At 52.3% G+C, this 112,756-nt stretch carries 115 protein-coding genes, 6 tRNA genes and 2 pseudogenes (2 of these 123 only partly in view); 36 read left to right on the plus strand and 87 right to left on the minus strand.

Annotated features, from left to right (window positions below):
* Positions 1 to 1,494 carry the 5' portion of a DNA gyrase/topoisomerase IV subunit B gene (locus tag MTP43_RS09440; protein WP_044959971.1) on the minus strand. The gene continues 498 nt to the left of window position 1, outside the view, so only the first 1,494 of its 1,992 coding nucleotides appear in the window; its start codon is at positions 1,492 to 1,494; the stop codon falls past the left edge of the window.
* Between the two features lie 336 nt (positions 1,495 to 1,830).
* Between MTP43_RS09440 and MTP43_RS09445 the strand changes: the two genes are divergently transcribed.
* The 5 genes from MTP43_RS09445 to MTP43_RS09465 all read left to right on the plus strand — a co-directional run bounded on the left by MTP43_RS09445 (position 1,831) and on the right by MTP43_RS09465 (position 2,466).
* Positions 1,831 to 1,906: transfer RNA gene (locus MTP43_RS09445), tRNA-Phe, on the plus strand.
* Positions 1,907 to 1,938: 32 nt separating this feature from the next.
* Positions 1,939 to 2,014, plus strand: a tRNA-Gly gene (locus MTP43_RS09450).
* Between the two features lie 29 nt (positions 2,015 to 2,043).
* A tRNA-Asp gene (locus MTP43_RS09455) sits at positions 2,044 to 2,117 on the plus strand.
* Between the two features lie 169 nt (positions 2,118 to 2,286).
* A tRNA-Gly gene (locus MTP43_RS09460) sits at positions 2,287 to 2,362 on the plus strand.
* 29 nt (positions 2,363 to 2,391) lie between these two features.
* A tRNA-Cys gene (locus tag MTP43_RS09465) sits at positions 2,392 to 2,466 on the plus strand.
* Positions 2,467 to 3,352: 886 nt separating this feature from the next.
* On the opposite strand, the gene MTP43_RS09470 is transcribed toward MTP43_RS09465, so the two are convergent.
* Entirely contained in the window at positions 3,353 to 3,835 is a 483-nt protein-coding gene (locus MTP43_RS09470) for a GNAT family N-acetyltransferase (RefSeq protein WP_005922116.1), read from the minus strand.
* 127 nt (positions 3,836 to 3,962) lie between these two features.
* On the opposite strand from MTP43_RS09470, the gene recG reads away from it, so the two are divergent.
* The gene (gene recG / locus MTP43_RS09475) at positions 3,963 to 6,023 is read left to right on the plus strand and encodes an ATP-dependent DNA helicase RecG (protein WP_249234776.1); all 2,061 of its coding nucleotides are present in this window, start codon (positions 3,963 to 3,965) and stop codon (positions 6,021 to 6,023) included.
* A gap of 43 nt (positions 6,024 to 6,066) precedes the next feature.
* On the opposite strand, the gene MTP43_RS09480 is transcribed toward recG, so the two are convergent.
* Genes MTP43_RS09480 through MTP43_RS09490 form a run of 3 tightly spaced genes read right to left on the minus strand, consistent with a single transcriptional unit; the run spans position 6,067 to position 8,935 of the window.
* Complete coding sequence (locus tag MTP43_RS09480; protein WP_249234777.1) at positions 6,067 to 7,179, minus strand: acyltransferase; 1,113 nt, start codon at positions 7,177 to 7,179, stop codon at positions 6,067 to 6,069.
* Positions 7,180 to 7,199: 20 nt separating this feature from the next.
* The gene (locus tag MTP43_RS09485) at positions 7,200 to 8,234 is read right to left on the minus strand and encodes a glycosyltransferase (RefSeq protein WP_005922121.1); all 1,035 of its coding nucleotides are present in this window, start codon (positions 8,232 to 8,234) and stop codon (positions 7,200 to 7,202) included.
* 8 nt (positions 8,235 to 8,242) lie between these two features.
* Positions 8,243 to 8,935 (minus strand): metallophosphoesterase, encoded by a 693-nt coding sequence (locus MTP43_RS09490; RefSeq protein WP_005922123.1) that lies wholly within the window; start codon positions 8,933 to 8,935, stop codon positions 8,243 to 8,245.
* A 180-nt stretch (positions 8,936 to 9,115) separates the two neighbouring features.
* Here MTP43_RS09490 and MTP43_RS09495 point away from each other — a divergent pair, with 180 nt between their 5' ends.
* Complete coding sequence (locus MTP43_RS09495; protein WP_112121541.1) at positions 9,116 to 10,459, plus strand: D-alanyl-D-alanine carboxypeptidase family protein; 1,344 nt, start codon at positions 9,116 to 9,118, stop codon at positions 10,457 to 10,459.
* A gap of 52 nt (positions 10,460 to 10,511) precedes the next feature.
* On the opposite strand, the gene MTP43_RS09500 is transcribed toward MTP43_RS09495, so the two are convergent.
* Both MTP43_RS09500 and MTP43_RS09505 read right to left on the minus strand, forming a co-directional pair.
* Positions 10,512 to 11,549 (minus strand): P1 family peptidase, encoded by a 1,038-nt coding sequence (locus MTP43_RS09500; protein ID WP_005922126.1) that lies wholly within the window; start codon positions 11,547 to 11,549, stop codon positions 10,512 to 10,514.
* Positions 11,550 to 11,664: 115 nt separating this feature from the next.
* Entirely contained in the window at positions 11,665 to 13,008 is a 1,344-nt protein-coding gene (locus MTP43_RS09505) for an MATE family efflux transporter (protein WP_097783498.1), read from the minus strand.
* Between the two features lie 241 nt (positions 13,009 to 13,249).
* On the opposite strand from MTP43_RS09505, the gene MTP43_RS09510 reads away from it, so the two are divergent.
* The 3 genes from MTP43_RS09510 to MTP43_RS09520 all read left to right on the plus strand — a co-directional run bounded on the left by MTP43_RS09510 (position 13,250) and on the right by MTP43_RS09520 (position 18,751).
* Entirely contained in the window at positions 13,250 to 14,371 is a 1,122-nt protein-coding gene (locus MTP43_RS09510) for an AI-2E family transporter (RefSeq protein WP_249234778.1), read from the plus strand.
* Positions 14,372 to 14,682: 311 nt separating this feature from the next.
* On the plus strand, positions 14,683 to 16,467 hold the full coding sequence (locus MTP43_RS09515) for an extracellular solute-binding protein (RefSeq protein WP_005922131.1): 1,785 nt from the start codon (positions 14,683 to 14,685) through the stop codon (positions 16,465 to 16,467).
* A 25-nt stretch (positions 16,468 to 16,492) separates the two neighbouring features.
* Positions 16,493 to 18,751, plus strand: a complete 2,259-nt coding sequence (locus MTP43_RS09520; protein ID WP_005922133.1) for a hybrid sensor histidine kinase/response regulator — start codon at positions 16,493 to 16,495, stop codon at positions 18,749 to 18,751.
* 132 nt (positions 18,752 to 18,883) lie between these two features.
* Here MTP43_RS09520 and MTP43_RS09525 read toward each other — a convergent pair whose 3' ends face one another.
* From MTP43_RS09525 to MTP43_RS09585, 13 genes are all read right to left on the minus strand, one after another.
* Positions 18,884 to 19,354: a hypothetical protein gene (locus MTP43_RS09525; RefSeq protein WP_015537757.1), complete on the minus strand. Its 471-nt coding sequence runs from the start codon at positions 19,352 to 19,354 to the stop codon at positions 18,884 to 18,886.
* 180 nt (positions 19,355 to 19,534) lie between these two features.
* Entirely contained in the window at positions 19,535 to 20,851 is a 1,317-nt protein-coding gene (locus tag MTP43_RS09530) for a M18 family aminopeptidase (protein ID WP_015537756.1), read from the minus strand.
* Positions 20,852 to 20,924: 73 nt separating this feature from the next.
* The gene (locus tag MTP43_RS09535) at positions 20,925 to 22,367 is read right to left on the minus strand and encodes an APC family permease (RefSeq protein WP_015537755.1); all 1,443 of its coding nucleotides are present in this window, start codon (positions 22,365 to 22,367) and stop codon (positions 20,925 to 20,927) included.
* A 205-nt stretch (positions 22,368 to 22,572) separates the two neighbouring features.
* Positions 22,573 to 23,250: a GntR family transcriptional regulator gene (locus tag MTP43_RS09540; protein ID WP_015537754.1), complete on the minus strand. Its 678-nt coding sequence runs from the start codon at positions 23,248 to 23,250 to the stop codon at positions 22,573 to 22,575.
* A gap of 267 nt (positions 23,251 to 23,517) precedes the next feature.
* Complete coding sequence (locus tag MTP43_RS09545; protein ID WP_005922144.1) at positions 23,518 to 23,982, minus strand: Hsp20/alpha crystallin family protein; 465 nt, start codon at positions 23,980 to 23,982, stop codon at positions 23,518 to 23,520.
* Positions 23,983 to 24,217: 235 nt separating this feature from the next.
* Positions 24,218 to 24,577, minus strand: coding sequence for a DUF2500 domain-containing protein (locus tag MTP43_RS09550; RefSeq protein ID WP_113620923.1), 360 nt, complete (start codon positions 24,575 to 24,577; stop codon positions 24,218 to 24,220).
* Between the two features lies 1 nt (position 24,578).
* A complete protein-coding gene (locus MTP43_RS09555; protein ID WP_015537752.1) occupies positions 24,579 to 24,926 on the minus strand; it encodes a DUF6054 family protein in 348 nt (115 codons plus the stop codon).
* 91 nt (positions 24,927 to 25,017) lie between these two features.
* Positions 25,018 to 25,395, minus strand: a complete 378-nt coding sequence (locus tag MTP43_RS09560; RefSeq protein ID WP_015537751.1) for an MmcQ/YjbR family DNA-binding protein — start codon at positions 25,393 to 25,395, stop codon at positions 25,018 to 25,020.
* A gap of 13 nt (positions 25,396 to 25,408) precedes the next feature.
* Positions 25,409 to 26,188 carry an HAD hydrolase family protein gene (locus tag MTP43_RS09565; protein ID WP_112121550.1) on the minus strand — a complete coding sequence of 260 codons (780 nt, stop codon included), beginning with the start codon at positions 26,186 to 26,188 and terminating at the stop codon, positions 25,409 to 25,411.
* A 96-nt stretch (positions 26,189 to 26,284) separates the two neighbouring features.
* A complete protein-coding gene (locus MTP43_RS09570) occupies positions 26,285 to 27,142 on the minus strand; it encodes a YitT family protein (RefSeq protein ID WP_005922154.1) in 858 nt (285 codons plus the stop codon).
* Positions 27,143 to 27,266: 124 nt separating this feature from the next.
* Entirely contained in the window at positions 27,267 to 28,106 is an 840-nt protein-coding gene (locus MTP43_RS09575; RefSeq protein ID WP_117529970.1) for a sensor histidine kinase, read from the minus strand.
* 70 nt (positions 28,107 to 28,176) lie between these two features.
* Positions 28,177 to 28,917 carry a sporulation initiation factor Spo0A C-terminal domain-containing protein gene (locus MTP43_RS09580; protein ID WP_097783485.1) on the minus strand — a complete coding sequence of 247 codons (741 nt, stop codon included), beginning with the start codon at positions 28,915 to 28,917 and terminating at the stop codon, positions 28,177 to 28,179.
* Positions 28,907 to 29,212 (minus strand): hypothetical protein, encoded by a 306-nt coding sequence (locus MTP43_RS09585; protein WP_015537747.1) that lies wholly within the window; start codon positions 29,210 to 29,212, stop codon positions 28,907 to 28,909. The genes MTP43_RS09580 and MTP43_RS09585 overlap by 11 nt, the downstream gene beginning before the upstream one ends.
* A 416-nt stretch (positions 29,213 to 29,628) precedes the next feature.
* Between MTP43_RS09585 and MTP43_RS09590 the strand changes: the two genes are divergently transcribed.
* The 3 genes from MTP43_RS09590 to MTP43_RS09600 all read left to right on the plus strand — a co-directional run bounded on the left by MTP43_RS09590 (position 29,629) and on the right by MTP43_RS09600 (position 34,031).
* Positions 29,629 to 32,832, plus strand: coding sequence for an ATP-binding cassette domain-containing protein (locus tag MTP43_RS09590; protein ID WP_249234779.1), 3,204 nt, complete (start codon positions 29,629 to 29,631; stop codon positions 32,830 to 32,832).
* A 108-nt stretch (positions 32,833 to 32,940) separates the two neighbouring features.
* On the plus strand, positions 32,941 to 33,768 hold the full coding sequence (locus MTP43_RS09595) for a TrmH family RNA methyltransferase (protein WP_249234780.1): 828 nt from the start codon (positions 32,941 to 32,943) through the stop codon (positions 33,766 to 33,768).
* Between the two features lie 190 nt (positions 33,769 to 33,958).
* Positions 33,959 to 34,031, plus strand: a tRNA-Ala gene (locus tag MTP43_RS09600).
* A gap of 191 nt (positions 34,032 to 34,222) precedes the next feature.
* On the opposite strand, the gene MTP43_RS09605 is transcribed toward MTP43_RS09600, so the two are convergent.
* The 3 genes and pseudogenes from MTP43_RS09605 to MTP43_RS09615 all read right to left on the minus strand — a co-directional run bounded on the left by MTP43_RS09605 (position 34,223) and on the right by MTP43_RS09615 (position 39,934).
* Entirely contained in the window at positions 34,223 to 35,011 is a 789-nt protein-coding gene (locus MTP43_RS09605; RefSeq protein WP_113620918.1) for a hypothetical protein, read from the minus strand.
* A gap of 88 nt (positions 35,012 to 35,099) precedes the next feature.
* Positions 35,100 to 36,200: pseudogene (locus MTP43_RS09610) on the minus strand (glycoside hydrolase family 172 protein).
* Between the two features lie 521 nt (positions 36,201 to 36,721).
* Complete coding sequence (locus MTP43_RS09615) at positions 36,722 to 39,934, minus strand: PAS domain-containing hybrid sensor histidine kinase/response regulator (RefSeq protein ID WP_113620917.1); 3,213 nt, start codon at positions 39,932 to 39,934, stop codon at positions 36,722 to 36,724.
* A 299-nt stretch (positions 39,935 to 40,233) separates the two neighbouring features.
* Here MTP43_RS09615 and MTP43_RS09620 point away from each other — a divergent pair, with 299 nt between their 5' ends.
* Positions 40,234 to 41,034 (plus strand): SDR family oxidoreductase, encoded by an 801-nt coding sequence (locus MTP43_RS09620; protein WP_113620916.1) that lies wholly within the window; start codon positions 40,234 to 40,236, stop codon positions 41,032 to 41,034.
* Positions 41,035 to 41,320: 286 nt separating this feature from the next.
* Here the strand turns inward: MTP43_RS09620 and MTP43_RS09625 are convergent, their stop codons facing one another.
* From MTP43_RS09625 to MTP43_RS09645, 5 genes are all read right to left on the minus strand, one after another.
* Positions 41,321 to 41,866: a GNAT family N-acetyltransferase gene (locus MTP43_RS09625; protein WP_015536989.1), complete on the minus strand. Its 546-nt coding sequence runs from the start codon at positions 41,864 to 41,866 to the stop codon at positions 41,321 to 41,323.
* Between the two features lie 17 nt (positions 41,867 to 41,883).
* Positions 41,884 to 42,630: an N-acetyltransferase gene (locus tag MTP43_RS09630; protein WP_015536988.1), complete on the minus strand. Its 747-nt coding sequence runs from the start codon at positions 42,628 to 42,630 to the stop codon at positions 41,884 to 41,886.
* A gap of 20 nt (positions 42,631 to 42,650) precedes the next feature.
* Positions 42,651 to 43,076, minus strand: coding sequence for an RNHCP domain-containing protein (locus MTP43_RS09635; RefSeq protein ID WP_015536987.1), 426 nt, complete (start codon positions 43,074 to 43,076; stop codon positions 42,651 to 42,653).
* A 321-nt stretch (positions 43,077 to 43,397) separates the two neighbouring features.
* Positions 43,398 to 46,652: a response regulator gene (locus MTP43_RS09640; RefSeq protein ID WP_249234781.1), complete on the minus strand. Its 3,255-nt coding sequence runs from the start codon at positions 46,650 to 46,652 to the stop codon at positions 43,398 to 43,400.
* 373 nt (positions 46,653 to 47,025) lie between these two features.
* Complete coding sequence (locus tag MTP43_RS09645) at positions 47,026 to 47,748, minus strand: 4Fe-4S binding protein (RefSeq protein WP_015536985.1); 723 nt, start codon at positions 47,746 to 47,748, stop codon at positions 47,026 to 47,028.
* Between the two features lie 99 nt (positions 47,749 to 47,847).
* On the opposite strand from MTP43_RS09645, the gene MTP43_RS09650 reads away from it, so the two are divergent.
* The 8 genes from MTP43_RS09650 (at position 47,848) to MTP43_RS09685 (ending at position 55,172) form a co-directional block, all read left to right on the plus strand.
* The gene (locus MTP43_RS09650) at positions 47,848 to 48,513 is read left to right on the plus strand and encodes a Crp/Fnr family transcriptional regulator (RefSeq protein WP_113993024.1); all 666 of its coding nucleotides are present in this window, start codon (positions 47,848 to 47,850) and stop codon (positions 48,511 to 48,513) included.
* Positions 48,514 to 48,650: 137 nt separating this feature from the next.
* A complete protein-coding gene (locus MTP43_RS09655; RefSeq protein WP_249234782.1) occupies positions 48,651 to 50,138 on the plus strand; it encodes a sensor histidine kinase in 1,488 nt (495 codons plus the stop codon).
* The gene (locus MTP43_RS09660; RefSeq protein WP_249234783.1) at positions 50,135 to 50,725 is read left to right on the plus strand and encodes a response regulator; all 591 of its coding nucleotides are present in this window, start codon (positions 50,135 to 50,137) and stop codon (positions 50,723 to 50,725) included. The genes MTP43_RS09655 and MTP43_RS09660 overlap by 4 nt, the downstream gene beginning before the upstream one ends.
* On the plus strand, positions 50,650 to 50,925 hold the full coding sequence (locus MTP43_RS09665) for a helix-turn-helix domain-containing protein (RefSeq protein WP_249234784.1): 276 nt from the start codon (positions 50,650 to 50,652) through the stop codon (positions 50,923 to 50,925). The genes MTP43_RS09660 and MTP43_RS09665 overlap by 76 nt, the downstream gene beginning before the upstream one ends.
* A gap of 216 nt (positions 50,926 to 51,141) precedes the next feature.
* Positions 51,142 to 52,176, plus strand: a complete 1,035-nt coding sequence (locus tag MTP43_RS09670) for a TRAP transporter substrate-binding protein (protein WP_044960092.1) — start codon at positions 51,142 to 51,144, stop codon at positions 52,174 to 52,176.
* An 11-nt stretch (positions 52,177 to 52,187) separates the two neighbouring features.
* Positions 52,188 to 52,742 carry a TRAP transporter small permease gene (locus tag MTP43_RS09675; RefSeq protein WP_005922476.1) on the plus strand — a complete coding sequence of 185 codons (555 nt, stop codon included), beginning with the start codon at positions 52,188 to 52,190 and terminating at the stop codon, positions 52,740 to 52,742.
* Positions 52,743 to 52,745: 3 nt separating this feature from the next.
* Positions 52,746 to 54,047, plus strand: coding sequence for a TRAP transporter large permease (locus MTP43_RS09680; protein ID WP_249234785.1), 1,302 nt, complete (start codon positions 52,746 to 52,748; stop codon positions 54,045 to 54,047).
* Between the two features lie 138 nt (positions 54,048 to 54,185).
* Entirely contained in the window at positions 54,186 to 55,172 is a 987-nt protein-coding gene (locus MTP43_RS09685; RefSeq protein WP_117526825.1) for a TRAP transporter substrate-binding protein, read from the plus strand.
* 142 nt (positions 55,173 to 55,314) lie between these two features.
* Here MTP43_RS09685 and MTP43_RS09690 read toward each other — a convergent pair whose 3' ends face one another.
* Positions 55,315 to 56,211, minus strand: a complete 897-nt coding sequence (locus tag MTP43_RS09690) for a LysR family transcriptional regulator (protein ID WP_117526823.1) — start codon at positions 56,209 to 56,211, stop codon at positions 55,315 to 55,317.
* 116 nt (positions 56,212 to 56,327) lie between these two features.
* On the opposite strand from MTP43_RS09690, the gene MTP43_RS09695 reads away from it, so the two are divergent.
* The 3 genes from MTP43_RS09695 (at position 56,328) to MTP43_RS09705 (ending at position 60,081) form a co-directional block, all read left to right on the plus strand.
* Complete coding sequence (locus tag MTP43_RS09695; RefSeq protein ID WP_117526821.1) at positions 56,328 to 57,719, plus strand: sodium-dependent transporter; 1,392 nt, start codon at positions 56,328 to 56,330, stop codon at positions 57,717 to 57,719.
* Between the two features lie 233 nt (positions 57,720 to 57,952).
* A complete protein-coding gene (locus MTP43_RS09700) occupies positions 57,953 to 58,885 on the plus strand; it encodes an AEC family transporter (RefSeq protein ID WP_117526819.1) in 933 nt (310 codons plus the stop codon).
* A gap of 65 nt (positions 58,886 to 58,950) precedes the next feature.
* Complete coding sequence (locus tag MTP43_RS09705; protein ID WP_117526818.1) at positions 58,951 to 60,081, plus strand: SLC13 family permease; 1,131 nt, start codon at positions 58,951 to 58,953, stop codon at positions 60,079 to 60,081.
* Between the two features lie 225 nt (positions 60,082 to 60,306).
* Here the strand turns inward: MTP43_RS09705 and MTP43_RS09710 are convergent, their stop codons facing one another.
* From MTP43_RS09710 to MTP43_RS09720, 3 genes are all read right to left on the minus strand, one after another.
* A complete protein-coding gene (locus MTP43_RS09710) occupies positions 60,307 to 61,149 on the minus strand; it encodes a class I SAM-dependent methyltransferase (protein WP_249234786.1) in 843 nt (280 codons plus the stop codon).
* Positions 61,150 to 61,237: 88 nt separating this feature from the next.
* Complete coding sequence (locus MTP43_RS09715; protein WP_005922486.1) at positions 61,238 to 61,849, minus strand: class I SAM-dependent methyltransferase; 612 nt, start codon at positions 61,847 to 61,849, stop codon at positions 61,238 to 61,240.
* Between the two features lie 246 nt (positions 61,850 to 62,095).
* Positions 62,096 to 62,878: a ZIP family metal transporter gene (locus tag MTP43_RS09720; RefSeq protein WP_005922488.1), complete on the minus strand. Its 783-nt coding sequence runs from the start codon at positions 62,876 to 62,878 to the stop codon at positions 62,096 to 62,098.
* A gap of 290 nt (positions 62,879 to 63,168) precedes the next feature.
* Here MTP43_RS09720 and MTP43_RS09725 point away from each other — a divergent pair, with 290 nt between their 5' ends.
* Positions 63,169 to 64,005: a hypothetical protein gene (locus MTP43_RS09725; RefSeq protein WP_113620903.1), complete on the plus strand. Its 837-nt coding sequence runs from the start codon at positions 63,169 to 63,171 to the stop codon at positions 64,003 to 64,005.
* A gap of 120 nt (positions 64,006 to 64,125) precedes the next feature.
* Here the strand turns inward: MTP43_RS09725 and MTP43_RS09730 are convergent, their stop codons facing one another.
* From MTP43_RS09730 to MTP43_RS09740, 3 genes are all read right to left on the minus strand, one after another.
* Positions 64,126 to 64,332, minus strand: a complete 207-nt coding sequence (locus MTP43_RS09730; RefSeq protein WP_238057146.1) for a hypothetical protein — start codon at positions 64,330 to 64,332, stop codon at positions 64,126 to 64,128.
* Between the two features lie 18 nt (positions 64,333 to 64,350).
* A complete protein-coding gene (locus MTP43_RS09735) occupies positions 64,351 to 65,109 on the minus strand; it encodes a cyclase family protein (protein ID WP_249234787.1) in 759 nt (252 codons plus the stop codon).
* Between the two features lie 286 nt (positions 65,110 to 65,395).
* Positions 65,396 to 66,163 (minus strand): EFR1 family ferrodoxin, encoded by a 768-nt coding sequence (locus MTP43_RS09740; RefSeq protein ID WP_005922494.1) that lies wholly within the window; start codon positions 66,161 to 66,163, stop codon positions 65,396 to 65,398.
* A gap of 333 nt (positions 66,164 to 66,496) precedes the next feature.
* Between MTP43_RS09740 and MTP43_RS09745 the strand changes: the two genes are divergently transcribed.
* Positions 66,497 to 66,739 (plus strand): DUF6061 family protein, encoded by a 243-nt coding sequence (locus tag MTP43_RS09745; protein ID WP_008397019.1) that lies wholly within the window; start codon positions 66,497 to 66,499, stop codon positions 66,737 to 66,739.
* A gap of 180 nt (positions 66,740 to 66,919) precedes the next feature.
* Here the strand turns inward: MTP43_RS09745 and MTP43_RS09750 are convergent, their stop codons facing one another.
* From MTP43_RS09750 to MTP43_RS09790, 9 genes are all read right to left on the minus strand, one after another.
* Positions 66,920 to 67,282 (minus strand): hypothetical protein, encoded by a 363-nt coding sequence (locus tag MTP43_RS09750; protein WP_008397018.1) that lies wholly within the window; start codon positions 67,280 to 67,282, stop codon positions 66,920 to 66,922.
* A gap of 138 nt (positions 67,283 to 67,420) precedes the next feature.
* On the minus strand, positions 67,421 to 68,104 hold the full coding sequence (locus MTP43_RS09755) for a hypothetical protein (protein WP_008397017.1): 684 nt from the start codon (positions 68,102 to 68,104) through the stop codon (positions 67,421 to 67,423).
* The gene (locus MTP43_RS09760; RefSeq protein ID WP_015559483.1) at positions 68,104 to 68,739 is read right to left on the minus strand and encodes an ABC transporter ATP-binding protein; all 636 of its coding nucleotides are present in this window, start codon (positions 68,737 to 68,739) and stop codon (positions 68,104 to 68,106) included. Before MTP43_RS09760 ends, MTP43_RS09755 begins: the two co-directional genes overlap by 1 nt.
* A 14-nt stretch (positions 68,740 to 68,753) precedes the next feature.
* Positions 68,754 to 69,554 carry a hypothetical protein gene (locus MTP43_RS09765; RefSeq protein WP_008397014.1) on the minus strand — a complete coding sequence of 267 codons (801 nt, stop codon included), beginning with the start codon at positions 69,552 to 69,554 and terminating at the stop codon, positions 68,754 to 68,756.
* Positions 69,541 to 70,371 carry an ABC transporter permease subunit gene (locus MTP43_RS09770; RefSeq protein WP_008397012.1) on the minus strand — a complete coding sequence of 277 codons (831 nt, stop codon included), beginning with the start codon at positions 70,369 to 70,371 and terminating at the stop codon, positions 69,541 to 69,543. The genes MTP43_RS09765 and MTP43_RS09770 overlap by 14 nt, the downstream gene beginning before the upstream one ends.
* Positions 70,372 to 70,425: 54 nt before the next feature.
* Positions 70,426 to 70,845: a hypothetical protein gene (locus tag MTP43_RS09775; RefSeq protein ID WP_008397010.1), complete on the minus strand. Its 420-nt coding sequence runs from the start codon at positions 70,843 to 70,845 to the stop codon at positions 70,426 to 70,428.
* Positions 70,846 to 70,863: 18 nt separating this feature from the next.
* Positions 70,864 to 71,010 (minus strand): cyclic lactone autoinducer peptide, encoded by a 147-nt coding sequence (locus tag MTP43_RS09780; protein WP_015568874.1) that lies wholly within the window; start codon positions 71,008 to 71,010, stop codon positions 70,864 to 70,866.
* Between the two features lie 229 nt (positions 71,011 to 71,239).
* The gene (locus MTP43_RS09785; protein ID WP_008397007.1) at positions 71,240 to 71,911 is read right to left on the minus strand and encodes a hypothetical protein; all 672 of its coding nucleotides are present in this window, start codon (positions 71,909 to 71,911) and stop codon (positions 71,240 to 71,242) included.
* A 15-nt stretch (positions 71,912 to 71,926) separates the two neighbouring features.
* Positions 71,927 to 72,448 (minus strand): matrixin family metalloprotease, encoded by a 522-nt coding sequence (locus tag MTP43_RS09790; RefSeq protein WP_008397006.1) that lies wholly within the window; start codon positions 72,446 to 72,448, stop codon positions 71,927 to 71,929.
* A 337-nt stretch (positions 72,449 to 72,785) separates the two neighbouring features.
* Between MTP43_RS09790 and MTP43_RS09795 the strand changes: the two genes are divergently transcribed.
* The 3 genes from MTP43_RS09795 to MTP43_RS09805 are packed head-to-tail and all read left to right on the plus strand — an operon-like array spanning position 72,786 to position 75,432.
* On the plus strand, positions 72,786 to 74,138 hold the full coding sequence (locus MTP43_RS09795) for an ATP-binding protein (protein WP_008397004.1): 1,353 nt from the start codon (positions 72,786 to 72,788) through the stop codon (positions 74,136 to 74,138).
* Complete coding sequence (locus MTP43_RS09800; RefSeq protein ID WP_015559482.1) at positions 74,135 to 74,869, plus strand: LytR/AlgR family response regulator transcription factor; 735 nt, start codon at positions 74,135 to 74,137, stop codon at positions 74,867 to 74,869. Before MTP43_RS09795 ends, MTP43_RS09800 begins: the two co-directional genes overlap by 4 nt.
* Positions 74,866 to 75,432, plus strand: a complete 567-nt coding sequence (locus tag MTP43_RS09805) for an accessory gene regulator B family protein (RefSeq protein ID WP_008397001.1) — start codon at positions 74,866 to 74,868, stop codon at positions 75,430 to 75,432. Before MTP43_RS09800 ends, MTP43_RS09805 begins: the two co-directional genes overlap by 4 nt.
* A gap of 74 nt (positions 75,433 to 75,506) precedes the next feature.
* Here MTP43_RS09805 and MTP43_RS09810 read toward each other — a convergent pair whose 3' ends face one another.
* Both MTP43_RS09810 and MTP43_RS09815 read right to left on the minus strand, forming a co-directional pair.
* Complete coding sequence (locus tag MTP43_RS09810) at positions 75,507 to 77,072, minus strand: MobA/MobL family (protein WP_015559481.1); 1,566 nt, start codon at positions 77,070 to 77,072, stop codon at positions 75,507 to 75,509.
* A gap of 1,054 nt (positions 77,073 to 78,126) precedes the next feature.
* On the minus strand, positions 78,127 to 78,360 hold the full coding sequence (locus tag MTP43_RS09815) for a helix-turn-helix domain-containing protein (protein ID WP_008396997.1): 234 nt from the start codon (positions 78,358 to 78,360) through the stop codon (positions 78,127 to 78,129).
* A 237-nt stretch (positions 78,361 to 78,597) separates the two neighbouring features.
* Between MTP43_RS09815 and MTP43_RS09820 the strand changes: the two genes are divergently transcribed.
* Both MTP43_RS09820 and MTP43_RS09825 read left to right on the plus strand, forming a co-directional pair.
* Positions 78,598 to 79,221: a helix-turn-helix domain-containing protein gene (locus tag MTP43_RS09820; RefSeq protein WP_008396996.1), complete on the plus strand. Its 624-nt coding sequence runs from the start codon at positions 78,598 to 78,600 to the stop codon at positions 79,219 to 79,221.
* Between the two features lie 83 nt (positions 79,222 to 79,304).
* Positions 79,305 to 80,603, plus strand: a complete 1,299-nt coding sequence (locus tag MTP43_RS09825) for a tyrosine-type recombinase/integrase (protein WP_055164152.1) — start codon at positions 79,305 to 79,307, stop codon at positions 80,601 to 80,603.
* A 154-nt stretch (positions 80,604 to 80,757) separates the two neighbouring features.
* On the opposite strand, the gene MTP43_RS09830 is transcribed toward MTP43_RS09825, so the two are convergent.
* Both MTP43_RS09830 and MTP43_RS09835 read right to left on the minus strand, forming a co-directional pair.
* Positions 80,758 to 81,030 carry a hypothetical protein gene (locus tag MTP43_RS09830; protein ID WP_044960098.1) on the minus strand — a complete coding sequence of 91 codons (273 nt, stop codon included), beginning with the start codon at positions 81,028 to 81,030 and terminating at the stop codon, positions 80,758 to 80,760.
* Positions 81,031 to 81,118: 88 nt separating this feature from the next.
* Entirely contained in the window at positions 81,119 to 82,102 is a 984-nt protein-coding gene (locus MTP43_RS09835; protein WP_015536968.1) for a Gfo/Idh/MocA family protein, read from the minus strand.
* A gap of 202 nt (positions 82,103 to 82,304) precedes the next feature.
* On the opposite strand from MTP43_RS09835, the gene MTP43_RS09840 reads away from it, so the two are divergent.
* A complete protein-coding gene (locus MTP43_RS09840) occupies positions 82,305 to 82,958 on the plus strand; it encodes an NAD(P)H-hydrate epimerase (protein WP_015536967.1) in 654 nt (217 codons plus the stop codon).
* Positions 82,959 to 83,052: 94 nt separating this feature from the next.
* On the opposite strand, the gene MTP43_RS09845 is transcribed toward MTP43_RS09840, so the two are convergent.
* From MTP43_RS09845 to MTP43_RS09890, 10 genes are all read right to left on the minus strand, one after another.
* Positions 83,053 to 83,247, minus strand: coding sequence for a hypothetical protein (locus MTP43_RS09845; protein WP_238057145.1), 195 nt, complete (start codon positions 83,245 to 83,247; stop codon positions 83,053 to 83,055).
* The gene (locus MTP43_RS09850) at positions 83,213 to 83,872 is read right to left on the minus strand and encodes a vWA domain-containing protein (RefSeq protein WP_015536966.1); all 660 of its coding nucleotides are present in this window, start codon (positions 83,870 to 83,872) and stop codon (positions 83,213 to 83,215) included. Before MTP43_RS09850 ends, MTP43_RS09845 begins: the two co-directional genes overlap by 35 nt.
* A 92-nt stretch (positions 83,873 to 83,964) precedes the next feature.
* On the minus strand, positions 83,965 to 85,020 hold the full coding sequence (locus tag MTP43_RS09855) for a macro domain-containing protein (protein WP_015536965.1): 1,056 nt from the start codon (positions 85,018 to 85,020) through the stop codon (positions 83,965 to 83,967).
* Positions 85,021 to 85,206: 186 nt separating this feature from the next.
* The gene (locus MTP43_RS09860; protein WP_015536964.1) at positions 85,207 to 85,584 is read right to left on the minus strand and encodes a desulfoferrodoxin family protein; all 378 of its coding nucleotides are present in this window, start codon (positions 85,582 to 85,584) and stop codon (positions 85,207 to 85,209) included.
* A gap of 116 nt (positions 85,585 to 85,700) precedes the next feature.
* Positions 85,701 to 85,916 (minus strand): hypothetical protein, encoded by a 216-nt coding sequence (locus MTP43_RS09865; protein WP_015536963.1) that lies wholly within the window; start codon positions 85,914 to 85,916, stop codon positions 85,701 to 85,703.
* 97 nt (positions 85,917 to 86,013) lie between these two features.
* Positions 86,014 to 86,511, minus strand: a complete 498-nt coding sequence (locus MTP43_RS09870) for a hypothetical protein (protein ID WP_113620897.1) — start codon at positions 86,509 to 86,511, stop codon at positions 86,014 to 86,016.
* The gene (locus MTP43_RS09875; RefSeq protein WP_113620896.1) at positions 86,492 to 88,009 is read right to left on the minus strand and encodes a Y-family DNA polymerase; all 1,518 of its coding nucleotides are present in this window, start codon (positions 88,007 to 88,009) and stop codon (positions 86,492 to 86,494) included. Before MTP43_RS09875 ends, MTP43_RS09870 begins: the two co-directional genes overlap by 20 nt.
* Positions 88,010 to 88,179: 170 nt before the next feature.
* Positions 88,180 to 90,234 (minus strand): TIM-barrel domain-containing protein, encoded by a 2,055-nt coding sequence (locus MTP43_RS09880; protein ID WP_113620895.1) that lies wholly within the window; start codon positions 90,232 to 90,234, stop codon positions 88,180 to 88,182.
* Between the two features lie 150 nt (positions 90,235 to 90,384).
* On the minus strand, positions 90,385 to 91,443 hold the full coding sequence (locus MTP43_RS09885; protein ID WP_113620894.1) for a hypothetical protein: 1,059 nt from the start codon (positions 91,441 to 91,443) through the stop codon (positions 90,385 to 90,387).
* Between the two features lie 133 nt (positions 91,444 to 91,576).
* On the minus strand, positions 91,577 to 92,404 hold the full coding sequence (locus tag MTP43_RS09890) for an alpha/beta fold hydrolase (protein WP_113620893.1): 828 nt from the start codon (positions 92,402 to 92,404) through the stop codon (positions 91,577 to 91,579).
* Positions 92,405 to 92,554: 150 nt separating this feature from the next.
* Here MTP43_RS09890 and MTP43_RS09895 point away from each other — a divergent pair, with 150 nt between their 5' ends.
* Positions 92,555 to 93,034 (plus strand): sigma-70 family RNA polymerase sigma factor, encoded by a 480-nt coding sequence (locus MTP43_RS09895; RefSeq protein WP_242983873.1) that lies wholly within the window; start codon positions 92,555 to 92,557, stop codon positions 93,032 to 93,034.
* A gap of 26 nt (positions 93,035 to 93,060) precedes the next feature.
* Positions 93,061 to 93,540, plus strand: a complete 480-nt coding sequence (locus tag MTP43_RS09900) for a helix-turn-helix domain-containing protein (RefSeq protein WP_223451066.1) — start codon at positions 93,061 to 93,063, stop codon at positions 93,538 to 93,540.
* Between the two features lie 122 nt (positions 93,541 to 93,662).
* On the opposite strand, the gene MTP43_RS09905 is transcribed toward MTP43_RS09900, so the two are convergent.
* From MTP43_RS09905 to MTP43_RS09920, 4 genes are all read right to left on the minus strand, one after another.
* The gene (locus tag MTP43_RS09905; RefSeq protein ID WP_097782539.1) at positions 93,663 to 94,748 is read right to left on the minus strand and encodes a hypothetical protein; all 1,086 of its coding nucleotides are present in this window, start codon (positions 94,746 to 94,748) and stop codon (positions 93,663 to 93,665) included.
* A gap of 319 nt (positions 94,749 to 95,067) precedes the next feature.
* On the minus strand, positions 95,068 to 95,304 hold the full coding sequence (locus tag MTP43_RS09910) for a hypothetical protein (protein ID WP_005922522.1): 237 nt from the start codon (positions 95,302 to 95,304) through the stop codon (positions 95,068 to 95,070).
* A 60-nt stretch (positions 95,305 to 95,364) separates the two neighbouring features.
* Positions 95,365 to 95,748 carry a type II toxin-antitoxin system PemK/MazF family toxin gene (locus MTP43_RS09915; protein WP_005922524.1) on the minus strand — a complete coding sequence of 128 codons (384 nt, stop codon included), beginning with the start codon at positions 95,746 to 95,748 and terminating at the stop codon, positions 95,365 to 95,367.
* Positions 95,749 to 95,833: 85 nt separating this feature from the next.
* The gene (locus tag MTP43_RS09920) at positions 95,834 to 96,568 is read right to left on the minus strand and encodes a DUF6551 family protein (protein ID WP_154265910.1); all 735 of its coding nucleotides are present in this window, start codon (positions 96,566 to 96,568) and stop codon (positions 95,834 to 95,836) included.
* Positions 96,569 to 96,869: 301 nt separating this feature from the next.
* Here MTP43_RS09920 and MTP43_RS09925 point away from each other — a divergent pair, with 301 nt between their 5' ends.
* On the plus strand, positions 96,870 to 97,082 hold the full coding sequence (locus MTP43_RS09925) for a hypothetical protein (protein ID WP_049929419.1): 213 nt from the start codon (positions 96,870 to 96,872) through the stop codon (positions 97,080 to 97,082).
* 355 nt (positions 97,083 to 97,437) lie between these two features.
* On the opposite strand, the gene MTP43_RS09930 is transcribed toward MTP43_RS09925, so the two are convergent.
* From MTP43_RS09930 to MTP43_RS10050, 25 genes and pseudogenes are all read right to left on the minus strand, one after another.
* Entirely contained in the window at positions 97,438 to 98,139 is a 702-nt protein-coding gene (locus MTP43_RS09930) for a DUF6796 family protein (RefSeq protein ID WP_015536953.1), read from the minus strand.
* Positions 98,140 to 98,199: 60 nt separating this feature from the next.
* The gene (locus MTP43_RS09935; RefSeq protein WP_005935777.1) at positions 98,200 to 98,679 is read right to left on the minus strand and encodes a hypothetical protein; all 480 of its coding nucleotides are present in this window, start codon (positions 98,677 to 98,679) and stop codon (positions 98,200 to 98,202) included.
* Positions 98,680 to 98,825: 146 nt separating this feature from the next.
* Positions 98,826 to 99,428 (minus strand): L-2-amino-thiazoline-4-carboxylic acid hydrolase, encoded by a 603-nt coding sequence (locus tag MTP43_RS09940; RefSeq protein WP_097785023.1) that lies wholly within the window; start codon positions 99,426 to 99,428, stop codon positions 98,826 to 98,828.
* 6 nt (positions 99,429 to 99,434) lie between these two features.
* Positions 99,435 to 100,067, minus strand: a complete 633-nt coding sequence (locus MTP43_RS09945) for an L-2-amino-thiazoline-4-carboxylic acid hydrolase (protein ID WP_097782536.1) — start codon at positions 100,065 to 100,067, stop codon at positions 99,435 to 99,437.
* Entirely contained in the window at positions 100,064 to 100,990 is a 927-nt protein-coding gene (locus MTP43_RS09950) for a ketopantoate reductase family protein (protein ID WP_097785022.1), read from the minus strand. Before MTP43_RS09950 ends, MTP43_RS09945 begins: the two co-directional genes overlap by 4 nt.
* The gene (locus tag MTP43_RS09955) at positions 100,987 to 101,829 is read right to left on the minus strand and encodes a class I SAM-dependent methyltransferase (RefSeq protein WP_015536948.1); all 843 of its coding nucleotides are present in this window, start codon (positions 101,827 to 101,829) and stop codon (positions 100,987 to 100,989) included. Before MTP43_RS09955 ends, MTP43_RS09950 begins: the two co-directional genes overlap by 4 nt.
* An 11-nt stretch (positions 101,830 to 101,840) precedes the next feature.
* Positions 101,841 to 102,614, minus strand: coding sequence for an alpha/beta fold hydrolase (locus MTP43_RS09960; RefSeq protein ID WP_249234788.1), 774 nt, complete (start codon positions 102,612 to 102,614; stop codon positions 101,841 to 101,843).
* Positions 102,615 to 102,624: 10 nt separating this feature from the next.
* Entirely contained in the window at positions 102,625 to 103,119 is a 495-nt protein-coding gene (locus MTP43_RS09965) for a hypothetical protein (protein ID WP_097782533.1), read from the minus strand.
* Positions 103,119 to 103,364 (minus strand): L-2-amino-thiazoline-4-carboxylic acid hydrolase, encoded by a 246-nt coding sequence (locus MTP43_RS09970; protein ID WP_223452429.1) that lies wholly within the window; start codon positions 103,362 to 103,364, stop codon positions 103,119 to 103,121. Before MTP43_RS09970 ends, MTP43_RS09965 begins: the two co-directional genes overlap by 1 nt.
* A 3-nt stretch (positions 103,365 to 103,367) precedes the next feature.
* Positions 103,368 to 103,820, minus strand: coding sequence for a hypothetical protein (locus MTP43_RS09975; RefSeq protein WP_015536946.1), 453 nt, complete (start codon positions 103,818 to 103,820; stop codon positions 103,368 to 103,370).
* Positions 103,817 to 104,680, minus strand: coding sequence for an MBL fold metallo-hydrolase (locus tag MTP43_RS09980; RefSeq protein ID WP_113620889.1), 864 nt, complete (start codon positions 104,678 to 104,680; stop codon positions 103,817 to 103,819). The genes MTP43_RS09975 and MTP43_RS09980 overlap by 4 nt, the downstream gene beginning before the upstream one ends.
* Positions 104,681 to 104,689: 9 nt before the next feature.
* Entirely contained in the window at positions 104,690 to 105,298 is a 609-nt protein-coding gene (locus MTP43_RS09985) for a class I SAM-dependent methyltransferase (RefSeq protein ID WP_113620888.1), read from the minus strand.
* 1 nt (position 105,299) lies between these two features.
* Positions 105,300 to 105,914, minus strand: a complete 615-nt coding sequence (locus tag MTP43_RS09990) for a class I SAM-dependent methyltransferase (protein WP_005922546.1) — start codon at positions 105,912 to 105,914, stop codon at positions 105,300 to 105,302.
* A gap of 455 nt (positions 105,915 to 106,369) precedes the next feature.
* Entirely contained in the window at positions 106,370 to 106,591 is a 222-nt protein-coding gene (locus MTP43_RS09995; protein WP_113620887.1) for a hypothetical protein, read from the minus strand.
* Positions 106,592 to 106,729: 138 nt separating this feature from the next.
* Positions 106,730 to 107,242: an NAD(+) diphosphatase gene (locus MTP43_RS10000; RefSeq protein WP_005922551.1), complete on the minus strand. Its 513-nt coding sequence runs from the start codon at positions 107,240 to 107,242 to the stop codon at positions 106,730 to 106,732.
* Positions 107,243 to 107,244: 2 nt separating this feature from the next.
* Positions 107,245 to 107,736 carry an HD domain-containing protein gene (locus MTP43_RS10005; protein WP_113620886.1) on the minus strand — a complete coding sequence of 164 codons (492 nt, stop codon included), beginning with the start codon at positions 107,734 to 107,736 and terminating at the stop codon, positions 107,245 to 107,247.
* 53 nt (positions 107,737 to 107,789) lie between these two features.
* On the minus strand, positions 107,790 to 108,050 hold the full coding sequence (locus MTP43_RS10010) for a hypothetical protein (protein ID WP_249234789.1): 261 nt from the start codon (positions 108,048 to 108,050) through the stop codon (positions 107,790 to 107,792).
* A gap of 15 nt (positions 108,051 to 108,065) precedes the next feature.
* Positions 108,066 to 108,296 (minus strand): DUF554 family protein, encoded by a 231-nt coding sequence (locus tag MTP43_RS10015; protein ID WP_181573306.1) that lies wholly within the window; start codon positions 108,294 to 108,296, stop codon positions 108,066 to 108,068.
* Between the two features lie 26 nt (positions 108,297 to 108,322).
* Complete coding sequence (locus MTP43_RS10020) at positions 108,323 to 108,847, minus strand: peptide-methionine (S)-S-oxide reductase (RefSeq protein WP_249234790.1); 525 nt, start codon at positions 108,845 to 108,847, stop codon at positions 108,323 to 108,325.
* Between the two features lie 190 nt (positions 108,848 to 109,037).
* Positions 109,038 to 110,072: an alcohol dehydrogenase gene (locus MTP43_RS10025; protein WP_113620883.1), complete on the minus strand. Its 1,035-nt coding sequence runs from the start codon at positions 110,070 to 110,072 to the stop codon at positions 109,038 to 109,040.
* 235 nt (positions 110,073 to 110,307) lie between these two features.
* A complete protein-coding gene (locus MTP43_RS10030) occupies positions 110,308 to 110,772 on the minus strand; it encodes an Hsp20/alpha crystallin family protein (RefSeq protein WP_055191187.1) in 465 nt (154 codons plus the stop codon).
* 237 nt (positions 110,773 to 111,009) lie between these two features.
* Positions 111,010 to 111,345, minus strand: coding sequence for a pyridoxal-phosphate dependent enzyme (locus MTP43_RS10035; protein WP_005921378.1), 336 nt, complete (start codon positions 111,343 to 111,345; stop codon positions 111,010 to 111,012).
* A gap of 12 nt (positions 111,346 to 111,357) precedes the next feature.
* Positions 111,358 to 112,182: a purine-nucleoside phosphorylase gene (locus MTP43_RS10040; protein WP_015536935.1), complete on the minus strand. Its 825-nt coding sequence runs from the start codon at positions 112,180 to 112,182 to the stop codon at positions 111,358 to 111,360.
* A 270-nt stretch (positions 112,183 to 112,452) separates the two neighbouring features.
* Positions 112,453 to 112,521 (minus strand): annotated as a pseudogene (locus tag MTP43_RS14420) (hypothetical protein); the annotation flags it as partial.
* Positions 112,522 to 112,557: 36 nt separating this feature from the next.
* Positions 112,558 to 112,756, minus strand: partial view of a DUF262 domain-containing protein gene (locus tag MTP43_RS10050; protein ID WP_005921374.1) — the 3' portion only. Its footprint extends 1,601 nt past the window's final position; only the last 199 of its 1,800 coding nucleotides appear in the window; the start codon falls outside the window, past its right edge; it ends in the stop codon at positions 112,558 to 112,560.

The raw sequence follows: 112,756 nt of genomic DNA on the forward strand, positions 1-112,756 counted from the left end.
CTCCACACCGCAGCCCATCACCTTTATCAGGTCCACAATGACGTCCGACTTGAAGATGCGGGCATAGTCTGCCTTCAGACAGTTCAGGATCTTGCCGCGGATGGGCATGATGGCCTGATATTCACTGTCCCGGCTGGACTTGACCGCGCCCATAGCCGAGTCGCCCTCCACGATATACAGCTCGCGGCGGGCGGAATCCCGGGTGCGGCAGTCCACAAACTTCTGCACGCGGTTGGCTAAGTCGATTTGCGTAGAGAGCGTCTTTTTGATGCTCTGGCGCGTTTTTTCCGCGTGCTCGCGGCTCTGCTTGTTCACCAGCACCTGCTGGCAGATCTTCTGGGCCTCCTCCGGCTTTTCCAGAAAATACACTTCCAGATAATGCTTGAGGAAGTCGGTCATAGCCTGCGAGACAAATTTATTGGTGATGGCCTTTTTGGTCTGGTTTTCGTAGCTGGTACGGGTGGAAAAGCTGGAGGACACATACACCAGACAGTCCTGCACGTCCTGAAAGCTGATGGTGCTCTCGCCCTTTTTGTACAGGTTCTTTTCCTTCAGGTACTTGTTGATCTGGTAGACAAAGGCGGTGCGCACTGCGTGCTCCGGGCTGCCGCCGTGCTCCAGCCACGAAGAGTTGTGGTAGTATTCCAGCAGCTGTACCTTATTAGAGAAACAAAAAGCCGCACTCATGCGCACCTTGTAGTCCGGCTGGTCCTCGCGGTCCCGGCCCACGGCCTCGCTCTCGCAGCTGAACACCGGGGTCAGGGTGTCCTCCCCAGCCACCTCTGCCACATAATCCGCGATGCCGTTCTGGTAGCACCAGCTTTCGTGCCACGGCTTGCCGGTGGCGGGGTCTTTTTCCTTTTCATCGGTAAAGTTGAGGGTAAGCCCCGCGTTGACCACGGCCTGACGGCGCAGCACATCCTTATAGTAGCTGCCGGGCACATCGATATCGGTAAACACCTCATCGTCCGGCTTCCAGTGGATAATACTGCCGGTGCGGCGGCCCTTGTAGGGCTCCTTTTGCAGGCCGCCCACGTTCTCGCCCTTTTTAAAGTCCAGATGGTAGTGATAGCCGTCACGGTAGATATCAGCGGTCATCCATGCCGAGGCGTACTGGGTGGCGCACAGACCCAGACCGTTCAGGCCAAGGCTGAACTCGTAGTTATCCTCGCCTTCGCCGTACTTGCCGCCCGCGTACATCTCGCAGAACAGCAGCTCCCAGTTGAAGCGCCCCTCGCCGTTGTTCCAGTCCACGGGCATACCGCGGCCAAAGTCCTCCACAATGACGCTGCCGTCCTTGCAGCGGGTCACGTTGATGGTATCGCCGTGGCCGTCGCGGGCTTCATCGATAGAGTTGGACACGATCTCAAAGATCGAGTGGGCACAGCCCTCCACACCGTCTGAGCCAAAGATGACTGCCGGGCGCTTGCGCACACGGTCGGCACCCTTTAACGAGGTAATGCTCTCGTTGCCATATTCCTGTTTTTTTGCCATGCTGCTCCTCCCGGCCCATCGCAGCTGTGCCGCGCAGGCCGTCCTGTAATCAAAGCAGACGCCCGCCCTTTCTATTATATAAGAAATATAACAGCATCTCTGCGGGCATAAGCGCCTGTGTTCTTTTCTTTTATTAAACCATAGGTTGTAAAACTTGTCAAATATTCTTTCTCTCTTTTCCCGTACTGCCTCCGGCACGAAAACCGCGAAAAAAAGTCGTTCTTATTTTGCACGCAGAGACGCCGAAAAGCAAAAACTTTTCAATTTTTTCAAAAAAATTTGCATTTACCCCTTTACAAAATCGAAATTTCAGGTATAATAATCATCGTCCGGTGCGCCTCTGTAGCTCAGTCGGTAGAGCAGGGGACTGAAAATCCCCGTGTCATTGGTTCGATTCCGATCGGAGGCACCACGTCAAGGAAACCCAATAGGGTTTCCCAATATGCGGCCGTAGCTCATCTGGTAGAGCGCCACCTTGCCAAGGTGGAGGTAGCGAGTTCGAGCCTCGTCGGCCGCTCCATTAAGGAGCAGCAACAGTTGCTCCGGTATGGCCCGGTAGCTCAGTTGGTTAGAGCACCAGCCTGTCACGCTGGGGGTCGTCGGTTCGAGCCCGATCCGGGTCGCTTCGTCGGAATGTCAGTCGTTTGTCTGGCAGTCTTACAAGTAAGACCGCCGTAACAAACTCTGAAATTCCTCCTCTTCCCCACAAAACTTTGCTTCGCAAATTTTTGCAGGGGCCCCGAAATTCGCAAGAATCGCTCGGGAGGGTGCAGGGACAAATGCACCGAATATGCGGCCGTAGCTCATCTGGTAGAGCGCCACCTTGCCAAGGTGGAGGTAGCGAGTTCGAGCCTCGTCGGCCGCTCCATTGGAGTGGTATTCATCACTCCCTTATATGGTGACGTGGCCAAGTGGTAAGGCAAGGGTCTGCAAAACCCTCATCCACCAGTTCAAATCTGGTCGTCACCTCCAAAAGATTCCCGGAAGCTTCGGCTTCCGGGATTTTTTGTTTTGCACTGTCCCCTGCCGGGGGCAAGGCCAGTGACTGTTCAAAACACCCTTATAAAACTCTATTACTACTATGGACTTTTGAACAACTAGAACTTTTTAGCTTATCTACGTTTATTCCTAGTTGTTCAAGATGAACAACTAGAGCAAAAAGCACCGTTTTTGTTCGGTTAGCGTTTCTAGTTGTTCAAAACCCCTCTGCTTTTTGAACAACTAGAGATACAACGTATATACGCCATTTATTTTTCTCAAGGCTGAAAAGTCGCCGAAAGCTGCGCTTTTCTGCGCATTATTTTTTTAGTTGTTCAAAACCCCCTGTGTATCATAGGAGACTTTTGAACAGTCGCCCTTGCCGGGAAGTGGGACGATTTAAAATGTGCTCCGCTATCGGGTTGCGGCACCCAGCATCCGCATCGTGCCTTGGGCGGCACTTGCGTCTTGCTGGCCGCTGCCCCAACAACTCCTCCATGTTTCCGCCACTGGCGGCGGTCGTCGTCGTTGCACTCTAGCCATCTTCAGCGGAATGATTATTTTTATTTCGCGTTTGGAGCGACCGCGTTTGCGCAGCAATGAAAGCCCCAGTGGGGCTTTTAAGCGGCAGAGCGGTCTGCGTTAGCAGATGGAGGGGCTTTGCCCCGACAAGCTCTGCAGAGCGCTCCAAACGCTATTTTCACAGAAGGGCTGCAATGATTAAAGTGCGGTCTGAATTGCAAATGCCGTTTTCCTCCACGACCCCTCCCGTGAAAAGGGGATTCAGAAAAGCCCGCAGGCTTTTCTGAATCCCGAATAAAAAAACTAATTCCGCTATTTATGCGCAGAGCGCACGCGGCGCGCATTCCAAACCGTTCTCTCAGAACCGCAGCCGCATCTGATACCACACCACCCCGCCGTGGGTGGAAGTGGAAACGCCCTCGTTCGCAAAGTCGAACTTTGCATAGTAGTGCAAAAGCTTCTCCTTGCAGGTCAGTACCAGCCCCTTGCGCCCCTGTGCGCGGGCATCTGCAATGGCTCTTTGCAGCAGCAGCCCGGCATAGCCCCGGCAACGGCAGCGCGGGAGGGTGTTCACCCCAAAGATCATCTGCCATGCGCCATTTTCATCATGCAGGGCGGCGTCCGCGTACATCTCATCGGTCAGGTCGGGCATATCGGTGCAAAAGCCGTCCACAAAGGCCACCAGCTCCCCCTGCTCAAGCAGCAGCCAGAAATGACCGGCATAGTGTGCCAGCCGTCCGGCAAATTCCTCTGCCGTGGCAGCCTCCGCTGCCGGAAAACAGGCCGCCTCCACGGCGGCAATGGCCTGTAAATCGTCCATAGTTGCGTTGCGGATCTCCATGGTATCTCCCCCTCTTCTCTTTTTCTATTCAGTATACCACAGCTGCCGCGCAAAGGCAAAATATTTGCATCTGTTCCCCGTCCGTGTTACAATGGCTATACTACGCTTGGAAGGGAGTTGAAACGCCATGCCCACCGAAAACCGCACTACCTTAACGCCGGACACCCCGGTGCGCTACCTGAAAGGGGTGGGGCCCAAGACCGCAGAGCGGTTCGAGAAGTTGGGCATCGTGACGCTGGCAGACCTGCTGTGCCACTACCCCCGGCGCTACATCGACTTTTCCAAGCCCTACTCCATTGCGGAGGCTCCCGCCGACACTGAATGCGTGGTAAAGGCCGAGGTGTTTGCAAAGCCCGGCGGGCGCATTCTGCCGGGCGGGCGGCGGATGGAGCGCATCACCGCCGGGGACGATGTAGCCAGTCTGGAGATCACATGGTTCAATAACCCCTACGCCACCCAGAAGCTGCAGCTGGGGCAGGAATACTATTTTCAGGGCATCGTGACCGGCGGGATGCTGCGCCGCCAGATGGTCAACCCGCAGGTGCGCACCGCCGAGCAGATTCAGGCCGCGCCCTTTGAGGCCGTTTACCCCCAGACTGAGGGGCTTACCAGCAGCGCCATCTCCCGCTGCATCCGGCAGCTTTTGCCCCACGCGGAGCTGCTGCCCGACCCGCTGCCGCCGGAGATGCTGCAAAAATACCGTCTGCTGCCCAAGGCCGAGGCGGTACGCGCCATCCACTGCCCTGCCACCGAGGAACAGGCCGCAGCAGCGCGGCGGCGGCTCATTTACGAGGAATTGCTGGTGCTGCAATTGGGCATCGGGCGGATGCGCAGCCGGGGCGCTGCGGCCACCGGGGCACCCATGCGCCGCGCCGATCCATCCCCTTTCTGGCAGAGTCTGCCCTTTGCCCCCACCGGGGCGCAGCGCCGTGCAGTAGAGGAGATTTTAAACGATATGGCGGGCGATACCGCCATGAACCGCCTGTTGCAGGGCGATGTGGGCAGCGGCAAAACGCTGGTGGCTGCTGCCGCCATCTGGGCGTGCATCCGGGCAGGATATCAGGCCGCGCTGCTGGCCCCTACCGAAATTCTGGCCGCGCAGCACGCCGAGGGGCTCAACCGGCTGCTTGCCCCCTTCGGGATGCGGGTGGCCCTGCTGACCGGCGGCATGAAGGCCGCCGCCCGCCGCACCACGCTGGCTGCCATCCGCAAGGACGAAGCCGACCTTGTGGTGGGCACCCACGCCCTGATGAGCGAAGGGGTGGAGTTTGCCCGGCTGGGTCTGGCGGTCATTGACGAGCAGCACCGCTTTGGGGTGCGTCAGCGCGGCGCACTGGCAGAAAAAGCCGCGAACCCGCACCTGCTGGTCATGAGTGCCACCCCTATCCCCCGCACGCTGGGGCTGCTGATCTACGGCGACTTGGACATCTCCATTCTGGACGAGCTGCCCCCCGGGCGCACCCCGGTCAAGACCCGGTGCATCACCGGCAAGCGGCGGCGAGACCTGTACCGTTTTCTGGACAGCGAGATCGACAAGGGGCGGCAGGTGTATCTGGTCTGCCCCGCCATCGAGGATGTGCCGGACGGCGGGCTGAACGCCGTCAAGACCTACTACGAGGACATCGCCAAGGCGTTGCTGCCCGACCGCCGGGTGGGCCTGATGCACGGCAAGCTGAAGCCCAAGGAGAAAGCCGCCGTCATGGAGGATTTCAAGGCCGGGCGGTTGGACGCACTGGTGTCCACCACCGTCATCGAGGTGGGCGTGGACGTGCCCAATGCCAGCGTGATGGTGATCGAAAACGCCGAGCGCTACGGTCTGAGCGCCCTGCACCAGCTGCGCGGGCGGGTGGGACGCGGCGCTGCCGAGAGCTGGTGCTTCCTTGTCAGCGACAATACCAGCGAGGCCGTGCAGAAGCGGCTGAAATTCCTCTGCTCCACCACCGATGGCTTTGCCGTGGCACAGTACGACCTGGAGACCCGCGGCCCCGGCGACTTTTTCGGCAGCCGCCAGCATGGTCTGCCCACTTTGCAGATCGCCGACCTGATGAATGACACCCGTACCCTGCACGCCGCCCAGAGCGAGGCCACTGCATTGCTTGCCGCCGACCCGCTGCTGGAAAGCCCTGCACACGCTTTGCTGGCCGCGCAGGTGCAGCAGATGTTCGACAAGGCCGGGCCGATGAACTAAAAAAGCGCTGTCGCACAAAAAACTCGTGCGACAGCGCTTTTCTTTACGTTTCCTTGCTCCCAACAATGTTTTGCAGGATGCGGGTGGTCAGGGCGTCCAGCTTTGTTTCCAGTGCGGGCAGGTGCAGCAGGCGGTAGAGCCGCTGATACACGGCATCCACCGCGTAACCCGCAGCGGCGATCAGCAGCACTGCACCGGTCAGGTAAGCCAGCGAGGGCAGCAGCGCCCCGCCAAACCGGGGCAGATCCACCAGCTGCCACAGCAGCGCCCGGGTAAAATCGCTGTCGTGCAGCAGATACACCCCAAAGGACAGCGGTGCCAGCCGGAATACCCAGCGCCGCCAGTAGTCCGAGCGGATATGGATATTCTGGAACAGCAAAAACATTGCTGCCGAGGCGATGACCGTAGCCAGTGCCTGATAACCGTTGACGGTATTCACAAAGCCGTTCAGGTGCAGGGCGTTTTCCACCCGCAGCGCCAGCATCCGGTTGAACAGCCCCGCCGCCGAAGCTGCCAGATATGCCAGCAAACACAGCCCGCTGGGCACGGTCACCCGGTATTTGCGGAAATAAGCCGCAATAAAATACAGAGTGTAGAACCAGATAAAGCTGTACCCGTTATTCACAAAGGTTTCATCCGTTGCCCAGTAGAACAGCGTGCCCCACACGCTTTGCAGCAGCAGCGCCACCAGCAGCAGCGTTTTGTACTGCCGCCGGTCGAGGCTCTGCACCACCGCGTTCAGCACCGGCACCGAGAGGTACATCAGAAAATAGGCCGAGGCAAACCAGTAGCCGTTGGAGGTAAGTGGTAAAAGTGCCCGGAGCAGCGAAATGGCTGAAAGCGGCACCGCACCCGCCTTGACTGCAACGCAGAAAGTGAGCATGGAGTAAAACCACACCTGTGCCCCGATGCGGAACAGCCGCCCGGCGCGGACAGCCCCCTTGCGCTCCGACAGATAATAGCCGGAAAGCATTACAAAGCAGTTGGTGGACACACGCGCCAGAATAAACAGCAGCCAGTAGATCCAGAATGCCGCCGACCCCTGCGGTGCCGCACTGCCCAGCCCTCCGTGCCCAATGCCGTGCATCAGAACGATCATCACCATACTGAGAATGCGCATCGTCTCAAAGCCGCTATGCCGTTTCTGCTCTTCCATACCCCATTTTCCCCCTTACATTACATTTCCCCTGTTTCCAGCTGCCGCAAAGCCTGCCGCACCTGCTGCTCCGGCCGCAGCCATGTTTGATAATACGCTGCATTGTGCTGCGCCATAGCCAGTATCGCCGCCGGGTCTGCCAGCAGCTGCCGCAGCTGCTCCTCACACTCTGCCGGGGACGTATATGTTTTATAGTTTTTGCCCTCTTCAAAGCCGCCCGGCAGGGTGTACCGCAGCGGCTCGGTAACAATGGCACGTCCCGCCGCCACATACTCGGCCAGTTTCCAGCCGGTAGAGCCGTGCAGTCCGGTAGAAGCCACACAAATTTCCGTGTGCTGCATCCGGTGCAGATAGGCGCGCTTGCCGGTCAGCTTGTCCGGCAAAATCAGTTCCGGGCACTGCCGCCGGGCGCAGGCGTTGTCCGATACGCCGCCGGTGAACTGTTCTGGAAAAGCAGCTTGCAGCCGGTGCAGCAGCTCGATGCGGTCTGCGTTCACCTGCCGCCACTCTGCCTGTAACTCCGGGTATTGCTGCACCGCCGGCTCCTCCGGGTCCCACAGACGGGTCAGGAAGAGGATGCGCGGCTTTTTGCGCACCCGGGTCAGCCGGGCTTCAAAGTCCTGCGGGTAGCAGCGGGTGGAAAGCGCCCACTGCTTCAGGCGGCTCTTTGCGCTGCGCTCCGCTTCCAGCGGCGAGCCCGGACAGGTAACGTAATAGTTCAGCCCCAATGGCCGCAGCTTTGCGGAGATATCGCCCGGGAACTGCCGGTTCTTTTCGGCTGAAAAAGAACGTTTGAACACCACATCTGCCCGTTGGAACAGCGCCAGCACCGCCGCCGGGTCGTTGTAGAAGTAGCCGTCCATCAAATCGAACACCACCGTGCGGCCGTCGATCTCGGTTTCCAGCAGCGCTTCCCGGGCAAGGGGACTGCCCTGCCGCTCGTCCTGCACCCGCAGGGTCAGCTCCCCGCGCTTTGCCAGCAGGGTAAAGCCCGCCAGAATGCCGCTGACGTGCGCCGCCCCCTCCCGGGCAGAAAGTTTTACCGTGACCTGCATTTTGCCTCCTATCGGTGGAACAGCCCGGTGCGCCGCTCACCCATGGGGATGACGTCACAGAACACACACCGGCTCTTGGTGGAAAGCTGCACATCCTTGTGGTAGCAGCCAAAAAACCATTTTTCGTAGGTCAGCTTGAGCAAGATTTCGTCCAGAAACAGGTGCAGACGGTTGCTTTCGCCAAGGGCAAGGGCGGTAAAATCCAAAAATCTGCTTGGTGCATCGTGGGTCAGCACATAATCTACCTTGTAGTCTACTGCCTCTAAGTTGCGGCGGCAGGTGTCGTACTCCTCGTCACTGGGCATCTCCTGCTTCCACCAGTTCACGCCCGGCTCCCGGTCGTCCTTATCCTGACTTTCCGCGCCGCCGAAGCAGAGATAAGTCTTGCCCTCCAGCTCCAGCACACTGCCCCGGCACACATGATACACATTGCCGCCAAGGCTCTGCACCCTGCCGCCGAAAAGTTCCGTCTCCGGGTACTGTGCCAGCAGGTCGTAATTTTCGTGGCTGCCGTCCAGAAACAGAATCGTGTAGGGGCGCTTGCGCAGCCAGTCCAGCCGCTTGCGCTCTGCGGCGCTGCCGTCCCACACAAAGCCGAAATCCCCCAGCACCACCACGGTGTCCTTTTTGCCCAGCCAGCGCAGCTTGCCCTGCTTGAAGCGCTGGATATCGCCGTGGGTATCCCCTGTAAGATATACCATTCCTGCCCTCCCTGCCGGAGCGAAAGAACGGTGTAAAACACCGCAAGGCTCTTGTAACACCCCGGCAAACCTGTTATTATTATAGAACACAGCACGCTTGCTGCAAAATTGATCTTCCGGCGCGCCGCACAGCGCAGCCGTATCTTGTATATTTTATCGCTTTTTAAAGGAATTGTCCACATGAAACGTATTTTTGCACTGGTTCTTTCATTTGTATTTCTGCTCAGCTGCCTTGTGCTGCCCGCCGGGGCCATGTTCGACCCCAGCCCGGTGTATCAGGTGCAGGCTGCAAGCGCCTATATCGTGAACACCGATACCAACATTATCGTCTATGATAAGGACAGCACAAAGCAGGTATCTGCCGGCGGTCTGACCAAATATATGACCCTTGCCGTGTTGCTGACCAACTACGCCGACCAGCTGGACAACACCTTCCAGATGCCCTTTGCCATCTCGGACTATGTTTATAACACCAATAACGCAGATATGCGCTCCAACGAAACTTTCACCTACCGGGAAGCCATGTACGCCATGCTTACCCGCAATGCCAACGAGGCAGCCATGGGTGTGGCGTACACCCTTGCCGGCGGCGATCTGGACGGCTGGGTGGCGCAGATGAACACCCTGTCCCAGCGCATCGGCACCACCGCCAGCAACTGGACGGACGCCTGCGGCATCGACAGTGGCAACACTACCTGCGCGGTGGATATGTACCTGATCCTGCGCTACCTGATGAGCTTTGACGCCTTTGTGGAGGTGTCCGGCGCGCCCAGCTTTACCATGCCCGCCAAGGAGAAGCACCGCTCTTCCTCGGTGCTGGTCAGCCAGAATGCCGCGCTGAGCAAAGCCAGCGGCGGCAGCTACTACCGCAGCGCCATGCAGGGCGGTATGTGCAATGTGACCGCCTTTAAAAACGATACCGGCACCCAGAGCTATGTTTCGTGGGGTAACAAGGACGGTGCCACCTATATCTTCTGCGTGATGGACAGCCCCGACAGCTGCGATACCTTCGGCTACGCCAACCGCCGCCCTGCCCTGTTCGAGACGGTCAAACTGATGGACTGGGTGTTCGACAGCTTTTCCATTCAGGCTGCGCTGGACACTGATTTGACCATTGCGGAGATCCCGGTAAAGTATTCCTCCGATACAGACACTTTGCAGCTGTACCCCAACGACAGCATGATGACCCTGCTGCCCTCCACCAGCGACGGCACCGTCACTCAGAAATACTTCCACCTGCCGGACTACGTCTGCGCGCCCATCCAGCAGGGCGACGTAGTGGGCACGGTGGAGCTGAAGCTGGCGGGCGAGACCATCGGCGTGGTTGAGCTGATCGCCGGGCAGGACGTAGCCCGCAACCCGCTGCTATTCGGGGTGGACAAGGTGAAGGAGTTCCTGACCAGCCTGTACCTGAAGGTGGTGCTGGTGCTCAGCCTGATTGCCGCCCTGATCTATGGGCTGTGGCTGCTGTGCGCCAACTGGAACCGCCGCAAGCCCACCAAAAAGATCCACCGCCGCTATTAAGTAAAGCAAAAGCCCTGCACCGGATGCAGGGCTTTTGCTGTATTGTAGCGCCTCAGGCGCGGTTTTTCAGAAGTTCTGTCAGGCTGTGGAAGGTTTGGCCGTGGTTGCCGGTAACAGTCTCGGCGTGGAGCAGGCTGCTGAGAACGCTTTCCTCCACGCACTCTGCCACCGCCCGGAACAAAGGGTTGATGGCATCATCGTGGAGCAGGGTCATGGGCAGCAGGGCTTTCTCCGAGTAATGCGGCACCCGGTTGGCGGTGGTAAAGGCGATGACGATCTCGCCGCTGCCGTTGCCGCAGTAGGAACCTGTGCGGGAAAGCCCCACCAGCGCCCGGCGGCACAGCCGCCGCAGCTGCCGCTCGCTCAGGGGGATATCCGTGGCCAGCACCGTGATGATGGAGCCTTTATCCTCGTGGGGCGGGATGCTGTCATCCAGCAGGGTGTGGATGGGCGTGCCCGCCACGATGAGGTCATCGAACAGCGCATGGTTGGAGAGCACCAGTGCGCCCATGGTGTAGGGTTTTCCGTCCAGTTCCACCACCCGGGAGGCGGAGCCGATGCCGCCTTTCAGCCCGTGGCAGCGCATCCCCCGCCCGGCACCTACGGCACCCTCGGCAAAATCTGCCTTGCAGTCTGCCAGCGCGGCAAAAACGTGCTGCTCGGTCACATGAAGCCCCCGGATGTCGTTCAGGCCGCAGTCGTTGCACTCGCAGACCACCGGGTTCACGCTGCCGGTGGTCTCGCAGATGTCGGGGTTTTTCTCCAGCATATACTTTACCAGCGCGGTCTGCGCCGTGCCCACGCTGAGGGTGTTGGTAAACAGGATGGGCGTTTCCAGCGTGCCCAGCTCGTCGATCTGCACAAGGCCGGTGGTCTTACCAAAGCCGTTGATGACATAGCTGGCCGCCAGCACTTTTTCGTGGAAAATATCCCCTTGGTGCGGCAGCAGCGCCGTTACGCCCGTCTGCACCACGCCGTCTGCCAAGGTGCAGTGCCCTACCGTCACCCCCGGCACATCGCTGATCTTATCCCGCGCACCTTTGGGCAGCGTGCCCACCTGAAAACCCCATTCGTTCCCTGCAATGCCCATCGTAGCTCCTCCTTGCTTTTTTTCTAAGGTGTATCATAGCATTTTCGCTGCCAAAAGTAAACCACTGTAACAAGCCGGGGCGGGCGCAGAAAAAAGGCTCCCGCGCTGCACAAAATCATTGAGGTGCCGCTGCATTTTCCGTCGGCCACGATCTTCTGAGCGCCGCATAGGAGACCAGAAAGTTCGCAAGCCACCCTGCCGGGACGGCAAGCCAGACAAAGGCAATGCCAAAGCGCGGTGCACAGAGCAGGGCAACGGACAGGCGAATGGCAAGGTTTACCATATTTGCAATGAGGAACGGGCGCATGATGCCAAGCCCGCGCAGCACGCCATCGGTCGCCATCTTGATGCCCATGAAGATGAAGAAGTAACCCAGCCACCGCATATAATCACCGGACACCTGATAGGCCAGCGCCGTTCCGTCCTTGCCCAGAAACAGCGAGGAGATCTGGGTGTGCAGGGTTTCAATGACCGCAAAGGCAATGACCGCAAAGCACAGGTCCAGCACCAGTGCAGCGTGGTAGCCTTTTTTGAGGCGGTCGATCTTCTTTGCACCAAAATTCTGGGAGATATAGGGCGAGACCGCATTGCCGATGGAGACAAAAATCAGCGAGAAAACATTTTCTACCCGCATCGTTGCTGCATATCCGGCAAGCGCCTGTGTGCCAAAGGGGTTTACCACCGCCTGCACGATCATCATGCCGATGGACACGGTGGACTGCTGCAAGACCGACGGCACCGCAATGCGGAGCATGGAATACAGCTCCTGCCGATCGAATTTATTAAAGGGGCTTTTATATTGCCGCATCCGGTGCAGGAAGATCAAAAACGAAAACACCGCAGAAATGCCCTGTGCGATCAACGTGGCAAGGGCTGCGCCAAACACGCCCAAGCCAAGCCCCGCCACCATCCAGAGATCCATAAAAATATTCAGGATGGAGGAAAAGATCAGCAGCCCCAGCGGGATCCTGGACTCCCCAATGGAGGTAAACATGGTGGAAAGAATGTTGTACATGAACAAAAACGGAAAGCCTACAAAATAGACCCGCAGATACAGCACCGCGTCCTCCAGAATGTCGGCGGGGGTCTGCAAGCCGCTCATCATAGCACGGGAAAAGCTAAAGCCAAAAACGCCAAGGACAACGCTCAAAACCAGAAAGCTGAGCAGGGACGTTGACACGATGGTTTTCATTTTGCCATAGTTTTTAGCGCCAAAATAGCGGCTTACCAGCACACCGGCACCCACACCGGCACCCAGTGCCACGCAAATAAAAACATTGGTCAGCGCAGCACAGGCACCGACAGCCGCCAGTGCCGAGGAGCCGACAAACTGGCCGACTATGATGGAGTCCGCCATATTATAGACCTGCTGAAAAAAGCTGCCCAGGATCATTGGCATTGCAAAAACCGTCAGCGCTTTCAGCGGCGCATCTGTGATCAAATATTCATCTTTCGACATGATCTATTTCCTTTCAAGCTGTGTTTCTCTCAATTTTTTTAAATTGCTCTGGCCAAGTATACCACGCTTTTTCCCTACTGAAAAGCTCCCGCTTGCATTCTCGCAAACTGCTTTTATAACGTCCCGTTTCCCTTTCTCTCGTCTTGACAAGCCCTTTTCTTCCGATTACAATACCAAAAAGAGCCGGCGGGCGGTCTTTTTGCTGCCTGCTGCCACAATCTTCCGGGAAAGGAACTTTTTCATGGAACCAAAAACAAAACAATCTCTGCTCGTTACCGTGATAGGGGTAACGCTTTTTGTAGCGCTGCTGCGGCTTTCTGACGTTCTGGCCTTTGCCGCAAAGCTGATAGATCTGGTACTGCCCATTCTGGCGGGCGGCATTCTGGCGCTTTTTATCAACGTGCCCATGACCGGTCTGGAAAAGCGGCTGAACCGCCTGTTCGGCAAGGCCAAAAAGCAGCCCTCGGCGAAAGCCATCCACCTTCTCAGCTTTTTCATCACCCTGCTGGGCGTTGTGCTGGTGCTGGTATTGGCGCTGACCCTACTGATCCCGGAGCTGGTGCAGTCCTTCCACAGCCTGTATGTGCAGATCGAGGCCAATATTCCCCGCTGGACTGCCTATCTCAACGCACAGGATGCTGACATGGGCTGGCTGATGAACTGGCTGGAGGGCATCAACTGGGAGCAGCTGCTGCACAAGGTCACCGCAAGCATCGACACGGTGCTGGTCAATGCGGTAGGGGCTGTCTCTGCCACGGTGAATATCGCGATCACCGCCTCGTTTGCGCTGATCATCTCCGTCTATATGTCCCTTAGTACGGAGAGCCTCGGCCACCAAGCCCGCACGCTGGTGTGCGCCTACCTGAAGCCCGCCCACGCCGCCGGGGTGCTGAAGTTCTGCCGGCTGTTCCGGCAGTCCTTTGCAAACTTTTTAACGGGACAATGCAGCGAGGCAGTGATTCTTGGCGTTCTGATGGCTCTTGCATTTTCCGTTTTCAAGATCCCCTACGGCAGTCTGGTGGGCGTGCTCACCGCCATCTGCGCCATCATCCCCTATGTGGGTGCACTGATCTCCTGCGTGGTCAGTGTGTTCCTTGTGCTGTTGGTAGACCCTGTGCTGGCGGTGCGCTGCCTGATCGTGTACCTTGCCGTGCAGTTTGTTGAAAACCAGTTCATTTATCCCCGTGTGGTGGGAAAATCCGTGGGGCTTTCGCCGCTATACACCCTTATTGCCGCCATGATCGGCGGAAAGCTTTTTGGCATCATCGGCATTATCTTCTTTATCCCCCTGACAGCGGTGGTCATCGAGCTTGTAAAAGAGGACACCTTTCGGCGTCTGCGCGCAAAAGAGCCCCTGCAATAAAACAGCGTGCCCGGAATACCATACCCCCTGATACCCTTCCCCGGTGTCAGGGGTATTTTTATGCCGTGCAGCTGCAAAGCACGCGGTTGTTCGCCCTTTTCCACGCAAAATCCTTCAAAAAACAGCTTGAAACACTTTTGTTACAATGATACAATATGATTGTTATTTTATGGGAAAATCGGCGTATGCCCCGTGCGGACAGGCCGCGAGCGTAGGGGTTCCTGTGGGGTGTGTAAGAATCGCTAAGGTAGCACTGCGCTCCTGCACTTGCGCAGTACTGCCTTCCGAAAATGTGAGGAAAGTATATTTATATGATAAAAAAGATCTCCCGCCGCTCCTTTTTGCAGGCTTGCAGCGTTGCAGCTGCCACGGCAGCGCTGACCGCCTGCGGCGGCGGCAAGGCTGAAAGCAAAACAGCAGATGCGCACGAAGCCGTCACCTTTATGGCACCTTATAAGGAGATAGAAGCCTTTATTGAGCAGGTGCACAGCGTTTACCCGGAAGTGAACATCGAGGTCGTGCCATACAGCGGCGATAACACCACCACCTGTTTGCAGAATATGTTTGCGGCAGGCGACCTGCCGGACGTCTGCACCTTGACCTACTACGACCCCCAGATCGATCTGGTCTCCGACAAACTGCTGGACCTTTCCGGCTACGATTTTACGGATAACTATGTGGAGTCCCGTCTGCAGGACGTGTTCGACAACGGTGCCATCTATCTGCTGCCCTCGGTTTACAACTGCTACGGCATCACCTACAACAAGACCCTGCTGCGGGAACACGGCTGGGAGCTGCCCAATTCTTTCGCTGAGCTGGAAGTGCTGGCTGCAAAAGCCAAGGAAGCCGGGGTCGATCTCTGCCTGTCGCAGATCCAGTACCCGGGCTACGGTTTCCAGTATCTGTGCAACATTGCAGATGCCGATTTCCTTGGCACGCTGGACGGCAGACTGTGGCAGAAGGATTATCTTTCCGGCAAGGCAAACGTCAGCAACACCCCCGGCATGATGCAGGCAATGGCGTATGTCAAAAAGTGGAAGGACATCGGGATGCTGAACGACTCCGGCGATGCTCTTGACGACAATGTGACCCTGCAGAGGATGGCCGAGGGGAATACCCTGTTTTTGATCGGAAACACCAACGGCATTGTGGAGGCAGACGGCAACGCCGATAAATTCGGCCTGATGCCCTATCTTTCCGAGGACGGCACCCAGAACGTTTTTGTGCTGAATGTGAACCGCTTCTACGGTCTGAATAAAAAGCTGAAACAGAACCCCCAAAAGCTGGAAGATGCGCTCAAGGTGATGCGTGTGCTTTCCACCGTTGCAGGCACCAGCGCTCTGCAGCCCGCAACGGCGCTGAAAAGCAGCCTGTTGCCCTTCAAGGGTGCAAAGGCAGACGGCACCTACTATGCCGACATCGCCGATACCCTGAACGCAGGCAACACCGCGCCCTTTATCTATTCCGGCTGGGAAAACACCTTCGTGACCACCGGCCTTAAAATGCTGGACTTCATGAAGGGCAACGCCACCATGGAGGATGTCATCCGTCAGCTGGACGAGGATCAGGACAGTGTGGTGAACAACACCCCGGATGTCATCACTACCGTTACGGAGGAGCTTTCGCAGCAGGACTGCGCCATGCTGGTAGGCCGCTGCTTTGCACAGGCTACCGGCAGCGACCTTGCGCTGGTCTCGCTGAGCACATGGATCCCCGGCAACCCCACCGAGCAGAACCACCACGGCGTAGCCGCCAAGCTGTACGCCAAGGGCATTACGGATTACGACCTTTCGGTCATCCTGCCCACCGGCTGGAACCGCACCATCCAGACCGTCACCCTGACCGGGCAGCAGATCAGCGACCTGCTGGCTTCTGGCTACGATGCCTACGGCAACGGCAAGGGCTACCCCTATGTGCTGGTAAGCCCGGTGCAGCCGGAGGCGGGCAAGACCTATCAGGTTGCCATCTGCGGTGTGAGCGACCGGCTGGCTGCCGAAGCAACGGTGACAGACAGCGGCGTGGTGGGCATGGATGCCGCAAAAACCTTCTTTGGTGCTTACACCACCATCAGCCGGGCAGACACCGCATGGAGTTGAATAAAACGGACAGGAGATACTGGATGTGAACAACAAAATCTATAAAAAGCTGTTTGTGGGCTTCGGCTTTGTCAGCATCGTGTTGATCCTGACCCTTTTTGTCATGAGCCAGACCTACATCCAAAACCTTGTCTACCACGAGCGTCTGAGCCAGATGGAAGAGGTCACCCACCAGATGTTCCACAGTCTGGAGGATGTGATCGACAACCACTGGGACGAGGTGGATGTGCAGTGTAATTATTTATACTACACCCCGCTGGAGACCGATACCGATCTCTACCGCTATCTGAAAAAGCTGTCGGAGCTTTCCAATTACCATGAAAAACAGATCGACCTGATCGCCGTGGACTCTGCCGGACATTATTATACCACGCATGGCCGCACGGGTCTGCTGCGAGGAATAACCTATCTGGAAAGCGCACCGGAGCGGGTCAGCTATGTTTCCAATTCGTTGACCGTGGACGACTCCCGGATGGTGTTCCTGAAACAGCTCCCCACCCCCATCACACTGCAAAGCGGAGAGAAAGAGATCACCCTGCGCTACTTTGGCATCGCCCAGAGTATGACCCAGCTGAACGATAATTTCCGCTGCGACGCCTACGAAAATAACAACAGCGTCTATGTGCTGGACAACAACGGCTTCAAGCTGTTCAACGCCAATGACACTGAGCTGCTGAAGGGGCATAACGTATACACCGTGCTCTCCCAGATGTCCTATCTGCACGGTTCTTCCTTTGCAGCAGCAAAGGAGCGGCTTACCCGCACAGGCTCCTGTTATTCCAACGCCGTGCTGGACGGGACTGAGTATTACTACGCCCTGAAGCAGATGGAAAACGCCCAGTGGACGCTGGCGTTCCTTGTTCCGGCAGAATATGTGGCCGTGAATACGCAGAAGCTGGTCAATATCGTCATGGCCGTTATTGTAGGCTTTGCAACGGTGTTTTCGATCATGGCAGTCATTGCTGGCTGGTTCCTTTTGCGGGAAAAGCAGCAGCGGGAGCTGCAGGCTGAAAAAAAGACAAACCTCCGTCTGGAGCAGTATAACGTCCAGCTGACGCAGGCCAACGACGAGATGCGGCGGGCGCAGGATGCTGCCGCCGAGGCGTTACAGTCCGCCGAGCGTGCCAGCAAAGCCAAGACGGACTTCCTTTCCAACATGAGCCACGATATCCGCACCCCCATGAACGCCATCATCGGCATCACCGCCCTGATGAAAAACGAGCTGCACGAGCCGGAAAAGCTTGCCGAGCATCTGGGCAAGCTGGAAAGCTCCGGTCAGCTGCTGCTGGGCATCATCAACAATATTCTGGATATGAGCCGCATCGAGAGCGGCAAGACCACCCTGCATGTGGAAAAAATGAATCTGCCCCAGCAGATCAGTCAGCTGGACAGCATCATCCGGCAGCAGGCAGGTCAGCGCAGTCAGAGCTTTACGGTAAGCACCAATTTGCAGCACGAAAACGTGCTGGCAGACCCCAACCGTCTGAATCAGGTGCTGATGAACATCCTCTCCAACGCGGTCAAGTATACGCCCACCGGTGGGCACATCCGTTTGGAGGTGGAAGAGCTGCCCCGGAACGAGCACTACGCCCGGTACCGCTTTGTGGTGCAGGATGACGGCATCGGCATGAGCGCGGACTACCAAAAGACCCTTTTCGACCCCTTTACCCGGGAGGAGCGCTCCGGCACCAACAAGGTGCAGGGCACGGGTCTGGGTATGGCGATTACCAAAAGCGTCATAGACCTGATGGGCGGCTCCATCAGCGTAGAGAGTGCCACCGGTAAGGGCACCCGCTTTGAGGTGGTGCTGGAATTTCCCATTGACACCGAAGCGGACACGGTGCAAAAGGCGCAGGCGCTCCCGGAGGAAGAAGAGACCACTTCTCCCCTGTCCGGCATGAAGTTCCTTTGCGCCGAGGATAACGCCATCAACGCCGAGATTCTGCAAATGCTGCTGGAAACAAAAGGCGCAAGCTGCACCATCTGCCCCAACGGTCAGGAGATCGTGGATGCCTTTGCCAGCGTCAAGCCCGGCGATTACGACATGATTTTGATGGACGTGCAGATGCCGGTGATGGACGGCCTGGAAGCCACCCGCCGCATCCGCAGCGGCGAAAACCCGCTGGGACGCACCATCCCCATCCTTGCCATGACCGCCAACGCCTTCCTTGAGGATATGCAAAAGAGCAAGGAAGCCGGCATGGACGAACATCTGTCCAAGCCTGTAGACATCAGCGCACTAGAACAGGTGGTAAAGCGCTTCCGCGTTACCCCCCGAAAATAAATAGCGGTCTGCAGCGTTTTTGCCGCAAACCACCGCATAACCTTGCATAAAAAAACTGCTGCCCCTTTGCCCGGACGCTTTGGCATCCGGTACGGGGCAGCAGTTTTTTGCGTTATAGAGGGAATGTTACGCTCAGATGGGCATGGTCTGGTAGAACCAGTCCGAAATGGCCTTGCGGGTGTCGGCGAAGAACTTTTTCACCGGGCAGGCGGCATCCCGGGCTTCCTGTTCCAGATCCGTGCCTGCGGGGAAGTTGCGGATGACGGTATACGCCACCGACTGCGGCGGCAGCGACATCATCACAGCCGGGTCGTGCACCACGCAGATCTGCTCGCCTACCGCAAGGGTAGCGGGGTCGGAGGTGGTCTTTTCGTCATGGTCCTGCCAGACGGTGCTGTCGGTAACGATCATCTGATAGGTCTCCTGCTCTTCCGCAGTCACCAGAATAGACTCCACCTTGCCCTCCACGGTGCGGCTGACGCCCTCTACTACACCATAATAGTAGAGCTTCTTGGAAAACAGCGCCGAAGCAGAGGGCAGCACGCTGACGCTGAGCAGCAGCACCGCAAGCAGACAAAAGAGCGAGCGATAGGTCTTTTTCATAGAAAACCTCCATTTTTGATGTTGCAGCGGAGCGCCCGGCGCTCCCGGATGCCTTATTTTACCATAACTACCGTCGGATTTCTATATCCGGGCTTAACCGGCCACGGAAAATCAACTTTTACACAAAAAGGACTGCCGTGCAAAACAGCGCACAGCAGTCCTTTTTATGCTTTTATCCGTTTACTTGCTGATGGAAAGGGTGCCGAAAGCAGTCTCTTCAAAGTGGCTGCTGTACAGCTCCTGCATCAGTTTGATGAGCGAGAGGGTATCCTCTGCGCCGGCGGTCTCGTAGCAGGAGTGCATCGCCAGCTGGGGCAGGCCGATGTCCACGCAGTTCATGGACACCTGTGCCATCGCCAGATTGCCCAGCGTGCTGCCGCCCACCTTATCGGAGCGGTTTGCAAAGTACTGCAGCGGCACACCGGCGCGGGCAGCCAGCTCCCGGGCAGCGGCAACGCTCATGCCGTCGCTGGTGTACTTCTGACCTGCGTGGGTCTTGATGACCACGCCCTTGTTCATGTAGGTGCAGTTGTTCACATCGGTGTGCTCCGGGTGGTTGGGGTGCACAGCGTGGGCGTTGTCGGCGCTGACCATAAAGCTGGAAGCCACCGCGCGGTGGAAGTCCTCGTCGTTGCCGCCAAGGCTCTGGGCAATGCGGTGCAGCACATCGTACAGGAAGGTGGAAGCTGCGCCCTGCTTGGTGCCGGAGCCGACTTCCTCGTTATCAAAGAAGGCCGCCACGCCGATGGAGCGGGCGTTCTTGGCGGTCAGCAGACCTTTCAGGATGCCGTAAACGCACTGCTGGTCGTCCAGACGGCCGCAGGAGATGAATTCCTCGTTGCAGCCCCAGACGGTGGCCTTTTCCCGCACATAGAGGAACAGGTCGCTGCCAAGGATCTGCTCCTCGGACACCTGCAGCTCCTCTGCGATCAGCTTTTTCAGCGCGCCCTCCTCGCAGGCACCGCCCAGCACAGGCAGCATATCCACCTGCTTGTTGAAAGAAGCCTTATCGTTGACCTCGCGGTTCATGTGGATGGCAACGCTGGGGATCATCAACAGGTCGCGGTCCAGTGCCACCAGACGGGATACGATAGCGCCGTTCTCCTGCACCAGCACACGGCCCGCCACAGACAGCGGACGATCCATCCATGTGGCGCAGATCATACCGCCGTAGCCCTCGGTGTTCAGCTTGGTGTAGTTCTGCCCCATGTGGATTTCGGCGTTCTCCTTGATGCGGAAACAGGGAGAATCCGTATGGGCGGCGGCAACGTTGAAGCTGTAATTTTCCAGCTGGTCGCCCATGCGGAAGGCGATGATGCTGGAACCGTTGCGGCAGACAAAGTAGTCCTTGCCGGGTTCCAGCGCCCACTTGCGGCTTTCCAGCAGCTCGGCAAAGCCTGCCTTCAACAGGATATCCCGCACAGCGGCGGTGGTGTGGTATGCGGTGGGGTTGCCGTCGATGAAGGACAGCATTTCACGGACTTCGGATGCGATCATAAAAATAAACCTCCTTGGGTGTATCTGAAAAGAGCCGGTCAGTGCTGACCGGCCCTTTTTAAGCATATTCAGGTTACTTTTTGGCAGCGGTCTGCTCGCGCTTTGCAAGGGCGGGCAGAATGAATCCCAGCACGGTCAGCACTACGGGGGTGATAACGTTCAGTGCAAAGGTAAAGGGGTCCTTATCATACATACCCAGCACGCAGCACACGGCGGTAACGGCAAAGCACCAGCCGCCGAAGAACTTGGCCACGGCCTGATTTTTGACAAAGCGATACTCGGCAGGGATGGTATCGTAGGCGTTGCGCAGGGCGATGTAGGCGGCAAACACCCACAGATAACGCATGGGCATACACACAGAATTCAGCTTGGTCAGCTGGCGCAGAACGGCAGCAGCACCGGGCACGAAGGACTGTGCCAGAATGATGGAGCCGGACAGCACAGCCACCATCTTGATGCCGTTGCTGTGCACACCGTGGGCGTTGACCTTGTGCAGAGCCTGCGGGATGAACTGCTTGGTGTGCTCGTTATCCAGCAGCATACGCAGCGGTGCGTCGATGCTCAAAATCAGCACGGCGAGCTGGCTGATGACGTTGCACAGGGCGTAGATGATCATGAACAGATCGCCCACATGGTAGTACTGACCCAGCTTCTGGAAAGCCCAGTAGGAACTGTTGGCGACATAGGCGTTGAAGCTCTCTGCGCTGGCGTTGATGACGGCGGGGTCGAACATACGGCTCATGGCCAGCGTGCCCAGAATGGCGCAGGTGACCACCATGACGGCCAGCGCGATCATGCCGCGGGGGAAGCCCTTGCTGGGGTTCTCGACCTTATTGACGTAGGGAGAGATCTTCTCGCAGCCACCCACAGCGAACACCAGAATGGACAGAGAAGTAAAGTAGGTGACGTTGAAGTTGGGGATGAGGCTGCTGAAGCTCAGGTTTGCGTGGACGTACTCTGCCGTGGGGTTGATGGCCGGGGCAGCGAACATCATCACGATGTACAGCAGGGACATGACGAAGGTGCAGGTGCCTGCGGCAGTCAGCAGCTTTTTCAGAGGGTTCAGACCCAAGCTTGCAATGTAGCAGCCCAGCAGCAGGATGCAGAAGGTAGCCAGCTGGATGTAGCGGGTGGGGAAGGAATCGTAGGTCTCCGCGTTGCGAAAAATTGCCCAGCTCAGCGCCTTCAAAAAGCCGCTGCCCTTGCTGGCGATGTAGGTGATGTGGCAGGCCCAGTAGGTCCAACCGGCGTAGTAGGCCAGCTTGGCGTTGGTGGTCTGGTGCAGCCAGGAGCTGACGCCGCCGCCCTCGTTTTTAAAGGCAGAGCCCAGCTCACCCACCATCAGCGCATAGGGGATGAAGTACAGGACAAACATAAAGATCCAGCTGAAGATGACCTGCGGACCGTTAAAGTACACAAAGCCGTTGGTAATGTTGCCGAAGCCCCAGACCGTAGAAAAGGCCATGAAGGCAAGGGTAAGCCACGAGATCTTTGTGGCTTTTTCTTTGTTAGACATGCGGACAATTCCTCTCTTTCTTTTCCACACAGGGCGGAAGTTCCTGTAAGAAGGCCGATGTTCCGCATACATTTCGCAATTTTTACCAAAAATACAGCAGTACTCGACCGATCACTTTGATAGTATAGCATAATTGCAGATTGTAGACAATCTGCAATTTCCATAAAATGATTGGTCAAAATTTAGACGGTCAGCCAAATTCCCCTTATTTTGCTGCTTCGTCCGCTGCCTGTGCGGCGCTGTTTGCGCTGCGCATCCGCTCCATGGGCTCCATGTAGTGGGCGTAGACGGCGCGGCAGGCAACCTCGGTGTCGCCGCTTGCCAGCGCCTCGTACAGCTTGGTGTGAATGCCGTTCTGCCGCTGCGCCAGCGTCTCGTGGTTGGAGCCGCTGTTCGCCCCAACAAGCAGGTTGCCGTAGTTCAAGTCGTCCCAGAATTTCAGCAGTCTGGGCAGCCCCGCCCGCTGCACGATGACCGCATGGAAGCGGTTGTCGTTCTCCACGATCTGCGAAAGATCCCCCGGCCGGACATTGCGCATCTCCTCTAAGATGCCGCGCAGGGTGCGCAGATCCTCCTCCGGGAATTTGCAATCAAAATAGCGCAGTGCCGTCATTTCCAGATTTGCCCGCAGCAGGTAGATCTCGTAGGCGTCCTCCGGCTTTACCCGGCGCACCGAGCAGCCCACATTGCGCGAATACTCGACCATGCCCTCCTGTTCCAGCTGCCGCAGCGCCTCCCGGATGGGTGCCCGGCTGGAGCCAAACTCCTCGGCCAGTTTCTGCTCGGCCAGCTTTACGCCCGGCTGCAGCTCCCCGGTAAGGATCTTGCTCCTGATGGCAGAGGTGATACTTTCCCGTAAAGTCTGAAAGGCAAATTCGCCCATGACTTTTATCCCCCTTTTTTCTTCTATACGTTCTTTTTTTGCCGCACGCAGTCCGCAGCCGCTGCCAGTGCAGCCGCAGGCCTGTATTGCGTGCGCCTTATAAGGATACCACGAAATGGTAGAAAAATAAAGTTTTCTGGCAAAAACAGGTACTTTCTCCCCTCTCCGTCGTCGAAAGCCTGAACACAAAAAATGCCCCCGGAGGGCTTATTGCAGCTCTCCGGGGGCATCCTATATACGTTATGCCTTGACGCACACGGTCAGCATTTACTCGATCTCGATCAAATTCGGGTTCTCAGGCAGAGCCTTTGTCTGCTGAGGAGCGGGCAGCTGGATGTGCAGGACACCATCCTCGAACTTTGCGTGGATGTCCTCCTTCTTCACCTCGCCCACATAGAAGCTGCGGGCGCAGCTGCCGGAGAAGGTCTCGCGCCGCACATAGCGGCCCTTGTTGTCCTTTTCGTCATTGCTGTGGCTGCGCACTGCCTGAATGGTCAGGTAGCCGTCGCTCAGATCCATCTGAACGTCTTCCTTCTTGCAGCCCGGCAAATCAACGTCTACTTCGTAGCCGTTGTCCGTCTGCTTGACATCGGTCTTCATCATGTTTGCGCCGCGCTTGCCAAAGGTGTCGCGGGCTTCGCGGTTCATCGCACGCTCCAGTGCACCCTCGTTCCAGAACGGATCAAAGAGATCATCGAACAGGTTCTCATGAAAAACAGTCGGCATAAACATAAAACATACCTCCAATCCCGGCGTTCGGGTCGGGTATAAAATTACATTTTGAAGCTCCCTGCAAAGGGCTTTCCGGGGAACCTTGCGGCTCTCCTTTTGCCCTTCCTCCTGAGCACGCCACTGTTATAGCATAATTATTTAGCACTGTCAAGCGTAGAGTGCTAAAATTCATAAAAGTATAATACTTTTGTCACAGCTTCTGCGATTTCTTCAAAAATGCTGCGCAGAAGCGTGTTTAATTCCGTTCAAACCCCAGATAACGCGTGCCCTGAAAGCTCAGCTTTCCGGTATCGCCCTCGACAAGCATTCCGTAATCCGAACCATCTACTTCCAGTTCCATGCGGTCACCGCTTTCTACCTGAAAGGTGGCATAATAGGTAGTGAACGTATGCGACATCGTATTGTCCGTATGATGGCGGGAAACGTTCGTCCGCTTGGCCACCACAGTAGCCGGGACGGTAAGGCGCGGGGACGCATTATTTTTGCCCCATGTGCGCAGGTTGCTCACCACGGTAAACAGGATCATGCCCAGCACCACCAGAAACACCAGCGGGAACAGGATGCTGAAAAATGCGTCAAACCCAGTATAAAACATATTACCCCTCCAAAATTTCTTCCAGCAGCTGCTTTACGTCCTTCAGAAAGGCATCTTCGCCGAGGGTGTTCATTTTAAAGAACACCGCCTGACTGCCGCCCGCCGCAATGGCCGACAGTCGGATAGGCTCGTCCCCGTTCTGGAACAGGGTCAGCGTCAGGCTAAGGCGGTTGCCGCCCACCATGCTGTACCGCTCAAACACCCGCACGCTGCACCGGGCGCTGCCCTCCTTGAAATCGCTGCCGGCTTCCAGCTCTGCCGACCAGCTGCTGTCCGGGATGGCGTGTTCCAGCTTGCGGAGCAGGGTATCGAAGTTCTGGTTGCGGATGGTCTTTTCAAAAATAGCCATAGCTTCCTCCTTTTGCAAAATGCAGTCCCTTTACTCTGAATACGAATGAGAGCGGGCAGCAATTGCAGCGCCCGCCCTTATTTTGCTGCAGTCAAGCTTTCTTTTTTCGCAACTTGGGTGCGGTGGCGGTGTAGCTCATATCCAGCACCAGCCGGAGTTTATCCTCCGGGGCGCTGCCGTCCAGCGCGGCGGTGATCCAGTTTTCCTTGTTCATGTGATAGGCAGGGTAAAAGCCCGGTTCTGCCCGCAGAGAACCGATAAGGATGGGGTCACATTTCAGGTTTACGATATCCACCGGCTGCTGCCCGGGCAGGCCCAGCTTGCTTTTGGGCACAGTGGTGACCAGCGCAAACCATTTGCGGTTTGCCTCATGGCGGAACACCGCCGACTCCGGGGTGTCCATCCACGGATAATCCGGCTCTACGCTGTAAGTATCAAAAATGAGCTGTTCCAAGCCCTTGCGGTCCATGGGCTCGCCCCCTTTACGGCTGCTGTGCCAACAGCTGCGCCAGCACATCCTCCGGGCGGGGGGTGTGGTTTTGGTATTTTGCCCGCAGCGGGGCGGCGGCGTTGTCCATAATGTAGGGCACACCCACCACGTCCAGCATGGTCTCGTCGTTGTAGTTATCGCCAAAAGCCATGACCTGTGCGAGGTCGATGCCAAGGATGCGGCACACGCACTGCACCCCGATGCCCTTGTTGGCAAAGGTGGTATCGATCCAGAACGGCCCCGCCACGGCGCAGTTGGCCTGTTTCCAGCGGGGCACAAAGCGCTCCACATAGTTTTCCACGCCCTCGTGCAGGTACACCGACACCTTGGTGATGTCCTCCGGCACCTCGGCGGGGCTGTGAATGATCTGGTAGTGGTTGCCCACGAACTGCACCCGCTGCAGCATGCCAAGACCGCGCTCCATCAGGTAGGCGGTGTTCTGGCCGGAGAGCATCACCTCGCCCTGCCCCTCGCTGCGGGTCCACATATCGTTGGCAATTTCCTCTGCCAGTGCCCGCGGCATGGGATTTTTGGCGATGCACTGTTCTTCTTTAAAGATGGTGCCGCCGTTTTCGCAGATAAATACGCAGCAGTCCGCCACCGGTGCAAAGAGTTTGCGCAGGCTGGTATACTGCCGCCCGGAGGCCGGGCAGAACCAGATGCCCCGCTGATGCAGCGCCCGGATTTGTTCGAATATTTCGCCCTCCAGCTCCTTTTTGCCATATTGCAGCAGCGTACCGTCAATATCGCTGCAAACCAGTCTGATGTCCATGGCTGTTATTCCCTTTCCGTTTTTTCTTATTTTACCACGGTTTTCCGCTGCGGAAAAGCCCCGGCACGGCTTTTGTGTCCTTCCCCTGTACCGCGCTCAGCGCTTGGGCTGGTAGTGCATGCTGGACACATTATAAATCGTAACAAAGGCCTTTGGGTCCTCGCGGTTGATAAAGTTCATCAGCTTCTGATACTCGTTTTTGTCCACGATGGTAATGATCTCGTTGTGCTTTTCAAAGTTATATGCACCGATGGCCTCGTACATGGTGGCACCGCTGTGCAGGTCATTGATGATGAACTGCCGCAGCGCCTCCTCCTTCTCGGTAATGATGCACACCCGGCGCTTGATGCTGTTATCGAAGATGAAATGGTCCAGCACGATGCCGTTGAAATAGGTGCCAAGAATGCTCAGCACCACGGTTTTTTTATCGTAGACAAGGGCAGCAGAAAGCGCCACACACATGCCCGAAAGGGACATGGCCTTGCCCAGCTCCATGTGCAGGTACTTGTTCATGATCTTTGCCACGATATCCAGCCCGCCGGAGGATGCGTTGCGGTTGAACAAGATGCTCAGACCCACGCTGACCACCAGAATATAGCACAGCACATCCAGTTCCTGACTATCGGTCATGGAGCCAAAATCCGGGAACAGCCGCTCGAAAAGCCCCAGAAACACCGGCAGCATCACGCTGGTATACACGGTTTTTGCGCCAAACTCCCTGCCGCAGGTAAAAAACCCGATGATGAGCAGCACGATATTCAGCACCATAGTAATAGCCGAAAGCGGCAGCGGCACAAAATTAGAAAGCACGATGCCAAGGCCGGAAATACTGCTGACGGATGTATGACTGGGCACCAGAAAAAAATAGACCGCCGCTGCAATAATGGCAACGGCCCCGGTCAGGATGGCCATCTCCTTGGCAATTGCAGGGTAGTTCAGCTTCTTGTTTGTCATTGTTGCTCCTCCAAGCTTTTGTTTTCAGCATTCAGTATACCATGCTTTGCGCTTGCAGGAAAGCACCGGGCGCAAAATAACAAGGCCGCCGCACAAAACGCTGTGCAGCGGCCTTGCCACCTTATCAAAATTCGTCTTCCGGGTCGCCGCGCTCCGGCATGGTGCGCATCTCCCGCACCAGCATGGCACGCAGATGATACTTGCGCTGCTCCTGCTCGGTCTCCGAACTGGTGCGCAGCTCCACCGTACCGTCAGGGCGGCTTTCGCCCGTGTACAGCGGAATGCGCACCACAGCCTGTGTGCCTTTTTCGGGCGCAGGCTCCAGCTGTAAGCTCCAGTCCATCCGGCGGCAGCACTCCCGGCAGAGCAGCAGTCCCAGCTGCGCCCCGCCCAGAAAGCTGCGGCGGTTTTCCAGTGCTGCCTGTACATCCTCACCGGGCAGACCGCAGCCATCGTCGGTGACGGTCAGCTGCCAGCCGCTCTCGGTGCGGCGCAGCGCAATGCAGACGCTGCCGCCCTCCCGGCTGGCGTGCAATGCATTGGAGAGCAGATGCAGGCACAGCAGCTCCGCATCTCTGCGGTCTGCCATTACGCAGCAGGCAGTACACCCGCCGTAGTCCAGCCGGATATCCACCCCAAGCTGCGCCCGGATCATATCAGACTGCGCCGCCACCTGCTGCAAAAGCTCACACAGGTCAATGGGGTACAGCTGCGGCTTTGTGTCCTCGCGCAGAAACTCCAGCAGGGTGATCGCCTCGGTGAGGGTGCGGTCCAGCTGTATGGCAGCGGTGTCGATATCTGCCACCGCCTGCCGGGTAGACTCGTCTGCACCGGTGCGGTCAAAATGCTGCTCCAGATATTCACAGTTGCGTCCGATCAGCGCCAGCGAACGGAAGCAGACCTCCTCGACCCGCTTGCGCTGCTCTGCGGTGATAGACCGCGTTTCTGTCTTTTGCTGCTCCATTGCTCTGCCTCCCCGGGCGATGCCATTTTTCTAAAGGAACGCCGCCGTGTTCCAAAGCCGTGTGCAAGCCTTACAGGCGGGTGGATGGCACTTTTTGCCGCAACACAACGTCCCTGACCGCGTAGATCAGCTTGCCAGTGGTAGGTTTGCCGCTGCCCAGCCTTGTATCGGCCTTAAACGCCAGCCACGCAAGAGGCGGCTTTTCCTCCAGCTGATCCACCATCCGGCGGATGCCGCTTTCCACAGCAGCGACCGATGTATCAAACTGCTCGCTCACCGCCTGCAAGATTTCCTTGCGGATCGCCAGCTTCTGGCTGGTGCTGCATGCGATGCCGACCGCGCAGGATAGATATCCGGCGTTGACATCCCCCTGCGGGATGCCCCACGCCGCATACAGCTGGCTGCACCGCTGCTCCAGCTGCCGGTTCTGCCGCCCGGGCATCCGGTAAAGCTGCCACAGCAGCCTTTTCAGCTCAGTGCCCTCTACGCAGTAGCACCCCTCGCGGAGCTTTTGCAACGCCGTGCCGCTGCTGCGGCCATGGCTCTGTATCAGAAGCATCGGCCGCTCCTTCAGCTGATAAAACTGCCGGACAAATTGCTCCGCAGGCAGATCCGTCAGCTCGCTGCAAAGCACCACGGCATCATAACGGACACCCTGCCGCAGCTGTGCCAGCAGCTTTTCGCCGCTGCAAAAGCAGGTGCAGTCAATGGCGGTTCCCTGCTCCTGCAAATAACGCTTCTGGACACGCAGTTCTTTCAGATCATAGCTTGCAAGGGCGACTTGCAGTTGGGCTGTTCGCTCACTGTTCACGCCATGCGCCGCCTTTCTCGCCTACCAGCCCGGCAGCTGTCAGGTCTGTGACCGCATCCCGCCAGAGCTCCGGCTGAACTCCATTTTCACACAAGTAGCGCAGGAGCCGGTAACAGAACTCCGGCGCTGCCGCAACATGCTGACTGACGATCTGCTGTCGGCTGCCGATCTGGCACAGGGTCAGCCGACAGCCTTGTGTGCCCTCTACCTCCATGGCATACACCAGCGTATACGCCTGCTGCAAACCATCAATGGCAGAATACTGCCGGATCATAGGTGAAAATGTACGTTCCATTTCAGTTCCTCCTTACTACAAGGGCCAAATTTTTTCTGCCTTGTTTATCCTTTTATTATTGTATAATTGTATAAAGCAGGAGAAACTGTTACAATCCTAAAGAAGTGTTGTTCCGACAGCCTTTCAGGTAATATAACGCCGTTTTTTCCGGCGCAGCCTGTCTGCCAGCTTTAGAATATCACGTTCAGCCTGTAAATTCAACCGGTATCTTTTTCCGCTTTTCTTTTTTGCCCCGTCCTTTCGGCAAAACCGCTGCCCGGGCGCAAAAGTGCCGCAGCTTCAGCATTCCTACGGAATAATTTCACGGTTTCTTCATTTTTATTTGCTAAACTAAATTAGATATTGTCTGCAAATGTTTCCTACTTTTAAACCACAGGCAGCAGCGCCCGGCGGCGCAGTACCGGAAAGGCACATCTATGCTCAAACTTAAACAGATCAACAAAGAATACAAGACCGGCGAGCTGGTGCAGCACGCACTGAACAACGTCAGTCTGAACCTGCGGGACAACGAATTTGTGGCCATTCTTGGCCCCAGCGGCTCCGGCAAGACCACCCTGCTGAACATCATCGGCGGTCTGGATCGCTACGACAGCGGCGATCTGGTCATCAACGGCATCTCCACAAAAAAATACACCGACCGCGACTGGGACTCCTACCGGAACCACACCATCGGCTTTGTGTTCCAGAGCTATAACCTGATCCCCCACCAGACCGTGCTGGGCAACGTAGAGCTGGCACTGACCATCTCAGGCGTTTCCAAGGCCGAGCGCCGCCGCCGTGCCGCCGCTGCGCTGGAGCAGGTGGGGCTGGGCAACCAGCTGCACAAGCACCCCGGCGAGATGTCCGGCGGGCAGATGCAGCGCGTGGCCATTGCCCGTGCGCTGGTGAACAACCCCGACATCCTGCTGGCCGATGAGCCCACCGGCGCACTGGACAGCGAGACCAGCATTCAGGTGATGGAACTGCTCAAGGAAGTGGCGCGGGACCGTCTGGTGGTCATGGTCACCCACAACCCGGAGCTTGCCGAGCGCTACGCCACCCGCATCGTAAAGCTGAAGGACGGCGTGATCCGCTCCGACACCATGCCCTACGAACCCGAGGACGAGGCTGCTGCCGTTGCCCCCGTGCACCGGAACATGGGGCACTCCTCCATGTCCCTGCTCACCTCCCTCTCCCTCAGCTTCAACAATCTGCTCACCAAAAAGGCACGCACCCTGCTCACCGCCTTTGCCGGTTCCATCGGTATCATCGGCATTGCGCTGATCCTTTCCCTTTCCAACGGTGTGAGCCGCTATATCAGCAACATGGAAAAATCCACGCTGGCCGCCTACCCGCTGCAGATCAGCAGCACCGGCGTAGATCTGGCCAGCATGATGGACCCGGACACCTACACCAGCGCCTCGTCCGGCTCCTCCTCGCCGGAGGGCATGGTCACGGTGAGACAGCTGCTGTCTCAATTGAACATCGGCGCTGCCAGCAACGACCTGCGCTCGCTGAAAAAATATCTGGACAGTGACGCCTGTACCATCCGGGACAACGCCACGGTGGAATACACCTATTCTGCTTCTCCGCTGATCTACCGCCAGAACCCGGACGGCACCGTGCAGAAGCTGAACCCGGACACCACCTTTTCTGATATCGCCAGTGAGAACACCTCGGTGACCAGCCTTATGACCTCCATGGCCAGCCCCTATGTGTTCTGCGAAATGGCCGAGACCCCCGCCCTGTACGAGGATCAGTACGATGTCAAGGCTGGCCGCTGGCCGGAAAAGTACAACGAGCTGGTGCTGACCCTGAACGCGGACGGCAGCGTTTCGGACTATGCGCTGTACGCCATGGGTCTGCGGGATCAGGCCGAGCTGGACAAGATCTTACAGCAGTATGCACAGAATCAGAAGATCGATCTGCCCACGGACTACGGCACCTATACCTATGACGATTTTCTGGGCATGACCTTCAAGCTTGTCAACAAGGCCGACTGCTATGTCTACGACACCGAGCACAAGGTCTGGCTGAGCAAGCTGAATGATGAAGCCTACATGCAGCAGTTGGTGGCCGACAGCGAGGAGCTGACCATTGTCGGCATCGTGCAGCCCAAGGCAGACGCCACCTCCACTATCCTGCACAGCGGTCTGGACTACCTGCACGACCTGACCTATTACGTTATCGATCAGGCGGCCAACAGCGAGATCGTGCGCCAGCAGCTGGCAGACCCGGACATCAACGTGCTGACCGGCGAACCCTTCGATGCTGCCAGCAACAATATGCTGGACATCGCCTCTCTGTTCTCGGTGGACACGGACGCCCTCAAGGACGCTTTCCAGTTCGACACCAGCGCCCTGCACTTTGATCTGGACGGCGCATTCGACCTGACCGACGATTCCTTCGATCTTGCCACCCTCATCGATCCTTCCAGCTTCAAGCTGGACCTCAGCGGGCTGCCGCTGCCGGACATGGAGATGGACATGGGCGAGCTGTTCGACGGCATAGAGTTGAATATCTCTCAGGACGGTTTACAGACGCTGATGAAAAAGATCATGAACGGCTACAAGCGCTATCTCATCAGCAACGGCCTGCTGAATCTGGATAAGATCGGTTTTTCCTCCTATATGCAGACCGAGGCCTTCCAGACGCTGCTGGCCGAATCCATGGGTGATCTGCTGGACACCTCCGGGCTGGAGGAGCAGTTTGCCGGTACCCTCCAGCAAAATCTGCAGACCGTGATGGAGACCTACTCCGTCCAGCTGGGCGAGGCGCTGCAGACCCAGCTCACCGCCGCTTTGCAGGAGCAGATGGGTCCCGCCATCCAGAAGCTGGCCGGGCAGCTGGAGCAGAAGATCGCGCAGGCCATCCAGAGCAATATTGCGCAGCTGAGCACGCAGGTGGAAAGCGCACTCAAGATCGACCCCACTGTGTTCCAGCAGGCCATTCAGATCAACATGACCGGCTCCGACCTGACCGAAATGATCAAAAGCACCCTGCTCTCCTCCGCTTCCAGCTACGAAAAGATTTTGGACGACCTCGGCTATGTGGACTACGCAAAGCCCGATGCCATCTATATCTACCCCAACAGCTTTGATACCAAGGCGCAGGTGGTGAACGAGCTGGACGCCTACAACGCCTCCATGCGGCAGCAGGGCGAAGAGGGTAAGGTGATCCACTATACCGATATGGTGGGCACTCTGATGAACTCGGTCACCGAAATCGTGGGCATGGTCAGCAATGTGCTGGTGGCCTTTGTGGCGATCTCGCTGGTGGTGTCCTCCATCATGATCGGCGTCATCACCTATATCAGCGTGCTGGAGCGCCGCAAGGAGATCGGCATTCTGCGCGCCATCGGTGCCTCCAAGCACAACGTCTCGCAGGTGTTCAACGCCGAGACCTTTATCATCGGCCTGTGTTCCGGCGTGATGGGCGTGGTGCTCTGCCTGCTGCTGCTCATCCCCGGCAATATGCTCATCCACCACATCGCGGGCGATGTGAACGTGGTAGCCTCGCTGCCGCCGCAGGCCGCGCTGATCCTGATCGTTCTGGCCACCCTGCTTACCATGCTGGGCGGCGTGATCCCCGCCCGCAGCGCCGCAAAGAGCAACCCTGTCAAAGCGCTGCGCTCTGAGTAAACTATTCCGCATTCAAATCCCTGCTGTGCTCTGTGTGCAGCAGGGATTTTGCATTCCGGCCCGGCTTGTGCTACAATAGAAAAAACTTCATTTCAAAGGAGCCTTTCCATGCCTGTCATTCACGAGATCACCGACCTTACCGCCCCGGAGTTGGACGTCTACACCCGGCTCACGCAGGCGCAGCTGCGCAACCGGCTGGAGCCGGAAAAGGGCATCTTTATCGCCGAAAGCCCCAAGGTGATCGCCCGGGCGCTGGACGCCGGTTACCAGCCTCTTTCCCTACTGATGGAGCGCAAGCAGATCACCGGCCCGGCACAGGAGATTTTGACCCGCTGCGGCGATGTGCCGGTATATACCGCTGACCGAGAGCTGCTGGCACAGCTCACCGGCTTTGCGCTGACCCGGGGCGTGCTGTGCGCCTTCCGCCGTCCTGCGCCCAGCACGGTGGAGCAGGTTTGCGCCCATGCCCGCCGGGTGGCTGTGCTGGAAGGCATCGTAGATTCCACCAACGTGGGTGCCATCTTCCGCAGCGCTGCCGCGCTGAACATGGACGCAGTGCTCGTCACCCCCTCCTGCTGCGACCCGCTGTGCCGCCGCGCGGTGCGGGTAAGCATGGGCACCGTGTTTCAGGTGCCGTGGGCGCAAATTGGCACCTGCCCTGCCGACTGGCCGGAAAACGGCAGTGCCCAGCTCCACGCGCTGGGCTTCAAGACCGCTGCCATGGCACTGAGCGACCGCTCGGTCAGCATCGACGACCCCGCCCTTGCCGCTGAGCCGAAACTTGCCATCGTGCTGGGCACCGAGGGCGATGGGCTTGCCAATAGTACCATCGCCGCCTGCGATTACACCGTAAAGATTCCTATGTCCCATGGGGTGGATTCCCTCAACGTAGCCGCCGCCAGCGCCGTGGCCTTCTGGCAGCTTGGCCGCTTGTAAGTCCCCTGCTCACGCTCTCCGAAATTGCTTGACAAACGCCCCAAAACGCGGTACACTATCAGCGTCATCATCATGGGCCTATAGCTCAGCTGGGAGTGCAAGCGTATCGCTTTTGTGCCCCACAGAGTTGTGGGCATTCAAATGGGGAGTATGTCGGTTGGTCGCCCAACCGCGTCACGCCCCTAAATATGGGCCTATAGCTCAGCTGGGAGAGCGTTCGGTTCGCATCCGAGAGGTCAAGGGTTCGAATCCCTCTAGGTCCATAAAACGCCGTATCGTTTTGTACGATGCGGCGTTTTTTATGCTCAAAAAAACTTTGGCAGACCGTGCCGGGCTCCGAACCCTGAAGTCGGATGCGAACCGGGCGGGGTCATCCATGTACTTTTTGAAAATCCATCGATTTCACGTCTCTTTCTTTGCATTTTGCAGAGTGCTGCGGGCAAGCGCATCGCTTTTATGCCCCCTTTTCGGAAATTTCTTCAAAAATTTCCGCGCCATCGTAGGTTGATACAGCCTTGAGCTGTTCCACTTGGTTGAAGCTGGCGTTCAGGGTAATCGAGATCTCATAGTCTTTTCGGACGCGAATCTCCTTAATGAACTGCTGCAAAATGGCGCGGCGTTCATCGTGGTTGGCGGTGTCGTACACATCCGCCCATGTAAACAGCTCGTTGCAGATGTAGTTGCTACGCTTTGCCGTTTTGGTGGCTTCTTCGTATTCTTCCTGCGCCTGAACAAGCTGCTTTTCCAGGGTTTCCAGTGCATCTTTTGCTTCGGCCACCAGTGTGCCGAGCAGTTCTTTGTCCAAGGCACTCACGCCCCGAATGACCAGAATGGTTTCGGCTTTCAGGTCGTCCAGCTCTTTCTGCTTGGCTTCCAAGTCTTTCTGGATTTTCTTGATTTTCTTCTGGATGCGGGCGGCATCGTTGGTCTTGACCGATTCCAGCAGCTTCTTCCGGGAAACCTCCCGGAACTGTGCGAAGATCTGCCGGACAACTTCTTCCACAATGGAATCCAGCTTAGAAACACCATAGCCGGACTGCCCATCGCAGTCACCCGGATAGTAGCGCTTTCCGTTTGGCGCTACGCCGCCCTGCACATAGCAGCAGAACCGTTCCTCGGACAGGTTGGAGCCGTAGCAGGCATACCAGACTTCTTCCTCATGCTTCGGCTGCCAGCAGGAACGCTCTAAACAGCCCTGCGTACTCTTATTATATAAAAAAAGAAAGAGCCCGTTTCCGGACAAATTCGTTGGAAGCAGATTTGTTCGGAACGGACTCTTGTAGCCGATATGCAAAGTCATGAAACATATAAAATAGGAAAAGCGTCAAAAATCATCTTGGCCAGCGCTCTTTTCTGGACATGAGTGGCGCGAATGGTACATGAGGATGCGTCTGGTACCAGTACGCTGTGGTAGCGACATCATCCTGACGTTCAAAAAGACCTCCGTGACTGGCACCAATCTGCTGCAGAGTTACCTTAAGGTCCTTCTCAAAAAGGACAGGATCAAGAAGGTGCCAGCGGTAGAAGCTGCGTTGTGGCATCTGATCATCATTGTGGTAATCATTATGAAGGAAGGTATCGTGGCTAGAGTAGTAAGGATAGCCACGATACGGAGTACAGTACTGATTTTCAACGGTTTGGCCATTTTACTGTGTTGCAAAGCTCCAGGCACCGCCGAAGTAATCTTCTGTTCCGGTTCCGCAAATGGTTGGATAATCCTTGTCTCCATCGATGTAGAATTTCATCTCACCTTCTCCGTACCAGTAGCGTTCGAGGCTGGTAAGCGCAAGATAAGTTCCAACGTACTGGCCCTTCCCTTTGATGTTGTCGAGGACAACGTAGTCTTTTGCCTTTTCCGTTATGCGCTGACGACGCCACTGGGCATGGAAATAGGCAGCATCCTCCGGAACCGTTGTCAGGCAATAGTCGATCTGATAAAAGAAGGCCGGAATCGGCTCATCACACTGATTTTCAATGGTAATACGGGCGTTTTTACGGAACGGCATCGGGAAATAGCTGTTGAAACCACGGGTCGGATTGACAGCAATCGGGACTGAGTTTACCTGGTAGGAAACACCGAAGCCGCAGCAGAAGAAATCGCCAAGCGGGCATTCAACGGATGGGAATTCTTCATCGTCCCAGTACATGCGCAGAACAAGATCCCGCAGAACATAACGGTTACGTTCACTGGTACGGTCTGTAACGGTGATCCAGATGTGCTGAATCATGCCTTCTCCCTGGATCTCACCAAGTGTTACGGTCTCTCCTGCTTCTATTTTCGGGATACATGGAGAACCTTTTCTGGACGGACCAAGATCGCTGGATGCCATGCCGCCTTTTCCTTTTTCTCCGTTCCGGTTTTCCCAGTTGATGGAACGGGACTGTCCGTTTTTCAGCCGGAAAATATTCTGTAAACCACAATCAAACATCATATATTCCTCCTACTCACAAATGAGCAACTGTCTTTTATGTTGAATTGAATTCATTCAAACAATTCCGCTTAACAGGTACAGTCTCCACCCATGTTCCAGTTGATTCCTTGAAGGGGATTGCTTGGCAAAGTTGTTATTATTGTACACCTTTATTTGTATAAAAGCAATGTGCTACTGCCATAAATCTTTAGCACCACACTCATGAATGCATAACCACAACATGAATTTTAACAAACAGACAGATAAGCCGACTCAAAAAGAAACATCATTGTAGACCAATTACGAAAAAGCCTGTACCTTTTTGGCGCAAGGGTCAATAGAAGAATTTGATGGTTCATGGTACAATAGCAGACGTTGCGTGCGGCTGTGTGAAGATTGGCTTATAAAACAGGACCGCTGCTATATAAACTAAAGAACGCCGAGGGTTCCTCCCACATGGGAAGGGATTCCTCGGCGTTCTTCATTTCATGCTTTTTGATTGCCCGGTCAACAGTATCACGTGCCTTACTGCAATGCACAGATCACAGCCACTGTTTCAGCACATCGTTCAGCTTACTCAAATCAAGCGGTTTGGCGATATGCTCGTTCATGCCGGTGTTCTTTGCCAATTGCACGTCCTCGGCAAAGGCATTTGCCGTCATGGCAATGATGGGCACTTTGCCCCGGCTTCCGGCAAGCGCACGGATCGCAGCAGTGGCTTCGTAACCATTCATGATGGGCATCTGGATGTCCATAAAAATGAGATCGTACCACTTTTCTGGCGCTTCCATCACCTTTTCGACTGCAATTTTTCCGTTTTCGGCGCTGTCGATGGTCACGCCCGTCATGCCTATAATCTCGGTTGCGATCTCACGGTTCAGCGCATTGTCTTCCACAAGAAGAATCCGCTTACCCGCATAGTTTTCCTTCGCAAAGTCTTCCAGATAGTTCCGAGCGTTTTTCTCCTTCTTCCCGGATGTAAACTGCCGCAGAGTTGCCGTCAGACGAGAACGGAACAGCGGTTTTGCCATAAACGCATTCACGCCCACTGCTCTGGCTTCTTCTTCGATCTCGCTGAAATCAAAGGAAGTCAGGATGATGATCGTGACGTCCTCCCCAACGCATTCCCGAATCCTTCTGGCCGTTGCGATGCCGTCCATCTCCGGCATCTTCCAGTCCAGGATCACCGCAAAATAGTCGCGGCCGGTCTTGTGCCGCGCCGCGCAGCGTTCCACGGCTTCCTTGCCGGTCAGGACCCATTCGCCCGCTATGCCGATCTCCTGAAGGGTTGCAACGGTGCTTTCGCAGCAGGTCTTGTCATCGTCCACGACCAGTACCGGCAGATCGAGCAGTTCTTTTTCCTGTTCCTTCTCGTTCTCCTGAAGCTTCAGATAGACCGTGACCGTGATCTTCGTTCCCTTGTTGGGAGCGCTTTCGACCTGAATGTCACCATTCATCAGGTTGACGATGTTTCTTGCAATGGCCATGCCAAGACCGGTGCCCTGCACCTTGGTCGTCCGGTGATCGTCTGCCCGGCTGAACGGCTCGAACATGATCTTCTGGAATTCCGGCGTCATGCCGATGCCGTTGTCCTCGATGGAAAACTCGTAGCAGCCAAGCTCCGAGAAGCCATTCGGTTTTTCCTTGATCGTAAGGGTGATGTTTCCTCCATCCGGGGTGTACTTGACGGCGTTGCTCATCAGGTTCACAAAGACCTGCTGGATGCGCAGGCTGTCGCCGCAGACAGCTTCGTGCTCGATGTGCTCAACATGGACTTCGAGCTGATGCTTGTGCTCGTCGATTGCCGGTTTTGTGAGGGTGAGCAGGTTATCGACCAGCTCCGGCAGGCTGAAATCCTCCTCGGCAAGGCTCATTCGCCCGCTCTCGATTCTGGCCATATCCAGCACCTCATTGATCAGTCCCAACAGATGACGACTCGACTTTGTGATCTTTCCAAGGCACTCGACCACCCTGTCCTGACTCTCGATATTCGCACCCGCAATGGCGGTCAAGCCAATGATTGCATTCATCGGTGTACGGATATCATGGGACATATTGGAGAGGAATTCCGTCTTGGCACGGCTTGCGTTTTCCGCCGCCCGGTACGCATCCTTCAGTGCCTTATGGGATTCGATCTCGGCCTTTTTCTCCTGTGACACATCCATAGATGCCAACAGTGCTTTGACCAGCTTTGTGCCATCCCACTCCAGCGGAATGAAGGAAGCGATCTTATAGGTGTTTTCGTCTATGGAGCAGTATTCAAATTTGTAGATGTCGTTCTCGCCCTGCAGATTCTTGCGGATATTTTCCGGTGAGAACAATGCGTCCACCGCCGCCAATGGCTCCAACGTCTTATACCTTACAGCCACCTGCTCCACAAAATCATGGTAGGTTCCCGTCGGCGCGTATATCATTTCACCTTGCAGATTATAGAACCGATACCGGTCATTCTCCAGATCGCAGACGACAAAGCGATCCAGCAGACGCACCATACTCTTGATCAAAAGATCCATCGATGCGTTATCTGAGGCCATCTGCATCCGCCGTGCCGTCTCTGCTTTGGACTCTGTGATGTCCCGCAGAAAAATCATCGCATATTCGGAATCTTCAATCTCGCCGCGCATGACCACGTTGCTGACCCATCGTTCCTCCCCATCCAGAACGATGCGGCACTCCTGACGCAGCTCCGTCTCAAGCCCCTTTAGTTTTTCCGTGATGTAGGCGCGATTGTAGAAATCCGTTACAGACTTTTTGTCCTCTTCAACCACATAGTTATCCACAAGGAATCTGACTAGTCCATCCCATGTGTGGTTCTGCTCAAAGGCCGTCATCAAAGAGGGCTCCACTTTGAAAGTGTCAAAGGTGTTCTTTTCCAGATTTACATAGTATTCGCAGAGGTTTGCGCTGGTAAATGCACGGTGAAATGCCGCTGCCCGCTGCGCCTGCATCCGGCTTCTTTTTTCCGCGTCAATGTTGCTGATGATTCCGGCAATTCGATTGGCCGAACCATCCAGACGGCGTATCACCTCCGCCGATGCCCGGAACCAGTGGTATTGGCCATCCTGCATTTTCAGTCGGTACTCAACATTATACTTTGTAGTATTGGCTTTGTCCGCAATCGTTTCCAAAAGCAGCTGCATTACCCGGTCATAGTCCTCCGGGTGCAGAAGGTTCGACCACGAATCCAGTTTGTTCGGAAAATCCAGAATGTCATGATAACCAAGGATCTGCCGGAACGCATGGCTCCAGTTCACATGAACGATCTCACCGTTTTCATTACACTCAAAATACCATAGTGCAGAATGGATGGATTCATTAACCAGCGCAAGGTTCTCATACGCCCAGTTCATCTGTACTGACATGATCCAGATCGGTGTTCCATCCGTATCGACTGCATCTTTTTTGTAGAGACGCACATAGACGGGAGCCCCATCTGCCGTGAGGATCCGGCCTTCCCCTTCGCCTTGAATCTGACGAAAGCGTGCATTGTCGAGGAATGCGGCATCTTTCTTATAGAAAAGATTCTTCAGCGAACCCTTTGTCTGTTCCATCAGGGATGCATAGCTGTGGTTCAGATTATGCAGCAACAGATCACTGACCGACAGGATCGACAATTCGGCATCATAGTACCCGGTAATGGTTCCGACACCGCCATTATGATAGATCGTCTCCTGCATGGCCTGAAATGCATTTTTTCCCAGCCTTACCGTATCGGAAGTGTAGATTTCATCTGTAAGTCTTCTATCGAATTTCATTTTCATCCTCGTAGGGTTTTGACCCCGCCGCACGCTTCAATTCTGGTATGCCTTTTATGGTCAACTGGCATACTGATTTGTGATCAAGCTTGTACAGTATAACTAGTATAGTATACTTGCGCAGCGTTTCGTTTTCAAGCGCTAATTGGCATTGGTTGTGTAAAACAAAGAGAGGCCAATCTGCGTGAAAATTTACGCAGGTTGATCCCTGTACTTTTCCACGATCCGGCTATCCGTATAGACAGTCGCCCTGCGATGCGGTATACTCGAACCAGATCAACATTTTCAGGAGGAAAATCATGGTGGGAGAAAACAACAAGGTGGTCATTGTTACCGGAGGAAGCTCCGGCATCGGGCGGTGCACGGCATCCGCTCTGAAGGAGAACGGCTGCATCGTCTATGAGTTCAGCCGCAGAAATATCCCTATGGAGGGCGTTACCCATCTGTCTGTCGATGTGACCGATGAAGATGCGGTCAACGCCGCTGTGCAGCAGGTCATCCAAAAAGAAACTAAAATCGATGCAGTGGTCAACTGTGCAGGCTTTGGCATTTCCGGTGCGGTGGAGTTTACGTCCATGGAACAAGCCAAAGCACAGTTCGATGTGAATTTCTTCGGGACAGTCACTGTAAATAAAGCGGTTCTCCCCTTCCTGCGCCGTCAGGGGAAGGGGCATATTGTGAACATCAGCTCTGTTGCCGCCGTAGCACACATTCCGTTCCAGACCTTCTACTCCGCAAGCAAAGCCGCCGTTTCTTCTTACTCTTACGCTCTGGCAAATGAAGTCAAGCCCTACGGCATCCATGTTACCGTCGTAGAACTGGGTGACATCTGTACCGGTTTTACAAAAGCACGTCAGAAAAGCATTCTCGGCGATGATGAATACGGCGGGCGCATCTCCCGGAGCGTCAGTCAGATGGAGCATGACGAGCAAAACGGCATGGACCCGGCACGCATTGGACGGTACATCGCCGGTATTGTGGAGAAAAAGAAGCCGGCGGTCGTTTATGTTGCCGGTGCACAGTATAAGTTCCTGAGCCTGCTGTGCAAGCTTCTGCCCGCCGCAGCACGCGGAAAGATCGTGGGGAAAATATACGGGTAACAGGCGCATTGCTCCGAAAAACTGCTATATAAACTAAAAAATCCGCCGAGGATGCCTCCCAACTGGGAAGCTCCTCGGCGACTTTTTTAACGTGTCTGTGTTTTCTCGGTGGTGTTCTTTTCCTCTGCAAAAAAACGTTCTACATTTTTCTGTGCCCGAACCAGTTCCTGCCTCTCGTTCCGCGCCTTGCGGTAGTCCGGGTATCGTCCTCATACTGGTCAACCTCCCTACCAAAAACAGCCCTCCCGGCCGTCATGGTCAGGAGGGCTGTTTTAGTCGATAAGCTTTACAATTCCAGCCGCATAGAGATCAGTTCCTGATATCCAGCGTTTCGAGAGCGAAAACCTTTTGGGTTTCTGCCATATTCCACAAATCCTGCCGTCTGGTACATGGAGATTGCTCTTGCGTTCTCCGCCACTACCTCCAGCTCCAACTGAGCGTATCCGGCGGTTTTAGCGCAATGGATACAGGCTTCCATCAAGGCTCGCCCGATCCCCAGACCCCAATACTCTTTTAGGATACCGATGCCAAATTCCGCGCGATGCGCCACTTTATACTGCGCTCCGATTGCATCAATTCCAGCAGTTCCTGCCACTTTACCGTCCACAAAGGCGATCAGTTCGATCTCATTCGGACTGGTTGCTTTTTTCTCCAAGTAGCGGCTTTCCTGTTCCGCATCAAAGTGATTTTCATCGGGATAACTCAGCAGATAATCTGTTTCTGCGTGTGTCAGATCAAAGTTTTCAAGCACAGCGCTTCCATCGGATGCCACGCCGTTTCGGATGTGGACGATCAGTCCTTTTGGTGTGATAACCGTTTGATCGTATTGCATTTTTCCTCCTGAATCTCTCAATCCGCTGCGCCTGCTAATTTCAAAAATTTCTTGTCCGACTGGATGCCCTGTGTCACGAATTTCCCATCCCGGAACAGTGCATAGGTGGTGACGGGTGCAGGCACATTCTGTGCCGTCTCTTTCTCTGTGACGTGGATGGCTTTGAACGGAATCCCATGTTCCTTTGCGGCCTCCTGCACCTTTGGCACCCAATAATAGGTGTAAGGGCACTGGTCGGTATAGTAGAGGACAAAGCCGTTTTCCTCCACCTTGGGATGCTTGGCGCAGGCCTTGAATTTTGGCGATTGGGCACTCTCTGCAAGGGGCAGGTACATGAGGTTGATGCCGCAATCGGAGGTGTCCGAAACCTTGAAGCCCTTATGGGTCAAAAACTTTGGGTCAGCGAGAAACTCCCGTTTGCGCCCCTCTGCACACAGGATGCAAACGCCGTTTTTGCCCTGCGCCTTGGCATCCCGAAGGCATTCTTCCAGCAGTTCGCTGGAATAGCCGTGCCCTTTCAGGGAACCGGAGACCCACAGACAGTTGATATAAAGCCAGCCTGCCGCTTCAATGGGCACCCATGCGTTTTCCGCCGGGATGTACTCGATAAAGCATTTGCCGCGCTCCGCACTGCGGTAAAAGACAAGCCCCTCCTCAAAGCGCTGCTTGAGCCATTCCTTCTTGGCAAGGCTCTGTTGACCGGACATGGCACAACAGATGTGTTCCTTGTCGATGTTTTCTTTTGTGATTCGGATATACTCCATCTTGTAGTTCCTCCTGCGGCTTACCGCATCCGTCCATCGCCGCCCATCAAGGCGGTCATTTCCTCAATATAGTCCAGCGGGAACGGCGGAGAGCACAGCGGCTTCATGGCAATGCTCATGAGCTTCATGGGGTTGTCGTCTGCCGCCACACGGTTGGAACTGAGCTTTCCGCAGCGTTTGCAGCGGTGGATGATGGCCCACTCGCCGCCCTTGCGTACCCAGACAGCTACCGGCTCCATGATGCCGCCGCAGTCGGAGGCGCGGTCACCGGGTTCTTCGTCCACATGAAGGCTGGACAGGCAGTTGGGGCAATGGTTGCGGTGGTCGCTGCCGGCATTTTGCGGGGTGCAGACCCGTCCGCAGACTTTGCAGGTAAAGGTGTCGTTGCAGGCGTGGGTCTTATAGTAACCTTTTTCAAAGGTCTTGCGTTTATTTTCACGATTCATGGTAATATCCTCCTGAAGAATTGTGTCTGTTCGTCTTCGGGAGGCGTGGCTTGTAGTATTTGCCAGACCTCCCGGTCAGCCCACAAGTCCCAGTGCAAATGTTGTATGCTTCAAAAAGTTCTCCTTTGATTTTAGCATTTATGGCGTTTTTCTACTTCAACATAAAATTCAAATTCAAAAATTCCTTTATTTTTCACCTCCCTCGATGTTAAAGGTGCGGAAGAACAGCTTTACATGGGCGTCCAGCTTTGCAGAGGTTTTGGCCTCCGGGCGCAAATGCTGCGGGTGCATTCTTTTTTATTCACCTGACCGGCGTTTCATTTACAAAATTTTGCGCAGTTCCTGCACAAGGTCGTCGATCACGATGGGCTTGGACAAAAAGCCGTTCATGCCGCTTTCCAAGACGTTGCGGCGGTCCTCGTCAAAGGCGTTGGCGGTCATGGCAAGGATCGGCAGCTTTGCCCGCGCAGGGTCGTCCAGTGCGCGGATCTTCCGGGTGGCGGTATAGCCATCCATGATCGGCATCTGCACGTCCATCAGCACCAGATCGTAGCTGCCCGGCGCGGCGGTACTTACCTTTTCCACCGCTACGGCGCCGTTTTCTGCCGAATCGACAAGGAAGCCGTACTCCCGCAGGATCTCCTGCGCGATCTCGCGGTTCAGCTCGTTGTCCTCCACCAGCAGGATGTGCTTGCCCTTGAAGTCGGCGTTCTTTTCCGGCAAAAGCCTCTGCACCGCATCCGCCGGCTTCTGGCCAAGGGCGCTCATCAGGGTCTCGCGCAGGTCGGACATGAACATGGGCTTGGCGCAGAAGGCGGTCACGCCGGCTGCTTTTGCTTCCACTTCAATATCCGACCAGTCGTAGGCGGTCAAGATGATAATAGGCGTATCATCGTGCAGGCTGCGGATCTGGCGGGTGACCTCGATGCCGTTCATATCCGGCAGACGCCAGTCGATGATATAGGCGTGGTAGACATCGCTCATCTCGATAGACTGCCGCGCACGCAGCACCGCTTCCTTGCCGGAAAGGGTCCACTCGGCGCGCATGCCCACCTTGACCAGCATCTTTGTCACGCTGTCGCAGGTGTTGAAGTCGTCATCCACCACCAGTGCCTTCAGGCCCTCCAGCTCGGTGATCTTTTCCACCGGGCGCTGCTCGGTCTGTGCGCGCATGGGCACGCAGACGGTAAACTCGGTGCCCTTGCCCTGCGCTGTCTGCACCTCGATGGTGCCGCCCATCATATCCACGATGTTTTTGGTGATGGCCATGCCAAGGCCGGTGCCCTGAATTCCGCTTACCGTGGAGGTGCGCTCCCGCTCGAAGGGCTCAAAGATCTTTTGGGCAAACTCCTGGCTCATGCCGATGCCGTTATCCTTGATGCGGAACTCGTACTGTCCGCAGCCGCGCACTTTACCGGCAAGCTGCCGCACCCGTACCGAGACCGTGCCGCCCGCCGGGGTAAACTTGATGGCGTTGGACAGCAGGTTCAGCAAGATCTGATTCAGCCGGGTCTTGTCGCAGTAGACGTCTTCGTCGGTCACGTCCATGGCATCCATGTAAAGTTCCAGCTGTTTTGCATAAATTTGCCCGCTGACGATGGTTTTTAAATCGTGCAACACATCCGAAAGGTTAACTTCCACCTCTTCCAGATGAATTTTTCCGCTTTCAATGCGGCTCATATCCAGCACATCGTTGATGAGGGAGAGCAGATGGTTGCTGGATGCAAGGGTCTTGCCAAGATAATCCTTCACCCGGTCTGTATCGTCAATATTGCTGAGCGCCAGCGTGGTAAAGCCGATGATGGCGTTCATGGGGGTGCGGATATCGTGGGACATATTGGAAAGGAAGGTGCTCTTGGCGCGGTTCGCGCTCTCTGCTTTTTCCACGGCGACCTGCAATTTTGCATTCAGTTCCTGCGTATCGCTTGCGGCTTTCCTTGCAGCAGCTTCGGCTTTACGCGCCTTCTGGAGCAGCATCAAAATCGTGAGCAGAACAACTGCAACAGCAATGCTGCTGATCAACATAACTTTAAAGAAGTTATCCTTTATAAAATCGCTCAGGGTAACCTTCCGCGCGGAGCTCTTATACATCGCAAGCGCGCCGGCAAGCATATTAACAGGCATTGCCTTGATCGTTTTGTTCAGGATGGACAGCAGGCTGCGGTTTCCGCTATTGACCGCAAAGCAGGATCTTACAGGGTTTACCAGCGGAACGCTGTAAAAGCTGTATTTCTTGCTGTATTTATTCTCACTGCTGATCCCGGTAACAAAGCAATCTGCCTGTCCGTCTTTGACCAGCCTTGCCGCATCCTCCTGTGTATCGCAGTCCACGATCTCCCACTGCGGGTAATAAAACGCAAGGTACTTTTTCAGGGAGAGTTTGTTTTGGGGAACGGCAATGCGGTTTACATTGTTTTCGTTAAAGTGCTGTTTGTTCGTGACCGCCATCAGGTTGGAGGTCCACGTTGTGTTGGTACAGGCAAAGTGATACTCTTCCGCCAGATTGGGGTTCTGGTCGCAATGGAAGATCATGTCGATCTCGCCCGATTTCAGCGCATCCAGTTCTGCTTCCTTGCTGTCATAGCCGACCAGCTGGAATTCCAGTTCCTGATTGCCCAGACAATCTGCTGCAAACTGAATATAGTCCGTGATTACCCCGGTAAACTCCCCGGTGGCAGGGTCAAAGGTGCTGACGCCGCTGTCGCTCGCCAGAAAGCCCATCCTGATCGCACCGTGCTTTCTGAGCCACGCCTTTTCCTCCCCTGTAAGGATGGGCGTATAATCCATTGAGAAATATCTTTTGTACAGATCCGCCGTATAAAAAGGCACAGCTTCGTCCAACGCGCGCATCGCATCGTCAAGTTCTTCCTTGATATCAGGCCGGTTTTTGTTGATCGCATAGTAGATGCCGGATTCTCCCACACGGGTTATGGTCGAGATGCCACGCTCTGCCCAGAAGGATTCTTCCAGCGAAACAAAGCAGTCGATCTCGTGGTTTGCCAGCTTTTGCTTCACATCCTCGTTGTTGGAGATGTTGACGTGTTCCGTTTTCAGGCCGTATTTTTCTTCCCACTCGGCCAGCATCACTTCCGGCTCTGTTCCCATCAGAACGCCGATCTTTTTGCCGTTCAGCGTCTTGAAGTCGGAGGCGGAGATGTCTGCGCGCGAGAGATCGGCGTAGAGGTAATATTTTTCCACTCCCATCGGCTCGTCTGAAAACAGCATCTCTTGGGTGCGGTCCTCCGTATAAGAGATACCGCCAATAATGTCGATCTCGCCGTTTTTGAGCTTTTCGAAGCAGTCTGACCAGTCGCAGGTCACATACTCGAACTGCCAGCCTGCATAGCCGGACAAGGTCTCCAGCAATTCGTAGCCGTAGCCCTTTCTTGCGCCCTTCTCGTTGACATAGTTGAAGGTGTCCTCAAACGAGCCGACACGAACAACCTTTGCAGAGGCGGTTTCCGCGGCAGCTTTCACAGGGAGCACGGCTGACAGTAGCAACAGTAGGCTCAGCATCACACAGGCGCTTTTCCGTGTCAAGGTCTGCATGGTTTCGCTCATTCCAGAGTTTTTCATTTTATCCAATCTTTCTCCACCCCAGACGGTCTCATTCCGGCTTTATTTTCACTTCACCGATTTCAGGAAGGTGCTTGCAATATCATTCTCGTTCTGCTGTCAGCAGCTTTTTTGAATATCTATCCTATTATGTAGCATAATTGTAACATTATAACAGAAGCGTTTCAAGATTTTTTCTTGTAAAGAGCACCTATTTTCTATGGAACGCTTTTATCCCTTACCGGCAAAAAGCCGTTCCCGCAAAAATACTGCGATGACGATAAAAAAGCGAGCAGCCTTTTTCAGGTCGCCCGCTTATGGAATCTATGGTATTTTACCGCAAGGCAAGAAATGCGTAAAGCATTAAAAGGCGGTATAGGTCTGCCCTGTGCTTTTAATCCAGAATTTTTCCGTCAATGGAGATGGTGACCACCTGCCACGGAATGAACTTTCCGCTGGTCTGAAGCGCCTTTTTCGCCGCCATCTCCAAGCCGCCGCAGCAGGGCACCTCCATGCGGAGGATGGTCACGCTCTGGATATCGTTGCTGCGCAGGATCTCGGTCAGCTTTTCGCTGTAATCCACAGCATCCAGCTTCGGGCAGCCGATAAGGGTCACCTTGCCGCGCATAAACTCCTGATGGAAATTGGCGTAGGCATAGGCCGTGCAGTCCGCTGCAATCAGGAGCTTTGCACCCTCAAAGTAAGGCGCATGGATGGGTGCCAGCTTGATCTGAACCGGCCAGTTGCGCAGGCGGGAGACCGGCTGCACAGGGGCGGCAACTGCACTTTCGGCAGCGGTCTCCGGCTGTTCCAGCATCCGCATCCGGGAGCCGGGGCAGCCGCCCTCGTGGAGGTGCTTCATCTTCTCCTGCAATTCCTTTTTCTTTTTGTTCTCCTGCACCGCTGCCTCGTCGTAGGCAGGGGCTTCCCGCTCCTCAAAGGTGATAGCTCCGGTGGGGCAGCCCGGCAGGCAGTCGCCAAAGCCATCGCAGAAATTTTCCCGCACCAGCTTTGCTTTGCCGTTGATGATATCAATGGCTCCCTCGTGGCAGGCGGTTGCGCACAAGCCGCAGCCGTTGCATTTTTCTTCGTCAATATGGATGATCTTCCGAATCATATCTATACTCTCCTGTTGTGGTTTTTTTTTGCATTTGCAGGTTTATTATAGTATACTAAAGCCATCTTGTATGTTTGAATTCCAACAAGGAGAGCCTTTATGCAAAAATATCTGCCTGTTCTGCGGAGCTGCCCCTTCTTCACCGGGCTTACTGACGATGAAATTTTGTCCATCCTGCACTGTGTCAGTGCAGCGAAAATCACCCGGCCCCGGGGCTCCTACATTTTCCGTGCCGGAGATTCCACGGAGGTCATGGGGCTCATGTTGTCCGGCTCCACCCTTGTGATACAAGAGGATCTTTGGGGACACCGCAATATCCTGTCCAAGTGCAATACCGGAGACTTTTTCGGGGAGCCTTACGCCGCCACCCCCGGTGCCATCCTGAACATCAGCGTGGTGGCAGAGGAGGATTGCGAGATCCTGCTGCTGAACGTCAAGCGGTTGCTCACCGCCTGCCCCACCGCCTGCGACCATCACCAGAAACTCATCCGCAATCTGGTCAGCGTTCTGGCAAACAAAATACTGCTTTTTAACGATAAAATCACCCATGTCAGCAAGCGAACCACCCGGGAAAAGCTGCTGTCCTACCTGTCCGCCGAATCCATCCGGCAGTCCTCCCTTTCCTTTGACATCCCCTTTGACCGTCAGCAGCTGGCGGATTTTCTCTGCGTGGAGCGTGCCGCCATGTCGGTGGAGCTTTCCAAGCTGCAAAAGGAAGGGCTGCTGGTCACCAAACGGAATCATTTTGAGCTGTTGACCCGTTGACCGCTTGGCACATTGCCTGCAAGCACCGGCTTCTTTGCGGAAACCGGTGCTTTTTTTGCAGTTGCACTTTTCCCGGGAGATTATTATACTTATCTTATAAAAAAGACCGGGTGCTGCAAGGGCAGGAGGGAAAGCGTATGGCACGGAACAAAACCACACAGGGCGGCATCTCCCTGCGCAGCAGGGTCACGGCATGGCTTGCCGCGATTTTGCTGGTCACCATGCTTTCCACCGGCATCGCTACCATGGCGGGGCAGTGGACAGTGCGCTCCTTTGATACGCTGCTGGCCGACAACGCCGTCTGCTACACGGTGCAGAACGCCCTCAAGGACGAAGCACAGGCCTTTGCACGCTATGTGCGCCAGCCTACTTCTGAAACGGAGCAGGCCTATACCGCCGCCTGCGCTGCCGCCGAGCAGAGCCTTGCGGCCCTGCCCTTCGATTACGCCCGCATCGGCGAGGAGCGCTATGCCCGCACCTGGAACCTTTTACAGGGATACGCGGGTTACCGGCAGGAGCGAGATGCCTTTTTGCAGCTTTCGCCCTCAGCAGATACCTATATTGAACAGATGTACCATGTGATGGCGCTGCAAGACTACCTTGCCGAGTATGCGCTGCGCCTGACACAGGCCACGCTGGAACAGGAAAACGCCCTTTACAGCAGCACAGAGACCCGCCTCCGGCATCTGCCGTGGCTGTATCTGGGGCTGTTCCTGACGGCGGCTGTGCTGATGCTGCTGCTCATCCGGGTGCTGAGCCGTGCGGTGGTGCGTCCGCTGCTGCGGCTGGCGCAGGCTTCCCGCAGCATTGCCGAGGGAGATTTTTCCAGCCCGGACCTTCCGGTGAAAAGCAGCGACGAGGTGGGGCGGCTGACGGCCACCTTCAACCAGATGAAACACGCCATGGCGCAGCAGCTGACCACCCAGCAGGCCTTGCACCGGGAAGAGGTGCGGAACCTTGCGCTGGAAAAAGATCTGGAACACACCCGGCTGGAGGTGCTCAAAAGTCAGGTGAACCCGCATTTTTTATTCAACACCCTGAACATGATCTCCTGCATGGCGCGGCTGGAGGATGCTGCCACCACCGACCAGATGATCGTGCATTTGGGCAGTTTGTTCCGGCACAACCTGCGCACCAAGCGCCAGCAGATCACGCTGGAGGAGGAATTGGACGGGCTGGAGGACTACATTTATTTGCAGCAGATGCGGTTTGATGGACGCATTACCGTAGAAAAAAGCATTCATGTACAGTCTGCAGCGGTTTTAGTGCCGTCCTTTATGCTGCAGCCGGTGGTGGAAAACGCTTACTCGCACGGGCTCAAGTCCTGCGAGGAAGGCGGACGCATCCTGCTGCGGGCATGGATGCAGGGCAAGGTGCTGGTGCTCACGGTCGCGGACAACGGCAAGGGGATGACCCCAGAGGAACTGGACGCTGTGCAAACTAAAATTGCGCAGAGCGAGCAGACCGGACGCAGCATTGGTCTTGGCAACATTTCCCGCCGCATCGGGATGCTGTATCCGGGCGGTAAAATGCAGGTATACAGCCGCGCAGGTCACGGTACTGTGGTGCGGTTTGAGCTCCCGCAGACGCAGCAGCCGGAAGAAAAGGAGGAGACGCTCTCGTGAAGTGCAAATTGCTGGTGGCAGAGGATGAATTGATCGAGCGCAAGGTGCTGTGCCGGACTTTGCAGAAGTATCTGGGAGATCTGATAAGCCTGTATGAAGCAAAAAACGGCAGGGAAGCGCTGGAAATTTTTGCCCGCGAAGCGCCGCAGGTGGCTGTGCTGGACATTGAAATGCCGGGTCTTACCGGGCTGGAGGTGGCGCGTAAGATCCGCGAAACGGACAAAAATTGCGCCATCCTGTTTCTGACTGGCTTTGATAAGTTCGACTACGCACGGCAGGCAATCTCTGTGCGGGCGCTGGACTATCTGCTCAAGCCTTACAACGAGCAGGAGTTGGTATTCGCGGTGGAGGATGCCATCCGGCAGGTGTCGGTGCAGCTGCCCGCCCGCCCGCACAGCCCCCTGCGCCTGCAGAGCCCCTCCGCCGGGAAGAGGACGAGGATATGCGCACCGCCATCATCCGTGCCGAGATCAGCCGCTTCATCGACGCTCACTATGGGGAGGATATTTCCATGCAGGATGCCGCCGCTGCGCTGCGCTACTCGGACGCCTACTTCTGCAAGCTGTTCAAGCAGTGCTTTAAGGTGAACTTTTCGGCCTACCTGAACGAATATCGGGTGAACAAGGCGCGCCAGCTGATTTTGGACCCGCGCCTGAGCCTGAAGGATATCGGCGCTGCTGTGGGTTACAGCGACGCCAACTATTTTACAAGGGTGTTCAAGCGCCTGACCGGCCAGACCCCTTCGGAATACCGCGTAGCCGCAGCGGAAAAAGCGGTACAGGGATAACTCGGATCCAAAAGAAGCGCTCGTTCTTTTCTGCCTGTCAGCAGGAGAGGGACGGGCGCTTCTTTCGTTTTTGCCAGTTTCTTTCGTCCGCAAAATACAAAAATTGTACTTGGATACAACAAAGACAAAATCGTACTGCGTTTCACAAAATAATCCGGTTTCGCAAAAATGAACGGTTTGTTAAACTATAATCATAGAAAAACGCGAAAAGAGAGGATGCCATTCATGAAGAGAAGAACGTTTCTGTCGTTGATGGGCGCAGCGGCACTGACCAGCAGCATGATGCTTACCGGCTGCGGCGCCGGCTCCGATGACGACCGCAAGATCGTGCGCATCGGCCATGTGCAGTCCCAGACCCACCCGGATCATCTGGGACTGGAAGCCTTCGCCAACTATATCAACGAGAAGCTGGGCGACAAGTACCGCGTGGAGGTGTACCCCAGCGAGCTGCTGGGCTCCCAGACCGAAATGGTGCAGCTGACCCAGACCGGTGCCATCGACTTTGTGGTGGCGTCCAATGCCATCATGGAGACCTTCAGCGCCAAATACCAGATCTTCAACCTGCCTTACCTGTTCTCCAGCGTAGAAGCCTACCACGAGGCCATGGATGACCCCGAGGTGACGGACCCCATTTTCAAGACCACTTCCAAGGCCGGTCTGGAAACGGTGGCGTGGCTGGATGCCGGTACCCGCAACTTCTACACCATCAAGACCCCCATCAACCAGCCCTCCGACCTGAAGGGTCTGAAGATCCGCGTGCAGCAGTCGCCCACCAACGTGGAAATGATGCGTCTGCTGGGCGGCACCGCTACCCCCATGGGCTTCGGCGATGTGTACACCGCATTGCAGGCCGGTATTCTGGATGGTGCCGAGAACAACGAGCTGGCTCTGACCGATAACGGTCACGGTGATATCTGCAAGTATTACTCCTACGATATGCACCAGATGGTGCCGGATCTTCTGGTGGCAAACTACGCCTTCCTGAACGAGCTCAACGACGAGGAGCGCGCGATCTTTGAAGAGGGCTTCCAGATCGTGAAGCGCACCGAGCAGGACGCCTGGGAGGATGCTGTGGCTGAGGCGAAAGATAAGGCCGAGAATGAGCAGCACGTCAACTTTATTTACCCGGACACTGCACCGTTTCAGGAGGCTATGGCTCCCCTGCACGATTCCGTGCTGGCAGCAAACCCGGAATTGCAGCCCATTTATGACCTGATCCAGCAGCACAACGCTGCCCATACTGCGGACTGAGGAGGAGCATCATGGAAAAACTGAGAAATACCCTGAACAAGGTGCTCAACCTGCTGGCAGGTCTGAGCATGACGGTCATGGTGGTGCTGACCACCTATCAGGTCATCGTGCGTTATATCTTCAACTCTCCCTCCACATGGTCGGAAGAACTGGTGGGTTATCTGTTCGGCTGGAGCACCATGCTGGGTGCTACCATCGTTTCCGGCGAGCGCGGCCACATGAACATCCCCGTGCTGGTGGACCGGTTCAACCCCATCATGCGCAAGGCGTTCCACATCTTTGCTGAGGTCATCGCCTTCCTCTTCTCCGCGACCATTCTGGTGTTCGGCGGTTTTCAGGTGTCCCAGCTGGCTATGGGACAGCAGACCTCCTCGCTGGGCGTAGCCGTGGGCGTGTTCTACTGGGTCATGCCCATCTGCGGCGTGATCATTCTGGTGTATTCCGTGCTGAACATTATCGGTATCGCCAACGGCTCCATCTGTCTGGATACCCCGGAAGATGCAGACTTTGCAAAAGTGGAAGCCGAAATGGCTGCCGATGCCGACAAGGAAAACAAGGAGGACTAAGCTGTGGCAATTCAAGCGTTACTCGTAATTCTGGCAGTGCTGCTGGTGCTGCTGTTCCTCGGCGTGCCCATCTCGTACGCCATTGCAGTCTCTTCCCTGACTGCCATTCTTTCTTCCATTGATCTGAATGTGGCCGTGCTGACCGCTGCCCAGCGCACCTTTGTGGGCATGAGTAAGTTCAGCCTGACCGCCATCCCGTTCTTTATTCTGGCCGGCAACATCATGAATCAGGGCGGTATCGCCAAGCGTCTGGTGGATTTCGTCATGGCCATTCTGGGCAAGCTGCCCGGCGCACTGCTGGTGACCAACATCGGCACCAACGCCCTGTTCGGCGCCATTTCCGGCTCTGCATCCGCTGCGGCTGCTGCTGTTGGCTCCATGATCCGCGACGGTGCCGACGAGCAGGGCTACGACCCCGCCGTGACCGCTGCCACCAACGCCGCTTCCTCCTGCTCCGGCCTGCTGATCCCGCCGTCCAACGCCCTGATCACCTACTCTCTGGCGTCCGGCGGCACCTCTGTGGCTGCGCTGTTCATGGCTGGTTACATTCCCGGCATCATCTGGGCACTGTGCTGCTGCGTGGTGGGCGTGCTGCTGGCGATCAAGCTGGGGTACAAGGGCACCCCCGGCAAGTTTGACTGGAAAAACCTCGGCGTCTGCACCCTGCGCGCCCTGCCTTCGCTCTCCCTGATCATCGTGGTCATCGGCGGCATCATCGGCGGCGTGTTCTCTGCCACCGAAGGCTCTGCCATCGCGGTCGTCTATGCGCTGGTGCTGGCTTTCTGCTACCGCTCCATCAACCTGAAGAGCCTGTGGAAGATCATCGTGGACTCTGCCAAGATGTCCGGCATGGTGGTGTTCCTTGTGGGTGTTTCCAACATTCTGGGCTGGGTCATGGCCTTTTTGCAGATCCCGGATGCAGTGGCGGCAGCCCTGCTGAGCCTGACCAGCAATAAGTACATCATTCTGCTCATCATGAACGTGATTCTGCTGGTGTCCGGCACCTTTATGGATGTGACCCCGGCCATCCTCATCTTCACCCCGCTGTTTCTGCCCATCTGCCAGAGCTTTGGCATGAGCACCATCCAGTTCGGTCTGATCCTCGTGTATAACCTTTGCATCGGCAACATCACCCCGCCCGTGGGCAACGCCCTGTTCGTGGGTATCAAGGTGGGGCGCACCTCGCTTTCCAAGGTCATGCCGTATATGCTTATGTACTATGTGGCCATCATCGGCGGACTGCTGCTGGTCACCTTTATCCCGGCAGTGTCTACTGCACTGCCGCAGGCAATGGGCCTGATGTAACTGAGACATCTCCTTCTTGTTCTTATTCTTCTTCTCCTAAAAAGGCGGTACCTGCTTTGCGGCGGGCACCGCCTTTTCCTATCTCTTGCACAAAGGCAGTCTTGTGCGCTATACTATCTGCAAAGGGAGGGAGACACCATGCGCAGACGGACCTTTTTAGCCGGGCTGGGCTTTGCAGCCTTGCAGCTGGCAGGCTGTGGCGCAAAGCCGCAGACCACACCGGACTATGTGCTGACCTATGCCGACAACCAGCCCGCCGGGTACCCCACTACACAGGGCGCGCAGTATTTTGCAGACCTTGTGCAGCAGCAGACCGGGGGCAAGGTGGTCATTCAGGTCAAAGCGAACGGCGAGTACGGCTCGGAACAGCAGGTGTGGGAGCAGCTTGCCATTGGCGGCGTAGATTTTGCGCGTGTGTCGCTCTCGGCGGCCACAGACGATCTGCCCCGGCTCAACGTACTGCTGCTGCCGTATCTCTACCGGAATGCCGACCATATGTGGCGTGTGCTGGATGGCAGCATCGGAGCAGAGTTTTTGCAGGACTTTACCGCGCAGGGGCGGGTGGGGCTGAGCTGGTACGACGCGGGTGCCCGCTCGTTCTATGCCCGTCAGCCGGTGCGCAGCCTGAACGATCTGCAGGGCAAGACCATCCGCGTGCAGGATTCGCAGATCGTGATCGACATGATCCGCCTGCTGGGTGCAGTGCCGGAGACCACGGCTTACAGCGACGTCTACTCGGCGCTTGAAACCGGGCAGATCGATGCCGCCGAAAACAACTGGCCGGCCTACTATTCCATGGAGCACTACAAGGTGGCGCGGTACTACATGGCCGATGAGCACAGCCGCGTACCGGAGGTGCAGCTGGCTTCCGGCCGCACATGGGATGCACTGCCGGAGGAGTACCAGCAGATTCTGCAGAAATGCGCCCGGGCATCGGCGCAATACGAGCGCCAACTCTGGGCGCAGGAGGAAACAGCCGCCCGAGAAGCGGCATTGGCTGGCGGGTGCCGGGAGCTGCCGCTGCCCGAAGAGGAAATGCAGAACTTCCGGCAGCTGGTACAGCCGCTGTACCGGAAATACTGTGTCGACTATCTGCCGCTGGTGGAAGAGATACAGGCAGAATGACAACAGAGAAAGTCCTTTGAGGGTGCAGGGAACTGCTCCCCACCATCGTGCGCGATTTTCAGGCGATCATCTCCAAGGAGATCAAGGAGTTGCTGCTGGGAAAGCGGAGAGCGGCTTTTATACCGTTCTCCGCGCTTTGTTCTTATTTTATCTTCGGTGTTTCCTTTCGCTGCCGGGTGGAGCTCAGATATTCCAGCAGCGTCTGGCTCACCACCGAGCTTGCTGTCTTGGAAAACGCCAGCCCCAATGTCCGGCAGCAGGCAGGCTCCAGCGGACGGGACACCACACCGGGGCAGCCAAATGCCTGCATCACCAGCTCCTGTGAGATGGTCACGCCCAGTCCGCTGCGCACGAACGCCATGATGAGGGTATCGTCCCGGAAGCTGTAAAAAATATTCGGCTTCACCGGGCATTTGAGCATCAGGTGCTGGATGTCGTTATCACAGCCGGGCGTTTCGATAATGAGCGGATACTGAAACAGCTGCGGCAGGGTCACACTGGAATGTGCAGCCAGCGGATGCCCCTCCGGGAACACAGCGCACAGCGGGTCGTCCCGGAGCGGGTAGAATTTCAGGTCGTCTGCCACAATGGACGAGAGAAAACCGCAGTCTACCTGTCCACGGATGATCCATTCCCGGATTTCATCATAGTTGCCGTCCAGAATTTCAATCTTCACCTTCGGGTAGTTTTCCTTGAAATAATGCACAACTTCCGGCATCCAGAGCGTTGTGATGCTAGAAATGCTGCCCACCCGCAGCTTGCCCTCCACCTTGTGGTTGATATTGAACGCCGCCTGCCGCAGCCGGGTCTTCTGGTTGGCCAGCTCCCGGATGTAGGGCAAAAGGCGGGTGCCGTTATCTGTCAGGGTCACGCCCCGGTTGATGCGGGCGAACAGCTGCACGCCCAATTCCTCTTCCAGCCCTGCCATCATCTGGCTGATGCCGGATTGGGTATAGTTCAGTGCCTCCGCTGCTTTGGAAAAGCTGCCCGTTTCGCATACTTTCAAGAATATCTCGTATCGGTCTTTCTGTTCCCGCATTGCAAACACTCCATAAGTAAAATTTATAGGTCGTAGTAATTTTATTGGGTTTACTGATATGATACTTCATGTTATCCTATATTACAATAGGTTTTTAGGATAGGAGTTTGAGAATCATGGAAAAGAAAGCAAGCAGTTTCTCTGGACAAATCGGATTTGTCCTTGCTGCCGCCGGAAGTGCGGTGGGTGTCGGCAACCTGTGGCGGTTCCCGTACCTTGCCGCAAAGGATGGCGGCGGTTTGTTTTTGCTGGTGTATCTGGTGCTGGTGCTGACCTTCGGTTTTACCCTGCTCACCTCGGATATTGCCATCGGACGCCGCACCAAGCAGAGTGCCATCCGCGCCTACGAGACCATGCGCCCCAAGTGGAAATTTCTCGGCATCCTCACCTTTCTGGTGCCGGTTCTGATCATGACCTACTACGCCGTCATCGGCGGGTGGATCACGAAATATGCGGTGGTCTACCTCACCGGGCAGTCTGCCGCCGCTGCGGAGGACGGCTATTTTACCAGCTTCATTACCTCGCCGGTGTCGCCTGTGGTGTTCGCTCTGCTGTTCATGGGCGTGACGGCTTTCATCGTGTACAACGGCGTGGAGGGAGGCATTGAGCGGGTGTCCCGCTACATGATGCCCATTCTGCTGGTGCTGGTGGTGGTGATCGCTGGTTACGCCCTCACCCTGCGCCACGAGGACGCTTCCGGCCAGATGCGCACCGGTCTGGAGGGGCTGCGTTACTACCTGACCCCGCACATGGAAGGGCTGACCGTCAGCCGCTTTTTGCAGATCTTGCTGGACGCCATGAGCCAGCTGTTCTTCTCCCTCAGCGTGTCTATGGGCATTATGATCACCTACGGTTCCTACGTCAAACCGGAGGTAGACCTGAACAAAGCGGTGAATCAAATTGAGATCTTCGATACTGGCGTGGCTCTGCTGGCCGGTGCCATGATCATTCCTGCCGTGTATGTGTTCTCCGGCACCGAGGGCATGAGCGCAGGCCCCAGCCTGATGTTCGTCTCACTGCCCAAGGTGTTTGCCGCTATGGGCAAGGCCGGTACTTTCGTGGGCATCCTGTTCTTTGTCACTGCTATTTTTGCCACTCTCACTTCCTGCATCTCGGTGCTGGAATCCATCACCGCCAACTGCATGGAGATCTTCCACTCGGGCCGCAAAAAGACTGTGCTGGTGCTGACGGTCATTTATCTGGCCGCGTCCGCCATCATTGCGCTGGGTTACAGCATCTTCTATTTTGAGGTGCAGCTGCCCAACGGCTCTGCGGCTCAGCTGCTGGATATCATGGACTACGTCAGCAACAGCGTTATGATGCCTTTCATCGCCCTGCTGTCCACCATCCTGATCGGCTGGGTCATGACACCGGATTACGTCATTGACGAGATGCAGCGGGGCGGCAAGACCTTCCGCCGCAAGAAGCTCTACCGGGTGATGATCCGCTATGTTGCCCCGGTGATGATGCTGGTGCTGTTTTTGCAGTCCACCGGGATCCTTGCTTAAAAGGCTACTCTTCCATGTATCAGGACGTAAACTTCTGCATTCCCACGGAAGTTGACGCCATTAAGGGTGCATATAAGTACCGGAAAGACTGATGATGCCAATTTTAGCGGATGGTTCTGCGGAGCCATCCGTTTTTTCTTGCTCTAATCGCATTTTTCTGTTTTCTCTTGACGATGCACCGCCAATGGAGTAGGATGGTGCTGCAAAAATGAATTGCAAAAGAGGAGATCCAAATGCAAATCAGCCTTTTATTGATGCAGCAGATTGCGCAGCTATTTCTGGTTCTGCTGATGGGATATGCCGTTGTAAAAACCGGCTTGTTGAAGGCATCGGACAGTAAGGTGCTGTCTGTGGTCTTTGTCTATCTGGTCATGCCTTGTGTCGTTCTGAACGCCTTTCAGATCAAGGATACACCGGAGATTCGCACCGGACTGCTTTATTCCATGGGCATCGCCGTTGGAATGCACGTTGTATTTCTGCTTCTGAATGCGCTGTTCCGCAAAGCTCTCAAGCTGGACGCCGTGGAGCAGGTCAATATCATTTACAGCAATGCCGCCGCGCTGGTCATCCCCATTGTGCAGGCCCTGCTGGGGGAGGAATATGTTGTCTACTCCTGCGCCTTTGTCATTGTACAGCTGGTACTGCTCTGGACCCATGCAAGTGCCTGCCTGCAGGGGTCTGCCCAGCTGGAATGGCGCAAGCTCCTTACCAATGTCAATCTGATCGCCATTGCAGCCGGTGCGCTGCTGTACCTGCTGCACGTCTCGCTGCCCGCCCCGATCACCAGCACACTGAGCAGTGTCGGCAATATGATCGGCCCCATGGGAATGCTGCTGGCAGGCATGGCCATTGCGGAAGTGCCCCTGAAAAAGGTTTTCTGCACCCCGCGCAACTATCTGCCGGTGTTTCTGCGTCTGCTGGGTGTTCCGCTGGTCATTGTCTTGCTGCTTTGGGCAGTTCACGCATCCCTTTGGATCCCGGACGGCAAGTCCATCCTGATGACGGTCTACCTTTCTGCCATTACCCCCGCCTGTGCAACGGTCACCTCCATGGCACAGCTCTATGACCGGGATGCTTCTCATTCCAGCGCGATCTATGTCCTGAGCACGCTGCTTTCCATCCTGACCATGCCGCTGATGATCGGGTCGTTTGAGCTGTTGCTCTGAAATACGGAAAAAGGCCGTCCGGCACCGCAGCAGGGCAGCCTTTACAACTACAAGGATGTGTCTCTATGAAACTACTCAAACAATTCATTCAGCAGGAAACGGTCCTCACCGCAGCCGCTGTGCTGGCCGTTGTCTCCGCCTTCTTTGTTCCGCCGGATGCGCAGTATCTCGGCTACATCGACCTGCGCACGCTGGCGATCCTGTTTTCCCTGATGACGGTCATGGCCGGGCTGCGGCGGCAGGGCTTTTTTGATGGACTGGGACGGGCATTGCTGTCCCGCACCCACAGCACCTTTCAGCTGACACTGGTACTGGTCGGGTTGTGCTTTTTCGGAAGCATGTTCATCACCAACGATGTTTCCCTGCTGACCTTCGTTCCCTTTACGTTCGTGGTTCTGAGCCGTCTGGGAGCGGATGTCCGCCGCGCTCTTCTGATCCCGGTGGTCTGTATGCAGACCATTGCGGCAAACCTTGGCAGTATGCTGACCCCCATCGGCAACCCGCAGAACCTCTATCTTTACGGAAAAAGCGGCATGAGCATCGGTGGATTTGTTCTTCTTATGCTGCCCTACACCCTGGTCTCTCTGCTCCTGCTGCTGGCTTGGGCAGCGCTGGTCTGCCGGAAAACGTCTACCGCCCTCTCCGTGGACGAGCTTGTTTCTTCTGCATCTCAGGGGGATCAGAAAATTATCCTGCTGTATCTGGTTCTGTTTGCCGTTTGCCTGCTGTCCGTGATCCGGGTGTTGCCCTATGGCATTGCCTTTGCCGCTGTACTCGTCTGCGCCCTTTTTGCAGACCCGCACACCTTACGGGCAGTGGACTATTCCCTGCTTTTGACCTTTGTGGCTTTTTTCATCTTCATTGGCAATCTGGGGCGCATTCCGGCCTTTTCCGGCTGGCTGCAGGAGTTTCTGACCGGCCGGGAAGTTCTGGTGGCGGTTCTTGCTTCGCAGGTCACCAGTAATGTTCCCGCCGCCCTGCTGCTGTCCGGGTTCACGGCAGAGACACAAGCCCTCATCATCGGCACCAATCTGGGAGGTCTTGGCACTTTGATCGCATCCATGGCCAGTCTTATTTCCTACCGGCAGATCGCACGGGAACTGCCACAGGGGAAGAAGCAGTATTTTGGGCTGTTCACCCTGTCCAACCTGATCTTTCTTGCGATCCTGCTGGGCGTGTGGTTCTTGCTCCGTTGACCATGGCAGATGACTTATGGTTTTTCTATAAAGCTAAAAAAGGGGAGTTCCGTCACGGACGAAGATCCGGGCAGAGCTCCCTTTGGTTTTATCGTATACAGTTATCAAGTAAAGAATAAAAGTTTTGCAAAACAACCACTACAAAGCTCAAATCGTAAGCGGTCAACTGCTTTTGAAAAGAGCCGGCAAACAGCACCCACATCCCCATGGGCATCCCGGCATATTTCATTGTCTGTCTCCAAATCCGATCTTCACGATCTGCATTTTCATCCCGTTGTCCCCGACCTTGGCGAGAAACCGGAAAAAGCCGCTGACAGAAGGATCTTTCAAATCGTTGTACCCCATCATATAGCCCCTGCTGGATACTTGCAAACGGTTGTCCCATGGGGAAAGCTCGCTTTTCGCATCCGAAACCGCGAAATATGCCCCCACATCCTTGATTTTCGCCGTCCTGAGCCACGTTTTGGCGATCATCTTCACCGCCGTACGGTTGGCAGCATCAAAGACCAGCACTCCGCCGGGAAAAGCATCTGCCATCCCCTGCACCAGCGCCTTGACCTGCTGGGTCAGGAAGTAATAGAACACCCCGGAGGCAAAAAACACCGCCACGCCGGAGGCATTGATCTTGGCAAACCATGCGGGGTCTTTCAGGTCGCAGGGGATGTTTTGCTCCCGCTCCCCGGCAGGCAGCAGCTGCTGCCGCAAGGCAATGACATCGGGGAAGTCCAGATTGTAGATCTTGCATCTGCCGTTGTTGCAGGCTCTGCCGGTGTTATCCAGCCCGCAGCCCAGATTGACCACTGCCGCACAGGGGTGATTTTTCAGGTACGCCCGCACCTCAAAGGCAAGGTCATTCTGCCGCATGGCGACCTCCAGCGCACCGAACCGCTGCATCAGGCTGCGGGAGTTTTTCTCTGCCTCTGAAAAGTCGTAGTCGATCTGGTCGATCAGATGCACCGCTGTTTCGTCTTGGTAAAGGTTCGGATACAGCTCGGTGCACAGCTTCCGGGAATACAGCGGGAGGATCAGCGTCTCCTGCACGGTGTTTTTCTCGATTTTGTATTTCATAGGTTCCTCCCTGTTCTCCTCATTCTGCTTTCCGGCAGGCAAACCATGCCATGCTCTTCACTGTTCCAAATGTTACGGTTGCACTACTTCACCGCTTTTGCGCCGTAACGCAAAGCCAGCCCTTTTTATTTTTGTGGCTTTGGATCTGACAAAATCCTGCTTTTTCCAGATACTTTTTCAGTGCAGTATCCGTATAGATGGTCATGCCATCGATGATCTGCGTCCATTTGTCGTCTTTTGTCGTTTCGCCGTTTGCTTCGTTACAGATGAAAAAGATTCCGCCGGGCTTCAGCACCCGATAAATCTCTCTGAAATTCTGCGCAAGTTCCGGCCAGAAGTAGACCGTTTCAAAGGCGGTCACCACATCAAACTGCTCCGCTTCAAACGGCAGCTCTGCCACACTTGCCTGTTGCACGGTACACCGTCCTGCCGCAAGGGCTCTGGCATTGACCTTTCGCGCTTTTTCCACGCTGACGGCTGAGTAGTCGATGCCCTGCACCTTGCCGTTGGGGCACAGTTTCAACAGCGTTTTAATGTTCGCTCCACCGCCGCAGCCGCAGTCCAGCACCATGGCATCCGGGGCAGGCTGTAAAAAGCGCAGCCCCCATTCTGCCATTGCGCTGTGTCCAAAGTTCATCATAGCAACCATGATCTTCCCGCCAAAGCCTACGGGCTTTCGGGTGTTTTCAAAAAAGGACATAACGCCACCCTCTTTCTATTTACCGTTCACAATGCAATGCTTTTTACCAGATGCGCCCACTGCACCGGATGACAGGCCAGCAATTCCTCGTGCTGCAAGTTAGGTAAAGCTAACTTGCAGTCTTATAAAAAGCCGCTTCTCAGCGGTCCTTCTGCCAAAATAATACGCCCTGCTGTTGCCTCTGTCAAGAAGTTTAGGCATTTTCGGAGATTCCGAAAAAGATTTCGCCTTCGAGGGCTCCATCCGTCACCCCAGTGCCACATCCAGCACCATCATCACGCTGAAGCCCACCGCAAAAAATACCGTGCCAACGTTGGAGTGCTGCCCCTGCGACATTTCCGGGATCAGTTCCTCCACCACCACATACAGCATGGCTCCGGCGGCAAAGCTGAGCAGATAGGGCAACGCGGGCACCACGATGCCTGCCGCCAGAATCGTCAGCACTGCCCCGATGGGTTCTACGATGCCGGACAGCACGCCACCCCAGAATGCCCGGCCTTTTTTCATTCCTTCCGCCCGCAGTGGCATGGAGATGATGGCACCCTCCGGGAAGTTCTGGATAGCAATGCCAAGGGAAAGTGCCAGCGCCCCGGCGGCGGTGATCTGAGCCGTTCCGGCAAGGTAACCGGCATAGACCACGCCCACCGCCATGCCCTCCGGGATGTTGTGCAGCGTCACCGCCAGAACCATCATGGTGGTGCGCTGGAGCTGGCTTTTTGGCCCTTCGGCCTGCAAACTGTTCTGGTGCAGATGCGGGATGAGATGGTCCAGCAGCAGCAAAAACAGGATACCCAGCCAGAAACCCACCGCCGCCGGGAAAAACGCCAGCCTGCCCAGATCTGCGGCCTGCTCCATAGCCGGGATCAGCAAGCTCCATACCGATGCCGCCACCATCACTCCGGCGGCAAAGCCGGTGAGGGCGCGCTGGATGCCGTCACACAGAGAGTTTTTCAAAAAGAACACACAGCCCGCCCCAAGACTTGTGCCCAGAAAGGGGATCAAAATCCCCCAGAATGCGTCTTGTATCATGTAGTACCTCCTTGTGGTTAAATGAAACTAACCGTGCAAACAGTATACTGCGCTCCGGCAAAAAGGTCAAGGGCTTTGCGGTATAGAGGATGCAGATCGTTTCCTGCACCAAAAAATTTACCTCTGCAAACTTGCCGGTTTCTACTTGACAACGCCCGGTGGGAGTGCTATTTTTACTTTGTAAATTTGTTTTGCCTAACCATCTGAGGGGCTTTACCCCTGCATTTTTTTGCATCGATTGTTAGGCTAAGCTAACTGTTTTTTCAAAACTGAGATAGAGGTGTGTTACCATGAGATTGAAAAAAGTATTTGCAGGTGCACTTGCGGCCGCTATGCTGGTATGCGCTGTGGCAGTCCCGGCCTTCGCTGCGGAAGAGGTGGAACAGGAAAACTGCCTGACCTCCAGCTATGTCCAGATGAACATCCCCTACGCCGACTTCTACAAGGCTGCCGGTGTGGACAACGCATCTGAGATCGACGCTGTGACCAGCGCCACCAAGAACAAGACCCGTGCGGGCAACCTTGCCGGCGGTTCCTACCACGTCAACGCAGATGGCACCGACATCACCGGCGTTTCCTTCCCGGTCAAGGTGCTGACCCCATGGGCGCTGAAGAACGCAAAGCAGGTCACCGATGCCGACAGCTACGACATTACTGTTACCCTGAAGGGCAAGGAATCCACCACCACCTACACCGGCGCAGATGCCTTGTTTGAGAACGAGAGCTACGCTTACTACAAGCTCAGTGAGACCCCTGCCTACTACATCACCGCATGGTATAACCTGCTGAGCGGCAAGTGGGAGTTTGGCAAGGTCCACGCCACCGAGACCACCGTAGAGGGCACCACTGTGGAGCTGAATACCAACGGTCACCACACCACCTACGAGATGAAGCTCTCCGGTTTTGATCTGGACTACAAGGCCAACAAGGTCTACGGCGTAGTTCTGACCACCGCCGATGGCAGTGAGTACGGCCTGCATCATGTGACCAACATCTGGCATGGTACCAAGCTGGGCTTCAATGCCGATGATCCTTACTTTGCATCCATCATCGGCAAGACGATTACTCAGATCACCTTCTACGCCGCCGACGGCGTGTATGTCCTGCCGGTCAATGTGGCACTGTGAATACACGGGAAAGTGCCTAATTTATTGTAAAATATAACACAAAAGGGCAAGGTCTCCTGCATGCAGGCGGCTTTGCCCTTTTTTATTGCAGATGGAGCCCAATCGCAGGGTCAACAGTTTTTACGTCTGCAATACGGAATCAATATTGCCGGCATTACTCTGCGAATCACAAAAGGGTCCATCCAACAGCGTTTTGGCGATGCTGGCAGGCTCCACGCCCAATGCGTGGGCTGCCTCTGCCACGGTTGCCGAGGACTCGTTCAGCACAATGACATGGTCTCCCAGACCTTTTTCTTCTAGGTCTGCTTTTGCTTTTTCAAAGGACATTTTCCCACTTCTCCGCTCTTATTCGGTAATGGCCCAGACCCGTGCGGGCAGACCAGTTGCACCTTCAATGCGGGGATAAGAAACGATGACCACCGCACCGGCAGGCTGAACTTTATCCAGATTTGCAAGCACCTCCACCTGCAGCTTGTCGTTGTCCAGAACATAGCGCTCGCAGGCAAGGTCGCCCTTTTCTTCCGCCACCGCAGAGGAATCGGTATCCAGCGTTTCGTGGCCGTTGGCGGCGGCGTTGCGCACCTTGTAGATATACTCCAATGCTTCCAGCGACCAGCCGGGGGCATTTTCTTTGCCCTCTGCGTCGATGCCGGACAGCGCATCCATATCCGGCCACTTCTTATACCAGTCGCTGCGCAGAGCCACCAGCGCACCATCCGGGATAGGACCGTACTTTGCCTCATAGTCCTTGATGTCCTCCACCGTCACAGCGTAGCGAGGGTCTTTCTTGGCCTGCTCAGAAATATCAATGACCACCAGCGGGAAGATCAGGTCGTTCACATCATACTTTTCGGACAATGCTTTGCCCTTGATGAAGTGACCCGGGAAGTCGATATGGGTACCGAACTGTCCGGGGAATTTGGAGGTCTGGATCAGGCATTCCAGTTCCGGCTTGCCCCAGTCCCACACGGTCTTTGCCAGCTCCACAGAGCCTTCCGGGATGCCGGACCAGTAGGGGCTTTCGTTGTTCAGCGAGTGAGAAAGTTCCACCCAGCGATATTTTTTAGCATCCTTCAGTGCGTTCCACAGTTTATAATCAGCCATTGTCGGTTCTCCTTTTATTGTGACGATGTATGTTCGGGCACTTCTCCCAGACAACGGCATCTTCCTGTTTTTTCTCAGTCTGTCTGCCGGGAATTTGTCTGGGAGTAGCGCATTCGCCCGGGTAGTCTGTGCCGGGCATCTGCTGTATGTTTCATCTGCCTGTGCTCCCTTCCTTGTGTTGGGGATAGTATAAACCCATTTTCGTACCATGTCAATAGGTTTATTCTATCAAAGACAAATCTGTCCTTTCGTCCGCCGGTTGCCCGCCGCCGGAGCCCCCTTAACTTCATACGTCCTGCTTCTTTTCCAGCGCTTCAAAGTGATACCGTGGCTTTCCCCTGCTCTTTTTGCCGTACTCGATGGCTTCTTTGTGGCAGTAGCAGATGCACGCCATGCAGTGGGTGCAGTTCTTGCCCCAGACCGGCCTGCCGTTTTCCAGACGGATGTTGTTCAGAGGGCACAACTCCACGCACTTACCGCAGCCGATGCAGGCGTCCGTTGCCCGGAAGGCATCCGCTTTTACAAAAAAGCGATAAAACACCGGGTTTACCGGGCCGCTCATAAGGCGGTCGTAGAGGTTCTCTCTCGGTGGAGGAAATTCCTGCCCGGCCTTGAGCCGGGTCAGCACCTTCTGAAGTTCAGGCTCTGCCTGCTCCACGATGCTCCGTGCCTGCTCCTTTTGGGGCGCATTGAACATGGCAATGTAGTTTTCCGGCATGATGATCTGGGCAGTCCCCATATAATGCAGGTGTTTTTGCGCCGCAAGCTGCCGGTTATAGCCTGCCGCATTGCCAATTTCGCTGCCGCAGTCCATCACAAACCAGATACGCTCTGCCCCGGTCAGCGCGGTCTTGCCCAGCCACCCCGACACCACCCGGGGGATGCGCCATGCGTAGGTAGGCGTCACCAGCACCACATCCCGTCCGGTCTGCACCGGGGCAGTATCCCCTGCCTTGATGTAAGCGTTCAGGTCGTAAAGCGGCATCTCCAACCCTTCGGCAATGCGCCGCGCCAGATACCGGCTGTTGCCGGTTCCCGTAAAATAAAGTACCATGGTTGCTCCCTCATTTTGTGTTTTTCAGTTACCTGTCTGCCCGACAAACTGGAATTTTGATACCTACAATTCTTTAACACCTAACTGGTATTATAAAGTGTTACGATAAAATCCGCAATGCCTTGATTTTACTACAGTTTTGGCAAGTGAGCTTTCCCTTAGACTTTCCCTTATGTTATATCCTTTTCCCTTGTGTTACGACACCTCATAAGGGCAAAAACAAGGGAAGCAAAATCCGGTAACAGCTAATAACATTATATAAATCACATAATCGGCTGGAACTGGTCAAGATGCTTCTACAACTGAAACAGATAAGAGAAAGGACTTTGCAATATGAATATCGTTCATGCAGAATATAATAAATATCACAACATCATAGACATCAATTATTACAATGGCTACATACTTCGGATTGACTGTGGCAAGGCAGAAGATGGATTGATTACTACTCCTAACTCTCAACGAATGTTGGATGCACTGGCGATTGACAATCCACTAGAATATGCCCGTTTGTATCTTGATTCAGAAATGCAAGATTGGGTGAATGCGATGAATATGGAATGGTATAGCACTTGATAAAAGAACATAAAAATGAGAAGAAATCTGTCAAAAGTATTTCTATAAAATACGATATTTCTTTAGCCCTTCCATAAATAATGAAATAGAGCCGATAACTCACAATCGAAATAACGAGTGATTCATCGGCTCTATATTTTATGGTTATGGATATCATGAGTATCGCTTTATATGCAATTGCTATTTTGTTAATTCCCAATATTTATGACCCATAAAGAAGATTGTTAATTCGTTTTGATCTACTTCTATCTCAAAATTCACGCTATTATCTCTCTGTTCCACAAAAATCATATTTGAGGAAGATATGCTATATAATGCATTGCCACAGGTAATACCCAATTCGGGCATATCTTTGTTTACAACAAGTCCTCCATTTTCTTGAAAGGTAAACACTTCCTCTGCATTTGCATTCTTCCATGTACCAATAATATTTTTTTTATTCTGAATGTGCTTTATTTTTCCAACACATACAACGATAAGTATAGCTACACTTACAATTAAAGCAATGCCTACAACACTCTTTGCCAATTTCTTTTTATTCAATTTCTATTATCTCCATTTTTAGTTTCTTTAAGATTGAATGATTCCATATTGCTTAATTCAGTATCTCCATGAATTTCTAACATTGATACGCTTCTCACAGGAAATAGAATAGGAGAGATTCATTCATAAATAATTAAATCATTCATACTTACCTGAATTTGTAATGTTTTTCCATATTTTCTCATAATTATCTACTATAGTTTTTTCTGAGGTCAAAAATGCAAACATAGATATACTTGAATAGAGAGTTTCCGCCGAATCAAAAACCACACAACTTTCATCATGAGTTAGATTTCTCTTTGAATATATTTCCGATACAGGCATAAATGAATTTTCTTCCTCTTTGGTGTATTTATACCCATCAATACATCCTAGATTTTTTAAAAATATTAAATAAGTATCTTCGGTCTTCAGATATTGCCATCCGTTAGTGTAAAATTCTTCACCTCTAACAAATGATACAGGTTCTATAATGTAAATACAGTCACCTACTGAAAGATTAGCAGAATTATCCTTATAGATTTCCTCTATTTTTACCATTGTTTTTGTTGATCGTAAACTCATTTCACGAGAATTTGTTACAGTTATACGAGCTATTAAAGAAGAATCTTTTTCCATATCATCCAATGAGTAATTACTTTCATTGTTAAAGTAAGAAGTTTTCTGCCCTCCTGTATAGAAAATTTCCATAGCTGTATTTTCTGATAAAGCAATATCAGGATCATGAACCCCTGTAGTTGTTTTTATCCCAGTCTTTCCATAGAATAAGGCTGTCACCATACAAATGATTACAACACAGATAGTTAATACAAATTTCTTCATTACATCAACTCCTTAATTTTACCAAATTCCATGCATATCTTCTCATCCGCTAATATTTCAATATCTTCTTTATTATGGCTTGTCAGTATAGTAATGGTATCATTCTTTTTTTCTTCCAATATACGTTCACGAAATAAATCAATGCTATGCTGATCCAATGCGTTAGTTGGCTCATCCAAAAGCAAAATTTTTGGATGTTCCATCAGTGCTTGACAAAGAGCTAGTTTTTGACGCATTCCTAATGAATATTTATTTACTTTTTTCTTTGATTTGGGATCAAGACCAAAGTATATCATTATTTCATATATTTCTTCATCTGATACAATTCCTTTTATATTGGAAAGCATTTTCAAATTTTCAAATCCTGAATACATACTCCAAAAAGAAATATTTTCAATAACAGCTCCTAAATCTGGTAAAACATCCATATCTTTATGTAATGCCTTGTGATTATATTTTATGTATCCTTTGTCTGTATTTATAAAACCTGCAATGGCTCTGAGTAGCATTGTTTTACCTGAACCATTTTTACCATATATTCCATATATTTTACCAGATTCAAATGTATAACTGATATCATCAAGCACTTTTTCACCTTTAATTGACTTTGAAATAGATTTTACATATAAATTCATGGATATCATTCACCTCACAATATTTGTTTTTTTTCGCAAAGAAATTTACCTATCCACACCAAAACAGCGGATGATATAACTGAAATGAGACAGCTTGACTTAAAATTCAATAAATCTATATTGCTTGTAGTCCATTCGTAATTTTCTTCGACATAATATATAATAAGCTTGTTATGCCAATTAAATAAAGGAATATGTAGCAAGGAATAATGCCAAATTTTCCATATAACATTTCCCATTGAAAAATAAAATCCACACACCATTACTGGAATAAAAAATACAATAAATGCAACGATGTATCCTATAATTGAATCTTTCCAAAATGAAAACAAATAACTAATCATTTGCAAATGAAAAATCTCTATCAATAGCATAAAAATAACTTTGAAATCTTCTAAGCCATTAGAGGTATGCTCTACAAAAAGAAAAAACAAATAATCGGAAACAACTACAATACAGTCACGTAATATCATTTTTATTAATATATCCTTATAAATTATGTGTTTTTTCCCATAACGAGGAAGTAGAATTACCATGTTATCATTTGCATCATTAAATAAGTCCATTGTAAGATAACAAATCTCAAGGATAAACAAAATCGCAAAAAATGATAAAGATATAAGGTCAAACGAATGATCTATTAGTATTCCCCCAAAATATATTTGTGAACGTACTCCTTCTGTTATTGTAACCAGACTATTATGAAACCCCAAGTACACATTAGCATAAAAATATCTAATTACAAATGTTATAAGTGATACTAGTAAGCATTTTCCAACATTAACATTCAAAATTTTTTTCTTATATAACTTCATAATTTTTTATTTTTCTCTGTATAATGCCAATACTTAATCCAAAAATAAGCAATATCAGAACAATTTCTCCTATTATATTTCCATGAACATTAGGCATAATATAACCTTGTATAGAGAATTCATTTAGCCCAAAGACAGAAACAATCAAATTAAAAACAATATAGAATATAAACAAAGCACCAGGTATCTTTGCGAAATATAGAACTTTCATTTTGTTATAATATGAAAGAGCATAAGCTAAGATAGCTAATCCCGAGCCAAAAATTCCGTAATTAAAAATGTATATTAGATTATATAAAGTTGGATGTTGCAATCTCACCATATCAAGAAAATTGTCAGCGTTATATGATACCAAACCTATAGCGTAATCAGGTTCTCCCCAAGCACTGTCATATCCATGTATTGGATATGTCAAGTGGCATAATAATAAATTTATGAGCATTGGTATTGTTATTGTCAAAAAGGTTACAATCAGAATGCCAAATAATTTTCCTGCTAAATATTTCTTTTTCCCGATTCTTTGAATAAGTAGGATTGAACTATTGCTTTTTTCTTCTCTTATTAAGGAAAGTGATGCAATAATTGTTGCATAAACAGGCAATAACAGATACATTATATATGGAATATATGCCGCTTCAGTGCCCTGTAATACGAAATTTTCATTTGCTGAACGAATAAATTGATAACTTTTTCCTATATCATTTTTTACACATAAAATATACGAAGCAATATTTAAAATCATTAGAGCAATAAAAACAACTTTATATTCTGCACGATCAATACAATGTTTGATTTCTATAAGAACCATTTTTTTCATAATCTTTACCAAAAGGGCATAAACCCACGAAGAGGTTTATGCCCATCCCTTCTGTTATCTAAAATCTACATTTCCACTTACAAATGCAGTTGATAATTGAGATTGATAATTTTCCATTCCCATACCGACCTGTGTGTTAGTAGAATTATAACCGCTCTTGGTAAAGATTAAATTACAAGATCCTGTTCCAACACCCTGCTTATACTTATTAGATATTTTACTCTTGCTGTTATTGACAGCCCAGAAATTTGCGTAAGAGGTATTGGTAATTGCTGTTACCTCATTTGTGATGTAATCATCGGATGTTGTTTTTGCATGCATAGAGGTAAAGTTATTAGTCTTATTCAGTTTAAGTGCATAAGCGGTGTAAGATGCCGCCTGAGAATATGCTGCTGAAGAAAGAAATACACATCCTGCACAAAACAAACCAATACCTACTTTTGCAATCTTCTGTTTTAAACTTTTTAACATCATAGTCAATTCCTCCCAATCTTATTTTTTTAACTGCGTTGGTACTTTTGGTTCATACAACAAACCACGGCACAATGAATTTGCATTACTTCGAGCAATAGCAGTCACTGCCTGAAGTACGAGACGGGCACTTTTCTGGGGTGCCTTGTTTACTTGCTTATTGTCCATCGTTTTCACCCCCCCCTCCTTAATTGTCTGACAATTACAGACAACTTTATTTGTTTACCATGGTATGTGCTTAATATAACAGAGTATTTAATTTTTTTCAATCCCTCTATGCACGAATGGTAGCCCAACATGCACGAACTGTTCTACATATAGGTATAAAACCGAAAAGATGGCAGATAGGTTAAGCACCTACCTGCCATCTTTAATCTATATATTTCAGAAATAATGATTAATTATTGTCAGTCTCATATATAGATTTATAACGCTCTCGATCAACTGGAATAATCTCATTATCATTAGCATCTTTATATGTAATAAACTCATCGTATTCTGTAACTGATTTTTCCTCTGAGACAGAATTAATAGAATACATATTCGAATCGTTACACATTACATTTGAATTTGGACCAGAAATTAGTAACGAACCATCCTCTTGTGCATATGCCAAAAAGATATAAATGGAATTTTCGGAAGGCAGTGAATCATTCTCAAACAGATAAATAGCATCTTGTTTTTCTGAAATTCCGCCTTGTTTAACAATAGGAATAGGTTTATCTGTAATAAGTTCACCTTTTATATTTTCGAGAACCTGAATAGTATAATTAGTGTAAGGCGAACCGACCTCCTTAGGATTTCCTTTTTCATCTTCAGTCGTTATAACATTTCGATACTCGGTTCCATCGCAACTGACAACCTTTGCTACAAATACGTAATCACAGATACCAACAGCTTCGCGAATGTTATCAGTATCATATACAAAAGATGCGTGCATCTGGTGGATTGGCAAGTTAGATACATTTGTATTCAGTTGACTTGCATTATTTTTGGATGCACATCCTGTAAAAAACATTCCTACGATAAGAACAATAGACAAAATACCATAGATACTTGATTTTTTCATAGCGTTCTCCCTCCCCTAATAATTATTATATGCGGCATCATATGAATCTTTATCATTTTGAGATAATGCCTGCGTACTAGTATGTCCCGTAATTGCTGCATCCATAACATCTGTTGAAGTACTGTGATCCAACCCTAATGCATGTCCCAATTCATGTGTCGCTACATTCTGTTTTTTACTATTACTATAACCGCTCATATAATAGGTATTGAGTTCAATTTTACCACTAGAATATGTCATGCCTGCCCATCCATTCGAAGCATTGACATCGCTTACGTATACATCTTCTACAACAAAAGCACTGTCTTTTCTGATTACTCCAGATTTATATGCATTCCATGTGGCAGCCCCAGTGTTAATATAACTCATGTAAGTGCTGTTTCCGTCATAGTCTAGATGTTTGCCAGAATCAACAAGATCCCATGTTTGTACATAAGCTTGTGCAAATGCCGTAATAGGAAATAGCATTGCTATAGCCATTAAAGTTATAATGCTATACAATAAATGATTTTTTAAAACAGATTTTTTAAAATGCATACTCCTTCACTCCTTTTCAATCATGTAACAACGGTTATCTTCAATTATTCTTAAAGGTTATCTTTATGAAAATTGAAACGCAACACATACTAGTACACATTATATATCCTGTTAATATTCCTAAAGTACGACATCTTATCATCTCCACTCCATATTATAGATTCTCAGAATACTTAAGATGTAGTAGTATACCTTGAATATAACAAAATCTTTATACTTTTCAATACCTCTATGCATGAATGGTAGCTCACTATGCACAAACGGTAGCATATTATGTTGTGTACCTACTTTATTGATGATAAAATATGACGGAGAATGATTAAAGGAAGTGGTAGCTATGCTATATATTGACTCAATATGGGAATATATTGTTAATTTCTTAGAACTGGCATTGTTTATAATATTTATCCATAAAAAATTGCGTATTCGAGCAAATTATAAACATCAAGCAGTTTTGATGTTTCTTTTCGTATCATTTCAGTTTGCTGTGTTATGCACGCTGAATAAAATGGGAATATCATCCTACAGCACTTTGATGTCATCTTGTGTTTTGGACATTGGATATGCAGTATTGTTCTATCGTGATAGTATAATTCGCCGTATCTTTTGGGGCTTTTCGTATTCCATCATTTGCTTAGTTGCAGAACAGATTTCGTTCTTTATTCCCGTTACTCTTTATAAAGGAGCGTCTCTGGAGCTATTATTAGGTGGAACATTACGGAAGCCATATACCATGTTATATTTGGCAATGATAGCTGTTTTTGTCTTGTTATTTCATTCTATTGGAAACAAAGACATATCTCTTTCACCGTTCCAAAAAGTTGCATATATTTTCATCGCAATTTCTGGACTTGCAATCGGGCACTACATATTAAGGCTGACTTTGGAATCTGTTGATAAATTTGGTGATTCATCCTTTTCAGCTAGGCTATCATTGGTTGACTTGTTTTTTATTATTTTATTTTTAGTATTGATGCTATACATATACCAGCTAGGTTATTCAAAAGAAGAAAACATACGATTACTGGAAGAACAAAAGATTTATGAGCTGGAAAGGACTGAGTTCAATAGCTTATCTGAGACAACTGAACGATTACGAAAAATGAAACATGATATGCAGATTTATGTGGATGCAATCAACGTATTAGCAAAAGACAAGAAATGGGATGAACTTATAGCATATACAGAGCAATACCATAACACTCTTGCAACTACGCAAAGTGCCATAGCAACGGGAAATATTGCTATTGACTGCATACTTACCGCAAAACTTGATTATGCTGAAAAACACGGAATTAAGACAGAATATTCTATTATGGCTCCTGAAAATTTTCCGCTTGATTCTGTTGAGCTTTCATCCATACTTGGAAATATATGGAATAATTCCATTGAAGCAGGAGAAAGACTTATAATCTCTGATCCAACCGAGCATCCATACATTTATTTTTATATTAAACCTTACCAGAATATGATACTGATTCACATTGAAAATAATTATGATGGTGTGATAAAAGGTAGCATTGATGGAGACATTTTGAGTGTTAAACAAGGAAAAGAACATGGACTTGGGATAAGACGAGTAAAAGAGCTTGTAGAAAAGGCAGATGGCGTATTGCAGATTACATCTGATAACAAAATTTTTTCCGTACATATTATGATACCGGATAAGGAGAATAACAAACTACTATGAAAATGAAAATAACCATACTTGAAGATTCTGTGATCGAATCAGAACGGCTGAAAAATGGAATAAGAAAATACGGGCAGCAATATGATTGGGATATTGAAATTGACGAATACGAATCGGGCGAAGAATATTTTTCAAAAAATTCTGAAGGCACAACTATACAGGCTTCAGCATTTTTCCTTGACATACAAATGGGGCAAATGAATGGAATTGAGGTTGCTAAACGCCTTCGTGAATCTGGTTATCAAGGTATTATTGTATTTTTAACAGCTTTTAGAGAATATGTATTCCGAGGATATGAAGTCAGAGCTTTAAACTACTTGCTAAAACCCGTCAAGGAAAATACTCTTTTTCTGTGTTTGGATGAAATCGCGAAGGAGTTATCTAATAATACCTACATATACCGAAACAAGCAGGAAATTGTAAGTATTCCCTATGCAGATATATTGACATTTTCGAGCAGATTACATTATGTGGATATATTGACCGTAGACGGCAAATGCTATGAACAAATGTCTACCCTAAATAAGATTATTGTCCATTTGCCAAGTGAATTTATCCGAACCCATCGTTCTTATATTGTAAATATGGCACATATCTATCGTATTACATCAGGAACGATTGAATTGTCAAATCATCTAACTACACAAATCGCACGTTCTTATTCCAAAGACGTGATAAGTGCTTTTGCCAAATATACAACAAGATTTGATACAAGCGGGGATTTTGAATGATTACGAAGTGGGCTACATCTATTGCTAATAAGTTAGCAGAACTATCCGGGGAGGATGTTTCTGCGGATCAATTAGAAATATACATATATGGCTTAGAATGTTTTTTGAATACTTTTATAACCATAGTGTTATTGTTCGTATGGGGAGTTTTATCACATACACTCGGCTATACCCTAATTTGGGTAATTACCTTTTCATTGTTACGACATTATACCGGAGGTGCCCATGCTCCAACGCAGTTAACATGTATCTTAGGCAGCTTTTTTCTCGGTTGTCTTGATAAGTGGGCTATAATCTATTTAAAGCCAACTGTACTAGGATATTTGATACTTGTCCTTATGTGTATATTATTTGCACCTATAAGTAACCATAAAATATGTTTAACCACCAAACAAAAATGGATACATAAACTTATTTCTGTGATAATTGTTAGCATTGGATTTCTGCTGTTTTATAAAATTGGAAACACGAAGATGAATACCACATTGTTTTATTCCTTTTTCTGCGTAATCATTCTTATGATAGTCGAAACAATTAAAAATCTAATGAGACACTTTAAATAGCAGGATGACTTTTCATAAATATTCAAAAAAGATAAAGAATTTGATGGTCTTTATCTTTTTTGAATTTAATTAGATTATCTAGCTCCTCTGTCTGATGGCGAACGATAGTTAAAATCTCTGTCCTGTTCCCGTTTCTGAACTTCTGCCTGTTTTTCTGCCAGCTTTCGATGGATTGAGTTTTCTCCATACTTGGAGTTCCATTCCTTGTTTGCTTTGACATAGGATTCATACTCGGACTTGCCTTGTTTATAGACTTGCAGGAACGCATCTACCGTTGGATATTTGTAATCCTGCACGATATGGGATAATCCCTGCTTCATAATCTTAATCGTTTCTGCGTATTTGTTAGACTGTGCCTGCAATTCCTTTCGTTTCTTTCCTTGGAATAATCCTGTACAGTTCTTCAAATCCTCGTCAATAAGGTCTTTTTTCACTTCCTGCGTATGAATGGCTCTGTTTTGTCGTTTAAGTTTCTCCATAATCTCTTCAAGTCGCATCTCATAATCGTGTGCCAGCTCAGACATTCTTGGTCTTGGCGGAATAACGGTCTTTTCTGCGGTAGTAGTAGCAGGTGCTTTGAATGGTTGGGTCACAGCAGGAATTGTCTGATTGTCTGTCTGTGTAACGGATGGAGCTGGTTGTTTCTCTTGTTTTTCATTTCTTCGCTCCATAAGGTCGGAGATTCTGGCTTTCTGTTGTTCCTGTTTCTGTATCAGCAACTTTATGAGTTCTTTTAACAGCTCGATTGCCCGAAAGATAATCATAAACAAAAGCTCCGGATGATTGCCATACTTGTGAATGGATTCCTTAATCGGAGTTGAAATCTGTTCCTGCTTTACCTTTAAGATTTCCTTTCGCTCCATCCCCGATACCAAAGCGTGATCCACAGTACGATTCCAGTCCTGTATGACCTTATTATTGAGTGTAATCTTATCTGCCTTTGGATTGTTCTTACCGATTTTCTTAGTGGCAAGATAGACATCCCCACGCTTGAATGCAGACAGCTTTTCTTTCTCATCTTTGACAAGTCCGTTGATGACATCGGTATAAAATACCTTGACCTCATCTAAGAAATGTTCCTGCTTAAAGCGAGCGTCCTTGATGGTAAACATCTGTCTTTCGTAGACCTCACCTTTCTTGATCACCTTACACCTTTTACGGATAGTTCCATTCTCGTCTAGGATTTCTTTCTTGGTACGAACATGATTACCTTTCTCATCATAGAACATATTTCTGGTGGCAATCTTTTCTATCGGTTCGTCAAGATAATTTCGTTCTGCAAAGATAAGATGGATATGATAATTCGTCTTTCGTTTGTTATGATGGAGTGCTGCAATACAATCAACACCATACCGACTTTTGAATTTATCCGTCATATATTTTAATAGTCCGTCTGGCGGATAATCCACAAAGGATTCCGGCAGGGCAATGATAAATTCTCTTGCTTCGATACATTTTCCCTCTGTACCGCTTTTCTTAAATTCTGCCTGATTGCACTTGGCAAGTTCTGTCCAAAATTTTCGGTCTGTGGTTTCATATACCGCATAGAGATTTTCCTGTTTTTTGTCACTGGAGATATAATAGATTCTTCCACGAACATTATGGAGCTTTGACATCTGCACAAATGAATTTCTTGGCATAGCGATTTCCTCCTTTCCCAGTTTTGATTTTGGAAAAGAGGACAGATAAGATAGATGAGATGTGAGTAGTAAACTTTCCCTGTGAGCGAGTGCATAGGCACTCGTCTTGCGAACACATCCGCCTTGTGGCGGCTAAGCCTCGCAGAGCGAAATACACAGAGTACAAAACGAAGTTTTGTGCGATGGGTGTATTTCGCTCTCAAACGCCGAGGGCTTGCTTATGAAGTTCACTTTTAGCTGTAACTGTTCCCTCAGCACCTAATTTTGTGCCTTTAATGGCACACTTTTTATGTGCCGTATCCGGCACTCCCTTTTCTTAACAGAAATGCTAGAAGATTGCTATGAAAATCAGCGAAACAATAGACGAATCCGTTAGCACTTTTGCCTTAACAATAGCATTGTTCTATTATTCAGACTTTTTAGCAAAAACCGTAGAAACAGTAGAAGTCTGCTATTAAAATCGAAAAAACAATAGCACGATTCGTTAGCATTTTTGCCCTGACAATAGCATTGTGTTACTTCGCTTACTTTTAAACTGTGTCTGGCAAGGAAGTGGTAGTAAAAGTTCCTATTAAATTTCATTTTTAATAGTGCATTGTTTTATTACATTTTGATTTTAATAGAGCTTTTTACTATTAACTCTTTGAAAATGTACCCCATAGATTGGACACTCAAAATCATAGTAGCGTACACTTTTTGTCATAGGTCGGACAGCTTTTTTCATAGCTACACTTGGTATGACTTCTCACAGCACTTTTTGTAAGTTGGGTGGACTTGTCCTACCAGTCGGCTTCACTTGGGTGGATGGTTGCACCCACTTCATTTTCTGGCTTGGGTGGACTATTCATAACACCTTTTGCATCTTGGGTGGACTTGTCCTACCAACAAGCTATAACTGGGTGGACGATTGCACCCATTCACATCCATCTTGTCCTCATTTTCCAAAAGTTCTGGTTGTATCTGAGGACTTGTCCGTGATATAATCTATTTGCGTGTAGGTATATCATGGCTTTTAGTCAGATACATACCAGAGGGATGGTCTTAGGACTGTCCCTTATTCATTTTTCATTGTTCCCTTGACCGCTTTTACTGCGTGTCTGTCTCGTAAATCCTTCCCCTCATTGAGAATCAGAAACTCGTCTAATCGTTCCCTGCGGATTAAGATTTTTCTTCCCACTCTAAGGATAGGCAGCTTTTCCCATTCCACAAGATTTCTAAGAGTGTTTCTTCCGATACCTGTATAGTCGGCAGCTTCTTCAATGGAGAGAGCAAACTTTAATTCTGTCATTCGATCACCTCATTCCTGCGTAGGATTACAAGTCTTGTATATCAGAGGATGTTCCTTTTTGAAGAAAGGATTAGCCTTTTTTAAAACTTGCGTTACGCAATTCTGATTAAAGTATATATCTTTTATAACGCTATGTCAAGCCTTACGAAATTCTATCATCTTTTATAGAATTGCGTATTGCAATATATCGTGTTATGTGGTATAGTAATGACATACCGAAAAAGGAGGTTCGCAAGTATGTTAAAAGATAAAGAATTGCGAAAGACAATCGGTAGCAGAGCAAAAAGCCGTAGACAGGAGTTAGGATTGAACCAGCCTTATGTCGCTGAAAAAATGGGCGTGACAGCCTCAACCATTCAGAGATACGAAGCAGGAACGATTGATAACACCAAGAAAATGACCTTAGAAGGTCTGGCAGATGCACTTCATGTATCTGTGGAATGGCTGAAAGGTGAGACGGACGAATACGAAACAGACATTACGGATAAAAGAGAATTACAGATTCGTGATGTGATGACTTCCATTCTGAATAAGCTCCCTTATGATATGGAACAGTCCGAAAGTGATTTTTCCAAAGACCTGCTACTACTGATGTTACGGGAATACGAGCTGTTCGTGGATTCGTTCCAGTTCGCTTGTAAGAATTTCAAAGGAAATACAGATAACAAAATGCTCGCCCAGACAATGGGGTTTGAATCCAATAAGGAATACAATGAGATTATGTTCCTTAGAGAAATCACCCACACCGTCAACGCATTGAACGATATGGGCGATATTGTAAGACTGTATTCTAAGAATCCTGAGACAGCGAAAAATCGACTAGCCAATCTTTTATCAGAAAAAGATCCCGATTCGGTATAGATAGGCAGACGGAGCTATGATATACTTACACGCAAGAAGCATTTCACCAGTTCCGATTGCCGATATCGAAAGGAGAAACGATTATGGCAAAAGGTTCTGTAAGGAAGAAAGGCAAGAAATGGTACTACCGCTTTTATGTGGAGGATGCAAGTGGTAACTTGGTTCAGAAAGAATTTGCAGGTACGGAGAGCAAATCAGAGACAGAGAAAATGTTACGCAAGGCTATGGAGGATTATGACGCAAAGAAATTTCTAGCCAAAGCGGACAACCTCACACTCGGACAGATGCTAGATGTATGGGCAGAGGAAGATTTGAAAACGGGTTCACTTAGCAACGGTACAGTCGGTAACTATTTACAGGCAGTAAACAGGATTAAACAACACCCAATCGGAAACAGAAAACTAAAGACAGTCACTTCGGAGCATTTGCAGAAGTTTATGGATTTACTTGCATTTGGCGGTGAGGAAGGAAATTTTAAGTCAAAGGGTTACACCATCGACTATATCCGTTCTTTCCACGCAGTCCTGCAACAGTCCTTCCGATTTGCAGTCTTTCCAAAGCAGTACATCACATTCAATCCAATGCAGTATGTGGTAATGCGTAGGAAAGCCGAGGAAGATGTGGATTTGTTTTCTGATAATGATGAGGATGCAGAGGTTATCAACCCGATTACACCAGAGCAGTATCAAACGCTTATGGAGTATCTGGAAGAAAGAAACAAGCCTGCTGTCCTGCCGGTACAGATAGCGTACTACACAGGTCTTAGACTTGGAGAGGTATGCGGACTGTCTTGGAGTGACATTAACTTTGAGGAACAGTATCTGACAGTACGAAGAAGTGTCCGTTACAACGGAGCAAGGCACAAGACCGAGATTGGTCCGACAAAGCGAAAGAAAGTCCGTATCGTGGATTTCTGTGATACGCTCGCTGACATCTTAAAGAAAGCGAAAAAGGAACAGAGAAAGCAGGTATTCAGTTACGGAGAACTCTATCAGAGGAACTACTACAGGGAAGTTAAGGAAAAGAATCGTATCTACTATGAGCTTTATCATTTGGATGGCACAGAGGACATTCCGCTTGATTACAACGAGATTAACCTTGTATGTATCAGACCGGACGGAGCATACGAAGCCCCTGCAACGGTTGAGACAGCTTTAAGGACAGCAAGGAAACGATTGTCGGAGCTTGATGATAATTTCCACTTCCACACCCTGCGACACACTTATACCACAAACCTGCTCTCAAATGGAGCAGCACCAAAGGATGTACAGGAATTACTTGGACACTCGGATGTAAGTACCACTATGAATGTCTATGCACACGCTAACCGAGAAGGTAAGCGAAACTCAGCCCGACTACTTGATAAGGTGGTTGGAGAATAAAATCGAATAAGAAAAACTTTCCCTTGTAGATACCTCATAAGGGCAAAAACAAGGGAAAAGGATACATATAGAGTGGCAAGGCATACCGCCAAGTCGCATAAAATAAGGAAAGTTGAGATTTTAGTTATACAAACTTGAATTTGACACTTTGTATTTATCGAGAATACTCTTGAAACCATTTTGCAAAGCGTGATTTATTGAAAATAATGAATTTATATAGTTCTCCATTTTTCATATTAACTGTTGCAATTGGAAAGACTATCCACTTCCAAGAGATTTCTTTTATTTCCTGCATCGGCAAAACTAAATTTCTGTATTTTTTGCCAACTGTAAGCTTGTTTGTCTTGTAAGTAAGCGACTGACTATCGAGGTACAGACCTCCTCCAACTATGCCATTGTGACACAAACTGCAAACAAAAGATTTCATAGAAACATCCCTCCATTAAATTCCAAGTTGTCGTTCTTAGTGTCCCATGGTTTCCGCACACAAAAAGCCCCCTGTGCAAGGTGTGTTCTTACACCTCGCCCGCAAACTTCATGCCCCAGCTCATGCGGATATCATACATCAGACGGGTCAGGGCAAGGCTGTCCTGCGGGGTGTAGCGGTCGCTGCCGGTACGCCCCTGCTTCACGCAGCGGCTTGCTTCCCGGATCTCATACTCAAAGCCGTTGATATCCACCGGGCAGCGGATGACCTCCGGCTCTTTGCCCTCCACTTCCAGCGTCATGGTCTCGGCGTGCTGGAAATCCGGCAGGAAAATACTGCCCTTGGTGCCAAGGATGCGGGCATTGCGCTCCAGCTCCTGCCCGATGGTCTGGACCGACTCCGCCTTGCAGCCGCCGGGGTAGGTCAGCGCAAGGCGGCTGTAATCGTCGGTGCCGTACTCGTTGATGTGCACCTCTTTGGTTTCCACCTTCTCCGGGTCCTGCCCGGTGAGAATGCGCAGAAAGCCCAGATTGTAGATACCGATATCCAGCAGCGCACCGCCGCCCAGACCGGAATCAAACTTGCGGTCCTTCCGGGCACCGGAGGCAACAAAGCCGTACTGACAGGTGATCTGCTTCAGTTCCCCGATGGTGCCAGCCGCAAGGATCTCGCGCAGGCGGTCGTACAGCGGCAGCAGCCAAATCCAGAACGCCTCCATGAGAAAGAGGTGCTTTTCCTCTGCCAGACGGTACAGCTGCTGCGCCTGCTCCGGGCTGATGGTAAAGGGCTTTTCGCACAAAACGTGCTTGCCCTGCTCCAGACAGAGCTTGCAGTTTTCGTAATGCAGGGTGTTGGGGGTGGCAACGTAGATAGCCTCCACCTCCGGGTCGGCGGCAAGGGCTTCGTAGGAGTCATAGCAGCGGGGAATGCCGTACTGCTGCGCAAACGCCTGTGCGCTTTCCATGTGCCGTGACCCCACGGCAACAAGCTGCTCTCCTTCTGCGCCCATCTGTTCCACCGTAGACGCAAACTTTTTGGCAATGGTGCCGGTCGCTAAAATTCCCCACTTCATAACGGTACCTCCCGGTTTATTACTTTGGATTCGTTGCGTTCAGTATACCATGGTTTTCCCTTGCGGAAAAGATAGTGAAAAGCAAAAATGCCCCCGGAGGGCTTATTCCAACTCTCCGGGGACAGATTCTATGCACCGGTATCTTTCATCTTGTTCCAAACATTCTCATCCATTATAATAGAGATAGAAAGAAGGTGCCAACATGAAACATCGCATTGTGACGGCTGCGCAGATGAAGGAAATTGAACAAGCCGGGGATGCCCACGGTCTGCCCTACCCGCAAATGATGGAAAACGCCGGGCTGGCGGCTTACGCTGAACTGCAAAAGCAGTTCCCGCATCCCGGCAGGCTGCTGGTGGTCTGCGGAAAGGGCAACAACGGCGGCGATGGGTTCGTGATCGCCCGTGCCGCTGCAAAAGACGGCTGGAATGTGACCGTTCTTCTGGCCGAGGGCGAGCCGAAAACTTCTGACGCTATCCGCAATTTTGAGCGTCTGCACTCCCTGCCGGTGCACATCTGCACTGACGGTTCTGTACTGGAAACCCAGAGCTTTGCTGCCGTTGTGGATGCCCTCTACGGCACCGGATTCCATGGTGAACTGCGGCCTTCCGGCCTTGCTACCTGCGGACTGATACGCCATCTGCACAAGGGCGGTGCCTTTGTGCTGGCCGTGGACCTGCCCAGCGGCATCAATACGGACACCGGCGAGGTTGCCGACGGTGCTGCCCATGCAGATTTGACCGTAACCTTCGACAGCTATAAACCGCTGCATATCGCAAAAATCTCTGCGCCGCTGTGCGGAAAGATCGTCTGTGCCGACATTGGCATTCGGGACGAATGGCACCCGGAGTTTTGACGAGGGCTTGCCGCTGCGGAAAAGCACCTGCGCACAAAAGAGCCGCCGCACAGATCCCTGTGCAGCGGCTCTCTAGCTCTCAGCGCCGACGGTGTCACATCCTGCGCTCAAGGTTCTGCCGGAACAGCTCATACGCTGCCCGCATCTCCTCCGGCAGACGCTTCAAGGTCTCCTGCTGCAATTCAGACGGCATCCCGTAAAAGGCTTCGGCAATGCCGCCGGTGATGCAGGCAAGGGTGTCGCTGTTTCCTCCTTTACTCCTGATGCCGCTTCTTGAAGTCGGCTTCAATTTCCTCTTTCCACTCTGCGCCGATGGATGCCGGGCAGGCTGCCTGCCGCATCCGGCAGACCGTTTCGCTGACCACATGGTAATTGACTGCCACGCCCTGCGCATCATTCTCGAACCGCACCGCCCGGTCTGCCCCGATGCCGAAGCGAGCGGCCTCCTGCACGGCGTCCATGTTAGCACCAAGGAACAGAAATTCCCAGCCGTACCGTTCTTTTTCCCGCTCGATCATCCGGCGAATCTTCTCGTAGCCAAACCGCTTGCTGGCGTTTTCCAGCCCATCGGTGGTGATGACAAAGATGACCTTTTCGGCACGCTCGTCCTCCGGCAGATGGCGCTGGATGTTTACCATCTTCTCCACGCCGTAACCGATGGCATCCAGCAGCGCCGTACAGCCCCGGACGTAGTAGTCCTTTTCGGTCAGCGGCGCAACGGCGTGCAGCGGAAAGCGGTCGTGCAGCAACTGCACCTCGTGGTCAAACAGGATGGTGGTCACGTTGGCTTCGCCTTTCTGCTCCTTCTGCCGGGTCAGCATGGCGTTGAACCCGCCGATGGTGTCCGGTTCCAGCCCACCCATGGAGCCGCTGCGGTCCAGAATGAAAACAAGCTCGGTAAGATTTTTCTTCATAATAAATGCCCTCCGTTTTTTGTGGTGTTCTGTCTTTCTGACAAGAGGATACCACAAACCGGAGGGCAAAAGGTCAACGGGCAGGCGACAAATCACGCACCCAGCTGTTCCTGATCGTATTCAAACAATAGCGTATTGACCTGATTGATGTTATAGATTTTGTGTTCCAGACAGTACCGCACGATCCAATCCCGCTTGGAGCCATCGGAGAAGGCATAGCCTGCGCTTTTAAGCAGGTCGATGGTCTCATCCTCCGACAGATGCAGCCCCACCGCAAAGGCAAGCACGGTCTTCTTTTTGGGGTTGTAGTCCCGGTTACACTGAATTTTGGAAAAATGCTGCCGGGAGATGTTGGACTGCTTGTACACGGTGGAGTCTTTCAGCCCCCGCTCGTCAATGAGCCGCAGCAGCCGGGTGGTGAAGCTCTCGCCCAGATTGTCCATCAGGTTTTCCAGACTGCGGGCTGCCATGGGGGTGGCAGGCGGAGGCGGTGCAGCCGCAAAGACCGGCGGCGCGCACTCTTGCGCAGGATACTCCCGGTCGGCAAGCGCAGCATCTTCCCAGCGTTCCACGTATTCTCTGCGCCGACGGTCAAACTGGTAGCTTTCATCGTTCTGGGCTACATAATGGTCGTCGATGTACTCCTCTACCGAGGCGAACAGCTTGCGGCTCACAGCCAGCGAGCGCCGGTCGTAAAGCACCAGATACACGGTCAGGTCGTGCTCCATGACGTACTGCGTGATGGTATCCACTGCAATGCGGAAAGCCTGCTCCTTGGGGTAGCCGTAGTTTCCGCTGGACAGCAGCGGAAAAGCCACGCTCTCGCAGTGGTATTCTGCGGCTAATTCCAGTGCAGAATGGTACGCACCGGCCAATTGTTTTGCTTCGCCAAAAAATCCGCCGTGCCATGCCGGGCAGACCGCATGAAAGATATACTTTGCGGGCAGTCCGAATGCCGGGGTGCACACCGCCCTGCCCAAATCGCAGTGCCCGATGGCTTCACAGGCGGCGGTCAGCTCCCGCTCCCCTGCCGCCTGATAGATGGCACGGCTGGTGCCGCTGCCCTGCAAAAGGTTCCGGTTGGCGGGGTTGACGATGGCATCCGCTGCCACCTTGGTGATGTCGTTGCGGATCATCAAAAAAGGCATGGTGGTTCCTCCCTTACACGGTTTTCTTCATCCTATCACATCCGATGGGGCGGTGCAAGGGCTGCGCTTATTTTGCTGTCCATACAACCATTATAACGGTGTCATGCTTCCTTTCCACGGAAAAGCGTCTACACGCAAAACAGGCTCCTGCAAGCGTTTAACCACTGGCAGGAGCCCGTTTATTTCTTACAGCTTCGTCATCCACAGACCATGCAGGTTGCAGTAAGCGTAGACCGCCACCGGCTTTTCGCTGCCCAGCTCAAATACCGCCTTGGGTGCCTGCCCGGGGGCGAGGTAGCGGAGCTGTCCGCCGTTTTCCGTCTCCACAAAGAGCCACTGGATGTGGTGCACATCCACCATGGGATGCTCCACTGCACCCACCGTAACCGTGAGGGTGCTGCCGGAAAGCTCTGCCACCGGCAGATGCTTTTCGCCGCTGGCTTCCACGGTGTTGGGGAGCAGTTCCTTCATCTTTTCGCCGCAGCAGACCAGCGGGACGCCTGCGTTGTGGATGGTGGTGACCAGGTTGCCACAGTGCTCACAGATATAAAACTTTGCTTTCATATTCAATTCCTCCATCGGAATGTTGTTGGTGTTTCCTGTGACTATATGATAACATTTCCTAGTTATGCTTTCTGTGACCGGGTCACGTAAGACAGCCTTGTGCTATGGAAATGCCCTCAGTTCCCCATGCCGAGGAGCACCAGCACGACCACCACCGCAATGGCGATGAGGCAGCCGCAGCCGCTGCCATCTCCCCCGCCACCGCCGCCATTGTTGTGGTTCCCACCGCCACCGCCGCCGGACGAGCCGCCGAAGTTGCGGTTGAAAGCCGTCATGTACTGGGCATAGCCCGTGTCACCTTTGCCGAAATAGCCGTAATCACCGTTTGCCATTGTGTTTTCCTCCATCCGAAGTGTGTTTTGCTTCTTCTGAGGTCATTTTACTGAAAGAGCTGTCCCATAAACATCTCTTTCAGCATTTCTTGTCATCTCATTCTTCCCGGATTCCCAGATATGCGTCAATTTCCATGATGCCTTCCCCGCTGACCTCCACCAGATCTTCAAAGGGCACCACGGTGTCGCCCACCTGCAAGGTGCGGAACACCGGGTCGATGCGGTCTGCTTTTCCGGTCAGTGTGATGTAGTTGCCCACCGCGGGAACCTCCGGGTGGGCAGTATCCTCTTTGAAATACCGCGCTGTGATGGTCATGCCCTTGGTGACCTGCATCAGCCGATCGGACAGAGCCGACATTTCTTCCTCGGTCAGAATGCGCTTGGTCACGCGCTCGGTGCGCTGCTTTTCTGCGGCAAGCTGCTCGTCATAGCCCCGCAGCGGAGAGAAGGGCGAGAAGATCTTGGCACGGTTCTGAAGGGTCATGCGGGGGTGCTTGCGGAGGGATTCTTCGGTCTGGGGGCGTTCCATCTCTAGGATATCCCCGTACTTTTTGGCGGTCTCCAGCCCGATTTTGCTATTTTTGTAGTTTTCCATCTGAACCTCCCGCCGAACTTCCTGCACTGTGCCCGCCGATTTGTGCGTTGCGCCGGCGCATGGTGGCACCTTCCTCGTAGCTGCTGGCTTTCAGCACGGCGTTTTTGCCGTACTTGTTCTTGATACCCAGCATGGCTTGCTGGAGTTTTTTCTCCTTTTCCAGCTTCTTGGTGTCGGTAAAAAAGTCCACCTGATAGAAGCCCTCGTCCGGCGTGACCTTGTTGGCGTTGAGAGTAATGCGCCGCACCGTCAGCGCCGGGTCGGTGATGCGCTCAAACAGCTTTGCGCTTTCGTTGATGAGGGTGCTGCCCAGATTGGTAGGGGCATCAAACCGGATAGTGCCGTGAGCAGCCTTAGGGATGACCCTGCCGTAGCGGTCGGTCTGGGTCATCCCACGATAGCCGCCCTTGTCCACGTTCTCCCGGTCGTAGCCTATCTCCAAGGTGATGGATTCCGTCACCAGCTTCTTTTCGGTAAGCCGGAACATCAGAATCTCCGCCATCTCCCGGACGATGAGCTTGGCTTTGTCGTTGGGGTAAGGGCAGGTCAGCACCTGTCCCTCGCTGATGCTGTTGGTGCTGGGCTTGTAGCTTTTGATTTGTTCCATGCCGCAGGGTTCATAGCCCCATGCGTGGTCAATGAGAATTTCCGCATCCACGCCAAAAATCTCATACAGCCGATCTTCTCCATGGATGGAAAACCGTGCCAAATCCCCCATGGTATAAATGCCGTGGGCTTCCAGCTTTTTCACTGTGCCGGGGCCGGTCATCCAGAAATCCGTCAAAGGGCGATGGTTCCACAGCAGATACCGGTAGGACTGCTCGTCCAACTCCGCAATGCGAACACCATTCTTGTCCGCCGGGATGTGTTTTGCCACAATGTCCATGGCCAGCTTTGCAAGGTAGAGGTTTGTGCCGATGCCTGCCGTTGCGGTGATGCCGGTGTTGTACAGCACCTCCCGCACCATGGTCATGGCAAGCTCGTGGGCGCTCATGTGGTAGTAGGGCAGATAGCCCGTCACATCAATGAAAACCTCGTCGATGGAGTAGGGGTAGATATCCGCCGGGGACACATATTTGAGGTAGGTCTTGTAGATTTGGGTGGAAACGTCCAGATACCGCTGCATCCGGGGCGGCGCAACGATGTAGCTCAGCCCCAGTGCAGGGTCTGCGTTCAGGGCGTTAGCATCAAAAGAGGTGCTGGCAAAGTGGTATTTTCCATCCTCTCCCCGGACCGCCTTTTTCTGCCGGATGGCGGTCTGCAGCCGCTGGGCGTTGACCTCTTTCACCCGCTGAACGGCTTCAAACAGCCGTGCTCTGCCGGGTATCTTGTAGGCTTTCAGGGAGGGCGATACCGCAAGGCAGATGGTCTTTTCGGTGCGGGAGGCGTCTGCCACCACCAGATTCGTGGTCAGGGGGTCCAGATGGCGGTCTACGCACTCCACCGAGGCATAGAAACTTTTCAGGTCGATTGCCAGATAGGTGCGCTGCGCTGCCATAATTCAGCCCTCCTTTGTAAAAGTCACAACTATTTATCTTATTATAATAAATCTTTACGCTGTTTTCAAGATGGAACGCTATTTTATCTGTGATACAGACAACGAAAAAGAGTGGCAGCATTTCAAGCTGAAACGCTGCCACTCTGTAGGAACTGCGTAATGACTGACGATTATCCTTCTACTTTGACCGTAGCACGATCACTCTTTGCGTTTCCATCCGCATCCAGCGTGATATGCACAAAATGTTCCGGCTTATCATAATCCCTTGTCTCGCCGTCATCGGTATAGTATTCATAGGATGCACCATCGGGAGCATAGGCAAGCAGGCGCAGATCTGCAAAATCCACATCGGCAACGCTCTGGATCTTTTTGCCGTCCTTGGCAAGGGGCAGAAGGTGTCCCTTGCGCAAAAAGAACACCACTTCATCCAGCTCCACCGGAATGTAATGATGGCCTGCCGGCAGCACACTGGTTTCGATGCGGTTGCTTTCGCTGTACTTTACCCGCACCTGCAGCATCTCCTCCGGCAGATAAACATACCGACCTCGGGCGTTTTGCTCATATACCGGGGCGATCAACAAGCTTTCACCGATCATCACCTCATCCTCCACCCGACGGGCAAAGTCATCCTCCGGGAAGGCAAAAGCCAACGGCATACAGTACATGCCGTCGTGCAGGGCAGCTTTCATGTACTCGCTGTAAATGTAGGGCAGCAGCAGGTAGCGCAGCTGTAAAATACCGGCAAAGGCGGCCTTGTTCTTAAAGCGGTAGGGTTCCTGCCGGCGGGTGCCGTTGGCAGAGTGGTTCCGCAGCAGCGGAGAGAAGATGCCCAAGCCGTACCAGCGCAGCACCAGATCCTCCGTGGTATTGCTGCCAAAGCCGCCAATGTCGGGGCCTTCGTACAGGAAGCCGCACATATTCAGGGAGGGCATCATGTGCAGCGCAAGCAGAATGTGGCTCCACCAAGAATGGTTGTCGCCGGTCCAGATGCCGCCATACCGGTGCATCCCGATGCAGGCAGAACGGGAGTACATCAAAATGCGCTTGTCCGGCTCCAGCCGCTCAAAAGCCTCGCCTGCCGCACGGGTCATGTTATAACCAAAAAGATTATGTACCTTGTCGTGCCGCATACGCCCCTGCTTGGTGTTGTGGTAGAACAGCTTATAATCGTTTTCGTTGTTGGAAAGCTCTGCCACCATGCCGGTAAAAGCAGCAAAGCTGGAAATATCCAGGTTTTGCTTGTTATATTCCTCAATTTTAGCAAAGGTCTTTTTCAGTCTTTCCTCTGCGTAGAAGATAGCAGGCTCGTTCATATCGTTCCAGAAGCCCTCGATCCCCTGATCCAGCAGAACTTTATATTGACTGCCAAACCAAGCACGGGCTTCCGGGTTGAGCATATCGGGGAAGTGTACCCGTCCCGGCCACACACCGGCTACAAAGGGGGTGCCATCCTGATTCGTGCAGAAGTAGCCGTTTTTCACGCCCTCCTCGTACACATCATATCCCTCTTCGATTTTGACTCCTGCATCGATGATGGGGACAAGACGGATGCCCTGCGCTTTCATCTCGGCGGCAAAGTCTGCAAAACGCGGGAAGCGCTGCGCATCCACCGTAAAGTCCTTGTAATGCTCCATGTAATCAATATCCAAAACCACAGCGTCCAGCGGCATATTATTGGCACGGTAATTTGCCACCACCTCGCGGACCTCGTCCTCGTTCATGTAGCTCCAGCGGCTCTGGGCGTTGCCAAAAGCCCATTTGGGCGGAATATAACTGCGTCCCACCAACTGGCGGAACTGGTGCACAATATCGGTCAGGCTTTCGCCCTCAATGATGTAGAGATCGTAATTTTCCTCGGCCACCGTGATGCGTAAGGTATCCAGGTCGGTGTAGCCGCAGTCAAAGGTGACCTTGCCCGGGTAGTCGATAAAAACGCCAAATGTATCCTTGCCGGACACGATCATAAAATTATAAGCACCGTACAGCGAGGATTTACCCTCGGTATGGTTGCCGTCATCGGAGCATTTGCTTTCGTACACCCACCCGCGCTTGTTGATACCACGGACGTTCTCGCCAAGACCATACAGGACATCCTGCGGCTCCATGGCATAGGAGAAACCATCCGGCTCCTTGGTCAGATAGGGTATCGTTTCCATCATGGGCAAAAAAGAACCCACTACACTTTCGGTATCAAACGGTTGTCCGTATCGCTTTTTGTAGATCATAGTAAAATATCTCTCCTCTGTTTTTTGAATTGTCACTGTGTAAAACGTACCAACGTATTTTTGATGGACAATTAAGAAACTCTGACATTGACTGGAGCAATTGGGGCTTCAGCTTTTTTTCAACCCAATCGCTGCGGTTGTGCAGCTATTTCAATACAAGATCCTTGAAACGTGATGTTCCTGTTTACCCAGATACAGCTCCACGATCATCCGTCCGTTTTCGGTATTGCAGAGGTTTTCTTTGCAATAGCCGCAGAGCTTTCCGTCTGCCTGTGCCACATAGCAGCGCAGCGGCTGCTGAAGCTCCTGCGGGATGCTGCTCCACGGGATCACATAGCTCATGCCGGTGTCCCCCACATCCACGATGCAGGCCCGGTCGCTGTCCTCCTCTGATAAAATCAGCTCTACCTGAAACACATCCGCAAAGGGTGCGCCCTGATACTGGGCTTTTTCCCGCCTGCGCTGGGCACGCAGGTCAGACAGGGCGGCGTTCAGTTCCGCCTCCGGCACATCGGTCTGGTACAGCAGAATGTGCAGTTGCTGCTCCGTTGCCTCGCTTCCCTGCTCCCTGTCGGGCGGCAGGGTCACGTCTGCATGAATAGCACAGACCTGCTCCCGCAGCTCGGTGCGCAGCCGGGCAAGCATCTGCTGACGCTCCGCCTCCACCTCCTGCGGTGTTTTTGGCTCCGGGGCGGGTAGGTTTTCGGTATCCGGTACGATGTCCGGCAAGGGCTTTTCCGGCACAGCAACAGTTGATTTCTCCACTGTTTCACGGGGCGGCTTTGCCTCCGCAGCAGGGACTTTCAGCCTATCTGCCGTGGATGCCGATGCGCTCTTTGCTGTCGTTTTCGGCGCAGACGGAGACGACCGCTGCTTTTTGGACTGTGCTGCATCTGCGGTTTTCGGGGCGGCTTTTGCAGGTTCAGAGGGATTGCTTCTTGTACCGGAATCGTAGGATGGTCGGAACTCATTCCCGGTGCGGCGGTAGTACCGTCTGCCCACCTGTTCCCTGCTTTTCTTCACACCATCGTAGATCCACGCAAAGATCATGTACCGGGTAAGCGTGTCCCAAAAACTATTACGCCGGCAGCGCCCCTTACGGTTTTTATGACGGCGGCGGGAGTTGTGGTACGCCAGCGACATGGCTTCAAAGACCAGAAAGCCGCACACAAAGCCCATGCCGGCAAACAGCTTTTTCCAGAAGTTCATTCCTCGCACCTCCCGAAGTGTGTTTTGCGGTGAGCTTTTCTAATCACAAGTCAAGAAATTAGTGCAACATTCAAACAGCATATTTGCGATACGCAATTCAACGCTGTTGCTGCTGTATTAAAAAGTTGAATTGCTAAGTTTCCTGTTGTAAAATATTTGCAGCAAATTCATCTATCAGCCGATTCACCTGTTCGGGTTTGTCTGTGTTGGAATTATGCCCTGCTCCTTCGATCCACGTCAATGGGATTTTCGTATTGCGATGCCATGCTTTGTTGTACCGTATACACGAACCTGCATGATCTTGTGTGCCGCATATCAGCAACGCCGGACATTTGATCTCATACGGCAGATTCTTTTCTATGGCCGCTGCCAAAATACGAAAACCATGTCCGGCAATTTGTGCATAGCGTTTCTGGTTTCCGTCATAAGTCAGCATCATTTCACGCATGAGATTTCTACCGTAATCAGACGTAGCAACGCCTTCCGACCCCGATTTCAGGAGCCATTTCCACGGATAGTGAGCATATACCGGTTCCATCCGTTTCAAAAGCCAAATTTCAACTGCCGTCACATAGCTTCGTTGCAGCGGTGCAGAGTCAATGGAGACAAAGCCTGTCATTTTGTCTGGGTAAAGCTGTGCATAAGCCTGTCCCACATATCCACCCATGGACTGCCCGACAATAACAGACTTTGTGATTCCTTCTTGGTTTAAGATATCGTTCAGCCATTTTGCCTTATCGAACAGATCAAAATCAAACCGAAACGGCCATGAAGAAGCATGTGCCGGTGCATCCCAGACGATAACATTATACCTGCTCTCAAAATACTGAATCTGCTTATCAAACAATCTATGATCCGCAGTCAATCCCGGCAGAAAAACAAGCGTAATTGTATCCGGGTTTGACACACTTACCCAATACCGAATCGTTCCGCACCGAGTTTGACAAGTCTTTTCTTTCATCAGGCTCCCCTCCACAAATTACGAGTTATCCCCCTCAGTATACCACGCTTTTCCCCTGCAGAAAAGCTGCTGCGCACAAAAGGCTTCTCCGGCAACTATCCGCGCCCCGGCTCATACAATCTAACAACTATGTACCGGGAGGGATATCGTGTGCTGCTGACCTTACTACAATTTTTCGTCACAAAATTTCTGTTTCTGGCGCTCCATCTGGAAAGCGGCTGCTTTCCGCGTCCGCTCACAGCCCGGGAAGAGGCCGCCGCTTTCAGCGCCCTGCACGCCGGAGATGCCGCCGCCCGGGAAAAGCTGATCCGCCACAATCTGCGGCTGGTGGCGCACATCGTAAAAAAATATTACGCCCTGCCGGGTGATCAAGAGGATCTTGTTTCCATCGGCACCATCGGGCTGATGAAAGCGGTAGATACCTTTGATGCCACACGCAAGGCGCGGTTTTCCACTTATGCCAGCCGCTGCATTGAAAATGCTATCCTCTCCCCAGCGCACTTTGGGATGGAAAAGAGAATCCACCTCTTTCACGCAATGACGCATCTACGTCAAAATGGATTTTTTGGAGCCGAGAGAGCGGTTCCTTTTTTCTGCTTCAGAGGGTGTCATGTGAGGGTTGTGGTCTAACCCCTCTATACATCTTACAGGTAAGTTTGGCAGGCCCCCGCACCACCGTAGAGGCGCAGGCGTTCTACCGTATGTACCACTCTTACGCCGACATCCCGAATCCATGGGACCGTCTGCGTTGGTGCCGCTATGGTCTTGACCTGCTGCAAAAAGAGGTTGCCGCCATGGTGGGCATGGAGGAATGGCTCTATCGGGATCTAGAAAGCGGCATATTTCACCGCAGCTTTACGCCGGAACTTGCGGACAAGCTCGCCGCCCTTTACGGCATCCCGGTGGAGGACATTCTGGACGACTACACCCTGTTTCTGCACCGGGGCGGAGGAGACTTCCTCCGCAGATACCGGGAGGCAAAAGGCTGGAACCGTCAGCAGCTTGCCGACCATGCAAAGGTCAGCAGGACAAGCATCCGCTGCTGGGAGAGTGGACAAAAGACCATCAGTCAGAAGTGCTTTTGCCATCTGGTGGAAAACCTTGGTTCCGATTTTCCATCTATGCTTCGCATGTGAGGTATGGTAATTTTTCTCCGGTCAAACGAAAAAGCCTGTCTGCAAGCCACGATATGTGGCAGCGCAGACGGGCTTTCGTTATGGAATCATTCTGTTTCAATTATTCTGATATTCGCTCTGACTTACATGGCGTTCCGTAAAACACGCAGTCGTTCTTCAAACGTTGCTTTCCATGCCGGATGCTCGGAGAATACGGTGTGCTCCACCTGACGGACTTGGTTCAGTCCGATGTTCCGCACCGCTTCCACTGCAGCATCTTTTTGGCTCAGATGGCGTTTTCCCACGGTCAGACAGTTTGCGCCTTCTGGCGTGTCGTACTGCTGAAACGCCCGGTTGAAGTCCATCAGGTCATGCAGACGGATGGGCTGATTGGTTTCGTTGTCTACCAGCAGACCCCAATTTTCCCAATGACGGTCGGTATTGCCCACCAGATAATCCAGAATGTTCATCATATAGTAGCCGGGAGCATCCAGCTCTAAGATCTTATCCAGCGTATTCCAATCACGGTTCGTGCAGTAGACGTCATAGGCTGCATAGGTCACAAGACTGTATCGCTGAGATGTCATGATTTTGCTGATAGAAACCGGCTCATTTTCAAACATTCCCTGCTCATACAGTACCTGATGGCAGTCAAAGCACCGGCAGATTTTGCTTGCCAGCACTTCACGTTCCACCGCTTCCCTGCCACCATCCTTGTAAAGATAGAAGCCATCCTCTTTTCGCACCCACGCCTTGGGGTACAAGCCGCCCGTAGACAGGTCATTTGCCAGAAGATGGGCGTTTGTCACCGTCATTTGGTGCCCCCGCAGCGCAATATCCACAAGCGCATTGCTTAAGGAGTGTGCAAAAAGGTTGATATCCTCGAATCGAATGTTCTCGTTTTCTTCTTTCACCCAGAACACATCCAGCAAAGACAGACAATGGTAGGATAATGCAATCTGTGCTCGTTCCCTGTCCGTAACACTCTGAGATGCACCGATACTGTTCAGGATTTCCTTGGCGTAGGTGCGATCCAACGTCAACATCCGGGAGGCGCACCAATAGTAAAAGTTCGTTACATTATTGATGCGCTCGTCAAAATCATCCGATTCCACCAGAACCAGATCATAGGGCATGAAATCCTCGAGGCAGACCCTGCATTCCCCTGTCGTGCTGAGTTGTGCCACACAGCTTTCCCGGTGCATGATCTCGTAAAACATGGTTTTCATCCCTCCCTGCGTTCTGTGTCTTGCTCTGTATTTATATTACCTTCTTTTTTCACGGGACGCAAGAGCTTTTACTTTTCAAAAAGCTTTTTCTGCTGCTCCATCAGGACGGTTTCGATACGCTCTTTCAGCAAAAAGCGGAACTGTTTTGAGTGTTATGCAATGCCATAGGATACCATATTGGCCGCCAACAATCAATGATTTTTTGTCAGCAAAATTCCAAAAACTTATGTAACACAAAAAGCCCCACGCTCAACACTGCCTCTAAATCTGACCGTCTCTGGTCAGAGCAGAAAAGCATATGTTGAGCGTGGGGCTTTGTTTATCGGCTCGGCTGCCAGCCGGGCTTTTGGTGTTCTTTGGGTTTGTAGGTTCCTTTGGTAGTATCGATCACCGCCTGCAGCAATTCGAGCTTCTGCCATGTGGGGCAGTTCAGACGGTCGATTTTTTCGATCACATAGTTGGCGTGGGCGGTTGCGACCCGTTTTCCGAGTTCGTCCCATCCCTCTTTCGTTTTGGGGTAATGTACCACCACTTCAATGGGGGCACTCTTTCGCATGGCTCACTCACCTCCGGTTACATCGCTATCACCTCATTTTTACGGGTTACTGGTTGTCCGCTATTCGCTGCGGTTTCCGCTCAGAACGTTCAGAGCCAGACTGACCAGCAAAGCCATATCAATGCGGAGCATTTCAGCCTTGCTGGCATAGCCCATAAAGCGTTCGATGCGGGATTTATCGATCGTGAAGATCTGCTCCAGAAGAATCATGGACGGTTCTTCAAAGGCCGGGTTGGAATCCACCAGCACATGGGTGGGCTGGTTTTTCTTCTTTTCCGTCCGGGTGGTAACAGTTACAACGATCAATGTAGGCGAATGACGGTTTCCAATGTTGTTCTGCAGAACTACCACAGGGCGTTTCCCGCCCTGTTCCGAGCCGATATGCGGCTCCATGTCTGCATAGTAGATGTCCCCTCTGAGATATCTCCAATTGTTCGGTAACATAAAAATCAACCTCCTTTTTATGTAAGAAACAGCCGCCGCAGACGGATACCACGACGGCTGTTGTTCAGGAGGTAAAACGAAATTGTCAGTTTTTCAGCGGCAGACTCATCTCACGGCTGGCACCGTTATAGATGCGGAGAATCTGCCGCATGTGGCGGTTTGCAGAACTGCCGGTGTCTTTCTGAGCCAGCTGCGTGATGGTTTTCGGGTGTGTCCTTGCCAGCTGCTGCACCAGGCGCTCCCGGCTGTACTCGCCCTCGTATACGGAGATGAAGCGGGCCACACCACGGATTACACCGGCAAGGTAGGAATCCACATTGCCCTTCCACGCCTCGTTGATGATGTGAAGCATCTCGACGTAGCGCTCACAGCCATACTGCTTGTACAGTTCGTATGCCGTTTCGATGCAGTAGATTTTCCAGGGTGCCCGGATGCCGTCATAGGCAAATTCCACACCGGCATTCGACGTGATCCCCACAAAGTAAAGTGCATCCGGGTTTTCGGCCACCAGATTTGCACGAAGACGTTCGCCCGCCGTCAGGCAGGTAGCATTGCCCGTCTGAATCGCAAACAGCGTTGCTTCGTCTTCTTTGGTAAGGCCATAGAAGACCTTGCAGCGGATGGGCAATTCCATACCACCGTTGCAGGTTCGACGTGCTTCTACCGTGTTCTGCCCATCCAGAATGTAGCCATTCCATGTGATGATGGGATTCAGAAGACGACCCTCGGCAATGATGTTCTGCTCAAGCTGCTGTTCTTCCTCAAACTGCAGCGGCGGAATTTTGCTTTGGAACTCCGGGTCAATTTTAAGCTGGCTCAGTTTCACGTCGGTTCTCCTTTCCGGTCATTTTTGATTTACGGACAATGGGCTGAACGTAGTAGTCAAACCCATATCGTGTCTGGCAATACGTGCAGACATCCTTGACGAGCTGCCTGGGGTCGGCTCTGCGGAGATGGACGCCCTTTGCGTCCAAAAATGCCCCTCGGCAGACGGCGCACAAAGTTGTCAGGGTGGATTCATCCACCTTTTTTGTGGTCTTACGGTTCATTTGCGTACTCCTTTTCGCTGATATATAAAAACGCCGTCCGTGGTTCCCCTCGAACGGCGTTTGGAAAAGGTTTTGTATGGTTTCTCTTACGCGGTGACAGACCAGACTCTGAAAATCAACACCGAGAAAAAGGTCATCTCGCTGAATCTGCAGATCGACACCGACATTTGCAGCATGTACGAATATTTTGAGATTTTCCTGCAGCGGATGCTGATGTGCCGTGGGGCTGCCGATATGCTGGGAGCAACCTTCAAGTTGACGGCCAATGGGGCCAAAGTTCTTTAATGTGTAGCCATCTCCTTAAAGAACAGGAACCAGCCTTTACAATAAAAAACAAAAAGTCCCGCCTGAAAGTAAAGCTTTCACTTTCAGGCGGGATGTCTTTCAATATGACTGCTATGGCGGCATGCGTGATCATGAACTCTGCACGATGTCAAGTCCTAGACAACTTTTTTCAAATACAAATCTTCAATGATGGTGGTTTCATCGTATGCAGCAACTGTGCAAGCGATCCCTGTTCTGCTACTACTCCATCTTTGAGCACCACAATCTTACCTGCACTGGAAACAGTGCGCATCCGGTGGGCGATGATGAGGACGGTTTTATTTTTTTATCAGCCGGGATATTCAAGACTCCTTTTTTATTGAGTGTGACTTCTCTCATAAACCGCAGCCGCGATGCACCAGACCATAATGGCACTGTTCGTGCTGCTCTGGCTCATTACGGACATCCATGTGGCCACCGGCACCTGCATGGCCTGTGCAATATCAGGAACAGTAACCAGCAGAAGATTCCATGTGACCGGGTGAAAAGCCAGCATCCACCGGGAATACCGTGTCTTGCCCGCAAGCAGCATCACGAAATGGATGCCGAAAGCCAGTATCATCGGAACGTACATCGGCGCAATGGCGAGGAGCATGCCGTCTTGATAGGCGGTGACCGCCGCGATGGCAGCTTCTTCTCCGATGCGCGGGCCCAGATAGGTGGTGAACCACGCCATGGTAGCCACCCAGGTGTGGATAGTCAGCGCCACCGCAACGGTGAAAATTCCGCACAGATACTGAATGATCTTTGTTTTTCTGTACTTTGTATCAATGTCCGCATTCAGCGCTTTTACTACGAAGTAATAGAGAAAGCCGCCGACCGCTCCCAGCCCAACGGTAAGCACAGGCTTCCACAGCCCGTAGGAGCCGGACAGATAATAGGCTCTATTGAAAAGACCGGTGTCCGTTTCCCGAAGCGGAATGCAGCCCAGCAGCCAGTCCCCGGCAGCCATAAATCCGCATCCGACTGCGCCAAGAATGCACCAGCGAATCAGCTTTTTCGGTTTCTCCGTCTTCATCTTTTTTGTCTCCGATTGCAGTTCATGATTCTGCTTTTCATTTGGGCAATTTCCAACTTCTTAGAAAATCAAATGGACAATACCGCCGACAATTGCCGCTCCCGCAACCCAGATCAGCGCCAGTATGCTTCGCTTTTTCAGCACCTGCCTCCAGGTCTGCACGAACGGCGCATCTTCTAGCCCTGGCAGCACCCAAAACTGGCTGTGCCCGACCCATAGCTTGTCGATTACAACGCCGTCATAGATATTCATAACCTCAAGAAACAGCAGCGCCTGCCAATAGGCCTCACCAAAGGAGGAAGCCCCGTTCCACAAACCGATGATCAGCACAAGAGCAGCAAGCATCACGATAAAGAACGGTATCATAAAGCATTTTCGTTTCCGGTTCATCGTATTGCGGTCGATCAGTCCCAGTTCGATGGCGCGATCCTGCACCTCCTTGGGATAAAAGTACAGTCCGTTGACAGCACCACCGATCACAGCGATTTTTACCATTGCGGTAAACAGCAGACAATAAAGCAGCAGTTGCAGTACGATCATTGTTTTTCTCCTCTCAGTCTGCGTGCGAATCGGGCATATGCTCCCATTTCCTTCGTCTTCCATTGTGGTTCATACAAAACAAGAACGTATGCCAGAAATACCATGTACCAAATCGTTTGATTTCCATTTCAATATGCCGCCCACTATTATCTGACCTTCATGCAGAAATCGCAGCGGTCATTTCCACGCCCCAGCGTCATGCTTCTCTCCCAGATCAGCTTCGGATGCAGCCCGGTATAGCTGATGTCATCGCTGTCACAAAAACAGCGGCACAGCTCCGGGCAGCCGTATTCTGCGCAGGTGTCGTGATAGGGACACTTCATCATATCCACACGCCAGACGCCGTTACCGGTCTGCAGTTCTTTTGGGGCAAAGCCCGCCGCCGGGCCGAAAATGCTCCGGGTGGATTTGACGAAAACGCCGGGAACAAGGCGGTAAAGCCCCGGTATGTGCAGCAGGGCGGCAAGCTGTTTGTGGCTCGTTCTCGCCAAGTGCTCCACATAGCCGTGAACGGTTTGCAGTGCCTCCTCTTTCGGCATGACCCGCTGCAAGGTCTCGTAGGCCGCAATGCCCGGCAATATCTGCCGCTTGAGGTGGTATTGCTTTTCCTTGCTTGCACCCGCGTTTTCAGCCAGCAGCGCATTCAGGCGCATATCAAAAGCGGCGTTCAGCTGCTTTGCCTGCGCAGGAAAGCGTTGCGCCGCAGTCTCCCGAAAGTCACGGGAAAGATAGGTTTCCTTCGCCTTCATCGTCCGTCACCCCTTCTTTTTGTACCCGCAGTCGCAGTAGGGTCCGCCGGAGGCAAGGGTGTACTGCCGCACAAAATTTGTCACGCCGCCCGCTTCGCTCATGGTGTAGTCCAGACGGCACAGCGCGGGAGTGAGGTCATATAGCCCCAGCTTTTTCATCAGCACACAGATGCCGCATTTGGTGAAGCGTCCCTCGTAGCCGCTGCCATCCGGGTATTCGTAAAATTCCATGTTCCACGAATAGGGGTTACGGTCGGCGGCTTTCAAGGTGGCGGTCGCCTTCATGCCGGAAATATCTTTGGGGGTAAACTTGTTTTTTCCGCTCTTGCGGCAGAACCACTGCATGGGCTTTGTCATCATGGACTTTGCGTAGTAATCCGTCAGCCTGTCCACCTCCGGACGTTGCGGCATGGAGAGGATGAACGCGCCGAGCATTGCGCAGTTGACGATGTTCATCTTGAAGCGGTCCGCTTTTTCAAACTCCGGCAGCCTGCGGATGATCTGCCGGTATTGCGGCTTTGCCTTTTTCGTGATAGCTCTTGCGGTGGCTGCATCATAGCCCAGCACAGCGGTCAGCTGCTTTTGAAAGGAACCGGCAAACAGCATCCACATCCCAAAGGGCATTCCGGCATACTTCATTGCAGATACCTCCCGGCTTCCGCTTCCAGTGCCTGCCATACCGGGTAGACTGCGCCATGTTCATCGAAAAATTTCTTGAGATCCCGATTCAGCGCACTCATTTCGTCGATGGCGTTCATGGCATGGTCGGAGGCGCAGAGTTTCCCCAGCGAGGTGGCACACATCAGCTTGAAAAAGCGCAGGCAGGTCTTGCGGTATTTCTCCCCTTCAAAGTCTGCATCTTCCTTGGGCAGAATGGTGTGCCCGGCATCTCGGATGGCGCGGTATCCCTCGATGTTGGCATCCAGCACACGGTTCAGGTACGCGGTATCTCCCCTGAGCTTTTTCAGGTCGCCGTCTGTCTTATAGCAGGCGAAGGCCGCAGGCATCACAAACGCGGCATGGCAGAGCAGATAGTCCTCCATGTTCGGCTCGTAAACGACCTTATATTTTGTGCCGTGGAAGATGCGCCCGATCAGCTGTTTATTGGAGATTGCACCCGGCAGCTGTCCGATGGTGATCTTTTTCAGGTCGATGGAGACCACCCGGTCAACCTCCCGATGCCCGGCAGAAAGTGCAAAGGCAAACAGGACGTTCTTTTCCGGCAGTACCGCCGCCAGTGCCCTCGCCTGCACATTGTTCCCCACAAAAACGATGTTCTTCGTCCGGTTCGCCCGCAGCGTGTCCAGAACGGAATCCAGCTGTGTATAGCGCAGGACCACAAAGATCACATCGTACATTGCATCCGGTGCAAGTTCAGTCACCACCGGAATGCGGCTGACCGAGGTGCAGGGTGAAAACTTATCCTTGATCCGCAGGCCGTTCTGCTTGATCTCCGCAGCCCAGTTTCCCCGCGCAAGCAGAGTGACATCCTTTCCGGCGCGCAGCAGATTTCTTGCCAGATTGCACCCCAGAACGCCTGCACCATATACCAGAATCTTCATTTCTTGCCTCCAAATCTGATCTTCACGATCTGCATTTTCATCCCGTTGTCTCCAACCTTTGCGAGGAATCGGAAAAAGCCGCTGACAGAAGGGTCTTTCAAATCGTTGTACCCCATCATATAGCCCCTGCTGGATACTTGCAAACGGCTGTCCCATGGGGAAAGCTCGCTTTTCGCATCCGAAACCGCGAAATATGCTCCCACATCCTTGATTTTCGCCGTCCTGAGCCACGTTTTGGCGATCATCTTCACCGCCGTACGGTTGGCAGCATCAAAGACCAGCACTCCGCCGGGAAAAGCATCTGCCATCCCCTGCACCAGCGCCTTGACCTGCTCCGTCAGGAAGTAATAGAACACCCCGGAGGCAAAGAACACCGCCCCGCCGGAGGCATCGATCTTGTCAAACCATGCGGGGTCTTTCAGGTCGCAGGGGATGTTTTGCTCCCGCTCCCCGGCGGGCAGCAGCTGCTGCCGCAAGGCAATCACATCCGGGAAGTCCAGATTGTAGATCTTGCATCTGCCGTTGTCGCAGGCTCTGCCGGTATTATCCAGCCCGCAGCCCAGATTGACCACTGCCGCACAGGGGTGGTTTTTCAGGTACGCCCGCACCTCCCACGCAAGGTCATTCTGCCGCATGGCCACCTCCAGCGCACCGAAACACTGCATCAGGCTGCGGGAGTTTTTCTCTGCCTCTGAAAAATCGTAGTCGATCTGGTCGAACAGCCGCACCGCTGTTTCGTCCCGGTAAAGGTTCGGGTACAGTTCGGTGCACAGCTTCCGGGAATACAGTGGGAGGATCAGCGTCTCCTGCACGGTGTTTTTCTCGATTTTGTATTTCATATCGGGTCCTCTCACTTTCTGATAAACGGCAGCTTCGGCATACCGTCCTGCTCAGCGATAAATGCCAGCATTTCAGCAAAGCCCTTCGGATCACGAATCTGATATTGCATGTGATCGTATCCCTCAAATACGGGGTAATTGCCGCAGGGATAGGCTTCCATCACTGCCTGACGGTATTTGAAATGCTCTTCTATGCTGCCAAACTCGAAATAGAGATGCTTTTGCAGTTCTTCGGGAAGGGACGGAAAGGGTTTATCCTCCAGACTGTCCAGAATCTGTCGCCGCAAATTTGTATAGGTCAGATTTTCCCCTGCGGCTATAAAATACGGCTTTATGGAATTATCGTCACACCACAGTATCTTTTTCAATGTGCCGCCCTTTGACCAGTACAGGCTCTTGATGGCCAGATACAGAAACGGTGTCATCATGCGGCGTGTACCTTTTCCGATTTGTGCAAACTGCCCGCCGTCAAAGAAAACATGTCCGATGGGCAGCTTCGTGCCTGTCAAAAACGCCATGGCAAGGTCAGCACCGATCGAAGAAGCCACAACCAGTTCAAGGCGTTCCACCCCCTGCGATTTCAGGTATTCTTCCACCTGACGAACCTCGTCCGCCTTGCTGACATATTTCTGCCCTTTGCAGTACACGGTGGAGGTAGGTAAAATGCAGAAATACCGATTCTGTAAATAGTTTGCAACCGGTTCGCTGCTCTCCCCCGTCACACCCATAGCATGAAAGAACAGCACCGCAGGATGATTCCTGTTGCCATAAGTTTGAAACATCATTGATATCGCCTCAGTTTTCCATAAGAAACATCATAATTCTCGCCAGCGCCGCCGCTATGACTGCCATGCCCACCGTGCCGAACAGCCACTTTTTCTGCTTGTCTTTTGCGGTGATGTACGGCTTCAGATCTTCTGTTCCGGGGATCGTCCATGCGTTCGTGTGCCCCACCCAATAGCCGTCAACCAACAGGCGGTCCATGAGATTCATAACGGACAAGATGACGAGTAACTGCCAGAAGCCCGCCGCAAAGCTGCGCGCACCGTTTATCCCATAGACACAGACCAGCACATAGCTGATATAGCCGGGGACGCAGACGGCTTTGAAAAGTAGAGAATTGCGCTTGATTTTCTCGTGTGTTGTAAGTCCCAGCTTCACGCACCGCTGCTGCACCGCCGGGCTGTAAAGATGCACCATCCCAACAGCCCCTTTGCAGATGCCCACAGCACAGACAAGAACCAGCAAAGCCCCCAGCCCAAGACCTTCCAGAATCACCTGTAAAAGCATTACTTATTCCTCCTGTATCCGTTTTCGTCCCGGTATTCTGGATGCTCCTTTAAGTACGGATCCTTGTCGCCGCAGATGGTATAGTCGCATCGGCAACCGTCCACGCAGGTGGTCGTCCGCACCAGCTTGGCATGGAGCAGTTCCATGGACGCATAGTCCACATTGCACAGGGCGGGCATAATGTCCGTAAATCCGAACCGCTTGGCAAATTCCGCCGCCGGGCACGCCGTAAATTCATAATAGATGGGCTAGTTCTTTTCGTAAGGAGCCACCGTCATTTCATAATCGTGCCATTTGTCGCAGCCGCTTTTCGCACGAACAAACGCCTTGTACATCAGCTTCCTCCAGAACGGCTTGTTGCAGTCCACAAATTTCAGCTTGCGGAAAGTTGGAAGAATCAGTTTTTCCTCCATCTCTTCAATTTCACGGAATGTGGTCACATCCCGGCACACATCGTAATAGCACATAATGGCGATGCAGTCGTAGGTGCCGCCTACGCCGTTGTGAAAATTCTTTTTACCGCCGAGGTCGGTGCGCCACTTGGAAAGAAGCTCTGCGTATCTCAGCTGCACCTGCTCCCAGACCACCTCGCGCTCCACCTCCGGATAGTGCAGGGCGATTTTCGCCAGAATTTCTTTTTTGCAGGGCGTGGAATACAGCACATGGCAGTTGCGGTCAATTTGTAATTCGCTGTCCCTCATCTTCCCACGCCTTTCAGAAAACCGCTCTTTGCATTTTCTTCAGTGTCGTCCGATTCGTCGTAGGCATCATAGGGTGCCGATGGGTCATGTACTCGTTTTTTGAATGGTGAACAGCTCTTGTCTTTGTGGGCAAACGCAAAGGCAAAATTGTCCGTCCATCCCGTGTGACCGGTGATGAAATATGGATGCAGCCCACGTGCGCGCAGTTTCCGCTCCAGCTCCGCCAGTGACTGCACAGCCAGCTTATTGTCCTCCGCCAGCGAGGAAATGAAGCTGTAGCCGCCGTCCGCGCCAAACCACAGCGTGTCGCCAGTAAAAAGGTACTTATCGTCAATGAGGTAGACCATATGTCCCCATGTATGGCCGGGAACCCGAAAGCACTCGATCCTGACGCCGTCAATGTCAAGTACCTGCCCATCGTGCAGCAGTACCTTTTCGTTGTTGATCGTGACCTGCGGCAATTTATAGAGATGATAGATGACTTTTCGCCGCTCCTCGCCGGTGAGATACCGGTTCTCGATCTCGCCGATGTACAGCTTCGCATTCCGGAACAGCCCCGGACTGTCTGCTTCCACCGCACCCACATGGTCGGTGTCCTGATGGGTGATAAGGATATGGTGTATCGACTTCGGATCAATCCCAAGCCAGCCCATTTTTTCGGCAAGGCGGTCGTAGTTATATCCCGCATCGACCATAATGGTGGTATCGCCCTTGCGGTAAAAGAAGATATTTGCCACCCACTCCCGCACACAGGCGACATTTTCATCAATCCTGCCAGTGTTCAAAGGCTTGAAGATTTCCTTGCCCCGGTACATCCGGCTCATTGCTTTTCTTTGAAATTCCGTTGCCATTTTCGACATGATCGCACCTCATTTCTGTGCTGTGATGCAAAGCCAGCCCTTTTTATTTTTGTGGCTCTGAATCTGACAAAATCCTGCCTGCTCCAGATATGCTTTCAGGGCAATATCCGTGTAGATGGTCATACCATCAATGATCTTCGTCCATTTGTCGTCTTTTGTCGTTTCGCCGTTTGCTTCGTTACAGATGAAAAAGATTCCGCCGGGCTTCAGCACTCGATAAACCTCTCTGAAATTCTGTGCAAGCTCCGGCCAGAAGTAGACCGTTTCAAAGGCGGTCACCACATCAAACTGCTCCGCTTCAAACGGCAACTCTGCCACACTTGCCTGCTGCACGGTACACCGTCCTGCCGCAATGGCTTTGGCATTGACCTTTCGCGCTTTTTCCACGCTGACGGCTGAGTAGTCGATGCCCTGCACCTTGCCTTTGGGACACAGTTTCAACAGCGTTTTAATGTTCGCCCCACCACCGCAGCCGCAGTCCAGCACCATGGCATCCGGGGCAGGCTGCAAAAAATGCAATCCCCACGCTGCCATTGCACTGTGCCCAAAGTTCATCATGGCAACCATGATCTTCCCGCCAAGACCTACGGGCTTGCGGGTGTTTTCAAAGAAGGACATATCACACCTCCGATTTCACACATTCCGTATAGGTCAGCGGAAAAGATGCCTTTAGAACAACACTTTTTCGCACTGTCCAATCATTCTGTTGCAGAAATTTTAGGTATTCTTCACTCGTCCACTTGCTGTGGAGAGGAAAGCCTGCCAGATTCATGAAAAAGGCTTTGATCTTACCGGGAAATGAGTTTTCTGCGTGCGTAAAGGTAGGCGCAATCAGCACACCGTCATCCTTCAGCACCCGTTTGATCTCTCGCAGTGATTTTTCTGGCTGAGGCACAATGTGCAGTGCGTTTGATACGATTACCACATCGAATGATTTGCTCGCGTATGGCAGAGAAAACATATCCTGCACGGAAAAACGCAGCTTCGCAGAGTAATTCCCCCGTTTGGCCTCTGCAATCATTTCCGGAGAGGCATCCGTCGCCTCGATGTGTGCCGCTGCTTTTACGATGTGCTTGGCGATCAGTCCCGTTCCGGTAGCCACCTCCAGCACTGTTTTGTCTTTCACGACCGGACGGATCAGCTCATACATTTTCTCGTATACTGCCCTGTCTTTTCGCATAAAGCAGTCATACAGACCTGCATTTCTGTCCCAGAAATTCTTGTGTTCTCGCATTGCTGTCTCTCCTTTTATAGTTAGTTTTGTCTAACCAGCACGCGCACATTTACAAGTTAGGTTCGGCTAATTTCATGCATTTAGGAAAAGCCGCATTTCTGCGGCCTTTCGGCTTATACAAATAGCTTGCTGCAAACATCACACATCTGCGCTTTCAGCCACTGAGGATAACACCTCTCGATCTACCCCTTATGGAAACAGCCAAAATCTATTTTCACACCATTGCGGTGACTTTTGCCTTCTTATCCATATTATATCGTGCTCACTTCTTTTTTGCAATGGTATAGTATAGTAAGTTTAACAAGAATCCTCCGATTTCGCGTCGGCCTCATAGGCGCACTTTAGTTGTCCTTGCAGGACTACCTACGGTTCGTTTTGACTTTTCAGTGTTCTATACAGCCGAATTGGGGCAAAAAATACCCCGTTAGTTTCCCAACGAGACATCGAAGATGATTCTATTCTGTTTTCTGTATACCATTTGTTGAAATTTGCGCGAGGTTCGGCAGGTAAAACAGCTTATTTCCAGAAAAATCAGTCAACGGCAGAGGCTGCGCAAAGTTTTGCCGCAGCAATTCGGCAAATTCTTTGACGCTGACAGTCGAGTACTTGTATTCCATCCGATTGAGTTCAAACAAATGCTTATCTGAAAGCATTTTGGCAAACTGTGCCCCATCCATTCTGTCCACCTCGCAGTTGATACTTATTGATACTATATAGTATCAATATATCGATTCTTTATAAAAAGGTCAACCGAAACAGGCCGAACCAACTTTTTTCCATACTCTCCGTCAAAATTCCCGTGGTACAGCCACGAATCACATCTCCATCGGCTTATTCCCCACTTCGTCCAGATACGCATTCAAAAATTCCGCTGCAAGGCTGTTGGGACGGATGTTTTCTCTGGCTTCCTGTGGGGTGAACCACTTGCAGCGGTCCACTTCGTGGTTGATATGCAGCGCCTTTGCGGTTCTGACGAAAGCCGTAAAGTTGCACATCAGCGTGTTGGACGGCTCAAAAAACTTAGTACGGTTGAACCGGAGGTGCTCTACTTCCAACCCGGTTTCTTCCCGGACTTCCCGCACCACGGCGTGTTCTTCTGCCTCACCGCGGTTCACATATCCAGCCACCAGAATATAAGAGGGCTTGCCGTACTGCTGGATGAGCAGAATTTTCCCGGTTTCCTCATCCACAACAATCATGCTGACTGCCACATTGTACATCGGGAACCGATATTGCTGGCATTTCGGGCAGTAAGGCACAATGCCCTCTTCTTCCAGTTCTTTTTCAATCAATGCCGTACCGCATTCAAAGCAATGCTTCTGAATCATTTTTACACTCCAAACACTGTTTTCATCAGCCGGATACCCGCTGCCGTCTTCATCGTATGTTCCATAAAGGTTCGGATTGCCTGCTGGTCGTACCCGCTTTCGGACGCATTGACGATATAATCTGCCTCAATCAGAATCTGATAGTCAATGCCGTCGATCTGCGCCGGACTATGGTGGTGCCCTACCAGATAGGCCACACGGTCGATCTGTTCTGCTGTCATGCCGGTATCCGCCAAGAACTCCCGCACCAGCGGGGCACCCTCCTGCTCCTGATATTTACCATTGGTGTTGCCGTACTTTTTGCGGCAGAGCGGGCAGGCGATATCGTGGGTGATGGCCGCCACCTCCAGAATAAACTGCGTGTCTGCGTCCAGCTCCTCCAGCTCACCAATGGTTTTGGCATAGGTCCACACGCAGCTCAGGTGCGTGATATCGTGAATATTCCCTTCAGAAAAGGCGATCATCTTTTCCATGATCTGTGCAATGGTCATCATTTGTTTTCACTCCCGTTTTTAATACTTAAATGTTCACCTTGATAAACGCGAACTTATTCTTCAAATTTTTTATGACACTTTGGACATTCTTTAGGGATCGGCCTATAACCAACAAGCGAGCAACCGCAATAAGGACATTTCATCATGGTGAAATGATATACAATACCACCACCAACAACCATTGCACCGATTAGCAGGCATAGGTTTACTCTGTACTCCTTTGCCGTCATTGCTCCTATTACTGCGAGCAATATTCCTATCATCAAAATGATCCAAGAAATGGCAGCCTGCTTTTGTGGGCTATTGTTTTTCATATAATCACACCCCCTCTACAAATTCCGATTCATAAAATCCCCGTCAGAAGAGCCACCGGTGTTCAAAGTTCCGTCTGGCCTAACCGTCAGTATCTTGGAGAGCGTTCCCGCCGCTCCCAGAAACACCACGGAAAAGCCCGTGGCTTTGATGATTGTATCCTGATAGTGCTCTTTCAGAAAGCGTTTGAACAGAATACCCAGCACACCGCCTATCACAATGGCCAGCGCATTGATGATCGTTCCCAATCCCCGCATTTTCGTTTTTCCTTTGCTTACTGATTCCTGTATTTGTTTAAGACTTCATCCGGGATATGACAGTAGTTGCAGTCTTCCGGGTACCGCTCCAGATGGTGCTGATGCTCCTCTGCACTCCGGACGTAATTCGTCAGCGGCAGCACTTCCACAACGATTTTATCCCGGTCCTTCCGGCTGTCAATGAAGGCTCTTGCTTCTTCCAGATGTCCGGGATTTGTGCTGTAAAGCCCCGTGCGATACTTTTTTCCAACATCAACGCCCTGTTTGTTCAGGCTGTACGGGTCGATGATTTCAAACAGATGCTCCATAAGCTCTGTAACACTGGTACATTTCTCATCAAAGACCACTTTAACGCACTCTGCGTATCCATCATACTGGCCGTCCAGCGTGTTTGTTGTTCCGTTGGCTCTCCCGGCTTCGGTTGTCCGTACACCGGGCACCGTGTCAAAAAAATGCTGGACGCCCCAAAGGCACCCGCCTGCAATGTATACCGTTTCCATACTCTTGACTTTCCTTCTTTTACTGGTACAGTTTGCATCCATGCTTTGTACTCCTTACGGTTTCCTTGCTAGCTGCAAATCGATCCATCATACCAACTCACAAAAAGTGCTTCCGCACCATTGCAGAGTAATTATCATATTGTTGAAAGCCATATCGCTCATAAAATGGGATTGTTTTATTGTTACAGCTCTCCGGGGCCACTTTATGTGCGTTGTGCCTCGGCGCAGACCGTCAGCACTCCACTGCCACCTTGATCACGCCGTCCCGTTTCTTTTCAAACAGCTCGTAGCCCTCTGCGATTCGGCGCAGGGGGTAGGTGTGGGTGATGAGCGGTTCGGTATCGATCTTGCCTTCTGCGATGAGACGCAGCGTTTCTTCACAATCGCAGCCGTCCACGCCGCCGGTCTTGAAGGTAAGGTTTTTGCCGTACATCTCCGGCAGCGGCAGGGTCTGTGCCTTATCGTACAGCGCCACCACCGTCACAACGGCGTTGGGCCGTGCACACTCCCATGCCAGCCGGAAGGTGGAGTCTGCCCCTGCCACCTCCAGCACCACATCGGCCCCGCCGTGGTCGCTGTGGGCACGCGCAAAGGCGGCGCAGTCCTCCGGCTGCACGGTGAGCACCTGCGGGTAGTGCCGACGGATGAACTGCAGGCGGCTTGCGTCCTTTTCACAGACGATGATGCGCTTGGGGCTGTGCAGCATGACGCACAGCAGCGTGCAGATGCCGGTCGGCCCTGCACCGAGGATCAGCACGGTATCCTCGGGGGTGATTTCCGAGATGCGTGCCGCCCAAAAGCCGGTGGCCAGCACATCGCCCACCAGCAGCGCCTGCCGATCGGTAACGCCGTCCGGGATCTTGTTCAGTCCCTGATCCGCAAAGGGCACCCGGACATACTCGGCCTGCCCGCCGTCGATGCGGCAGCCCAGCGCCCAGCCGCCGTTTTGATCGGTGCAGTTGTTCACGAAGCCTTTTTTGCAGAAAAAGCACTCTCCGCAGAAGGTCTCCACGTTCACCGTCACCCGGTCGCCGGGTTTCACATTGGTCACCGCACTGCCCACTTCTTCTACGATGCCCACCATCTCGTGCCCTACCGTGATGCCGGGCACCGCCCGGGGCACGCTGCCGTGCTTGATATGCAGATCGCTGGAGCAGATACTGGCAAGGGTCACCTTTACAATGGCGTCCCGCTCGTGCTGCAACACCGGCTTTGGTTTTTCCATCAGGGCAAACGTTCCCTCTGAAACATAGGTATAGGTCAGCATGCTTTTTACCTCCATGCGCTTTGATCTTTCCGAACGGAGTATACCGCAAAAGCCAGCCGCTCTCCCGGCTCACAGGATAGTGAAGTACCTCCATAAATTCTGAGTTGCTGTTCTCAGTATACCATGGTTTTCCCTTGCGGAAAAGATAGCGAAACAAAAAATGCCCCCGGAGAGCTTGTTGCAGCTCTCCGGGGGCATCCTATATACGTTATGCCTTGGCGCACACGGTCGGCATTTACTCGATCTCAATCAGATTCGGGTTCTCAGGCAAAGCCTTCGTCTGCTGAGGAGCAGGCAGCTCGATGTGCAGGACGCCATCCTCAAACTTTGCGTGGATGTCTTCCTTCTTCACATCGCCCACGTAGAAACTGCGCGCGCAGGTGCCGGAGAAGGATTCGCGCCGCAGATAGCGGCCCTTCTTATCCTTTTCGTCGTTGCTGTGGCTGCGCACTGCCTGAATGGTCAGGTAGCCGTCGTTCAGATCCATCTGAACGTCTTCCTTCTTGCAGCCCGGCAGGTCAACCGCTACTTCGTAGCCGTTGTCCGTCTGTTTGACATCGGTCTTCATCATGTTTGCACCGCGCTTACCAAAGGTATCACGAGCCTCACGGTTCATCATACGTTCCAGTGCAGCGTCATTCCAGAACGGATCGAAGAAATCATCGAACAGGTTTTCATGGAAAACAGTCGGCATAAGCATAAATCATTCCTCCAATCCCGGCGTTCGGGTCGGGGCAAAAAATCTGAAGCGTCCACTCAGAAAGGCTTTCCGGGGAGCCCTGCGGCTCTCCTTTTGCCCTTCCTCCTGAGCACGCCACTGTTATAGCACCGTTCATTAGCAGTGTCAATAGAAGAGTGCTAAAATTCATGAAAGAATAATACTTTTATAAAATCCTATGCAATCTTTTCAAAATTCAGTCGCATCATCGTGTTTTTATCATTTCTGCCGGTACATCGGCGTAGACAGATATTTCATGCCGTTGTCCGGGACGATGACCACGATGTTCTTTCCCTGATTCTCCGGTCTGCGGCCCACCTGCACCGCTGCGTGCAAAGCCGCTGCTGCCGATGTGCCCAGAAACAGTCCTTCCGCCCGCAGCACCTCATGGGCCGTTTCGTAGGCTTCCTCGGTGCGGACATTGATGCACGCATCGCTCCAGTCTGGCCGCAGATAGTCGGAAAGTGCGCTTTCCGGCACATCATACGCCGGCAAAACGCCATCTATGCTCTGCGCATAATCGTAGTTGAGGGAACCAAACGAAAGGATTTTCATGGTATATCTTTTTTACTTCATTCTCTGAATCACCGCACCCAGCCATCGGCACAGGGTATCGCCTGCCTGATTTGCGATCTCCAGCACGCGGGCGTGGCTATGCTTGACCGTCTGGATGCCGGTGGCCATGTTAGTGATGCAGCTGACGGCCAGTACCTTCATGCCCATGTAGTTGCAGACCATGGTTTCCGGCACGGTGCTCATGCCCACGGCATCGGCTCCCATCCCCGCAAAGGCGCGAATTTCAGCCGCCGTTTCATAGCAAGGGCCCATAAAGCCCATGTAAACGCCCTCCTTGTAGGCAATGCCCAGTTCATCGGCAGTCTGCTTGGCAAGGTTCCGCAGTTCCAGACTGTAAGATTCGGTCATGTCCGGGAAGCGGGGGCCGAAGCGCTCATCGTTGGGGCCAATGAGGGGGTTCGTGCCCATCATGTTGATGAAGTCGGTAATGAGCATCAGGGTGCCCGGCGCAAACTCCCGGTTGATGCCGCCGCAGGCGTTGGTCAACACCACCTTTTCCACGCCCAACAGCTTGAACACATAGAACGGGTAGCAGACTTCCTTCATGGAGTAGCCCTCATAGAAATGGAAGCGGCCTTCCATGGCGTAGACTTCCGTGTCCCCCAGCTTGCCAGCCAACAATGCGCCTTTGTGTCCTGCCACCGTGGATACCGGGAAGTTGGGGATATCCTTGTAGGACAGTTCTTCCGTGTCCGTAAAGTCCGCGGTCAGCTTGCCAAGGCCGGAGCCCAGCACCACCGCGATCTTCGGGCGCTTTTTCGTGTGCGTCTTGATATATTCCGCACTTTCCAGTGCCTTTTCATAAAGATGTTCCATACCGTTCTCTCCTTTTCCCAAAAAATTCGATATACTCTCTGGGTTCAGTATATCGGATTTTTCAGGCCGATGCAAGACGCCCTTCATCGAGTCTTATTAAAAACCAAGGAGCAGATACTTCACATCACGAGTGTGTTGTATCTGCTCCTTGGTTCTCCGAATGTCTTATCTCTGGCCGATGTTCCACCGAAACAGCTCATATCCTTCCCGGATATTCTCCGGCAGACGTTTCAAAGTCTCGTCCCGCAGTTCCTGCGGCATCCCGTAAAAAGCTTCGGCAATGCCGCCGGTGATGCAGGCAAGGGTGTCGCTGTCGCCGCCCAGAGAGACCGCATTGCGAAGTGCATCCCTTTATATCAAGTTTCACCTTTGAAATCAGAGAGAATCATAGTATTGATGTATTTTCTCGGCCATCAGTTCCCGACGCCTTTGTAGAAAATCCTGATAGTCGCCAATCTCCATGCTTTCAAATCCGTCTGGAATACAATTCTGTTTAAGATTTTCAGCCAGCCTATCTTGTTCTATGATTCCACCATAAACAGGCTTTTTCGTATTGCATTGCCCTATCACTTCA

Origin of the sequence: Faecalibacterium sp. IP-1-18 (assembly GCF_023347355.1) — a bacterium.
In the GTDB taxonomy this organism is placed as follows: domain Bacteria; phylum Bacillota; class Clostridia; order Oscillospirales; family Ruminococcaceae; genus Faecalibacterium; species Faecalibacterium prausnitzii.

Bases quoted from the DNA above. Each gene is read 5' to 3' on its own strand.
- MTP43_RS09470 (WP_005922116.1), bottom strand. From the start codon at position 3,835: ATGGAGATCCGCAACGCAACTATGGACGATTTACAGGCCATTGCCGCC.
- recG (WP_249234776.1), top strand. From the start codon at position 3,963: ATGCCCACCGAAAACCGCACTACCTTAACGCCGGACACCCCGGTGCGC.
- MTP43_RS09480 (WP_249234777.1), bottom strand. From the start codon at position 7,179: ATGGAAGAGCAGAAACGGCATAGCGGCTTTGAGACGATGCGCATTCTC.
- MTP43_RS09485 (WP_005922121.1), bottom strand. From the start codon at position 8,234: ATGCAGGTCACGGTAAAACTTTCTGCCCGGGAGGGGGCGGCGCACGTC.
- MTP43_RS09490 (WP_005922123.1), bottom strand. From the start codon at position 8,935: ATGGTATATCTTACAGGGGATACCCACGGCGATATCCAGCGCTTCAAG.
- MTP43_RS09495 (WP_112121541.1), top strand. From the start codon at position 9,116: ATGAAACGTATTTTTGCACTGGTTCTTTCATTTGTATTTCTGCTCAGC.
- MTP43_RS09500 (WP_005922126.1), bottom strand. From the start codon at position 11,549: ATGGGCATTGCAGGGAACGAATGGGGTTTTCAGGTGGGCACGCTGCCC.
- MTP43_RS09505 (WP_097783498.1), bottom strand. From the start codon at position 13,008: ATGTCGAAAGATGAATATTTGATCACAGATGCGCCGCTGAAAGCGCTG.
- MTP43_RS09510 (WP_249234778.1), top strand. From the start codon at position 13,250: ATGGAACCAAAAACAAAACAATCTCTGCTCGTTACCGTGATAGGGGTA.
- MTP43_RS09515 (WP_005922131.1), top strand. From the start codon at position 14,683: ATGATAAAAAAGATCTCCCGCCGCTCCTTTTTGCAGGCTTGCAGCGTT.
- MTP43_RS09525 (WP_015537757.1), bottom strand. From the start codon at position 19,354: ATGAAAAAGACCTATCGCTCGCTCTTTTGTCTGCTTGCGGTGCTGCTG.
- MTP43_RS09530 (WP_015537756.1), bottom strand. From the start codon at position 20,851: ATGATCGCATCCGAAGTCCGTGAAATGCTGTCCTTCATCGACGGCAAC.
- MTP43_RS09535 (WP_015537755.1), bottom strand. From the start codon at position 22,367: ATGTCTAACAAAGAAAAAGCCACAAAGATCTCGTGGCTTACCCTTGCC.
- MTP43_RS09540 (WP_015537754.1), bottom strand. From the start codon at position 23,250: ATGGGCGAATTTGCCTTTCAGACTTTACGGGAAAGTATCACCTCTGCC.
- MTP43_RS09545 (WP_005922144.1), bottom strand. From the start codon at position 23,982: ATGTTTATGCCGACTGTTTTTCATGAGAACCTGTTCGATGATCTCTTT.
- MTP43_RS09550 (WP_113620923.1), bottom strand. From the start codon at position 24,577: ATGTTTTATACTGGGTTTGACGCATTTTTCAGCATCCTGTTCCCGCTG.
- MTP43_RS09555 (WP_015537752.1), bottom strand. From the start codon at position 24,926: ATGGCTATTTTTGAAAAGACCATCCGCAACCAGAACTTCGATACCCTG.
- MTP43_RS09560 (WP_015537751.1), bottom strand. From the start codon at position 25,395: ATGGACCGCAAGGGCTTGGAACAGCTCATTTTTGATACTTACAGCGTA.
- MTP43_RS09565 (WP_112121550.1), bottom strand. From the start codon at position 26,188: ATGGACATCAGACTGGTTTGCAGCGATATTGACGGTACGCTGCTGCAA.
- MTP43_RS09570 (WP_005922154.1), bottom strand. From the start codon at position 27,142: ATGACAAACAAGAAGCTGAACTACCCTGCAATTGCCAAGGAGATGGCC.
- MTP43_RS09575 (WP_117529970.1), bottom strand. From the start codon at position 28,106: ATGGAGCAGCAAAAGACAGAAACGCGGTCTATCACCGCAGAGCAGCGC.
- MTP43_RS09585 (WP_015537747.1), bottom strand. From the start codon at position 29,212: ATGGAACGTACATTTTCACCTATGATCCGGCAGTATTCTGCCATTGAT.
- MTP43_RS09590 (WP_249234779.1), top strand. From the start codon at position 29,629: ATGCTCAAACTTAAACAGATCAACAAAGAATACAAGACCGGCGAGCTG.
- MTP43_RS09595 (WP_249234780.1), top strand. From the start codon at position 32,941: ATGCCTGTCATTCACGAGATCACCGACCTTACCGCCCCGGAGTTGGAC.
- MTP43_RS09615 (WP_113620917.1), bottom strand. From the start codon at position 39,934: ATGAAATTCGATAGAAGACTTACAGATGAAATCTACACTTCCGATACG.
- MTP43_RS09620 (WP_113620916.1), top strand. From the start codon at position 40,234: ATGGTGGGAGAAAACAACAAGGTGGTCATTGTTACCGGAGGAAGCTCC.
- MTP43_RS09625 (WP_015536989.1), bottom strand. From the start codon at position 41,866: ATGCAATACGATCAAACGGTTATCACACCAAAAGGACTGATCGTCCAC.
- MTP43_RS09630 (WP_015536988.1), bottom strand. From the start codon at position 42,630: ATGGAGTATATCCGAATCACAAAAGAAAACATCGACAAGGAACACATC.
- MTP43_RS09635 (WP_015536987.1), bottom strand. From the start codon at position 43,076: ATGAATCGTGAAAATAAACGCAAGACCTTTGAAAAAGGTTACTATAAG.
- MTP43_RS09640 (WP_249234781.1), bottom strand. From the start codon at position 46,652: ATGAAAAACTCTGGAATGAGCGAAACCATGCAGACCTTGACACGGAAA.
- MTP43_RS09645 (WP_015536985.1), bottom strand. From the start codon at position 47,748: ATGATTCGGAAGATCATCCATATTGACGAAGAAAAATGCAACGGCTGC.
- MTP43_RS09650 (WP_113993024.1), top strand. From the start codon at position 47,848: ATGCAAAAATATCTGCCTGTTCTGCGGAGCTGCCCCTTCTTCACCGGG.
- MTP43_RS09655 (WP_249234782.1), top strand. From the start codon at position 48,651: ATGGCACGGAACAAAACCACACAGGGCGGCATCTCCCTGCGCAGCAGG.
- MTP43_RS09665 (WP_249234784.1), top strand. From the start codon at position 50,650: ATGCAGGATGCCGCCGCTGCGCTGCGCTACTCGGACGCCTACTTCTGC.
- MTP43_RS09670 (WP_044960092.1), top strand. From the start codon at position 51,142: ATGCCATTCATGAAGAGAAGAACGTTTCTGTCGTTGATGGGCGCAGCG.
- MTP43_RS09675 (WP_005922476.1), top strand. From the start codon at position 52,188: ATGGAAAAACTGAGAAATACCCTGAACAAGGTGCTCAACCTGCTGGCA.
- MTP43_RS09685 (WP_117526825.1), top strand. From the start codon at position 54,186: ATGCGCAGACGGACCTTTTTAGCCGGGCTGGGCTTTGCAGCCTTGCAG.
- MTP43_RS09690 (WP_117526823.1), bottom strand. From the start codon at position 56,211: ATGCGGGAACAGAAAGACCGATACGAGATATTCTTGAAAGTATGCGAA.
- MTP43_RS09695 (WP_117526821.1), top strand. From the start codon at position 56,328: ATGGAAAAGAAAGCAAGCAGTTTCTCTGGACAAATCGGATTTGTCCTT.
- MTP43_RS09700 (WP_117526819.1), top strand. From the start codon at position 57,953: ATGCAAATCAGCCTTTTATTGATGCAGCAGATTGCGCAGCTATTTCTG.
- MTP43_RS09705 (WP_117526818.1), top strand. From the start codon at position 58,951: ATGAAACTACTCAAACAATTCATTCAGCAGGAAACGGTCCTCACCGCA.
- MTP43_RS09710 (WP_249234786.1), bottom strand. From the start codon at position 61,149: ATGAAATACAAAATCGAGAAAAACACCGTGCAGGAGACGCTGATCCTC.
- MTP43_RS09715 (WP_005922486.1), bottom strand. From the start codon at position 61,849: ATGTCCTTTTTTGAAAACACCCGAAAGCCCGTAGGCTTTGGCGGGAAG.
- MTP43_RS09720 (WP_005922488.1), bottom strand. From the start codon at position 62,878: ATGATACAAGACGCATTCTGGGGGATTTTGATCCCCTTTCTGGGCACA.
- MTP43_RS09725 (WP_113620903.1), top strand. From the start codon at position 63,169: ATGAGATTGAAAAAAGTATTTGCAGGTGCACTTGCGGCCGCTATGCTG.
- MTP43_RS09730 (WP_238057146.1), bottom strand. From the start codon at position 64,332: ATGTCCTTTGAAAAAGCAAAAGCAGACCTAGAAGAAAAAGGTCTGGGA.
- MTP43_RS09735 (WP_249234787.1), bottom strand. From the start codon at position 65,109: ATGGCTGATTATAAACTGTGGAACGCACTGAAGGATGCTAAAAAATAT.
- MTP43_RS09740 (WP_005922494.1), bottom strand. From the start codon at position 66,163: ATGGTACTTTATTTTACGGGAACCGGCAACAGCCGGTATCTGGCGCGG.
- MTP43_RS09745 (WP_008397019.1), top strand. From the start codon at position 66,497: ATGAATATCGTTCATGCAGAATATAATAAATATCACAACATCATAGAC.
- MTP43_RS09755 (WP_008397017.1), bottom strand. From the start codon at position 68,104: ATGAAGAAATTTGTATTAACTATCTGTGTTGTAATCATTTGTATGGTG.
- MTP43_RS09760 (WP_015559483.1), bottom strand. From the start codon at position 68,739: ATGAATTTATATGTAAAATCTATTTCAAAGTCAATTAAAGGTGAAAAA.
- MTP43_RS09765 (WP_008397014.1), bottom strand. From the start codon at position 69,554: ATGAAGTTATATAAGAAAAAAATTTTGAATGTTAATGTTGGAAAATGC.
- MTP43_RS09770 (WP_008397012.1), bottom strand. From the start codon at position 70,371: ATGAAAAAAATGGTTCTTATAGAAATCAAACATTGTATTGATCGTGCA.
- MTP43_RS09775 (WP_008397010.1), bottom strand. From the start codon at position 70,845: ATGATGTTAAAAAGTTTAAAACAGAAGATTGCAAAAGTAGGTATTGGT.
- MTP43_RS09780 (WP_015568874.1), bottom strand. From the start codon at position 71,010: ATGGACAATAAGCAAGTAAACAAGGCACCCCAGAAAAGTGCCCGTCTC.
- MTP43_RS09785 (WP_008397007.1), bottom strand. From the start codon at position 71,911: ATGAAAAAATCAAGTATCTATGGTATTTTGTCTATTGTTCTTATCGTA.
- MTP43_RS09790 (WP_008397006.1), bottom strand. From the start codon at position 72,448: ATGCATTTTAAAAAATCTGTTTTAAAAAATCATTTATTGTATAGCATT.
- MTP43_RS09795 (WP_008397004.1), top strand. From the start codon at position 72,786: ATGCTATATATTGACTCAATATGGGAATATATTGTTAATTTCTTAGAA.
- MTP43_RS09800 (WP_015559482.1), top strand. From the start codon at position 74,135: ATGAAAATGAAAATAACCATACTTGAAGATTCTGTGATCGAATCAGAA.
- MTP43_RS09805 (WP_008397001.1), top strand. From the start codon at position 74,866: ATGATTACGAAGTGGGCTACATCTATTGCTAATAAGTTAGCAGAACTA.
- MTP43_RS09810 (WP_015559481.1), bottom strand. From the start codon at position 77,072: ATGCCAAGAAATTCATTTGTGCAGATGTCAAAGCTCCATAATGTTCGT.
- MTP43_RS09815 (WP_008396997.1), bottom strand. From the start codon at position 78,360: ATGACAGAATTAAAGTTTGCTCTCTCCATTGAAGAAGCTGCCGACTAT.
- MTP43_RS09820 (WP_008396996.1), top strand. From the start codon at position 78,598: ATGTTAAAAGATAAAGAATTGCGAAAGACAATCGGTAGCAGAGCAAAA.
- MTP43_RS09825 (WP_055164152.1), top strand. From the start codon at position 79,305: ATGGCAAAAGGTTCTGTAAGGAAGAAAGGCAAGAAATGGTACTACCGC.
- MTP43_RS09830 (WP_044960098.1), bottom strand. From the start codon at position 81,030: ATGAAATCTTTTGTTTGCAGTTTGTGTCACAATGGCATAGTTGGAGGA.
- MTP43_RS09835 (WP_015536968.1), bottom strand. From the start codon at position 82,102: ATGAAGTGGGGAATTTTAGCGACCGGCACCATTGCCAAAAAGTTTGCG.
- MTP43_RS09840 (WP_015536967.1), top strand. From the start codon at position 82,305: ATGAAACATCGCATTGTGACGGCTGCGCAGATGAAGGAAATTGAACAA.
- MTP43_RS09850 (WP_015536966.1), bottom strand. From the start codon at position 83,872: ATGAAGAAAAATCTTACCGAGCTTGTTTTCATTCTGGACCGCAGCGGC.
- MTP43_RS09855 (WP_015536965.1), bottom strand. From the start codon at position 85,020: ATGCCTTTTTTGATGATCCGCAACGACATCACCAAGGTGGCAGCGGAT.
- MTP43_RS09860 (WP_015536964.1), bottom strand. From the start codon at position 85,584: ATGAAAGCAAAGTTTTATATCTGTGAGCACTGTGGCAACCTGGTCACC.
- MTP43_RS09865 (WP_015536963.1), bottom strand. From the start codon at position 85,916: ATGGCAAACGGTGATTACGGCTATTTCGGCAAAGGTGACACGGGCTAT.
- MTP43_RS09870 (WP_113620897.1), bottom strand. From the start codon at position 86,511: ATGGAAAACTACAAAAATAGCAAAATCGGGCTGGAGACCGCCAAAAAG.
- MTP43_RS09875 (WP_113620896.1), bottom strand. From the start codon at position 88,009: ATGGCAGCGCAGCGCACCTATCTGGCAATCGACCTGAAAAGTTTCTAT.
- MTP43_RS09880 (WP_113620895.1), bottom strand. From the start codon at position 90,234: ATGATCTACAAAAAGCGATACGGACAACCGTTTGATACCGAAAGTGTA.
- MTP43_RS09885 (WP_113620894.1), bottom strand. From the start codon at position 91,443: ATGAACTTCTGGAAAAAGCTGTTTGCCGGCATGGGCTTTGTGTGCGGC.
- MTP43_RS09890 (WP_113620893.1), bottom strand. From the start codon at position 92,404: ATGAAAGAAAAGACTTGTCAAACTCGGTGCGGAACGATTCGGTATTGG.
- MTP43_RS09905 (WP_097782539.1), bottom strand. From the start codon at position 94,748: ATGAAAACCATGTTTTACGAGATCATGCACCGGGAAAGCTGTGTGGCA.
- MTP43_RS09910 (WP_005922522.1), bottom strand. From the start codon at position 95,304: ATGCGAAAGAGTGCCCCCATTGAAGTGGTGGTACATTACCCCAAAACG.
- MTP43_RS09915 (WP_005922524.1), bottom strand. From the start codon at position 95,748: ATGTTACCGAACAATTGGAGATATCTCAGAGGGGACATCTACTATGCA.
- MTP43_RS09930 (WP_015536953.1), bottom strand. From the start codon at position 98,139: ATGAAGACGGAGAAACCGAAAAAGCTGATTCGCTGGTGCATTCTTGGC.
- MTP43_RS09935 (WP_005935777.1), bottom strand. From the start codon at position 98,679: ATGATCGTACTGCAACTGCTGCTTTATTGTCTGCTGTTTACCGCAATG.
- MTP43_RS09940 (WP_097785023.1), bottom strand. From the start codon at position 99,428: ATGAAGGCGAAGGAAACCTATCTTTCCCGTGACTTTCGGGAGACTGCG.
- MTP43_RS09945 (WP_097782536.1), bottom strand. From the start codon at position 100,067: ATGAAGTATGCCGGAATGCCCTTTGGGATGTGGATGCTGTTTGCCGGT.
- MTP43_RS09950 (WP_097785022.1), bottom strand. From the start codon at position 100,990: ATGAAGATTCTGGTATATGGTGCAGGCGTTCTGGGGTGCAATCTGGCA.
- MTP43_RS09955 (WP_015536948.1), bottom strand. From the start codon at position 101,829: ATGAAATACAAAATCGAGAAAAACACCGTGCAGGAGACGCTGATCCTC.
- MTP43_RS09960 (WP_249234788.1), bottom strand. From the start codon at position 102,614: ATGATGTTTCAAACTTATGGCAACAGGAATCATCCTGCGGTGCTGTTC.
- MTP43_RS09965 (WP_097782533.1), bottom strand. From the start codon at position 103,119: ATGCTTTTACAGGTGATTCTGGAAGGTCTTGGGCTGGGGGCTTTGCTG.
- MTP43_RS09975 (WP_015536946.1), bottom strand. From the start codon at position 103,820: ATGAGGGACAGCGAATTACAAATTGACCGCAACTGCCATGTGCTGTAT.
- MTP43_RS09980 (WP_113620889.1), bottom strand. From the start codon at position 104,680: ATGTCGAAAATGGCAACGGAATTTCAAAGAAAAGCAATGAGCCGGATG.
- MTP43_RS09985 (WP_113620888.1), bottom strand. From the start codon at position 105,298: ATGTCCTTCTTTGAAAACACCCGCAAGCCCGTAGGTCTTGGCGGGAAG.
- MTP43_RS09990 (WP_005922546.1), bottom strand. From the start codon at position 105,914: ATGCGAGAACACAAGAATTTCTGGGACAGAAATGCAGGTCTGTATGAC.
- MTP43_RS09995 (WP_113620887.1), bottom strand. From the start codon at position 106,591: ATGGATGGGGCACAGTTTGCCAAAATGCTTTCAGATAAGCATTTGTTT.
- MTP43_RS10000 (WP_005922551.1), bottom strand. From the start codon at position 107,242: ATGATTCAGAAGCATTGCTTTGAATGCGGTACGGCATTGATTGAAAAA.
- MTP43_RS10005 (WP_113620886.1), bottom strand. From the start codon at position 107,736: ATGATGACCATTGCACAGATCATGGAAAAGATGATCGCCTTTTCTGAA.
- MTP43_RS10010 (WP_249234789.1), bottom strand. From the start codon at position 108,050: ATGAAAAACAATAGCCCACAAAAGCAGGCTGCCATTTCTTGGATCATT.
- MTP43_RS10020 (WP_249234790.1), bottom strand. From the start codon at position 108,847: ATGGATGCAAACTGTACCAGTAAAAGAAGGAAAGTCAAGAGTATGGAA.
- MTP43_RS10025 (WP_113620883.1), bottom strand. From the start codon at position 110,072: ATGCTGACCTATACCTATGTTTCAGAGGGAACGTTTGCCCTGATGGAA.
- MTP43_RS10030 (WP_055191187.1), bottom strand. From the start codon at position 110,772: ATGCTTATGCCGACTGTTTTCCATGAAAACCTGTTCGATGATTTCTTC.
- MTP43_RS10035 (WP_005921378.1), bottom strand. From the start codon at position 111,345: ATGAAAATCCTTTCGTTTGGTTCCCTCAACTACGATTATGCGCAGAGC.
- MTP43_RS10040 (WP_015536935.1), bottom strand. From the start codon at position 112,182: ATGGAACATCTTTATGAAAAGGCACTGGAAAGTGCGGAATATATCAAG.